Genomic DNA, 115,343 nt, shown 5'->3' with positions numbered 1-115,343 from the left:
CAGATCCGCTTCAATCAATCCCGCCAACATCCCCGCACCTCCCTACTGAGTCGCCGTCTGCCACTGGCTCTGCCGGTGCGTTTCCATCACGACCGATCCCACACCTCCGCCTGCGAAACCTCCCAACCTGGTTCCGCATCCCCCTCACGCTTCAGCCGCTCCCGCAGCAGTTCTTCATACTGCTTCCGAGCCTTCAGCAACGCTTCCAGGTTCGCCTTCCGATCGACACTCGCTCTCGGATCAGTCCCCACCGCATACTTCAACGCCGACAGCTTCCCATCCCGCACCAGATTCAACACATCCAGATCAATCTGGTTCAGAATCGCATGGATCTGCTCCGTACTCAGTTCACTGCCAGCCACACCCGCCAGACTCTCCAGGTCACTCACCCCGCCCCCCTCTCAAGAAGTCGCCCCACGAATCGCCGCCTCTTCCTCCTGCCGCAACCGCTCATAGGCCAGCAACGAAACCTGCTCTTCGTACCGCATCCTCCGGAACTCAGGCCTCCGCATCCCCAGCCGTTCGCACACACGCAACTCCAGATAGACCACTCCGCGAGGCGAATGCAGCGAAGCCTCCGCCTCGCCACTCAGAAAAAATCCGCGCGGGCCTCCCGCACATGCCCCGCACTCAACTGACTCAACTCCGCCACCTGCTCACAGAACCAGATCACGTCCCCCGCCGTCCAGCCGGCTTCTTCCAACTCGACATACAAAGCATCCGCGAACGCACCCCAGTCCCCGCCCTCCGCCGGCTCCTTCACCTCAAACTCAAACCGCGAATCCTCCCGCAGCGATTCCCACACAATCAGCGTCGCCACCCGCTGATGGTACTTCTCCACCGCCGCCAGGTAGCCGGCGTCACTCTCATCGCGCTGCAGAACCGCCACGCCATCCGCATCCCGAATCACCCGCCCCTGCGAATCCCGCGAGACCCGAGTCGGCGGCTGCGGCATCATCACTCCTCGTTCCCGCAACACCCGATGAAAACTCAACCGCAACGGACGAACACAAACCTCCCAGCTCGAACCATCCGGCCGCCCCATCGCCACCACCCGGCTGTAATCCCCACTCACCACCTTCCCGCAGTACTTCATGCCCTCATTCCCATATCTAACATGCCCGCATCAATTCAATCGCGGCAGGGTGCCACTGACGTCTCGCCAGTGCCGCTCATGATCACACCCAAAGCATGGCCTCGGCTATTCACACTCAACGTGCATGCCCACACTCGCGTGGGCATGCCTTCACAGAACTCCAGGCTCAACCGTGTGCCACTGGCGTCCCGCCAGTGCCTCTCATGATCACACCCAAAGCAGGGTGCCATGCCCACGCTCGCGTGGGCATGCAATCACCTCACCGGATCGTCACACCCGCCCGACAATCACTCCCCATCCACCTTCGTCACATACGCCGTATCAACCGCCGAGATCCCTCCGAAGTACCGCGCCTTCACTCGCAGCACCACATCCCGCTCGAACGCCGCTTCACTCTCCGATCGCTGCAGGAACGTCTGCACCGGCCAGATCTCAGTCCACACAAACTGACGCGCAAAGTCACCGACATACCAGTCACTGGCCGCCGCTCCCCCCTGCTCATCAATGAACGGCGAACTCAGCACATCCAGCATTCCGCCAAACGGATTCGCCACCGACATCTCTCCGTCAGCCGTCACCTGACGAACCTCCGTCGCATGCACGATTCCCCTCGCCGTTCCCCGCAACGCCTCCGGCACCAGCACATACTTCGCCGGAGCAATCACCGGCCGCGATGTCCCATCAATCCGATCGTCCCGCACCTGGGTCGCCCGGTAGTGCAGCACCTCCTCAATGTCCGTCCAGTCCACCAGCGGCACCGCGGCGTCAAAATCCGGCGACGTCGTATTCCCCACGCCCACCCAGTTCCGACGCGAACCATCCGTCGCATACAGAGACGCACCACTGCCGCTCGGCCGATAGACATACTTCCCCTGGCCGGCGTCCGCGTCCGTCACGCCACGAACAATCGTCCGCTCCCGTTCCTGCCGCAGATAATGCCCCAGCGCCATCGCCCGCCGGTTGATCTCGCCACTCTGATCAAACGCGATCAACTCCTCGTTGATCGACAGAATCCGCCCCTGCTTCGCCTCCGCCGTCGTCACGTACTTCTCTTCGAACGTCGACTCCTCATACGGATGCCCCTCCGGCACCTCCGTCGGCCCCGCCAGTGCCCGAAAGCCGACCAGCTTCTGATTCCGCAGCGAACTCCTCACCACCGTCACCAGCTTGTCGCCAATGAATCCGTCGTCGTTCTCGTAACCTTCGAGCACCTTCCGGCCAATCAGCTCACCCGACATCACCTGAAACAGCGTCGTCCCCACTCCAGGATTCGACTCCCGCAGCAACGCCGCAGAAACCGGCTGCCCCTGCAGAGACTCCTGGACCGACCGCAATCGCGGCAACACCTGGCACGCATCCGCCAGCTCGTAATAGCTGAAGTCATCAACCGTCAGCTCCCCCTCATTGAGCAGCGAACACGCCTTCCCATAGAACGCCTCCGCCCCCAGCGACTCCACCAGCTCCCGCAAATTCTGCCCACGCATCAACAATCACCTTCTATCAAATCGCAACAATCGCAATCACTATTCCCAGAGAGCAACCACCACCGGCCCCACCCCTAAACCCTAGCACCTACCGCCCAGCGCCCAGCGCCTAACTCCTACCCCACCACCGCCGCCGCATTCGCCGAACCCGCATGAAACGCAGATGCAAAACTCACCCGCAACGATCCCCCCGATCGCGTCTCCATCGCCCGGGCAATCCCATTCGCCGCCGAACCCACACCTTCCAGCTGCTGATTCATCAACGCCGACGACAGCTCGTCCGGCCCCAGCACATCCCCGAATCCGTACGAAGCACTCTGCACATCGAACTCATAGACCGAGAACGGACTCACATCGACCGAAACCGGCTCCGCCTCGCCCGCCTCCGAGGCCTGATGAGCCACCCCCAGGAATACGTCCGCAAACGCCCCCTGCGTCGTCGCCAGATCCGTGTCCCACGCAAAATCCGCCGCCGCCTTCACCTCACCACTGTCGAGGAACACCAGATCCCCCGCCTCAATCACTGAAGCCGAATCCACCGGCACCTTCACCAACTGCACCTGACCCGACCGAAACCGCAACCGATTCCCCATCACCACTCCTCCTAGAACCTGCAGAACGAACGCTTCCGCTCGCTATCTAATCCCAATCTCCGACACTCACCACCTGAAGTGGCACAGACATTCCTCAACAAACTCAATTTCAGCACAGCGACCGTAAGGGTGGCCCTGACAGCTGTGCTGTCAGGGCGGCGAAGCCGTAGGAGAATGCACCTGCCGCGTGCCTCAACTTACAGCTTTCCATTCCTTTTCAGATGACCACCCATCTCGTCATTAGACGTCGCCTGCCACTTCGCCAGAACTCTCATCGACTGGTTCCTGCCTGTACGAACTCGACTCCCCGAATTCATCTCCACTCCGAAGACCTCTCTCCACCAGGGATGGCCCAGAGATTCATCTCTGGGTGGCAACGCCACAAGTGGCTTGTCTTCAGCGTCCACAAAGCCACCACCGACCCGGGGTGCCACTGCTGGCTAGCCCAGCAGTGCGCCATCACCCTCCCCGAACCACCCGCACAAACTCCCGATCCACACTCACTCCACCTCCACTCCCGCGCCCACAACTCACCGGCCCCAGTGAAACGAACCGCTTCCGCTCCGAAATCAGCTGCTCACGAACCCGCGGATCCCGCACCGCTCCCAGGCACCGACGAAACTCCTCCGTCACCACCCCCGCCGGCAATCGCATTCGTTCCAGCATCGGGCCAACGCCCGTCGCCGATCGCCGACCACGCAAGCGTCTCCGAGCACTCCCACTCCGTCGGATCTGCTCCTCTTCGACCTCCCCCTCACCATCCAGCCGCGACCACCACTCCCCACTCGTCAGCTCATCCTCACCGATCTCAAGCACCACTTCCGAAACCTCAAACGATCCATCCTCGGCTTCCCACCACTCACAGATCGCATACATCCCCTCCGCGACATCTTCAGACCGAATCGCAACATAACCGTCCCAAACCGCGACCCGCTCCGATCCCTCTGCGGCCAGAACCTCATCGATTCCCGTCTGCACCGCTTCATACGAACCAGGGGCCATCACCGATTCCTCCCGGTGCTGCTCACGCAATGTCCGCGTCGTCGCCGGAAACGCCACCGCATCCACACTGATCACCTCATCAATTCGCTCAACCACCGTCTTGTCCTTATTCCGCGACGCAATCACCACATGACTCATCCCCACGTTCGCCGTCTCCGAAGCCGCCAGAGCCAGAAACATCCGCCCCGACTCCGTATCCAGCACCCGAATTTCACTCCGAATCTTTCCCTCGGCAAACCGCGCGTTCTGCACCGAGCCCACCAGATCCCGTGTGCTCCGCTCATAAGGACGATTCGCATTCACCGCATGATCCAGGAACACCGGCCGCCCCTCATAGAGCGGCACCGCCTCCCGCAGCGCCCGCTCCGAATACCGATACCCATTCCGCGACTCCGGCCCGGCCAGCACCACATCCGCAACGCACAACTCCTCGGCGTCCACCTGCTCCGACGTCACACACCATTCCGGCAAAGACTCCACCAGCCGTTCCCGCTTCGAACTCTTCCCGCTACGCATCCACTTCATCTGTCCCGCTCCCGTCTGTCTTCTGCCCCGCCAACTGAACCCGCAACGGCTGCTCCCGCGTCAACTCCTCCGCCACCTGTTGAGGATCCAGCTTCTCCCGCCGCTGCACCTCGGCTCGGCTCAGCACGCCCGCTTCCACCAGCCGCACATCCGCCTCCCGCTCCCGAGGCCGATCCCGACTCACCAGCTCCGGATACGCCCACCGCAACTCCACCTGACCCAGCACCTCCGCCGGAATCAGCCCCGCCGCAATCGCCGACTCCATCACCTTCCGCCACAGCCGGCCAAACGCAGCCGTGAAGAACTCCTGCTCACTCCGAAACAGCTTCACCGCCGGCCCCTCAGCCACCAGCGTCGACGCATAATTCCCATTCGAAGCATCCGCCGTCAGCATGAACTCCGGAATCCCAGCCCCAGCCGCCACGCACAGCAGCATCATCCGCCCCAGCGGCACCGCATCGCCAAAGTTCGTATCAGGCTGCAGAAACTGAATGTCGGTCCCCGCCGAAGTCGTCAGAATCGTCCCCGGCAACACCCGCTCATTTCGCAGATCACCATCCAGCTCCGAAGACGCCCCACTCCGCGCCCGATCCGCCATCGCCGCCGCATTCCCCGCTCCGCCCTGAACCTTCCGCCACAACACAATCGACGACTGCAGCTTCCTGGCCAGCAACTCCGTCTGCGACCACTGATCAAACCTCTCCAGAGGCTGCACGATCGAAGCAAAAAAGCTCACACCCCGCTTCTCATTCGTATCCACGCCATACCGCGTATGCACCACCTCATCCGCCGGAATCATCTCCTGCACATCGCGATTGTCGCGATCCAGCTGCACGTAGCACCGGACACGCTCCACATCCCGCTCATCCGTAATCACCCCCTGCGAATGCGGATCATCAGGCCCTGCCCCAATCCGCTCCGGATCAACAAACCGCACCGACGGCGGCCACTCTCCATCATCAAAGAATCGCAGAAAGCACTCCCCGTCCCGCCACACCCGCCGGGCGTACTCCCGATACGAGAAGTGAGACGCATTCTTCGTCAGAAACTCCTCCCACAACTCCGCCAGCACCGTCAGCCATCGGTCTTCGATCTGTTCGTCGGACGTCCGCTTCGCCGCCACCGTCAGCTTGAGCCCGTCCCCAACCACATACGCTTCCAGCAATCGCAGAATGTTCCGGGCGTGAGGATTGTCCCGCACCAGCTCCCGTGCCTGATCCCGCAGCTCCCGCCGCTCCGATTCCCCCAAGCGTCCCGACTTCTCGCCCACCAGCAGCCAGTCCCCCGCATCCTCCGAAACCGGCCGCTGCGTCCCCTCCTCAACCAGATCCATCAACCGCTCCTGCACCCGACGCTCATACCGCGCCCGCAAACGAGCCGTCGCCACCTTGTCCCGCAAATACTCGAACATCCAACCCCCTCACTAACAACCCCGACACCCACCCCAACTTCGTTGCGCAGTTTTTCGTGACAGTCAACTCAAGTAGCCACCTCCGGCAGGGTGGCACAGACATTCCTGTCTGTGCGTCAAACGACGTGCCCCAAGTGAAGACACCATCCCATGAGAGCTGCTTACACCCGGCAATGCCCTTCTCCACCCCCAACAACCTACCAACCAAACCCACCCCCCGGCGGCGACACCTCCATCCAGTCCCCACCACCCAACTCCTCACTGGCCCGCAGCGCCGCCGCCCCCAGTGCAAACACCCGGTCATCGTGATGCACGCCATCCTGCACATGATCAATCCTCCAGCGCCCCTGGCTGTTCTCCTTCACCACCACCGACGCCAGCTCCGTCTCCAGGTCATCACGCCCCCACGAACTCTCCACCGCTCCACACCCCGGAAACCACCGCACTCGCTGCTGCACAATCAACTGCCGGAGACACACCGCCAGCGAATGATTCCCCTTCCCACCCGCGAAAGCGAACCGCTCCAGCTCCACCCGTCCGTCGTACTTCTGAATCGTCGCCAGCAACTGATACTCGTCCAGCACGAAGCAAACATTGCCGAAGCTCTCCGCGATCCGCTCAATCCACTGCTCGACCCAGCTCACCTGCACAGGCTGCCCCGACCGAGGCTGCACCACATCCATGCAGTCGACCACCAGAACCTCTCCCTCCCAGTGAACCACCACGCCCACTGTGAAGTCATGCTTTTCTGCATAATCAATCGCCGCGAAATATCGCCGCCCGCGCTGCCCTTGAACCTGAGCAGTCAACTCCACATCCCGACAACGCTCCGCTTCCTCCAGGCTCACGAACCCACCATCGCTCGACTGCCAGCGGTTATTCCACAACCGGTCGAACACAGCCGCCGGCAACAACTGACGCTGCTCCTCCAGCCACTCCTCTGAAATCCACGGCGCCCGGCATCCATCCAGCGAAGAGAAATACCACCGCCGACTCCGAGCCGCCGTCTCCCGCACATCCCACTGCCAGCCCCGACCTACGCCCGCATTCGTCAGCACCAGCAGCATGCAGTCCGCCTTCTTCGCCGCCGACGAGATCAGCGAGTACCACAACTCCGGCTTCTCCCAGTGCGACAGCTCATCGCAGATCACAAAATCCGGCAACAGCCCCCAACTGCTCTGCACATCCGAAGAGATCACCGACAGCCTGCTCCCCGTCTTCCGCTGAATCACCGCATGCTGACGAAACACCAGGTCCGGACACAGCTCCGCATTCCGCTTCACCAGCCGCTCCATCGCATCCCGCAGCAAACCCGCCTGATCCCGATCGGCTGCCGCCGCCAGCCCCTCCACCCGCCGCGAACTGTTCTGCAGAATCCACGCCAGTTGAACCGCCATGTCCGTCGTCTTCGAGTGCCCACGCGGCCGCTCCAGATAAGCCCGCTGAAAGCCCCCCGCCGCCGGCTCCCCATCCGCCAACTGTCCCGCCAGCCGCAACCACCCGGGATCCAGGGCGGCGAAATCGCGTTCCTGCCAGTCTTCCAGAACGCTCCCCAACCGCCGCCCCGGATCCCCCTCCACAATCAACGCCTCACGAAACAGCCGCGGATGCCGCGCCGCCCCCCGACGTCTCACCGCTTCCTTCAAGCTCAACCGGGATCGCAATCCCTTCCATCCGCGCCCGCGCGAGCAACTCTTCATCCGACAACGCATCCCATCCAGAACCTTCCGAACCCTCCACCCGCAACGCCATCCACTCCGGCGGCGGCCGCTGCTTCAACCACTGCGTCATCGCCGAAACGCTCCCCTTCATCGCCTCCTGATACAACCGCGCCGCCACGTTCTGACTCAACGCGTCATACACCGCATCCACCTTGATGCGGAACTCCTCATCCTCCGCAATCGCCTCCATCACCACGAACAGATCCAGCTGCAACTGCTGACACGCCGCCGCCGGACTCGCCCCCCGCAACAGCAGCTCCAGATAAGCCCGCTGATCATCAACCCCCACCTGCGACACCGCCGCCAACTCCCCCTCGCCCAAACATCCACGCCCCCGCTTCCCCCGCCGAGCCTCCCGAAACATCCCCTCACCTCACTTCATCCGCCCCTAACCCCTAACCCCTAACCCCTAACCCCTATCGCCTATCGCCTAGCGCCCAGTGCCTAGCCCCTAGCCCCTAGCCCCTATTATCAAAGACAAAATACTCCGGCTCCGCATACCGGCTCTTCCGGTGCGTCTCGTCCGAAACCCGCACCCGCTGCCCATCCCGACGTTTCCCGCCGTAAATCCTCGAATGTTCTTCCACCGAACGCCCCGACTGCATCGCCACTTTCCCCACACGAACGAACCCCGCTCGCTCGAAGAACGGATTCACCTTCCCCATCTCCGCCAGCGCTTCAATCCACGGCCAGGCACAGCTCTCGCAACTCCGCCGCACAAACAGACTCGCCAGCCCCGCCCCGCGATACTTCGGATGAATCACCACCCGCGTCAGCGTCACCAGCTGCCGATTCAACGCTCTGCAACTCAACTTCGACCGGCGTCCTGAAAGCCCAAAGAACTTCCGCCGCAAACTCAACGACAGCGCCGGCGTGCAGAACACACAAATCCCGATCGGCTCCTCCCCATGCCACAGCATCGTCACATGCACGACGAATCCAACCGCATGCGTTCGGTAATGCCACCGAGCGAAATACGGCCAGTCGTTCCGGGACGCCTCACTGACCCAGATCTCATCGGCGAAGCTGATGACTTTTTTCCAGCAGCCGCATCCCCCTCTCCGTCACAATCGCCAGCCACCACCACCGGCTCTTCCCCCAGCCGACACCGCACATGCACATCCGGCTCCAGATCCACAACCACATCCTCATGCGTCGTCGCCAGCAGAAAGCCGATCCCCATCCGCGAACAGATCTTCCGCACGTTGAACGCAATCACCTTCGCCAGCGTCCGATCCAGTGTCGCCGTGAACTCATCAGCCAGAATCCACTGTGGTTGATCCGCAATCGCCTTCGCCAGTCGATACCGATACCGCTGCCCGTCACTCAACTCCGCCGGCGTCCGCAGCATTACCTGAGCTTCGCCGAGACCACACGCTCCCAGCACTCGCAGCCCCTCCGCGACATCCAGCCCCAGCCCGTCAATCAACGAAACCTGCTCCAGTTCCAGCGAATCAATATCGAGCACACCCTCCAGCTGACCAGCCGCCGCCCGCATCAGACTCGACTTCCCCGACCCCGAATCCCCGGTGAAGCAAACCACCTGCCCCGCCTCCACCGCCAACTCCAGCTCCTCCGCCAGCACATACCGCCCCTGCTCGAAATCGACCCCAAAACAATCCATCACCTGCGAAGTCCGCACCGTCCGCCGTTTCGGCAAAAAGTCATAAGCCACCGACACCAACATCACCACCTCCCTCAACTCCAGCAAGGTCCACAAAAGGGGTGCCACTGCTGGCTTGCCCAGCAGTGCGGTCCCACACCCCACTCGTCCACTCTAGTAGGGTCAGCTGTGCGGACGCGTAATCAACTCACCCCTCACCAACCGCTTTCCCGCCTCCAACCCACTCCCGAATCCAAACAGAAGCCCCCTCGCCTCCCTGGGAGGAGAGGGTCAGGGTGAGGGGGGGAACAACGCGTGAAATGCTCCACAGATCGAGACACCCCAACGCAAGATCCCTCCTACACCCCCTTCACATGCATCTCAAACTCCACCACATCCAGAAGCTCATCCATCCGCTCCCGAAACACCTCCCAGTCTTCCTGAGTGACATGGCACGTCACCACAATTGCTCCCTCATCCCCCTCACGCTCCACCGGCAGTTCCATCACCGGCTTCAACATCAGCTCGTTCAGATCCTCCTCGCTGAATCCCGTCAGCGTCTCATCAAAGTCCGGCAACTCAACGAGCTCGCCCATCAGCTCCTGCAGCTTCGCCACATCCCACCGACCACCCGCCCGCTCATTATTGAGCACCACATTCAACGCCTTCTCCCGCTCCATCGGCAGATCGACCACAACCACCGGCACCTCGCTCGTCCCTTCCTCCTGAAGAATCGCCAGCCGCTGATGCCCCCCGACCACATGCCCCGTCCGCTCGTTCCAAACCAGCGGCTGCACCAGGTCGAACTCCGTCAACGAACGCTTCAACCGCTCGAACTCCGCCATCCCCGGCTTCAGCTCGACCCGCGGGTTATAAGGAGCCGGCTTCAGCCGCTCGATCGCCACCGTCTCAATGCGCATTCCGGCACCTCCCGCATCCTTCACGACGATCCGGATCCGAGAACCCATCCTCCTGAAGCTCATCGAACTCCTCCGGATCCCCCATCCCCAGCCACTCCGGCGACTGCCGCAAGCTTTCCCGCAGATCCCGCTTCACCTTCGCCAGAATCCGCGACACATGCCCCCGATGATGCCCGAACACCGTCCCGATCATCTCCAGCGGCCATCCGCCATTCTCACGCAGCGCCAGAATCGCCAGCGCCTTCCAACGCTCCGGCCGCTCTCCCGCATACTGCTCATGCACCACGGTCCAGAAATCATCCCGCCCCACCCGAGGCAGAACCATCCGCTCACCACTCTCACGCATCACCGACATCCTCATATCCCTTCCTTCCAGAACCCACTCAATTCAACCTCAACAAATTTGTTGCGCTCGGTAGGGTCCGCTGTGCGGACGCGTATTGCGTCAACCACCACCCTCAAAACTCCTCCTCCCTGGAGACTCCTTCCCCACACCAGGGTGCCACTGCTGGCTTGCCCAGCAGTGCTCGACCGGAATCCATTGCCCTATCACGTTCGTCCTCGACGCACGCCCCTTCCCCACTCGCAACTTCGAACCTAAACTTCCCTCTGGTAACACCCCCTGTCGATTCGATTTCGACAAATCTCAACCGCAATCCTGTTTGAATTCCCGACCCGTATTTCCGCATGAATCCCGACCGCTATCGCAAGCAGATCCTCTTCCAGCCCATCGGCTCCGAAGGCCAGCAGCGTCTCGCCGACGCACGTGTCGCCATCATCGGCTGCGGCGCGCTCGGCTCCTCCATTGCCGAAACACTCACCCGCGCCGGCGTCGGCTATCTCCGCATCATCGACCGCGACTTCGTCGACCTCTCCAACCTGCAGCGGCAACACCTTTTCACTGAAGCCGATGTCACCTCCCATCAGCCCAAAGCCATCGCCGCCAGCCAGCGTCTTCAGGAGATCAACTCCGAAGTCACCATCGAACCGCACGTCACCGACGCCCACTCCGGCAACATTGCCGCCCTGGTCCACTCCTGCGACCTCATCATGGATGGAACCGACAACTTCGAGACCCGCTTCCTCATCAACGACATCGCTCTCGAAACCAGCACCCCCTGGATCTCCGGCGGCGTGATCGCTGCTCGCGGACAGGTCTTCACCATCGTCCCCCAACAGACCGCCTGTCTCCGCTGCCTGCTCGATGGCGAACCGCCTCAAACTGAAACCTGCGACACCTCCGGCGTCATCGGCCCCGCGGTCAACATCATCGCTTCACTCCAGTGCACGCGGGCGCTGCAGTGGATCACATCCGCCGGCTCTCACATCGATCGCCGCATGACCATCGTCGATGCCTGGGAAGGATCGTTTCAGCAGGTCGATCTCACCTCCCTCTGGCAGGACCGCGACTGCCCCGCCTGCACTGGCTCTGAACGCCTCTGGCTCTCCGGCAAACGCGGCAGCCAGTCCACTGCACTGTGTGGCCGCAATGCCGTCCAGATCGCCCCCAGCGAACGCCGCACCATCGACCTCGCCGCCCAGGCCGAACAATGGAAGCCCCTCGGCCAGGTCTCCCTCAACCCCTTCCTCCTCTGGCTCCAGCCACAGGATTCCCCCGACCACGAAATCCACCTCTTCCGCGACGGCCGAGCCATCATCAAAGGCACCGAAGACCTCGCCCTCGCTCGCACCCTCTACAACCGCTACGTCCCGTCCTAGAAACGCGGCCTGCAACCATCCCAAGCCCCTTCGCAGGGTGCCACTGCTGGCTTGCCCAGCAGTGCCAGGGACACACCACCGATCCCCAGCGATGCAACGATCTCCAAAGAATCTCGCAGGAAGTCTCAGCGAGTACGCTCTTAGCCTTCCCCGCCCAGCAAAGATTCATTTAATCGGCCCCCACTTTCCGCTATTCTATAAAAAGATCGTGGCTCGCCTTCATCAGCCGCATCACCGAACCTTCACCCTCCCGATCGGCACCTTCACGCAGAGCGTCCCATGTCCGAACTCAAACCACCTCGTCGGAAAGTCCCGTTCCTGGACTGGCTCCTGCTCATCACCAACATCACCTGGGTCTACGGCCTTTATCGACTCTCCGCCGCCCCGGGGCAAAATGCTGACGAACTCAACACGCAGTACATGATCGTCTGGTTTGGTCTCATCGCGACCATCATCGTCTTCTTCGTCCGCATCTACGTGAATAAAAAATCCAAAGGCTCCCCCTGAGAGCCCGGGTCATCACTGAAAGTCTGGTCCACCTATGCCGCTCAACAAAAAGCAGAAAAAGCAGATCGACGTCCTCCGACAGAAAATCCAGAAGCTCCGCCTTCAACTCTCCGGTGCAAAACAGCAGATGGACGATCCCCAGGAAGTCGAACGACTCCAACAGCAGATCAACACCCACGAAGCCGAAATCGAAAAGATCAAATCCGCCTCGTAGCCAGGACAAAGAGATCCCTCACGCGTTGAACGCCGACGTGAACAGATCAACGCAGAACGCCGACGTGAACGGATCAACGCTGCGGCTCAACGCGACAAAGCAACCAGCACTCCCGTCACCCTCAGCCCGTGGCACAGACATTCCTGTCTGTGGGAAGAGCACCATCGCAGCGGCAACCCACAAATCCCAGGGACCACTGCTGGCTCGCCCGGCTGTGCTCTCTTCGACCGTCGAATAACAACCATGCCTCCAACGACACCGACCATCATCGTCGTCCACCACAAAGAACGACGCAGCAAATGCACCGTCGAGCCTCTTCGCATCCAGCCCGGCTTCGACTTCTGGAACTTCCCCCTCAAGCAGCCACACACGCTCACAAACTACGTCCGACTCTCCATCGACGGCCCCCGCCTCTCCCCGGCCGATCGTTCTTCCGGACTGCTTGTCCTCGACGCCACCTGGCGACTCGCCGCCCGCATGGAAGCCGAATTCGTCGACATCCCCCCACGCTCGCTCCCCGTCTGCCAGACCGCCTATCCCCGAAACTCCAAACTCTTCGAAGATCCCGGCCAGGGCCTCGCCACCATTGAAGCCATTTACATCGCCTATCTCTGCCTCGGCTACCCCACGGCAGGCCTGCTCGACAGCTACCGCTGGAAAGACGACTTCCTGGCCACCAACGCCGAGACAATCGCGGCTCTCAAAGCCGAGAATCCTCCCGAGTAAAACGCTTCCCGGCCGCGTTACGCAGCGTGTTCGGAGTCCACCACAGCTGTGGACCGCATCCGACTCCCGAGATAAACCAGCACGCAAGAGACGATCAGAATCGTCGTCACGGCGGAGTCAATCGTTCCCGCATAAGGCTCAAAAGCCGCCTTACGCGATTCATCCCGTGTGAAATACCAATGCGCAAAGGCTTCGCCAACCAGCGTCAGCACAATCACTCCGACCGCTCCCCAGCGCACCTGGTTCCACCGCCGATTAACCGCCTTCTCGCGCTCCTCCTGATGTTCCTCCATCAGTCAGACTCCACTTCTACCCCGGGAGGTTCTTTCCTCGCGAAATCTTCTTTCGGCTTCACCGTGAAGATCGCGTTATAAGCATGCAGACGAATCTGATGCGTCGATCCCTGCCAGGAAATCTGCTGCACCTGATTCTGCGTCAGAATCGAGCGGTCCAGCATGACCTTTCCCGTTTCCTTGTCAATGATCTGCACATAGAACATCCCCAGATACAGGTTGTGCTTCTGCTCATGCTTCGTCCCCGCCAGAATCAGCACCGGCATCTGATGCAGATCTTCCAGCACGAGATTCAGCTTCTCCGTCTCATGCACCCATGCAACCTCGCCCTGCTTGACATCAATACTCGCAACCAACCCATTCACGCGATGATTCGCGATGTTCAAATACGTTGAATGCGTGTTCGAATGATTCAACACCACATACAGTCGATTCTCCTCCGTAAAGGCCAGAACATCATTCAAATGGGGCCGCTTCAACCGCTCATCGACCGCGGAAACAACACTCTCCCCACTCGCCGCATCGACCAGCTCCACACTCCCATTCCGCCGAACGATCGCCACTCGCCGATCATCCACCATCCCCAGATAATCATCTTCCAGAACCGCAATCTGCCACAGCGACTCTCGGCTCAACAGATTACGACCTTCCAGAATCATCACCCGCTTGACCGGGGCCGCTGATCGGCCCACGTCATCCAGCTCCGCCGCCAAAGCATCCGAAGGATCCCGCTCGCTCACCGTTACCACCACCTCGTCGACAAAAGCGATCCCCTCCGACAGCAGCGTTTCGAGCCCCTCGACGTCCAGCGCTCGTCCATCTCGCGTATCAATCACCTGGGTTTCCGCCAGATCCGGCGGCACCACACACAAACGGTCATTATCGCCATAGATCAACGCCTCCTGCGGAATCCCCCGACGCACCCACCGAATCGAACCATCCACCACATCGACGGCCAGCAACTCGTTCCGTCCCCGGAAGCAGACCGTCGTCTCGGTCATCAACACCAGTGGACCGTACTGACTCCGCCCCTGATTCATTCGGAATCGCGAAGTCGCCGACTTCGCCCGCTGCAACGAACGAATCGTCGCCTTGCTCGGCGAAACAACCCCCGCGTTCCCCGCCTGTCTCACGACCGGCTGCGCCCAGACCAACTCGCGGTCCGGCAGCGAATAACACTGCACCATGCCCTGCGAATAGACCGTCATCAGATGACCATGAACACGAACCGGCAACACGTTCGACGTCGGCATGTAGTCAGCCTGCTGCAACGGAATCGACCACACCAGCTCATCCGTGTCATTCCGCAGAATCTCCAGCCGCGATCGCCGTTGATCGTACACAAAACGATGTCGCCGATAGAAAGGCAACTTCGACTGCTCCAGATTCACCGTCCCCGTCTGCTGCGTCCACTGGGAAGTCCCGAAATGCGACACCTCATAGTCATAGTCTCCCCACGAAGTTTCCGGAACGGCGGCCGGTTGCACTCGCTGTTCAAACTCTCTGACCCACTCACCCACCGTCGAGCCATCCAACATCACCAGCTCACGATCAAAGTCGGACAGCCGACTCGCGAGAAATCCCGCGTCCTCAATCAGACCAAAACTCTCCAGTAAAGCGATCTTCGCCGTCAAAGCACTCGCCCGGACCGACGGATCTTCTCGAGCCGCCAGCGTATCCAGTGCATACTCGGCCAGAGCGTAATCCTGCTCTTCCGCGGCTCGCTCCGCCAGCATCAGATACAACTCCTCCAGTGCCGGATGAAAGCCATAGATCGCGATCACATTCCGCATCGCCTCAATCTCACCGCTCGCCATCGCCCGTTGACCGGCGTCCATCACCGCAGCCGTGATTCGTGACGAGACCTCCCCAGTCGACTTCTCCCACAACTCCCGCAGACGGGCCGACAACCACACATCCTCACGAACTTCCAGCGCAGGCTGCGTCGTATCCTGGACCAGTTTCCGGCCTCCCAGGCGGCTCAACTCCCCGTAGGTTTCCAAGGCTTCCGTGTATCGCCTCGCCACACTCGCCGCCCGCGCACGCAATCGCAGATATCGCTCCTGATCATCCCGCGAGACAACATATTGCTTCAATTCCTCAAGCTCGGCGTCCGAAGGCGTCTCTTTGGCTTCGACGACCTGAAACAGCGTCTGCCGCATCTGTCGTTGGTAAGTCCCTTCCTCCGGCCCGCTCAGCGCAGCCTCATCGATCTGACGCAGCGCCGTCAGCGCATCCACAAATCGCTTCTCCAGCAGCAGAATCTGCGCCTGCCGCGTCAATGCTCGAAAGTCCGACGGATCCGCGGCCAGTCGCTGTTTCACATCCGCTTCGACATCCGCTTTCGGCTCGAACATCGCCACTTCTCCGGCAGACGCCGAAATCAGCCGACCCTGCGACATGATCAGATTGCCCAGCCGGAATTCCTCCTCTTCGATCGCCGCCCGTCCCACAAACTCATTCTTTTCCAGATCGAAATACCAGATCTCCCGCCCCGCCATCGGCAACAGCAGTTGACCTTCCAGCATGATACCCCGGCCACTCGGCAGCCAGCCTTCACTCCGAGCGACGGCATCGAAGTCGCCGTACTCCCGAGACCAGAGTCGATTCCCCGTTGCCGCTTCCACCGCCGTCAGCTCGCGCCGGCCCACTAACAGCATCTGCCCCTCATAAGCCCCGGCGACGTACAGGCCGCCCTCGACGTCATGAATCCGCCACAGTTCCTCCCCGTCCCCCAGACGGAAACCCGCCAGCATGCGCGACTCAGCTGGAGCCATCACAATCGCCTGCCCCACGACCTGCGGCGGCGTCGGAAACCACCGATCATTCAACGATCCCGGGGACACCGGCGCGTAGCCGCCTCCACGGAACTGCCGTTTGTTCTCGTTCGTCTCACTATCTTTGTAGCTCGAAATCCACACCACCTCGGCGGCCGCGCGATCCACACCCACCAGCAGCCCCACACTCGTCGGGCATACCAGCACGCCGTCGGACAGCGCAACTTGAGCAGGCCACCATCGTCGCATTGCATCTTGATTGATCGGCAGATCCGTGTACGCCAGCAGGCACGACCACTTCACATCCCCCGAGCCACTCGCCAGACAGTAAAGTCGGATCGCATTGTCCTGCTCTCCCATCACGAACAGCTCGCCTCCATCAGCCAGCGGAGGCCCCAGAAAGAACGTCCCCGCCAGCGCGGAATCCAGTCGCCCCGACAACCGCTCCCCGCCAACATTCCACTTCTGTTGACCGGTCTTCAGATCGTACGCTGTCAACCGGTTCGAACCCCAGTCCCGGCGATAGGGGTCATTGTCCTCCAGTGAATTGTTCGTGTAGTACGAAGACCCCAGCAGATTGGACAGCACCGCATTCTGTTCAATCACATACACATCCGAACCATCACTCGTCATCGTCCCGTGCACGCCATTGCGGAACAGAAAGTTCGCCAGGGGATGATTCTCCGTCTGTGTCCCCTGATACGGAGTGACCACATTCCCGCGTATCACAAAGTTCTGCTGATGGACTGAGCTCTTGCTTCCTGAAGTCATCAGTCGCGACGGCGGCACCGTCTCCCGAGACTCCCACTGCACATAACCGGTTTCACTGTCAACGACACACAATCCATCGAATGTCCGGAAAATCACCTGAGACCCCACGCTGATCGGCTGCATCGCCGGAATCGCCGGCGTCCGCGACACTTCCAGATCATCCTGCAGCGATCGCACCTGATCCCGTACGTCCGAATGCTCCGTCGTCGTCTTCTGCCACGCACTGATCAGCAGCGGATGCCCTCCCGAGGCATGTCCACTCCGATTCTTCGCCCCCCCCGGATGCAACCAGTCATCCAGCGGCGGATTGAAAAACGTCGTCAGAGACTTCCACGCCTCCCGAACTTCCACCAGCGATTTTCCCGGCAAACGCCGCTCCAGCACCTTCACATCCGCTTCCGGCATCTGTCCGAACGGCTCGGTTTCAGGCGATTTCACGCCGCCCTTCTCGAAGACAGCTGCCGCCTTAAAACGCCAGACTGGATCCTGAGACAATTCGCTGCCACTTTCCGCCAGTCGGCGGTACCACTGAGCGGCGATTGCAAACTCCCCACGATCCACGTGCAGAGACGCAATCCGATTCGCCGCCGCCTGTCCCGCTTTCGTATGAAAGAACCGCTCCGCCACTTCGCGGATCACCGCCATGTCCGAGGCGTCGAACGCGTCATCCAGCATCTTCTTCGCCAGCCCTCCGTACGTTCGCTCGTACGTTTCCCGGGCCCCTGGCGGCATCGAACCGATCCGTTCCTGCACATCCCATCGTAACGACCGATACTGACCATCATCACCCCGCATCACCGAGTCCACCGGCGCATCGAGCAGGTTCTGATAAATCTGAATCGCTTCCGGCCACTGCCCCATCTCGGCTCGAGCGCGCGCATTCTCAAGCACCATCTCATGCTCGCGAATCGACGGAATTCGAGGATCGCTCGGCGCTCGAGGTTCTCCCTCTTCAATCTTCGGCAATTCGACACCGGCCGGCCCGTCATCCTTCCCGCCGCCCAACAGTCGCTTCAGCGCATTTTTCAACGGGTTCTCGACCGGCTTCTGTTCCTTCTTTTCCGCAGCAGGCGGATCGCCGGCATCTTCCTGAGCACCAACTCGCGGAGCATTGACCAGCGAAATCAGGAGACCGAAAAACAGCCAGAAAGGAGTTCGGCGGAATTGCATCATGTCAGAAACTTCCAGTGCTCGGGCGGCCGCATCACGCGACTCGCACAAGGCAGGAGAAAAGACCAGAAAACGCAGGAGGGATCAAACTCAGGAATGAATCATCGTCGCATCGCGTCGATACCGAATCTCCTCAGCGCCGCTTCGCGACAGACTGAGGCCCCGTACACCGACTCCCCATTATACGACCGGCTCCACACACCTGCTACCGCCATTTCCGGCCAGTCTCAGACTCCGCCCCGCCGCCGTCAATCTGCCACAATTCCCGTCCATGGCTGCAAAATCGACTCCACCTGCCTAGAATCGACACGAGATCGGGCTTCCATCAGGACTCGGAAAATCTCTGCCCGATCCGTCCCACCAGTGACCACTCAGCCCGGGGGTACACCACACGATGATCCTTCCCAGTCGCCTGCTGCTACCGGTTCTTTCTCTCCTCATTGCGATCACACCGCTTTTCGCTGAGCCCATCGATCACGACACCGCACTCCGACGCTACTTTGAAGCCAAGACCTCCCAGGTCGAATCCGAAACCGCCGAACGCCTTCACGATCTCGACGAATTCCAGACCCGCCAGTCCGAATACCGGCAGCAACTCGCCGAAATGCTCGGCCTGCACCCCCAGCCCGAAAAGACACCGCTCAAACCGACCGTCACCGGCGAGATCAAGACCGACTCCTTCACCGTCAAAAACCTGCACTATCAGGCTCTCCCCGGGCTTTACGTCACGGCCAATCTCTATCTGCCCAACGAAGTCACCGAACCGCTCCCGGCCATCCTCTACGTCTGCGGACACTCCCGCAACGTGAAAGACGGCGTCAGCTACGGCAACAAAGTCGGCTACCATCATCACGGCGTCTGGTTCGCCAGTAACGGCTATGTCTGCCTCACGATCGACACCATCCAGCTCGGGGAATTTCAGGGCGTCCATCACGGAACCTATCGTGGCGACATGTGGTGGTGGAACTCACGTGGCTACACCCCGGCTGGTGTCGAAGCCTGGACTGGCATTCGCGGCATCGATTACCTCCAGTCCCTCGAACAGGTCGATCCCGAACGCATCGGCGTCACCGGCCGCAGCGGCGGCGGAGCCTACTCCTGGTGGGTCGCCGCCCTCGATGAACGCGTCAAAGCCGCCGTCCCTGTGGCCGGCATCACCAGTATGCGGAACCACGTCGTCGACGACTGCATCGAAGGCCACTGCGACTGCATGTTCCAGATCAACAACCAGCAGTGGGACTTCTCAATGATCCCCGCTCTGGTCGCCCCACGAGCACTGCTCATCACCAACACCGACAAGGATTCCATCTTCCCGCTCGACGGCGTCATGGACGTCTACTGGGATGTCCGCCGCGTCTACGACCACTACGACGCCGGCGACAAACTCGGCGTCGCCATCGCCGAAGGCCCCCACAAAGACACTCAACGACTCCAGGTCAACGCCTTCGAATGGTTCGACCGCTTCCTCAAAAAGACCGATCGCGTCAGCATGCCAGCCCAGAAACTGTTCGAGCCGGAAGAACTTCGCGTCTTCCGCGATCTGCCTGAAGACGAGCGGACCTCCAACATCCACGACACCTTCGTCCCCACCAGTTCTCCGGAAGTCCCCGAAACCGCCAGTGCCTGGAAACAGCAGACCGAGCAACTGAAAAATCAGCTCCGCGAAAAATGCTTCCCCGACTGGCCCGCCGACTCGAACACTCCCGAACTGACATCCGTGGGAGAATCGACGACCGAAGACATCGTCACCGAAACACTGCGTTTCGAATCCGAAGCCAGCGTGCCCCTCACGCTCACACTCAAGAAGTCGCGTTCCTTCGACAAGAACAAACCGGCCAGCCTCAAGTTTCACGTCAACACCGGCGACACGTCTGCATCACCACAGTCTCCGCAGGAAATCGTCGCCATCTTCGCCCCTCGCGGCGTCGGTCCTCACGCCTGGTCCGGAGACGATCGTGAGCAGATCCACATCCGGCGTCGCTTCGCCCTGCTTGGTCAGACCGCCGATGCCTCTCGTGTCTGGGACATCATCGCTGCCGTAAACGCAGTCCGCGGTCGTCCCGAATGCAAAGAAGCCCCCTGCGAACTCATTGCCACCGGATCACCGGCGGTCAACGCCCTCTACGCGGCTCTCTTCGCCTCAACTCCTGTGGACCAACTGACCCTCTCCGAACTCCCTGCGTCCCATCAGGACGGGCCGGACTATCTCGGTGTCCTGAAGATCCTCGACATTCCTTACACTCTGGCCATGGTCGCCAACCGCACGCCTGTCGAACTGCAGCAAACCGACAAAACCGTCCTGTCGACCTACCGCAAGGCCAGCGAGATCCCCGATCTCGACCTGGAATCGGTCACCATCTCCGACCAGAACGTTGCCACAATCCCGTCATCCGATTCACAGGACGAAGACGCCATGAAGACCCTGGGGGGACTGCAGTACTGGAGTGACATTCACTTCTTTCGCGACTATCGCATCCAGCAGAATGTCTTGACCTCTCAGTGCCGCCTGCTCGATCGCCGGAACAATCGCCACGCCTCCGGCTCGTTCGAGGAATGCGTAACCGCCCTGGAAGGCATCCGCACCGAGAAGAACCTCGCCCCCATGTCCGGCGAAGCTGTCGTCCTGCTCCACGGCATCCTTCGCTCCGCTAACTCCTTCACTCCCCTGCGAGTCGCTCTCGAGAAGGACGGCTACTACGCGATCCCCGTCAATTATCCCAGCACTCGCATCACCATCGAAAAAGCAGCCGAAGACCTGCACCGCGTCATCACGTCCCTTGAAGGCATCGAAACCGTCCATCTCGTCGGACACAGCATGGGCGGCCTCGTCATCCGAGCCTGGTTCGCCCTGCCACAGACGCAGTCACAGACGCAGCGAATCGGCCGCGTCATCATGATGGGCACCCCCAATCACGGAGCCGAACTGGCCGACCGCCTCCACCGCTTCCCGCCATTCCAATGGGTCATGGGGCAGGCCGGTCAGCAACTCCGGACCGACTTCGGCACCGTCGATAAACTCCCCATTCCCACCGTGCCATTCGGCATCATCGCCGGCGGTCGGGGCGAGAACACGAACGGCTACAACCCGCTTATGCAGGGCGACGACGATGGCACCGTCACCGTCGCCAGTACGCACCTTGAAGGGGAAAGCGATTTCTGCTCATTCCCCTGCCTCCACATGCTGCTGATGCGAGATCCACGCAGCATCGAAGCCACACGCAACTTCCTCAAGCACGGCTCCTTCACCGACCAGGCACTCACCGAATAACATGGTCTATCTGAACAACATCACGACAAAAACCGGCGACGGCGGCACCACCCGTCTCGGCGACGGCTCCGAAGTTTCCAAGTTCGACATCCGCATCGAAACGCTCGGCACCATCGAAGAACTCAACGCTCACCTCGGCTTCGCTCTCGCTCAGGGAATCGCCGCCCCCTGGCACGATCGACTTCGCAAAGTCCAGAACGATCTCTTCGACCTCGGAGCCGATCTCTGCATCCCCGCCGAATCCGATGTCAGCTCCCCGTTCCGGTTCAACCAGTCCCAGACCAACCGGCTGGACAACTGGATGGTCGAAATTAACCGCAAGCTGCCGCCGCTCACCAGTTTCATCCTCCCCGGCGGCACGCTCGCTGCTGCGTCAGTCCACCTCGCCAGAACCGTGTGTCGCCGTGCCGAACGCATTCTCTGGCAGCTCGCAGCCGAACACGAAGTCCCAAAAGATGCCTGCATCTATCTGAACCGCCTTTCCGATCTGCTCTTTCAGATCTCCCGCATCATCGACGATCCCGGCAACCCCGCCCCGCTCTGGGTTCCCTCGCCCGCTCCCAAGGCGTAAAATCTTCGCGATGCGCTTTGCGCATTAAGTGTTCTCTGGCAGTTTCTCTCCCCGTTCGATTTTCGTTTCAGTTCCATGTCCGATTCCGTCTGGTATCAGGAAGGCCTCCGGTTCCAATGCACCCAATGCGGCAACTGCTGCACCGGAGGACCGGGAGCGGTCTGGGTGACCGAAGAAGAAATCCGCGAGATCGCCGAGCATCTCAAGAAACCGATCGGCGAAATCCGCCTCATGCATACCCGCCCGCTCCGCGGAAAAACGTCACTCAACGAGTTCCCGAACGGGGACTGCACTTTCTTCGATGGCCACACGCGCACCTGCAAAATCTACCCGGCTCGTCCCAAGCAATGTCGCACATGGCCGTTCTGGGATTCCAACCTCGCCGATGAAGAGGCCTGGAACTCGCTGAAACAATCCTGTCCCGGCATCAACCAGGGCAATCTGGTTCCACTGGAGACGATCCAGCAAAGAGCCGCCGAAGTTCATATCTGAAGCCTGAACCCCGAAAGATTCAGTTCGTATGATCACGCTCCGAAACCTCGCGCTCGCTTTCCTGCTCCTGACTGTGCCTGTTCTCGCACAGGAGCATCAGCACGATCATGCCGACCATTTGGCCGCTCCCGACATCAAGCCGCCGAAGATCTTTCTCGACAAGAGCGAACGAATCGTCTGGTATCAGCTCGATCGCCTCGACAACCCCCGACTCCTCCTCGTCGAACGCGGAACCGATGACCCCAAATACAAGCCAGTCTTCACCGCCATCCTCATCCGCGATGCCATGTCGCCTCAGTATCGAGAAGAAGCTCTCGATGCACTCGTGAAACTCAACAGTTCCGATCCAGTCACCGAACTCCTGGCCGCCTTCGATCGTCTCGATACCGAATCCGCGGCCAGCCGTAGAACCGCCACGCAACTCGCCAATCTTCTGCTTCGTCAGAAGCCCGAAACCCTCGCCAGCCAGAGCGGCAAGTTCGAACAACTCGTCTCGGCCGAAAGCCCGCTCCAGCGAGCCATCTCTCACGCCGCCCTCATCAGCATCGGCCAACAGGACAAAGCCTGGCAGCTCGCTTCGGCGTCGCCAGCCAAAGCGGCTGACTGGCTCGCCGGCGTCCGCCTTATCCCACAGGTCGAAATCCGCAATCAGGTTCGCCACCAGATCCTCACACTCACCGACAAGCCGCACTCTGTCGAACTCCGCCGCGATGCGCTGAACACTCTCGCCACACTCAACGGCCAGCCCGCGGAAACGTTTGCCACGGTTGCCGAACTCGTTGCGGAACCTCAGATTCGCGATGCCGGCATCTCCGTTCTGCTCGCCATCCCGGCTGAACACCGCGATCCGCAGATCGCCCGTGAACTGGCCGAACGATTCATCAAAGTCGCGGAGAATACCCCGCCAGCTCGACGAACGACCGATCCTTTTCTCCGCATGATGCAGCTGACCGACCAGCTTCTCGCCAAGCTCCCCGTCGATCTGGCCCGCACGTATCGCCAGCGACTCCGCGAAGTCGCCGTTCGGGTCGTTCTCATCCACACCGTGGAAGAGGAAATGCGATATGACATCCCTTACTTCGCTGTTGAAGCCGGTCGCTCCGTGCAGATTGTCCTGCAGAACGAAGACCTGATGCCGCACAATCTCGTCATCACCACGCCCGGCTCGTTGCAGAAAGTCGCTGAAGAAGGTCTCGCGGTCGGCCCTCAGGGCGTCGACGGCGGCAAAGCCTACGTCCCCAAATCGCCGGACGTCCTCCACGCCACCACCATGGTTCAGCCCCACCAGAAAGACCGGCTGACCATCACCGCCCCCACCGAGTCGGGCGAGTATCCTTACGTCTGCACCTTTCCGCGACACTGGATGCGCATGTACGGCGTCATGATCGTCGTCCCCGACCTCGATGCCTGGCTGCAGAACCCCACCGTTCCCACAGACCCGATCGGCAGCACCCGCTCCTTCGTTCAGTCGTGGAAAGTCGAAGACTTCACGTCCGATCTCCCCGACGGTCTACGAGGCCGCACGCCGGAAATCGGCCACAAACTTTTCACCGAAGCCACCTGTGCCCTCTGTCATCGCCTCAATAATCAGGGAGGAGCCGTCGGCCCCGATCTCACCCAGGTCTACCACCGCTGGAAAGGCAATTCCGAAGCCGTCCTCCGTGAGATCCTCGATCCCTCTCACCGCATCGACGACAAGTACGCCATGAACGTCGTCATCACCGCCGACGGACAGGTCTTCTCCGGCCTCGTCGTCGCCGAAGACAAAACCAGCATCTCCCTGCTCGAAAACCCCGAAGCCAAGGAACCCCGCAAGATCCCCCGCAGCGAGATCGAAGACATCGTCAAATCGACCCAGTCGATGATGCCCAAAGCGCTCCTCGACCGCTTCACCCGCGACGAAATCCTCGAAATCCTCGCCCTCCTCCAGACAACCGCCGCCCAGCATCCCCCACAACCCAGCGAATAATCGCTCCATCTCCCCCGAACCGTCCTGCCCCCAAGCAGTCGAGTCACACGCCGCACGGGGTGCCACTGCTGGCTAACCCAGCAGTGCGCCGGGGGAGAGCGCGCCATTGCTTTCACGCAATCCCCCCATAGCCCCTCCAACCGACACAACCCGCCCCACCCGGAACAGGAAATCCCTCGTCCCTCCGCCGCGCAGTCCGTCCCCAACCTACACTTCAAGCGGGACGTTCCCGGAATGCTTCAGCTATCTGCCGCTGCGATAACAATCGATGGACTTCACGATCGCCTTACAACTGCCTGCTCTCAGCCGCGAGATGATGCTCGTCATCATCCTCGTCCCGCTCGCACTGGCAGTCGGGTTCGCCTTCGGCCTGCTTTATGAACGCTGGTATCAGTCCGCCGCTCTGCAACGCGCCAGCAAACGATTTGAAAAACTGTTCAAGCATGTCTCAGGCTGCCTCGATCACGCCGAGCGTGCCTGTAGTCTTCTGCAGCGAAAAGCGGCTCAACAGAAGCTGACTCCCGGTCAGACGGCTCATCTCGGCGATGCCCGCGAAAGTCTCATGCGACAGATGACCCAACTCATCGACAGCTCGGCCGCTCCCTCGGCGACCAGCTCCCCCCCGGCTCGCCGCAAAACCTTCCGAGCACCGCGATGGTCAAAATACCCGGTCGATTCCCGAACTGATCTGCCCGACTTCACCGCCTGGCAGCAGAATCTCAAAAAGCTGAATCGCAGTCTCGCAGGCACATCAGCCACCTGCGGCGTCATCTTCATTCAGCTCGATCACTTCTCACGTCTGGCCCAGCACAACGGCCAGCCCGCCGTCAACGGATTCCTCCGCCAGACCGCCTCCATCGCCCTCCGCAGATTCCGCTCCGAAGACCTGCTCTGCCAGGCCACCGACGATCTGCTCATCGGCCTGCTACCCGACATCTCACGTGATGCCGTCCGCCACATCGCCGATCGAATCCGCGGGGAACTTCGCAACACGCTTTTCGTTCACCCAGATACCGAGCAGCAGATCTTCGTCACCGCCACGTTCGGCTGCACAACCTTCACCAATACCGACTGCTCCCTCGAGGAACTGCAGGACCTGCTCTGGCAGCGCGGACAATCCTCCCTCCGCACCAGCCCAAGACATGGCCGCTGCCAACTCCGAGAAGTCCACCCCGACGGCTCCATCCAACTCATCGCCAGCTGACAAAGACCATCGCCCCATACAAGTTCCCTCGCCCCCCTGGGGGAGAGGTCAGGGTGAGGGGGAAATGCGTGTAGAGCGCTTCACGGGCCCATCGATTCCGAGCGGAATGCAGCCCCCTACGCCACCGGGTCATACCCGTAAGCATCGAGCACAAATTTCATCCGGTTATTCACAACCTCCGCCAGATGCGGATCGGTCGCGAACACATTCTTCTTGTACTCTTTCTGACCGGCGACATACTGCTCGATCTTCGGCTGCACGACGTTGAAGTCCGGGAAGTCGAGCCCTTCGTAAACCGCCCTCATATGTCCGACCGGATCCTTCTCCAGCTCTTCGTACTTCACTTCATACAGATGCCCCTCGGGAATCTGCTTCTTGTCCTGCTCGTACGTCTTGATGCACTGCTCGTACGCCTCGAAGATCAACTCTTCGTTGCTTTGCAGATTCAGCCGCCCCAGCGCGTTCGACTGGAACATCACTCCACGCAGGTGGATCGTCGAACGAATGACGTCGTAAGGATGCCGATAGATGTAAACGAACTTCGCATCCGGGAACAGCTCTCGCAGAATCTCAATGCGATACGTATGCCCCGGCGACTTCAACACGACCGGCTTGTTGTTCCGAATCGTCAGCTTCTTCACGAGCGTCATCAGCGCCCGCTTCCACTCGTCGCGTTCCTCCTGCGGAGCCTCCTTGAAGTCGAAGTACTTCTCGTACCGCTCCCGATATCCCTGAAACGCCAAGTTCCGGTACGGCGAATACGTCGTCATCAGCAGCAGCGCAATTTCGTCTTCCTGCGGCAGTTTCCAGCCGGTCTGCATGTTGTCCATCGGCCGCTTCTTCGGCACCATGAAACTGGTCAGCCCCGCCATCGCCTTTTCGGTCGTCAGGAAGTGATGCGGAAAGATGCACTGATACAGGTTCGGATACGTGAACCGGTCATCCAGCGTCATCAGGTTGTGCAGAAACGTCGTTCCCGACCGCCAGTGCCCCAGCACGAAAATTGGCGGCTGCACCTCGGTCTGCTCCAGTTTCCGCTTCATTCGCAGCTGTTCGACCTGATACCAGATCGAGTTATGCGCCGTCATGAACAGCGTTGGCAAAATGCGATGCAGTTGACTCCAGTGGAGTTCCGCTCCCACGTTCACCAGTTTGGCGAATTCCCGCATCCGCATTCCATGCCAGATCACCAGCCCGCGCTGTGAATTGCGGACCGGCTTGGCAGCACTTTTCCCGTTCGGCTTCGACATATCCGTTACTGTATTCCTCTAAATCTCGCGTGACTCCCGCCCGGGAGATCACAGGTTGGCACCGCGCTCAGCAGAGCGTTATGCTCACATCGATGTTCTGCTGATCGACTGCCTTCGAAGCAGCGATCCACCCAAGTTACTCCAAACCAACATGTTTTCCCACCAAGGAGAATACCCGTGCGTTCGATCTGTCCAACCCTGATTGCAGCCGCAATCATGCTCTTTTCCGCCACCGTCACCTCCGCCGAAGACAATGGCTGGGTTTCCCTGATGGACGGAAAGACATTTGATGGCTGGAAAATCAATGAAAACGAAGAGAGCTGGGCCATCGAAGACGGAGCTTTCGTCGCCAAAGGAGAACGCAGCCACCTCTTCTATGTCGGCGATGATCGGCCGTTCAAAAACTTCGAATTCAAATGCCAGGTCAAAACGATGCCCAACAGCAACGGCGGCATCTACTTCCACACAAAGTTCCAGGAAGAGGGCTGGCCCAAGGGCGGCTTCGAATGCCAGGTGAACAACACCTACGAAAAAGACCCCAAGAAAACCGGCTCTCTCTACGCCGTCACCAACATCCTCTACGATGCCCCGGCCGTCGACAACGAATGGTTCGATTACCAGATCATCGTCAAAGGCAATCACGTCCAGACCATCATCAACGGCGACGTCTGCGTCGACTACTACGAGCCCGAAGGGGCTCAAGCCGGCAAAGCCTTTGAACGTGTCCTGAGTTCCGGCACCTTCGCTCTGCAGGCTCATGACCCCGGCAGCAAGGTCTACTTCCGAAAAATTATGGTCAAGCGTCTTCCCGAATAATGTCCGGGACACGAAAAAAGCCGCGTGAGCTGATCTCACGCGGCTTTTTCTTTTGCACTCCTGTTTCTCCAGAGACTGTCCAGAGAAACAATCAGGGTGCCCGACGGGGCTCGAACCCGCGACCTTCGGAATCACAATCCGACGCTCTAACCAGCTGAGCTACGGGCACCATACCGTTCCCTCCGGGGCAAAACCCGGGGGGAATCGACATACATTACCGGAGTGATTTCCCGGTTTCAAGTGTCCAATTTCCAACAGACCAGACAGCATTTCGCCGCCGGGTCCACTCTACTTCGACACTCTCCGCCCCGTCGGGTTCAAGAAATGCCTGAATTTCCCCCGTCAGAGTCGGGAACGCGGCTCCCGGGCCTTCAATCTCAACCCAATCCGAACGCTCGATCCAGATTCGCAGACACTTCCTTCAACCGCTCCAGATCGCCACCGGCCACTTCCGCGGCCACCCAGCCGTGATAGTTGATCTCCAGCAGCGATTTCCGCACGTCGGCCCAGTCGATGTCCCCTTCGCCCACCTTCGTAAACTTGCCCGCTTTCCGCGAGAACCCCTTCACATCCAGCTTGATGATCCGCTGGTCCAGCTGACGAATCCAGTCGCCGGTCGCTCCGTACTTCCAGTGGTTGCCGATATCAAACTGCATCCCCACCCACGGCGAATCGAATTCATCGACATACTTCACGAACTTCTCAGCCGATTGATTCGAGCCTCCTTCGTGATCGTACAGAAACTCGTTCCAAACATTCTCAATCGCCAGATGCACGCCCAGCTCCGCCGCCAGCGGAATCGCCTGAGCGATATTGTCGACCGAACGCTTCCAGCACTCGTCCTCGGTCCCGTCCTTCCCATGCCCCACAACCAGCAGCAGCGTGTGGCCTCCGACGGCATGCGTATCCCGCAGCGCCTGCTTCAACGTTTCCAGAGCCTGCTTCCGCACCGCTTCACTCGGATCGGTGTGCCGCACCTGCCAGTGCCCCGCACACACGTTCCCGTCAACCGGAATGCCGGTCGCTTTGATCGCCTCATTGACTTCAGGAATCGAATAGCCGGGGGCCTGCAGTTCGATCCCATCGAACCCCGCCTCCTTCACCGCCTGAAACTTCTCCGTCATCGACCCCGGCACTTTCACCATGCCGATCTTCAGCGTCTTGTACATCCGCCCCTTCAGCGAATCGCTTCCGGAAGATTCCGCGGCAAACCCGGCCAGCGGCCATGTCGCCGCCATCGCCGCGGCTCCCTGAAGCAGATTCCGACGTGAGAGATTGAGGGAAGTATGCATTTGCAGCTCCTGTTCTTCGATAGTTGTCGATCTGAAAATCGAGCGACTCCACGGATTACACTCTAACGAATCGTCACGGACTTCTCCCGCTCCGGCTTCCGCACCTTTAACTTCACCGGCAGCGTCGTCTGATTTCCCTGCCCCTGGGTCATGCCGAAAATCCAGCGATCCTGCTCGGCGACCCAGTCGGACGCCGTGAGAAAGATCTGCCGTTCGGTTTCATTCTCCCGAATCAGAATCCCGCTCAGGCCAATGTTATCCACAATGATCCCGTGCGGCAGATTCAGCACGTCCTGTTTCAGCCCGCCATTGAACCCGTTCCGGTCCATTCGCAGCACGGCGGTAATCGTCTGCCCCGGCGCGATCGTCAGCTCCACCGGAGCCGCATCAAACGCCGGCGAGTCCTGATCCGCCGTCACCACCAGATTCAGTTCCACTTTGGCCGGATCCAGCAATTCAATCTTCTTGAACCCACTCACCGCATGCTCGACCGAACGGCCATTGATCTCCGCCGTCGCCACGACTGTCATCTGCTTCAGCACGTCCTCGCTGACGGCGTCGGCATCAGCCGCCACGCAAACCGTCGTATCCGCCTCCCAGTGCCCCGCTTGAACGACAATCGGGGAAGCAATCTTCACCCCCGCCGGCACCTGATCAAAATCGACCCGCACATCTCCTTCGAACCCGTCGATTCGTTCCAGTCTGATCGTCAGCCGCGTGCCACTCCCGCGCGGAATCTTCAACTCAGCTGCTGACAGACTCGCCTGAAAATCAGGCTGAGCCGCCCGCACCGTCAGTTCGTACTTATACTCCGCCCCGCCAAACCTGCGGACATCCGAGACCCGCACCCGAAACGAGCCGGTCTCAGGAGCCGTGAACAGCACCCGCGAGTCATGCCCCAGCCGATGCGTCCCTTCATCGTCATTCTCGAAATACACGGGGAACACCGGCAGTCCGTTCTCCACGAACTCATCTCCCGGCCGGTAAGGTTCAACCACATAAATCGGCTCATCCAGAGCATGCGCCAACCCCGTGGTGCCGAAGTATGCCCGCCGTTTGCCCCCGAGACTGTAAAACTGAAAGTCCGAATCCGGTCCCTGCGGCAACCGCTCGACCCGCACGATTTCCCCATTCATGTAGATGTAATCATTGAGCCGGACTTCTTCCCAGTTGTGCATCCGGACGCCATTCCGATCCGAATCGATCGGACGGAACGTCACATACGAATCCCGGATCGCTCTCAACTGCAGCGCCTCGATCTTCTCGCCCGCCGCCGTCAGCACTTCGAGCTTCGTATCTGCCGGCGACTTGTTCCGCGAGGCCTTCGTCTCCAGCACGAACGACTCTCCCGCACTGGCGGAAAACGCGTAGTAGTCCTCATCAGCCGCGCCGTCGCGATTCAACACCCCCTGAACCACCACCGGCAGCGTCAACTCCTGCGCCTCCTCTGCTCCATCATTCGGCTCGACTTCTTCGACCGTTCTCGTCTCTCCGTCGAGACTGGCCGGCTTCGGCGTCGGCAACAGCGAGAACGGTTCCGCCAGTTCGGTTTCGCCGACACGAACATCAAGCCGACTCACCGACCACGATCCATCCAGTCGCGTCGTCAACAACCGAGGTGGACTCCCCGCCGCAGCCAGCGACGTTACCCAGTCCGCTTGCCGCGGCAGACTCTTCAGCTGCGTGAACGTCTCGGCTTCCCACGCCTTCGTCGTCCGGTCTTCCGCCGTCGTCACCAGAATCTCCCCGGCTTCCGAGAACGCCAGCGCCAGCACTGCCGCATCGTGAGCGAACCGCGTATACAGCAGCGGATGCCTGTGCTCCGCATTCCCGCCGGTCATCGACCAGATCCGCACCCGCTTGTCCTTCCCGCCCGCCACCAGCACGCGGCCCGACGGATGAAACGACACACATGTTTGCGCCATCGTCGGCTCACTCAGCGTATCGAGTCGCGATTGCTGCTCCACATCCCACAGCTTCACCGTGCTGTCATCCGCTGCTGACGCCAGAATCCGCCCGTCGGGATGAAACGCCAGCGCATTCACACTCCCATGATGCCCCGTCAGCGTGCCGAGTTTCTCCCCCGACTCAGCATTCCACAGCACGATCGTCCGATCATAACTCCCCGTCGCCAGCGTCCCGTTTACCGTCGGACCAGCCAGCGCATAGATCGCATCCTCATGCCCTCGCCGCTGCCAGAGCAGTGCCTGCGAAGCCACGTCGTAACACCGCAGCTCCCCATACAACCCCGGTTGACCCGAAGCACAGAACAGCTTCGACCCGTCTGCCGAGAACTGCACCCGATTGACCGCGCCCGGAAAATCATCCCAGATCGCGACCACGTCCCTGGTGTCCGCCTCGACCACCTCACAACGATTCTGACGCCCAATCGCCACCCGCTTCCCCTGCGGATGCCACGCCGAAGAAAACGACGGCACCCGCTCGGGCGCCGTCAGCTCGATCCTTGGCGTCGACAGCGCCATCGCTTCCGCCGCTCCATGAGCCCCCGCGTTGATCCACTGCGCGATCAAACCAATCTCCTCAGTCGAGGGAGCCGGCTCATCCTCCGGCGGCATCTTCGGCTCGTCCATCCCCTTCATCAACCTGATGATCAGGCTCGCCTCCGCATCGCCCGGCACAATCGCCGCCAGCTCATCACGAAACGGCTGCGACAGCATCTCCGGCTGATCAAGCCGCATGCCGCCATCCGGCTCCGCCCCCGAATGACACCCCAGGCAATACTTCGTCAGCAAAGGCTGCACATGCGTCGCAAACTCGACCGAAGATTCCTCAGCGGCTTTCACCGAAGAAGCACACGTCAGCGCCAGCAACGCACAAATCAGAGAACGCCCCCATCCCTGGGTGGCCCTGACAGCTCGGCTGTCAGGGCGGCGCAGCCGCTGGAGAATGCCGAGAAAGCGGCCCCATGTTTTCAGCATCGCAAACAAGCACATGATCAGCATCCTGCGGTGAAAAGTCAGGATCAATGATTGAACAGAAAATCGTTGCTGCTCAACAGACTCCAGTAGACATCCTCAAAGATGACCCGCCGATCCTCCGGCGAAACGTCCTCCGGAATCAGCGACAGGATCTGCTCCAGCTCCCGTTCTTTCGGAGCCCGGCCCAGCGAAGCCAGATACGCCTCCTCAATAATCTCCCGATCCGACTTGCCCGAATCGATCGCCTTCTGAATCGCGTTCTCTTTCTCGCTCAGTTTCTCATTCAACGTCGAGCCATTCATGATGTGCAGCACCTGCGACATACTCGGCTCACTCGAACGCTCGCACTCACACGTCGTCAGCCGCTCCGGCCGCCCGAACGTATCGAGGAAGTACGACACCACGCTCGTGTCTTCCAGCTGCTGAGCCCTCGTCCCGTCCGCGACCTCTATCTTCTCCAGCCCCGTTCCCGACTGCTGCCGCTGCGAGAACTTCGTCGGCACCCCCGTCACCTGCCCGACGGCATCCAGCAATACCTCGGCTCGCAACCGCTTCGGATAATAATGCGAATAGTACCGCTGATCGTTCTCGTTATCCGAGGTCGTCTCGCTCGAACGCTGATAGGTCTCCGACGTCAAAATCAGCTTCATCAACGGCTTGAGCTGGTAATCGTTCTCGACCAGAAACTCGGCCAGCGAATCGAGCAACTCCGGATTGCTCGGCGGATTGGTCAGCCGCAGATCGTCGACCGCTTCCACAATCCCGACGCCCAGAAAGTTCGCCCAGACACGATTCACAATCGCCTTCGTGAAATACGGATTCTCCGGCGACGTCACCCACTCGGCCAGCACCGTCCGACGATCCTCGAACTCCTCAAACCCGATCGCCTCTTCATCAAGCGGTTGCGGAGCCTGTGGCTGCCCGGTTCGCGGCTGAATCACTTCCCCGTCCAATGCCAGGAACACAATCCGATTCCCATCTCCATCCCGCGGATCTCCGCCCCAGCCCTTGGCCCGCACCCGGGCGAACAGACTCGCCATGCCGTAATAATCATCGTTGGTCCACTTCTCCAGCGGATGATCGTGGCACCGGGCGCAGTTCATCGACATCCCCAGAAACGCCATCGACACGTTCTCTGTCAACAGCAGTGGATCACGATGCAGCCCGTAGAAATTGACGGCTCCATTCTCCAGCGAACTCCCCTTCGCCAGCAGAATCTTTTCGACCAGTTCATCCCACGGAATATCCTGCTCCACCTGCTCGCGGATCCATTTGTAGTACGCCGTCACAGCCGCACCCGGCAGCTGCCGCCCCGAAACCAGCAGCAGATCCGACCAGTGGTAAGCCCAGTAATCAACAAACTCCGGCCGCTCGAGCAACGCGTCGATAACCTGCTCCCGCTTGTCCGGAGACTCATCCGCCAGAAATGCGCGAACTTCATCCGGCGTCGGCAGCGTCCCGATCGTATCCAGATACACCCGCCGCAAAAATGCTTCATCGCTGCAGCGTTTCGAGGGAGCAATCCCCAGTTCCTGCAACTTCGTCAGCACATGCCGATCGACACGATTCGTCGTCTCATCGAACGCGAACTTCTCGGGGTCAAGCAGCTTGTCCTGGGGAACTGTCACGATGGCCATCTCGTTCAACGCGAGATACCACGCCAGAATCGCCCCTTCTCCCTCGCCGGCCACGTTAATCCGCCCCGGCCCCTTCACCTGAGCCACCGACTGATTGTGCGAATCAAACTTCACCCAGTCGGTCACATCTTCATCGTGCCCGTCGCTGAACTTCGCCCGTACAATCAACCGCAGTTGATCTCCCCGCTTCACGCGATAATGCTTTGGAAAGATCTCCAGCTCGGTGATTCGGGCATCGCTTTCCTTCGGTTCCGGCTGACCAGCTGCAATCCACTCGGCCAACACCATGTAGTCTGGATTTCCCTCTTCAATGAGAGCCCCGCCCTTATGCGGCACTTTTCCGGTCGGCTTGGTCAACAGCAGGCTGAGCCCCGGGTCGGTCGGCACAATCCGCCGCCCGCGCGCCTGTCGGGTGATCGCAAAGTGATCGAACTGCGGATCATATCCCCGCAGCGACAGCTTGAACCCGTTCTTCCCCGCAGCCGCCCCGTGACACGCTCCCGAATTGCAGCCATGCTTCGTCAAAACCGACTGCACATGATTCCGAAAGCTCCAGACGAACTCCTCGTCCTGTCCACTCACAATCACCGGCACGCTCGCCGACTTCTCCTTGTGACGAGCGGTCAGCGTCGCGTCGCCATTCTTCAACGGCACCAGCCGATCGTTCTCCCACCGGGCAATCTCCGCCGGCTCCACCGACCACTCGATCTCAGCATTCGGAATCTGGCCGGTCGTCAAACCGTCCTCTTCCATCACCGCCAGCACGCGCTGCCGGTCAGCGGTCGACTCGAGTTGAACGCGGGGAGGAAGCAGCCGGAATTCTGCAGCGGCAGAACTCACAGCCGGGAAAAAGATCATGCACAGCAGAAGCAGACCAAGCGGGAGGAGCCTGAAGCGGGACATGGATCGCTCACCTGGAGTTGAGTGAAGGTCGCTGAACAAGACTCGAGACAAGCCTCGCGCAGGAGCGGACCGTATCAATCCGCTGGAGGGAAGTCATCGCGGGACGCCGCCCGCGCATCAATCATCACTGATCCATTCTGACCACAGGTCCGGCGAATGTCAAAACCGCCGCTATTCCTCGATGACCAGCTGAACAGGACAATGCAGTCCGCACGCCTTTCCGGGCCCCGGCACACAGCTGAGCGTCAGTTCGAGCCGGTTGCTCGACTCCAGCAACTCGGTGATCTCGACCCGCAGATCATTCACCGGCTCCGCATGCTCGACGAGCGTGCGCCCGTTCAACGAAAGACTGACCCTCCCGTGCAACTCCTCGAACGTCAGAAACAAACGAGCCTGATCAATCCCCGTCGGCGCATTGAAAGACCGCTCAAAACGAGCCCGTCCCCGATTCTCTCCAAAGATCTCCGACCAGTCACGCGGTAGCTTCACGCGCAGCGAGTCAGTCGACCCATCCCGGAACGAAAGCCCGTCCAACGGCTCCACCTGCCACGGACCCGCCAGCCGAATTGAATGAGCCATCCCTACCCTCACGATCTATCAACGCATCAAATGCATCATGCCCCACTCGTACCGGTGGCATCCTGCCCAATACAGTCCGGGACTCTTATTGCGGTTATCTAGTAGCACATCCTAAAGATCGATCAGATCTGTTCCTTCGCCCCCTTCAGGGGGAGAAGGTGCCCGAAGGGCGGATGAGGGGGCGATCCACCAGCGACGTTCTAATTCCTTCGCGAACCATCAGCCTACGAAGCATGCCACACGCATTTCCCCTCACCCTAACCCTCTCCCCTAGGGGGGCGAGGGGACTTGATGGGGAGGCGCAGCCGTGGGCGAAGTGGTATTGGCCCTATCTTATTCCAGGAAGCGAAACCTCCCGAACTCAGCGCAACCGTGCAACTTGAACCACCATTCAGGCAGGATCTACACAATCTCCCGCAGAGCACTCACCAGCGTCTGAATCTGCTCCTCGGTCCCGATCGTGATCCGCAGCCCGTCGACCAGTGTATCAAGATTCGGTCCCGCCTCCGGGAATTTCATGTACCGGACGAGAATCTTCCGCTTCTTCAGCTCGTCGTAGATCTCGAAATGCGAACGGTTCGGATGCGTCGTCCAGACAAAATTCGCTTCACTCGGCTGCACCTGAAAGCCCATCTGCTCCAGATCGCGGGTCAACTCCTGTCGAGTCCGGCAGATCATCTCGACCCGCTCCCGCATCGTCGCCTGATCCTTCAACGCCGCCGTCGCCGCCGCGATCGAAATGGCATCGCAGTTGTAGCTGTCTTTCACCTTCCGCATCCCGGCGATTACTTCCGGATGCGCCACCGCGAACCCGAACCGGATCCCCGCCAGGGAATACGACTTGCTCAACGTCCGCGTCACAACAATCTGATTCCCCACGTCGGAATCGAGCAGCTCGCGGGAAATCGACTTGTCACGGAAGTCGCCGTACGCTTCATCGTGGACCAGAATCCCCTCGCTCGGCACCAGCTCCAGAATCTCTTCGGTCGACCAGACCGTTCCCGATGGCGAATTCGGGTTCGGAATCAACACCATCTTCTGCGCCTGTGCCCGCTTGACCGCATCACGCGTCAGCGACCAGTCGTCGTTCAACGCCAGATGTTCGTACCGGGCCCCCTGAATCTCGGCCAGCGTGCCGTAGAGCACATAACTCGGGTACGGAAACGCGATCGACTCGCCCGGCTCTACGAATGTGCGGAACAGAATCGTCAGCACTTCATCGCTGCCGTTCCCCGGAATCACCCATTCCGGATCGACATCGAACAGCTCGGCTGCCGCCTTCCGAAAGGAACTGACCAGCGGGTCCGGGTACTTCTGCAGCGACGATTTCGCCGCTTCCTCCATCGCCTCGACCACCGAAGGAGCGGGCGGAAACGGATTCTCATTCGTGTTCAGCTTTGTCCAGCCGCCTTCCTGAGGCTGCTCCCCGGGCACATACCCGCCCAGCTGCTGAACGGCGGGACGAAACAGAGACTCAATCGATTTCTTCTTCATAACCTGTCCGAAAGACCCATTCAGGCCTGTACCATTTTTCCACAGTCGACCACATTCAGAAAGGATGGCCCAGAGATTCCTTTCCGGGTAGCGCGCCCAAAAGCGGCCTGTCCTCAGCGATCCTCAAGTTAACCAGGTCGATTCCTCGCAGACAGGAATCAGTCGTTCTCAATGTCCGAAAGTCCATGGAGACGAAGACGTTTCGGGTGGCCCTGACAGCTCCGCGATCAGGGCGGCGAAGCCGTAGGAGAATGCCCTGCCCTTGCCGATTTCCTCAACTGGCAGACTTCTGCGTTGTTTTGAGGTGAATGAACCCTCGCTTAATTCGTAGTCAAATCCCGCTTCGCCCACGATTGCGCCGCCCCGAAAGAATCTTTCCGGGCCACCCTGACGGTGCTTACCAACCTGGCGACAAGAAAGAGGAGATGAAGTCTGTGCCACCCTGCCGGCGAGAACACATCGAGCCGGGAGAATCAATCACTCTCCGAACAGATGCCGATCCGACTTCTCTTCGGCCGCTTTATTCTGTTTCCGACGCCCCGCCGATTGTTCCCGCTGATCCAGAGTCGCCGAGGAGTCGAAAGGTTCGGTCTCGACATTCCCCTCTTCATCCATGCTGGTCAGCAGTTCGATCCGCTGCTCGGCATTCTGCAGGACACCGAGACAGTGTCGCAACAGCCGCGTGCCGCGTTCGTACTGCCCCAGCGACTCCTCGAGCCCCAGTTCACCATCTTCGAGCTGGCCGACGATCCCCTGCAGTTCGTCCAGAGCCTCCTCGAAGCTCGTCGGCGTGTCGGTTTCAGTCTTCTTTTTCTTCGCCATGTTTCGTTGTCTTATCAGTCAGAGACGACTGGCGGATCTCGACCACGTCGCACCGCAATTCGCCTTCGGAGAGCAGAACATCAACCGCCTGACCGGCTTCCACCTCGGCTGCGGAGCGAATCGTCCGCCCCGTTTCCGGATCGCGCGTCAGGCTGTAGCCGCGGCTCAAAACCCGCAACGGGCTCAATGCATCCAGATGAGCCGCCAGTTTTCTTACGTTTGTCGTTTCCTGATCGTAACGTCTCTTCACACACCGCACCAGTTGTTGATCGAGCTCGTCCAGTTGACGCCGTGCGTCGCTCAACAACTCCTCCGGCTTCGTAAAGAACCGGTTTCTCGCAATCGTATCCAGCGTGAACCGCGCCTGCCGGGCCCGTCCAATTAGGAGTTGTTTCAACCGCTGCTGAATCTCTTCCAGCCCAGCCGTCAGCTCGGCCTGATTCGGCACCGCACACTCAGCCGCTTCACTCGGAGTGAGGGCCCGTCGATCCGCCACCAGATCGGCGATACTCACATCGATCTCATGCCCGACCGCACTCACGACCGGAATCGGCGAGGCCACAATCGCCCGGGCCACCACTTCTTCGTTGAACGGCCACAGGTCTTCCAGACTGCCGCCACCTCGCCCGGTGATGATCAGCTCCACGTCAGGGATCTCACCCGCCACCTTGATGCCTTCGGCAATCTGCGGAGCAGCCGTCGGCCCCTGCACCGGAACCGGGACAACCACCAGCTCACAGATCGGCCAGCGACGCGACAGCACCTGCAGCATGTCCCGTACAGCCGCTCCCGTCGGGCTGGTCACCAGGGCAATCTTCTTCGGATATCGCGGCAGCGGCCGCTTGCGTCCCGGATCGAACAGTCCCTCGGCGGCCAGCTTCTCCTGCAGTTGTCGGAACGCCAGCTCCAGTGCCCCCACGCCCTGCGGAAAGGCCCGCTCGACGATGACCTGATAGCTCCCCCGCGGCGGATACAGCTCGACCGGCCCGACAACGACGATTTCGAGTCCGTCTTCCAGATCGAATTGCAGCTTCTGCGCCCGGCTCTTCCACATCACCGCCGAGATCTGGGCATTCTCATCCTTCAGCGTGAAATAGACATGCCCCGACCGGGCCCGCATCACGTTGGAAACTTCCCCGACGCAGGTCACCTGATAGAAATTCGACTCGATCAGCTCACGGATTTCCCGCGTCAGCTCCGAGACGGTCAACGGTGAAGATTCAGCTGTGCTCATGCCGGCATGGTAGCTCAAATCGGCCAGATGACCAGCCGTCCGAGGCGCAACAAAAAAGCCGCGTCCCCAAACCAGGCCGCGGCTTCTTTTGTGTCGACAACATCGGGAAATTAGATGTTGTAGTACAGATCGAATTCATACGGGTGAGGACGCAGACGCAGCTGGTCGACTTCTTCGGTCCGCTTGTACTCGATGAACGAATCAAGCATGTCCTTGGAGAAGACATCGCCGGCGGTCAGGAAGTCGTGATCGGCTTCCAGAGCGTCCAGAGCTTCGGTGAGCGATGTCGGGGCGACATTCGTTTCGGCCAGTTCTTCCGGCGTCATGTCGTAGATGTCGCGATCGAGCGGCTCGCCCGGATCGATCTTGTTCTGAATGCCGTCGATCATCGCCATCATCAGAGCGGTGAAGCTCAGATAGCCACAGGCCGAAGGGTCCGGAGTGCGGAATTCGACACGCTTGGCCTTCGGGCTCGACGAGTACATCGGAATGCGGCAGGACGCCGAGCGGTTTCGCTGGCTCATCGCCAGAGTCACTGGAGCTTCGAAGCCCGGCACCAGACGGTGGAAGCTGTTGGCCGTCGGGTTCGACAGAGCCACGAGAGCACGACCGTGCTTGATGATCCCGCCGATACCATGCAGAGCCATTTCGCTCATCCCGGCGTAGCCGTCACCAGCCATCAGCGTGTCGCCATCTTTCCAGAAGGAGATGTGCGTGTGCATCCCCGAACCGTTGTCCTGGAAGACCGGCTTCGGCATGAAGGTTACCGTTTTGCCGTGACGCTTCGCGACGTTCTTGATCACATACTTGTACCACAGGAACTGGTCAGCCATCGTCCGCAGGTCGGTGAACCTCATGTCGATTTCACACTGACCAGCCGTCGCCACTTCGTGGTGATGGGCTTCGACCACGATACCGAGCTTGATCATCTCTTCGACCATCTCGCCCCGAAGATCGACCAGCGAATCGTTCGGAGCCACCGGGAAGTAACCGGTCTTGTAGCCGAGCTTATGCCCCAGGTTCCCGGTCATCTCCGGCTTGCCAGTGTTCCAGGCGGCTTCCGAAGAATCGATTTCGTACATCGCTCCCCGCTGAGACGAAGCGAAACGAATATCGTCGAAAATGAAGAACTCCGGCTCCGGCCCGATGAAGCACGAATCGGCGATGCCGGTCTGCTTCAGATATTCAATCCCGCGACGAGCCACGCCCCGGGGATCTTTGTGATAAGGCTGACGGGTGATCGGATCGAAAATATCAGCGATCACACTCACGGTCTTGATGCTGAAGAACGGATCCATACGAGCCGAGTCCGGATCGGGAATCGCGATCATGTCCGATTCGTTGATCGTCTGCCAGGCACGGATCGAAGACCCGTCGAAACCGAAACCGTCTTCGAAGATCCCTTCGTCAAGCGTGTCCAGCGGATAGGTGCAGTGCTGCCACGTTCCGAACATGTCGCAGAACTTCATGTCGAGCTGAACGGCTTCGTTCTTCTTCGCGTAGGCGAAAAACTCTTTCGGCGTCATCTGGTACTCCTTGCCTCTTCAGAAAATTTTGCAATCACATGACGTGGTTGCCTTCGCGGGAAGACCACCTCCCGAAGCGATACGATCGCTCCGAAGGCTGCCGCACATTCAGCTTCAGCGTCCAACTCAGGGCGCGAGACGCAACACTTCCCACGACCGTAAGTTCTCATCCTGATCCTGAGCGCTCATGACAGGTTCCGCTTCAGATTGTAATGCACGGAAAGTTTTGCAGGTTCAGACTGCCCTGCGAAATGAGGGGAATTGTCACTTGAAATGACAGCACGGCTCCCCGCGCAATCCTACAACCATTCTGGTTCTGTACAGCGGCGAAGGTTGTATCAGTAATAGCCAAATTTGAACGCGGTCGCAATTCCCACCTCACGTCCACGTCGTTTTTTTGACGCCCGACATCCGCCTTCCGTTGAGGAAAGTAAAGCCCTTTTCCTCCCGCTCATCCCCCGCCTTGATGCAATCGGAGAACTCGACCAGAACACGCTACTCCACTGGAGTGGTCGCATCTACAATCGGAGACTCCGCAACCACGATCGGTTCCCCGGGCTCTTCCCACATTTCCGGCGATGGACGATCCGGCGACACAATCTCTCGCGTCGCCACGATCATCGGCAGGAGGTTCGCCAGCACACCCACAATCGCCGCGAATGACAGCAAAGAGATGATCGCCGGGTTTCGTCCCTGATCGACCTCATTCAACGTCGAAATCGGGTCGGTGATCTGCAGGATGTGATAGCCGGCTCCCGATCGATCGTAATATCCCACCGCGGCCAGAATCATATACGGCACGATGGCCCCGAACGCGAAGATCACAACCAGCAGCGTCCGGGCATGCATCGGCTTCAGTTCCGTCGAGACCTTCAGCAGGTTCCGCGACATGAAGGCCCCGAGCCCCAGATAAGCCACGATATAAAGCATCACAACGAGAATCGCCTGGAACTCGTTGACTCCCAGACCACTCACCATCGGCATCGTCACCAGAGCGAACGCGAGTACGATCCCCAGATTAATCAGCAGCAGCAGGTAGCCCCGAGTGCCCCCCGGCATGAACGGCACCAGCAGCATCCGCAGGGCAACGCGTTGTGGCAACTCTCTGCGGATCCGTCGCGAGAGATAATCCCGCTCCATCGAGATGAAGAACCCGAATGCCGCCCAGTGGATCAGCGACAGAATGCAGACCGTCGTGAAGACTTCGTCATCGATCCCGCCGCCGAAGAAAAACGCCGTCGCGATCATCAACCCCCACGCCAACAGGCTCTGGCCTGTTCCGATCAGCCGCACTCCCGTCGACTTGTTCCCGGCTTCATACATCAACTGCGAAATCGTGATCTGCAGAAACAGCAGGAAGTAAGAGGCCCCCATCACGAAGAAGCAAATCATCCCCGCCACAAAGTCGGGATCGCTGAGCACATTCTGCTGCATCGAAGCAAACGACAGCATGAGAATCGAAATGAACGCCGTCGCCAGACCGCCCATGATGAACAGGGAACTCAGCGTCTGCACCTGACGATTGGAAGCGACCGTGCTCAGCATCAACGTAAACGTGCACAGCAGGATCGAAGTTGCCAGGAGTATTACCAGCAGCACGACCATCGAGACCAGGTCGAACCCCTGCAGCAGCGATGTGAACGCGATGAACGGAGCAATCGCGCAGTAATACACCAGAATCTGCACGATCGAATTGGACAGTTTACCCAGCACGATCTGTCGCGGTGTCAACGAGGTAATACTCAACAGCTCATACGTCTGCGCATTCTGTTCGGTCAGCAGGCTTAGATAAGCCGTGAACGGCACGATCACCAGCACGGCTGCGCTCAGAACGACATAAAACGCCTGAAAGAACTCGCGGCCCGGCGTGCCGTATTCCAGGTTCTGCCCCGACATTGTCGTGCCGAAAATGCAGATCAACCACGAAGCGATCAACAGCAACATGAACGTCGCCACGAAAGCACGGCTCTTCAGAGCCTGCCGCGTCTCCTTCACGAGAATCGGATTCATCCGATCGCTGAAACTTTCAAGTCGCGAATCCGGGATCTGCAGCACACTCATGAATTCCACTCCGGAAATTGAACGCAGGAAGTCGGACCAGCACGGCACAGTTGGCGAATGCCTTCCAGAATACCGCCGCTGGGGACTTTCGGACATTATGCAGTAAAGACGAGCCGTTCGCATCAGCGAGACTGACAAAATCTCTCATCCCGTCTGCATCCGCCCCCCCCCCACGCCAAACGGCGATATTCCTTTTCAGATGAGACCGCTTTTCTGTTAGAACAAATTCAGCATGGCGGGGGGATTGCCGCCCATGCGCCTGCAGGCGAAGCATGAAAATGCTCTAACGGCTCCGCCGCACGTCCGGTTCACCGCGATTTCAGAAGTGTCACTCGCCACAGATCAAACCTGGTTGGTATGTTGTGTGCACGCCTTCCGTGACACCGCTTCTCACTCTCGGATCATGCGAAAAGGGCCGCATTCATGCAGAGATTTCATCTGTTTCTGACGCTTGTACTCGCGATAGCCATCGGCGTGCTCGCCTGGCAACTGGCCGTGCTCAATGGTCGACTGGCCACCGATAGCACCGACGTGTCCGGTCTTCAATCGGTCCGTGAGGAATTGCGGGAAATCCGCGAGGACTTCTCCAGCCGCATCCGCCCCGAACCTCCGGCCCGGCAAAGATCAGAAACGCGATCCTCAGCCGATGCGCTCCTCTCGGACGTCACCTTGACCCTGCGAACCCCTGATGGCCGCCCTTTGCCGGGCTTTGAAGTCGAGCTCGAATCGGATGAATCCGAAGCCCGCACGATTCGCATCACGGAAGTCACCGACGAGCAGGGCTCGATCAATCGCAAAATTCCTTACGGTAAATACGACGTCAGGCTGAGCGAACCTGGCGGGTGGTACGGCTACCGCGAGTTCCTGGTCGCCTTCGACCAGCCGCAGACCTTCGAAGTCATTGGCCCCGATCCCAACGAACGAGCGACCGTGAACTTTACCTCCAATCTCGATCCCTCGGGACTGCAGGGACTGCACTTCGGAGAATTACGCCAGAGCCTGGGCGGAAATGGGTGGTCTGAGCCCGATGCTCCCGCTCCCGGAGAAGAGTCCGAACGGTTCTCCACGTTCCCGACACCGGGAAACGGCATCACTGAAGTCGCCGCCTATATTGAACTCATTCTCGACCAGACACTCGACCAGCCCGATGGCACCCAGCTTCCCTGGCGATGGAATCGCGCGAAACTCGATCAGATGCCCATCCTGCTGATCACCGCTCAAAACCAGATCCGTACCTGCGTCGGAATCGATTCGAAAACGACGACCAATTCGGTCGGCGAGTTCTTCACCAATCTCGGCGATCGCGAGTGGCTCGGCTACCTGCTCCTCGACATCCGGGAGACCAGGCCCGAATACCAGCTCAAGCTCGGGACCGGACAATTGAGAGTCAGCATTAAACGCATCCTTGGCCGCCTGGACGATCAACTTGCCAACGACCTCGTCGGACTTCCCCCCGCCACCTCCAAACAACTCTGGTTGACCGGTCAGATGGACGCCACATCGCCATGGCTCGACCGCTTCCTCACCTTCGAAAACTGGGAACGCGGCGAAAGCATCCGCCACCACGCCATCCGAAGTCTCGACTTGAAGCCCGACGATGATGTCACCATTAATCTTGCGTCCCCGCAAACGGCCCCAGAGTAAGAAACAGCCACAGCGTAAACATCTCCTTGATACACTCTGTGTAGATTCAAAGAAGTCAGAATCTCCAGATGGAATCGAGCGCGATGTACGAAGTCCTCCATTACCCCCTGATCGACCCTTCAACGCTCGAACCCGGCTGGTTCGCGGCCCTCTACATTGGCTTCAATCTGTTTGAAGCCGTAGCGTGGATCGTCATCGGCTTCGTCGTCTTCTTTCGCTTCCAGCAGGACCTGACGGGCTGGCTTCAACTCGTTTCATTTCTGCTCTTCGCGGCCAGTGATGTCATGGAGTGTTTCGGCGAAAGCCCCCTGCTGCTCCTGTTCAAAGGCGCGCTGATCCTCTCACTGATCCAGGGCAGTCGCTCACTCCGAAAACGGCCCTCTTCACCGTCCGCGACTGCGGATGTCTGACTGCATGGCATCTTCCGCTCCCCCACGCTAACCTGAACAGAACCCCACACCCGATCCTCACCTTGGGCCAGGGCGTTCCTCACGCCTCCACGGGAGTTCCCTTAATGTTGGAATGGCTGCACAGAAAATTCCGCTCACAATCGCCCCCGCAGGCGCTGCGCCCCGAAGCCCCGCAACCTGTCGTCGACAAGTTCCTGCTCCGTCTTCACGTTGTGCCGGATCAAGGCGAAGACTTCGACATTAAAGCCTGCGAGCGACTGCTGGATGTGATCCGCTCAAAGGGGGCGAGAACCATCAACGACGTCTTTCGGATGAACATTGCCGTAACCATCGAAGACTTCTTCGACGGCAACCGCTGCAAGCATTCGATCGCCGCCAATGTCGAGCCCCCGTCTCCATTCGATTCCGCTGAGGCCTGGGCCATTCATCTCAAAACGATCCGAGCTCGTCGGGATGTCCACGATGTCCTCATCCCGATCTCGATGATCGAACCGTATGAAGACAACCGTCTTGGCAGCTGGCCCTATGCAGATTCGATCTGGGTTTATTCGTCGCTCCCCCTGGACAAAGTGGCGACGCTGCTCAAACCCCTGCGGCCTGATGAACTCCGGGATGCTTCTCAGAAGGATCCCGATGGAACCATCGTCCCTCCAGTCCCTGCTCCGCCGGGCATCACCCCCTATTGGGTCTGGTGGGACTGATCGACATCATCGATGCTTAGTTCTTGACCGAAAGTCTGCACCATGGGCCTGTTCGACTTCCTGAAACGCGAAGAACCCCAGCCGCCGGAACGGAAAGGGCCACGCCCCGACTACGTCTTCGCCCATTACGCACTTCGCAGCTTCGCTCTCTCCGAACCGCTCCAGGTCCTCGGCATGCTGGCGTCTCCTCAGGCCGCGCGGTTTCTTGACCTCATCATTGGCACCGTCACCAAACAGTGCGGCAGCCCTCCGTCATTCACCTCCGCCGACATCACGGTCCACCCCCTCCGCATCGGCGACCACGCGACCTCGATCGTCGAACTCCCCGGCGTCCAGGAACCAGCCGAAGCCTACTTCGTCGCCGTCGTTCTGCCAATTTCCGCGATTCCCAGCGAAGAGTCCGACGAAGTCGCCGATGGCGAAGCGCGCTACTTCACTCTCGAAAAGACACTGAGCCTCGGCGAGTCCGCCAAAGACGCACCGCCGACCGTATTCTGTGAATGGAACCAGGATGCCCACACCAACTACGGCGAAGGCCCTGCCCCGACACTGAAAGGCTTCGCTGATACTCTGGCGAACCATCTGACCTCGACCGCACCGTAATCAACCTGGGTTGACTTGCCTGATAACTCGTGAGGAATAACGCAATGAGTGAGCACTGGGAGTTCTATGCCACGCAGATGAACGATGCTCCCGCGACCATTCTGGTCGACATCGGTATCAGCAAAATCCTCGATTCGCTTCCGGAAATCATTTGCCGGATTGAGTTCTCGTTCTCGAACCCCACGCCGGGCGGACTTCCCTCCTCGCCGGAAGAGAACGAACTGGCCAACGCAATCGAAGATGAGCTCTCGAATCTGGCCGAGGCCGAAGGGCATCACTATCTAGGCCGGCTGACATGCGAAGGCAAACGTTACTTCTTCTTCTACACCGCCAACCCGCCGAGCCTTGTCATAGGCATGAAAGCAATCAACGACCGCCGCAATCTTGAGCTGAAAGCGGCTGCCATCAAAGATCCCGATCACGAACAGTATTGGAACACACTCTATCCCACCGGACAGGACTGGCAGGTCATTAAGGACACCAAGGTCCTGCAGGCCCTCGCTCAGGACAACGACGACCCCAGCATCGAACGCGAAGTCGACCACTTCGCGTACTTCAAAGACATTGAGTCGGCCACCGAGTTTCAGGAATGGGCACAGACCGTCGGCTGTCAGCCCCGCCACGAAATCGAACTCGATGACGACTCCTACTCCGTCAAGCTCTACCACATCGGCCGCATGGACCTGAGATCCATCACGAACGTCACCGTTCCGCTGGCCCTGAAAGCCGAACAACTCGGCGGCAACTACGACGGCTGGGGAACCCCACTCATGCGCCGAGATCCCTCGTAATCAGCAACACCCGCAAATGCACGGCAGTCCGGACCGGTTGAGGTCGGCGACAACGCTTTCAGGCGTGGCGAGAGATCAGTTCGAAGCGATCGAGCAGATACACGAGACGGGGATCGACCGGTTCGCCGGTTTCGGTCTTGCCGTCGAGAATTTCGGTCGCCTTCAGCCAGCGTGTGTTCGATTGCTCTTCCAGAGCCGCGTTGGCTGTCTTGCCGTAAGGATCGGTAACGAAAAACTCGATAATGTACGGCTGGGCCACGCTGTCGCCGGGAAGCTCGAGTTCCTGTTCGATATGCAGCCGGGCCATGCTGGAAATGATGTAGTCCTTGCCACGACGAAGATCGAGCTGCCAGGCGATCTCACGATCGAGACACTCGCGGAACGACTCCTGTTCGAGCCGATTGGCGGCGATCATTTCATGCTGACCCCGCCGCTCGTTCCAGAGCGTCAGCCAGCGTTTCTCGTCTTCTTCCGGATGTCGAACCAGGGCAACAGATCCGAAAAACGACTCGGTGATGGTCGATAACATGTCACACTCACTTCTCTGCTCGAGCAAATTCAAAATCCGACTGCAGGCGTTTGCAGGAGCAAATTCAGCATGGCCGGGGGATTGCCGCCCATGCGACTGCAGGCGAAGCATGAAAATGCTCTAACGTTCGTTCATTGGCCCCTTCAGTGTAACACAGTTGCTGTTGCCGCTAGAGCAGTTTTCCTGAGGGCCCAGCCGTTCCGTTCGAGTCAGAGGCCGCGTTTCATGCGCAAAACACCAAAGGTACTGCTCATTAGAGACAGCAAAAAAGAACGCAGCGGAAGAAACCGGTTCTCCCACTGCGTTCGGTATGATTACGCGTTGCTTCCGACTCAGGCGGCTTCAATTTTGCGAGAACAGCGGGCCCAGCCGATCCAGTCCTGAACTTCCTGCAGATCCGGAGCTTTGCCCGAACGAAGAATTCGCTGTCCGCGCGGAGATTCCGAGAACGGCTGCACCGACTGGAACAAGGCTTCGGCGTTCTGATGGGCCAGCACGTCCGGGTCGACGATCCCGCACGCGACCAGAATCTGAGCGTCGTGTCCCCGCAATTGAGGAATGCAGCAGACGAGCTTGGCCTGTTGCTGCCATTCTTCCAGCACGGTCGGCGTAATGTGCTTCAGGTTCAATCGGCTGGCGATCTTTTTGAGATCCGCTTTGAGGAAATCCCGCACGGTCTTGATTCCCACCCGATTCAGCCGCTTCGCCGTCTTGGGGCCAATCGACGGTGCATCGACAATTGCGCTTTCGCGAGACAGATAGAATCGAAGTTCAACCGGAGCGGCGACCGCCGCCGTTGTGCTCGAAACGACTGGCCGATCCATTACCGCAGCCGTGTTTCTCTGTTCCCGTGGAAAGCGAACAGATTCCGGCCGCGATCCGCGAGCCCGGGCTGATCGATGCACAACAGGAGTGGACCCGGCCGTGCGAAAACGCACCGGGCGACTCGAACTTCCCGTCCCAGCACCCGGGTACTTCCGCCGATGCATCACTGCTCGCTTCCAGACGCGAACATTCGTGATGCCGTAACGGTGATTCTTGTAAGCCCGAGCCGACTTGCGGTTCGAGGTCCGCAGTTTATTGAGACGGTCCAGCAGCACCGTGTCTTCAATGGCGGCCAACGATTCGGCATCGCGAATTTCGCACAGAGCAAGCAGGCGAGCTTCCGAAGCCTTCAGTCCGGGCACGCAACAGAGCAACCGGGCGGTCGATTGCCAGCGACGCAGTCGCGTCGGCGTGATGCCGGCTTTCTTGCAGAACTGATCCACACCCGATCGCACATGCAGCAGATCATCAATAGTTCGCACGTTCAATCCAGCCAGTCGTACGGCTCGCTTGCGGCCAACCTGAGGCAGCACGGCGACGGCACTGGTCGGTTCGAGCTCGAACTCCGTGATCGAAATGGCGCGGATCGGATCGTTGGTGACAACCGGTTTCGAACGCTCCGGCTCGCTCGGCGTGGAAACCACCTTCCGAAACTCGCTGATCGGACGACTCAACACGGTCGCGGGGCTTTCAGGCACAAACGGAGCGGCTCCCGGCTTCACGATCTGCTGCAGATGAGCCCCTTCGCTCACACACGCATTCGCAACATGCTGATGACAGGTGAGGTAGACAATCTGCTGTCCGTCTTCGGCGTACTGCCGCAGAATACGAATCGCCGACTGCTGCTGTTCGTAATCGTGATCGGCCAGAACATCGTCGAGCGTGAGCGCGAAGCCGAAACCCTGCTGACGGTATTCCCGGGCGATAACGAGCCGCAGCATCGTCGAAATGAACTGCTGATTGCCGCAGCTCAGATTGTCCCACGGATGCCAGATCGCGTCGGAAGAGAGGGCTTCCAGCTTGCGGCTGTCGGAATTGATCCGCACACAGCGCCATTTGGAATGGCTGTGCCGGCAAAGGTGAATCGACGTCTGGGTCAGCACGGGAGAAAGCATGCCGCGGGACTCGAGCAGTCGCAGTCGGGCCACAACCTCATCGACGGTTCGCAGTGCCTGAACTTCCTGACGGAGTTTATCAAGTTGCAGTTGATGATCCTGAATCTTCTGCATCAGAGCCGTCCGCCGTTGTTCGAACTCGCTCTGAAGATCAGCGGTTCGCAGACCCTTAAGAATCTCGAAGAGTCTGTTGTAGTCCTGTTCGGCGATCAGTTTCAGTTTGAGCAGTTCTTTCTGACGCAGCTTCAATGCTTCGAACCGCTCTGCATCAATCAAACCCGTCGCCGCATCTTCGATCCAGGCAGCGATCTCGGTCTGGGCGGCTTCATCCAGAAAGCGATTGGCGAAGACCATCAGTCGCTGCCGGGCTTCTTCGTGCTTCGAGCAACCGCAAAGGCGGATCTTCGTTGTCGGGCAGCCATCGGTTTCCGATTGCGTTTTCCACAAGCCGGCCAGGGCGGATCGCCGCTCTTCGAGTTGATCGATCCAGAGCGTCAGCCCTTCGCGGCTGTTTTCGTTAGACGTCTTCAGCGAATTCACATCACACTGGCAATGGGACGCACAATGCGACTGCGACCATTCCGAAAGCTGAGCGGTGTGCTGCTGCACGGTGTTTCGCAATGTCTGCCAGTGGGCATCGCATGGCTGGAGATGATGTTGTCCGCATTGCGCACAAGGCGTTGCTCGCTCCAGAAGCTGGCTCACATCGCGTTGCAGCGAATCGAGCAGCTGAGTCTCAGCTTCGACCAGATGATTGGGCAGACCGGGCAGATGCGCCGCCCGAATCCGTGTCGCTTCTTCCTCCAGATCCTTAAGAACGTCCTGGGCTCGCTTCAGACGCTGATAGTTCTCTTCATGCTCACTCATGGCCTCGACAAGCTGACCGAGACGAGCCGAAGTCCGGTGGCAGTTCTCTTCCCGCAGTTGCCGTTCGGCCAGTTCGGCGGCCTTCAGTTCGCCCTGAATCCGCAGCAGTTCTTCGCTGCACGATTCAATCGCCGACTTCGCCTGTCGCAGTTCCTGCTCGGCTCTCTCGATTTCAGTCACTCGTCGGCCGTACCGGGTTTCATGCTCACTTTCGAGCGCATTGCGTTCCCGATGCAATCGTTCGATTCGGGCTTCTTCCTCGCGGATTTCGTGGGAACGATCCTGCGGGCACAGCTGATTTTTGAGTGTCCATTTGCCCGACTTGGTTTCCATCGATTTCGATTCGAGCTCGATCCCATCTCGGCGAGCCGCTTCGAGCATCCGCTGCAGATCGGCCTGATCCCGCATGCAGGAGAAGAACAGAGCCCGCGCCAGGGGATCGCGGAACCGTTTGACCGACTGAGCGACATTACGTTCGCCCTCGTGAGTGGCCGACTGAACCGTCAGACCATCCTCGACGGTCTGACCCGGCTTCCAGCGGATGTGAGCGCGGCCATCCGGAGTGGTCAGTTCGACCTGCCCCTGAGCCGTGTCGAACGTGGGACGACGTTCATTGTCCTGAAACAGCGAATCCCGGAGAAAGTTCCAGGTCGTGCTTTTTCCGGCTCCGTTGGTGCCGTAGACGATGTTGAACCCGGGGCGGAAATCGCTCAGTTCGACATGAAAATCGGAACCGGGGCGAGAAATGGAAATCCGTTCCAAACGCATGATCATCTTCCCTGATTGAGCAGATTGTCGTGGGAAGCAGACAATATAGGCCCCTGTCTGCTTCCAGCCGGCGGCCGTCGTCAGCAGCAACGTCTCCACGTCGCGATCGCTGGCAGCCGCAAAGCGCACCCCCCCGGTGCGCAGACGGGGAGTTTATGCGATTCCGGGAAATTCCAGCAACCCGGATTCATCGAATCGCTCCAAGTTGCCACCACGTCAGAGGTTGCAGTTCTCGCGGAATCTTCTAGCATGGCGGGAAGCCAGCCGCTCTCTGCCCCGGCTCCTCGCGCGATGGTTCGTCGTCAGACATCGCCCGCCGGTCCTACTCTGACCTTCGACGCTGATTTTATGCCGCAACGAAAACGCCCGTTCCGCTCCCGCGACAAGTCTCGCAGCCGTTCCCGCTCGCGGAAACCGAACCCGAATCAGAATCGGATCAACAAGCCGGAAACCGTTCGGCACGCCGTTTTTCTGCTGGTGGAAGCGCATCGAATTCAGAAGAAGCTCGTCCGGGATCTGCTCACGACGATGCGGATTCCCGATGAACTCAAGCCGCAGGCCGGAGCCTGGGCCGAACGGCTCATTGTCCGCCGCCGCACGATCGATCACATTCTCAAGAAGTGTATCGCCCGCCCGGCCGATCAGGTGCAGGAGCAACTCTGGACCCTGCTCCAGATGGGAGCCAGCGAACTCCTCTTCGGGCCGACCGATGTGCAGCACGCCGCGATCGATGAAACGGTCGAACTCTGCCGTCTGCTCGATCACGACAACTGGACCCAGTTCGCCAACGGCGTGCTTCGCGGCGTCCAGCGTCTGATGAGCGAAGAAGTGTCCGACAAGCCGAGCGCCCGCGCTTACCCCCTGACCGCCAAAGAATACCGGGTCCTCCAGGAAGATATCTTCCCGGATCCCGCCGAGAACCTGACCCAGTACGCCGGGATCGCCTTCAGCCTGTCCGATCCGATTCTCCGTGAATGGAGTCGTCGCTACGAACCGGATGTCCTGCTCACTCTGTGCGGAGCCACTTTGCGGCCCGCGCCGATGTCCGTTCGCGTGAACCGGCTGGCGGTCGAACCGGAGGAATGGCTGAAGAAGTGCCAGACTCAGGGCATCGAGGTGACACCGACAGAATTCGCCGGCTCCTATCTGATTGAGACTCGAACACGGCTGAGCGATCTGCCCGGATTTGCCGAAGGAGAGTTCGTTGTCCAGGACAGCACGGCGACCATGGCCGCACGCATGTTGAACCCCTACCCCGGCGGTCGCGTGCTTGATTTGTGCGCCGGCCCCGGCACGAAGACCACTCAGCTGGCCGAACTGATGCTCGATCGGGGCGAACTCGTCGCCTGTGAAGTGGCTCCGCATCGTATCGAACAGATCGAAGACAACATCAGACGACTCAACCTGACCTGTATCCAGACTCATCAGATCGAACGCAACTCGCCGGAGATCCCCGGAGAGCCGTTCGAAGCCATCCTCGTCGATGCCCCCTGCAGCAACACCGGTGTTCTCGGCAAACGTCCCGAAGCTCGCTGGCGATATTCAATTCCAGAACTGCATCTGCTCAATGAGCTCCAGATGCAACTGCTCGATTCGGCCGCCAGCTACACCACCGAAGACGGACGTATCGTCTATTCGACATGCAGCATCGAGCCGAAAGAGAACGAAGGTCTCGTCACTCGCTGGCTCGAACAGCATCCGGAGTTTCGGTGCACCGATATGGCCCATCGTCTCCCTGACGGTCAGCGCGATGGCGGCTTCTGTGCACGACTGGAACGGATTGAGGTCGAAACGGACGAGGAAACTCCACCCGAGTCGACCGATGGCGAGTGAGTCTCAAGACTGACACAATTCAGGGCTCCCGGCGGAGACTTGGGCTGAGAGAGTGCTCCGATGCACAATGGGGAGATTGAACACTGTACCATTCCCGACGGTGAATCCGTTGCGACGGGGCGATTCTCCGTGACAATTCGATGTTCTCGCCCCGGACCCTCACAAAAAAGAGGCCCATCTGCCTGTTTCCGGTGTTAGAATGGGAGACCTTCATTTTCTTCCCGTTCCATCCTGCGCGGCATGCCTGACTATATCTACAAAGCTCGAGACTCGGCCGGGAAATCCGTCGCCGGGACACTGGTGGCCACTGATCAACAGGAGGCGCTGATCCAGCTCGGACAGCAGAATCTGTTTCCAGTGTCCGTCCAGGCGGCTCCGACGACCGGCATTCCCAAGCTGAATCGGGACCCCAGGGTCAGCGCGACAATGCTGGTCGCGTTTTACTCTCAGCTGGCCGATCTGCTCACCTCCGGCGTCCCGCTGTTGCGGTCGTTGAAGCTGATCCAGGATCAGGCGGCGAATCCTACCCTGAAGGAAGTGGTGGGGGACATTCGCGACCAGGTGGCCGACGGGAAACGGCTGGCTCAGGCCATGGCCCGCCATCCCAAAACGTTTTCGACGCTCGTGATCAGCCTCGTGGAAGCCGGAGAGGAAGGAAGCTTCCTGGAAGACGCCCTCCGCCGACTGGCTCTGTTCGTTCAGCACCAGAACGAACTCAAAGGCAAAGTGATCGGGGCGATGATCTATCCCGCCTTTGTCGGCACGTTCGGCGTTGTAATCGCCATCATCATGCTCGTCTTCTTCGTGCCGAAGTTTCAGCCGATCTTCGACCGGATGGAAGCCGAGCGAGGCCTGCCGTGGGCGACGAACACGCTGATGGGCATTAGCGATACGCTGCAGGTCTACTGGATTCCACTCCTCGTGGGCATCGCCGTGGCCGTTGTACTCGGCATGCGGGCGTTACAGTCGGAACGAGGACGACAGATTTTCGACGGCATGGTCGTGAAGGACTTCAAAGTCGGTCCGCTGAATATTGGCGTTGCCGCCATCGCCCGTAATCTGGCCGTCGCCCGCTTCTGCCGCGTGCTCGGAACCCTGCTGCAAAACGGGGTGCCGATGCTGAGATCCATCGCCATCGCCCGGAAAGCGACCGGAAACGTGGTGATCGAAGAGGCCATCGAGCAGGCCTCGGAATTCGTTTCGAGCGGGAAATCGCTGGCCGGCCCGCTGCGACAGTCGACCTTTTTTACAGCCGATGTGGTCGAGATGATCGCCGTGGCCGAGGAATCGAACCAGCTGGAGCGGGTGCTCGTCGAAGTGTCCGATCAGCTCGAACGCAAGGTGCAGACGCGGCTCGACATGCTGGTTCGTCTGCTCGAACCTCTTATGCTGCTTGCACTTGCCGCTTTCGTTTTGTTTATCGTTGCCGCCCTGCTTTTACCGATACTTCAGAGCTCGAACATGGTTTAATACCGTAGGGAAACTAGAATCCCCCCGTTTGACGCTCACGTTACTTCGCTGCATTGTCGTAAGACCGAGGTCCCTCCCATGACACGCTCATTGTCCCCCCGCCATTCCGCCCGCACCCGTCGCGAGGCCTTCACGCTGCTCGAACTGCTGATCGTTCTGGCCATTTTGGGCGTTATTGCCGCGATGGTTGTGCCGAACCTGCTGGGAACGCAGAAAAAGGCCAATATTCAGGTCACCGAATCGAGTATTCACGGACTCGAACAGGCCCTCAAACTGTACGCCGTCGGCAACGGAGGCGAATATCCGACCGGCGGACAGGAAGCACTCGAAGTGCTGACCGCGACCACTGACTCCGAAGGCAATCAAGTCGAACCTCAGCTTCCCGAAATCCCGAAAGATGCCTGGGGACAGCCGCTCCTTTACGAGCACCCCAGCTCGAAGACCGGAAACGGTCAGCCGGCCATCTGGTCGAGCGGGCCGAACCGCTCCGATGAACAGGGCAGTGGCGACGATGTCACCAACTGGTCGGAAGCCTGAACCGTCCCATGCAGTCCCGGCGTTCTTCAAACCGGCTCGGGTTCACGCTGGTGGAGCTGCTCCTGACAATCGTCCTGTTGTCGGTGCTGATCGCGGTTTCTGTTCCCTCGCTCAATTCGCTCACCGCTGAGCAGCAACTGCTCAGCGTGAGTGGCGACGTGGAACAGTTTCTGAACAACCAGCGCCGCGATGCCGTTCGCGACGGACAACGCCGCTGGGTCCGATTTTCGTCGGGAGATCACGTACTCATCGCCGGCCTCGCCGATGCTCCCGCGACCAGCAGCCTGACGCTGCCCGAGTCGCTGTCATTCATGCAGGCCGACTGGGCGGAAGATCTGCCTTCGGAACTGCTCGGCGAGCTCGGTCTCAATTCGCAGGAGCATCGCTGGTCCGCCGAAGTCCTGTTCAATACGGACGGCACATCGACGGGCGCCAACTTCTATTTTGAAGACGATCGCGATACGGCCTTTCAGATTACCGTTCATTCACTCAACGGACATGTCGCCGTAACTCGCGCTAAGGCCTCCGATCTGGAGGACCGTCTGTGAAGAACCGCACCTTCAACCGGGCTGGTCTCTCGCTGCTGGAAGTGGTGATTTCACTGTCCCTGCTCGGGGCGGCTTCCGCGGCTCTGGTCCAGTTACTGGAGTCCGCTCGAGTGGCTTCGGTACAGACCGTTCGAGAAACGGAAGCCATCATCTTCTGCGAGTCCATCATCGGTGAGATTGTCTCCAGCGGCATCGCCCCGGTTGAGATCAGCGAGGAGACAATCGGCGAAGATCCGGCCTGGGTCTATTCCGTCGAGGTTCAGGAAACTGACTGGCCTACGCTCGTGCAGAGCACGGTCCGGGTGTTTCACCGGAACTTCAACGACCACATTGATGCCGATGTCTCGCTGACCCGCTGGATTTACATCCCGGCCACGGAGGAAGGACTTTGAAACCGTCTTCGACTTCCCGCCGATCCCGCCGTCGTGGTTTCACTCTGCTGGAACTGCTGCTTGCCGCCGCGATCTCAACGGTGGTCCTGGCCGGCGTCGGCGGCTTGATCTTGATCATCTATCGGATTGAGCAAACCTCATCTCGCGATATCCACCTGGTGCAGACGGGGCACAATCTGCTGCGACAGTTCGACTGGGATCTGCAGGCCATCGCCGGCCGACTTGTCGAAGAAGAGGGCACGGAGTCGATGGAAAGCTCCGGCATGGTTCTGGCTCTCGACTCCTCCGACACCACGCTCGATTTCGGAATCGAAGCCCAGTCGACAGCCCTGCCGTTCTATCTGGTCGGTGATACGCAGGTCGTCGAGTTTCTGGCCGAGCCGGTCTCCCAGACCGGACGTCAGCTGACATTGATCGACGATCCGCTGGCTGTTTCCGACATCGAACGGACTCAGCAACGGCTGCTTGTCTGGGGCTTCAACACGCCAGGCATGATGGAAGTGGAACTGACAGGCTACGGGCCCGATGATCCGATGGCTCGATTCGAAGCGCTCTCCGATGCCGAACTGGTCAATATCGAATGGCTCGGCGGACTTCCGGTACCGGAACTTGTCTCGATGGAATTCCTGTACTTCGATGGCATCGACTGGTACGAAGAATGGGACAGCACCGCACTGGAGACGCTGCCCAAAGCCATCCAGGTGACAGCCGTGCTTCAGATCACCGGCCAGAGTTCGTCCGATCCAAACCCCGGCCTGATGAAGACCGTGTCCCGCGTAATCGCTATTCCAACTCAGCGCTTTGTCGTCGCCTCGACAGACTCTCTCCTGGAAGAATAGCAAACGCCTGGAGCATCCCGCTCCCCGGTAAAGCGGCACCACGCCGTAAAAGATACCGCTGCCGGCGCAATCCCGCTTCAGCGGACCTGCAGTAGAGAGACCGCCTTAACGGCCTATTCACATAAACGTTTGCAGAACGTTCATTTCCGCTCGAAGAATGAACAACGCGGCAACTCCTTTATCGCCCGCCCACCGGTCACGCGCAGGCCAGCCTGAATCTGGCGTCGCAATCCGACCGCGCTCCGATGCAATCCGCAGATTACCCGTGCCGTCCCCGCAAAGACGGTGAAAGTTCGGCAATGCCTCAAAGCGACACGAATCGTGGCACATGGATCATTGTGGCCGCCTACAACGAAGGATCGCGGCTTTCCTCGACGCTGTCGAAGCTGACGCGGCAATCGTTCAATGTGGTCGTGGTCGATGACGGTTCGTCCGACGATACGGCCGCCATCGCCGCCCGCTTTCCGGTCTGGGTGCTGCGACATCCCATCAACTGTGGACAGGGCGCCGCGTTGAAGACCGGCATCGATTTCGCTCTCGCACGCGGAGCCGAATACCTGGTGACATTTGATGGCGATGGCCAGCACGAAGTGGACGAGATCCCCCGGCTGCTGACTCCACTCGTTTCCGGCAAAGCCGACGCCGCACTCGGATCGCGATTCCTCGGCGTCGCCCGGAACATGCCGTTCACACGCTGGTTGACTCTCAAGGCGGGAATCCTCTTCACCCGAGTTGTCTCCGGAGTTCGCGTGACCGATGTGCACAACGGGTTCCGCGCGATGACTCGTCGGGCCGCCTCAGTTATCTCGATCCGGCAGCCGCGAATGGCACACGCCTCGGAAATCCTGGACGAGATCTGCCTGCACGGACTGCGGTTTGTCGAAGTCCCCGTGACAATTACCTACGCGACGGACACGCTGGAGAAAGGGCAAAGTTCTCTGGGAGCCCTGCGAATCACAGGGCATCTGCTCGTCGGAAGGATCTGGCGATGAACTACTTCCAGTGGTGCACGATCCCGATTCTCCTGCTGCTTTGCAGCCGCGAGCTGAAGCGGTATCTGTCTGATCATCGACGGTATCGGCTGCTGCGGATCAGCGCCTGGGCATTGGCCGTCGTGCTGATTATGAAGCCGGACCTGTCCTCCATTGTCGCGGCTCATCTCGGCATCGGTCGTGGTGCGGACCTCGTCTTCTACGCGTTCATGCTCTCTGCGACCGCGGTGATGTTCCATCTCTACGGGCGGCAGTTCGGAATGCGGAAACAGATCGTCGATCTTGCCCGCCGCGAAGCGCTGCGCACTCCCCTCGCTGGCGAAGGACTGCAGACAGCTCGCCCCGGCGTCGAGTCTTCCCGGGAGGAGCCGTGATGCCTGAGCCGTCCGATGTCACCCTCGTGATCCCCGGCCGAAACTGCGAAAGCACTCTCCGCCGCTGTCTCGATTCGGTGATCCCCCTGCTCCAACAGGGCGAACTCCGCGAGATCATCTTCGTGAACGACGGCTCCACGGACGATACTGCGGAGATTGCAGCCGAGTATCCGATTACGGTTCTGAAAGGAGAAGGACGCGGCCCGGGCCATGCCCGCAACCTCGGCTGGCGAGCCGCTTCCTCCGAGCTGATCTGGTTCATCGATTCCGACTGCGTCGCCGAGCCGGATGCTCTGCAGAAACTGCGGCCTCATCTCCAGAACGCGGACGTCGCCGGTGTGGGAGGCAGCTATGCGAATCTCTTCCCCGACTCGCTGCTGGCGACCCTCATTCACGAGGAGATCGTGACCCGCCATCGCCGAATGTCGGAGGACGTGAATTTTCTGGCAACATTCAACGTCCTTTACAGGCGGCAGATTCTGCAAGAAACAGGCGGGTTCGACGAGACCCTGAAACTGGCTCAGGACGCCGAGCTGGCCTACCGGATTTGTCGCGCAGGCTATCGGCTGAAGTTCGAAATACGTTCCCGGGTTGGACACCATCACCCGCGGAGACTTCGGGGCTACTTACGAACCCAACGGCGGCAAGGCTACTACCGGGTGATGCTCTATCGCAAACACCTGGGACGCATCCGGGGAGACTCCTACGCCGGGATCGGCGACTACCTCCAGCCTCCGCTCGCGCTCATCGCCGTTCCCGCCCTGTCACTGGTTGCCTTCCCTGCAACCCGTTGGATTGCGTTCCTGCCCGCACTGATCTTGTTCCTGATCTCCACTCCAGTGGCGTGGGACATGTCGCGGGAAGCGGGACTGCGGATGACAACGTACGTGCCGTTCGCGGCTGTTCGATCGTTCTTCCGAGGGATCGGACTGTTGCAGGGACTTGCCGCAGCGCTGCGCCACCGGGGGAACAGGCCGCCTCAGTTTCTGAAACCAGAGCAGAAACTGCTGGCCGTGGGCGAGGAGACGCGAACATGAACGTGATCGTACTCGCGACTCATTACCACAATCAGGAGGAGGTGCTGAACTTCCTGACGATGCTGAGTCAACTCCGGCGCCCCGCACGATGCCAGCTGACGGTGTTGATTTCCGACAACAGTCGCAACTGGTCTCCGTCGTCCGGTCATTTGCCACTCTCCGTGCATGTCCTCCGACCAGACAGTAATCTCGGTTACCTCAATGGCTGTCAGTGGGCCTGGGCGAACCGGCCGATGAAGCGCGTCGAGAATTCCGTGCTCCTCATCACCAACACGGACCTCACTTTCGACGACTCGTTTCTTGAGAGACTTTTCGAACTTCGCTTTTCTGAGAATGTCGGCGTGATTGCTCCGGCAGTGACTTTGCCTGATGGGGAAGCACAAAATCCGTTCCTGCGGCACAGGCCGACTGCGTGGCGTCTCGCGGCTTATCAGTGGTTGTTTTCGGGTTCATGGGGGCTGCGAGTTCTCAACAGCGCAGCTCGAATTCGAAGTTCGCTTGTCCGTGCCCGATCGAAAAGAAAGAGCAAGACCAGCAGCGACGTACCGCAAAGAATCTACGCGGCACATGGGAGCGTTTTTCTGCTGCGGGAAGTGTTTCTCGAGCAGGGCGGCAAGATCGGCTATGGCGGGTTTCTGTACGCCGAAGAACTGCACATCGCCGAACAGGCGCGGCGGCTTCAGCTGGATGTGTTGTTCGTGCCCGAGTTGCAGGCGATTCATCAGGGGCATGCCGTTACCCAACAAAGCAGCCTGGCCAGGCGGGCGAAGTTCAAATCCGACAGCCTGAAATTCATCCGCCGCTCTTACTACTCCGGAAATGCACCGGCAGATGGAAGCACGCTGGTCGCCACCGAACCTTGATCCGACGGGCGAGTTCCTGTCTGGATCGATTCAACGATTTCCTTTCAACGCGTAGAGAACTCATGTCTTCGATTGTCTTTCGCACCAAGAAAATGCTCCGAAATTCCCTGCTCCATGTGACGGCTCGATCCTGCATCGAATACGAGGGCGTTCGGTTGCCGCCCCATCGATTGCGGTTCTGCGGGCAGGAATTCCGCGACGATCAGTTCTATCTGAAGTCCGGTCTGAGCGAAGTGGATCGTCTTGTTGATCACTGTGGACTTCAGGAAAGCTCATCCGTACTCGATGTCGGATGCGGGCCGGGCCGGCTGGCTATCGCGCTGCAACAGCGGTTTCCCAATCTTCGCTCCTATCTGGGTGTGGACGTCCACTCGGCATCGATCCAGTGGTGTCAACGATTCCTGACGACATCGCCTCAGTTCCGCTTCCTGCAATTGGGTATGCGAAACGACCGCTACAATCCGGAAGGAAGCAAACATCATCCGAGCACGATTCCCCGGTCGGTTTTTCCGGCAGGAGCCGCGGATGTGATCAACCTGTTTTCGGTATTCAGTCATCTTCCGCTCGAACACGTCGAGTTCTACCTCAACGAATTCGCGGACCTGCTGGCGCCCGGCGGCAGAATTTTTCTCACGGCCTTTCTAAACCCGGAAGCCAGCCGGAACTTTGCCGAGAATCCACCCGCAAGGGGGAAAACCTGGTCGGGCCCATTGCACTGCGTTGAACTGGGCCAGCAATGGTTCGAAGACCGAGCTCGACAGGCTGGCCTCAATGTGACGTTCGGTCCGTTACATAAGGAAGTCGACGGACAGACCGCAGTGTATCTGAGTCATTCCTCAGAGAGTTCGGCGAAGGTTGTGCAGGATTCCAGCTCATGAATTGCTCTGTTCCGCTCGATCCGCAACTCAACTCACATCCTACGGGCGAGCGGATGTTTCGTCCTGACGCTCAAACATCGACGATCGACCGGATGCTCTTCGCGCGTCAGCAGGCCGCCTATCATCTGGTTGAACCGCTGATTCCCGACAGGGGAGCGGTTCTGGACATCGCGTGCGGCACCGGCTATGGCACGGAAACACTGGCCAGCTTTGGGGCACAGGTCGCGGGAGTGGACATCGATCCTCGAACGATAGACCTTTGTCGCGAAACGATCAAACGGCCCGAATGTCAGTTTCTGGTTGGAAGCGGCACCGAGATTCCGTGTTCGGACGAAAGCTTCGACACCGTAGTTTCCTTTCAGACGATCGAACACATTAAGGATCACGAAGGCTTTGTCAGGGAGCTTCGTCGCGTCCTCCTCCCCGGAGGAACTTGTGTCATCACGACACCCAATCGCCTACTGCGGCTTCAACCGGGTCAGCGTCCATGGAACCGCTTTCACGTCCGCGAATACGATGCGGTTCAGTTGGAAGAGCTCCTGCGGAGAGTGTTCTCCAGCGTTGATATCCAAGGGGTCTCGGCCCCACCAGCGATCATGAAACTGGAACACGCTCGGCTAAGCTCCGCCCGGCGTATTGCGAAATACGACCCATGGGGATTCCGACACCGCTTGGCCCCGTCGCTCAAGAAAACGCTGGCAGGCATGCTCAAGAGCATCCCGCAGCCGCCCGGGAATCGCGACTCGGCTGGCAGTGGACAGCCGTTTCCGTGGAACGATTTCTATTTAACGGACGACGTCGCGGACTCTCTCGATCTCTTTGCCGTGTGTCGTTGAACCGATGATCCATCTGGGCTACCGCTTGAAAAGAGAGCTCAGATGTCCCCACATCATCAGAACTGTTGCAGCCATTCCGAAGACAGCCGCAAGAGCAACTCCTGTTGACCCGAGTGGGTGCGCGCAACCGATTGACGTCACTATGAAGGCGGCCGACCCCGTGCTATAGGCGATTAGGACGCGACGTTCCTGATGGGTCGCTTCCAACGCGACCCACAAGACTCGAGCCAGAACGCTGATGGCAGCCGCCAGAAGCATCAGCTGGATCGACGCCATGCCCCGAAGATACTCGTCCGGGAGCCAGAACGAGACAATCACCGTGACAATCAGTACGATCGCCATCCAGAGCAGGAAGGCGTAGAGTCCCACCTGAGTGAGCAGTTTCCGCGAACGCGTTTCTCTGATCGCGGCTGCATCCCGCCAAATGGGTTGTAGAAATCGGACGGCGACTCCTCCCAGCAGGAGAATTGCGGCTGCCAGTTGAGCCGCGAAGCCCATGACCGCCGAATCGGCCGCGCCCAACAGGTGGCGTGTCAAGACAACAGCTCCACTGAACGGGACGTTCATGATCAGAGCGGTCAGCAGAAGTGGAGCCGCGGAGCCTTTCCACTGGTTCAGCTGACGTCGACTGAAAGTCGGCCGGACCGGTCCAGAGATCACCCTCAGCGAGATCGCCTGCAGCAGGGACGCGACCGTCCACTTGATCGCGAATCCGGCTCCCAGCGAAGCCACATCCATCGGAATCCAGCCGGTCAGCAAAGCAATGGCGAACAGAGTTTCCGCGAGGGCGACACCCCCCAACGCGAGAGATTGTCGACCAAGAGCATCCAGTAGAGGAACCACCGACAGGATGGAGAAACACGTTCCGCAGGAAAGCCAGAGGGACATCCAGATCTCGTCCGCGGATCGGGCGAAGAGTGCACCACCAACGAGATGCCCGCCGATTGCTAACGCGATACCAGCTGGAGTGGTCAGTCCCCAGAGTGTTCCCCAGATACGGCCTAGCCGCCCGGGGGCACGAGCCAGATCCCGTGTGGCCAGAGTCCGCAGGCCCAGGGTCCCCAGGATGACAATGTAGTTCTGTATGGCGAGACCAGAACTCAGCTGCCCGAAGCCATCGGGAGACAGGTTTCCGGAAATCAGCAACAGGCTCCACAAAGCGCTGCCTTGCCCCAGCCCCAGCAGTCCAAGTGCAACGCCGTAGCGTCCTAACATCCGAAGTGACCCGAACGACTTCGCTGGGGGTTGGCCAGACGGCCCGAGGTCGTCCATCCTGCCTGCTCGGCGGTCCAAATGCTGCATACCGTCTCATCAATCCATGGGGGAATCGGGGCTTGCTCCCCTTTCTAACCGGTCGGGACGACTGAGACAGCAGAGTGGTCGAAGAATTCGCACAATCTTCATCGACCACCTTGCAGGATTCCCGGAGGAGTCCTTTACTGACGGAGGAATGACTCTTCCCTCCAAACGCAGCGTGTCATGTCGACCATCCCCACATCGAGAACGTTCTCCCCACAGATGCTCTGGCTGCTCCTGGCTGGAGTAATCGGGGTGGTGTATGGGAACAGTTTCGCGGGGGTGTTCGTGTTTGATGACACGAACTCGATCCTCGACAATCCGTCGATTCGTTCGTTCGATGCGTTCTTCGCGACGCTCTCCTGGGACTCGCTGGTTCGGCCCGGGCGCTGGCTGGCGTATCTGACGTTGACGGCCAACTATGCGATCTCGGAGCTGGAACCGTGGTCGTATCATCTGGTGAATCTGCTGATTCATCTCGTCAATGCGTTGCTGCTGTTCGAGCTGGTGAGAATGTCGACGCGACGTCTCCAGTTTCCGGAAGAACAGGCGAAGCTGCTCGCCTTCTGCGTGGCCCTGTTGTGGGCCGTGCACCCGCTGCAGACGCAGGCGGTGACGTACGTCATTCAGCGGATTGAGGCGTTGGCGTCGCTGTTCTACCTCGGCGTCTTTTTCGGCTTCGCGAAATCTCAGGAGACATCCCGCAAAGCATGGCTGGTGATGTCGTTCGTCAGCTTCTGGTGCGGTCTGTGGACAAAGCAGATCATCGTCACCGCTCCCCTGCTTCTGCTCTGTTATGACCGGATTTTCTGGGCAGTGAGCTGGAAGGAACTCTGGCGAAAACGCGGCCTGTTTCACGCCGCCATGCTGTTGAGTGCGGCCTGGCTTGTTCTGCTTACGTTCGTTCGGCTGGGGAATGACTATGCGGGAAATACAGCCGGCCCGGGAACGGGGATCGGTTCGAGTTCGGGGGTGACTCCCCTGCAGTATGCGCTCACGCAGCCCGGAGTGGTGCTGTTCTATCTGCGGCTCTGGTTTCTTCCGATCGGACAGAACCTCGACCATTTCTGGCAACCAGCCACTTTACCAGAAGAAATCGTCCCGCCGCTGATCATCATTCTCGGGCTGCTCGCCGCGACGGGCTGGGCGTTATGGAAAGCTCCGGTCGTTGGTTTCGCCGGGCTGTGGTTCTTTCTGATTCTGGCACCGACGTCGACCATCGTTCCGATTCGCGATCTCGCCGTCGAACATCGGGTTTATCTGCCGTCAGCGGCGTTGAGCGTCCTCTGCGTGGCTGGCCTGGCCTGGGTGATGCGCCGATGGAAGGGGGCTGAAGATTACAGCCGAGCCCTGCTGCTCACCTGCGGCGGACTCGCGATGGTGCTGGGCGTGATGACGCATTTGAGAAACGACGTCTACTCCAGTGAGTATGCGCTCTGGCAGGATGTGGTTAATAAGTCGCCAAACAACGGGCGGGCTTTGACGAATCTGGTCGAACACTATCAGCTTCGGGGACAAGTAGAGCAGGCAGAACAAATGGCGCGGCGAGCAGTGAATTCACTGCCGAACAGTCCCGAGACACAGAACCTGCTCGGCTCGGTGTTGATCGATCTCGGCAAGACTCAGGAAGCCGAGCAGCATGTCAGGCAGAGCCTGAAACTGAACCCGTTGCCGGAGGCATATCTCAATCTGGCGTTGCTCGTTGAGAGCCAGCAGCCACAGGAAGCGATTGGGTGCTTGCAGAAAGCGCTGGAACTGCGGCCCGATTTTGCCCGCGCCCATAATCAACTCGGAATGCTCCTGCTGAAGACGGGCGGGGAGATCGCCGCGGCCGAGCAGCATTTTCGGCTCGCGATTGAACACAATCCCGGCAACGACTTCGCCTGCAATAATCTCGCCATCGTTCTGGCCGAGCGGGGACAGACTTCGCAGGCGATTGCACTGCTGGAACAGATTCTCCGCCGGAATCCGAGCTTCGATCTCGCCAGACGCAGTCTGATTTACGTTCAGAGCAAACTTCAGAGCCAGTAACTTCGATTCACTCCGCGGTCGTCGCCTCTGGCTCCGGGGCAGCGGAAGTCATCTCGGGTGGAGCAGCGTCGGGTATCGTGTCGCCGTCAACGTCATCGGTGCTCCGGGCACTGGAACCGGCCTTTCCCCACGTGACTTCGAACTTGAGTGACTTGGGAAAGATCCGAGGCTGGTTGGCCAGCTCCCGCTCCACGATGGTGAACGAGCTCGCCTCTCCCGGCACTGCGAAATAAAGGCGGTCCTCCTTGTCCTGCCAGACGCAGGGATATTTGATGCCGCCCGTTTCCGCAGTCAGGCGATAGCCGAGTCCCGAGACACAGGCCGGCAAGACGAAACGATCGCGAAACTCGCGGAGCATGGTCGGATTTCGCAGCACGCTTTCGGTCTCATTCACCGCTCGGAGAAAATCAACAACGCCTTTGTTCATGATCTCTTTACGGGGGCGATCGAAACTGGCGAACCGCTCCCGATGGTACTCTCGCAGCGGCTTGTTCTGCAGCACATCCACGCGGACAAGTTGAGTCGTGGCCCCGGGTTCGACACTGATTTCGATGCCGGGCTCGCGAGCCACAATCGAAGTTCTCAAGATCCGACTGTCGATATTGATGCGATTCCCGCCATGTTCCTGCCGGTACTGCTGGAAGGCTTCCAGGTCGCCGATCTGACTTTGCTTGATCACGAACAGCGGGATCGTTCCATTGGAAACAAGTGTGCCTTTCAGCTCGCCCTGCATCTTGGGGTTGAGGTAGTCGTAGAGGAAGTAGAGCGCGATGATCGAGAGAAAGACGAAAATGCTTCCGGTCAGAAACGAGGACGACGATTGCCGACGTTGAGCAACCACACGTCTCAACGGATCTTCATCCGGACGATGCTGATCTGGTTCGGCCAGCATGTGAAACAGTTCTCCGACCGCTTCTTCGCTCGACTTGTTCGGACGCTCTCCGGCGGCCAATTGCTCCAGATTTCCCCCCGCGTTCGTTGCCGTGGCAGAAGCTGCCGGCGGCGAAGAAACGGGAGGAGTGGTCCCCAAACCGGCTGTGGGCGTCTGAGCCTGGGGCGGGATCGGAACCAGAACCGGCTTTCCGCAACGGGGACAGGGACCGGTCTGCCCCATGGCAATGTCGGGAACCCGCAGCGTAGCCTGGCAGTGAGGACAATCGAGCTGGATCATGAGCGATGTTCTGTGATGCGACGAGGAGGGAGTTGGAGGCAAGGCGCCAAATCGAGCGGCTCGACTTCACCGTCTTCGTCTATCATACTTGAAGAACAATAAGAGGGGTCAAGAGTTGTCTGTATCTGCGGCCGTGAATGTCGCACCATTCGAGGCCGGAACGCATCAATGAAGCCTGATGACAAGATCTGCTACTGCTTCCATGTGACGAAGCGGAAGATCATGAACTTTATCCGCATTCACGAACCGCGAGTGCCCAGCCAGGTCAGCGAATGTGGTGGAGCGGGCACCGGGTGCGGCTGGTGCATTCCGTACCTGAAACGCTGCTTTGAAGAGTCTCGCACGAAGAACGCCGTCGATCAGGAACTGACCGCCGAACAGTACGCCCGCATGCGAGCCGAGTACATTCGCTCCGGAAAAGGAAAGCCGGCCGCCGGAGCCGAGCCGCTGCCCGAGGAGGATTAGAGTCGTTTCATGCCACTCCTGCAGTCGCATTTTGAAATTGCTCGAGTCTCCTCCTCAGACATACACCCGCCAGACGATCGCTTACCTGGAAGGCGTCGCCGTTTCTGCGGGCAGGTTCTTGCGGAACTTATCCGTGTAGAGCCCGATCTGGCTGAGCTCGATTTCGAGATACGGAGGCGTTCCGCGAGAGAGTCGAGGATCGAGCTGCAGTTGCGGACGACCGGATTGTTCGACGACCCGACAAGTCACGGGATCACTTTCTGATCCGGTCAGCGTCGTGAACCCCTTCAGGTCCCCCGGAGTGGCGATGCCGTCCGCGCCCGTGCTGTTCACGGCAACATTGTCGCTGATCTCGAACTTGTCGATCAGCTTTTTCACGTTGCCATCGAAGCTGGTGACCTGCTTCTTACAGTCGACAAACAGGTTGCCAAGAATCGGGTTGTGAAGGGGCTCGCGGGGCGAGTCTTCCATAATGCGGGCCAGGTGCGGGTACCGCGTACTCCACGGCGGACTCTGGTAATCAAGAGCCTTCGCTTTCTCTTCGAGCATCCAGCTGGGGTAATCGGGGTTGTTCCACTGCTTCCAGGTCATGCCGCGGGAATCGATGTGCAGACCGATCGGACAGTCGATCACGATGTTGCCGAGAACCGGATTGTTCCGCCCGCCGCCAATCATAATCGCCCGGCCGGCTCTTACGAAAATGTTTCCCTGCAGGGTGTCGCCGGAATCGCAGTCATCGAGATAGATGCCCATCGTGTTGACGTGGTCGGGATTTCCGCTGCCGAGGTCGTGGATGTAGTTGCCCTTGAGGACATTGCCCTGACTCGTCCAGTTACGCCCCGTGTAGAACGCTCCTGCATCCCCAGTCTCCAGGACGACGCTGTGCACCTCGTTTCGTTCCAAGAGGTGCTCGTTACCGCCGTAGAGCACGGCGTTGTGCGGAGCATCGTGAATGAGATTGTTCTTGACGACCTGTCCGCAGCCCTGGACATTGATGCCGGGAGCATACGTCCGCTGAAAGTTGCCGTAATGGTGAATGTGATTATTGACGATCAGATTCTTCGCCGGCGTCAACGACTTGCGATCGCCGCCATTCACCGAGATGCCGCCGCGACCGATGTTGTAGACATCGCAGGAGCGAACCGTATTGTTGCTTCCGTCGACTCGAATCCCCGTGCTGGCGAGATTGGCCACCACGCAGCCGGCCAGCTCGACGTGCTCCGTCTTCTCGAGTGAAACGCCGTCACTGTGTCCGTATTCAAACGTCAGTCCTTCGAGGCGGAGATGCTTCGCCCCTTTGATTTGCAGGAGCGGCTGGCTGAGTGTCGCGAGGACAATGGAGGAGTTCTTGAGCGAGCCTTCCGGATACAGATAGAGCCGCTTCTGATTGCGATCGAGGTACCATTCGCCGGGAGCATCGAGTTCATCGAGCGTGTTCAAGGCAAAGAACCGCCGCTCGGCTGCTCCCCACGTCCCGCCGTTGATCCCGTAGTTGTGCGGAGCGGCCAGGGAAATCACCTTAGAGCCCCGATCGTAGCCGGCGATGCGAATGACTTCGTCGCTCCAGTCGTGTGTCCAGTAGCCGAGCAGCCAGACTCCTTCGTCGAGATTCCAGCGGGCGGGGCGGGAGTCCTCAAAGACGAAGGCGCCTGGGTGCAGTTTCTGTTTCGTGGGATCGCTCGACTTGGGGTTCGGCAGACCCGTGTCGACCGCTTTGGAGAACGTCGCCCAGCTTCCGGATTCCGCATCCGTGTTCGGCCAGCGGGCCAGAGTCATCGGTTCGTGGTCAACATACAGCCACGGACCGGCCGGCGAGCCGCGGTAAGACGTCTTGAACTCCGGGAACGACTTGCTGACGACTTCACTGAGATCGCAGACCAGGACGTGATTGCGAGCCGTTTTGTCGAGCCGGTCCCGGACCGAGGAATCGTCAACCGGTGCGAAGCGTTCTGGCTTGAGGGTTATGCCGCCCTGTAGTCGGACTGATCCGGGTTCGGTGGCTCGATAGATGACGGGAGCCTCCGCGGTTCCGCCGTCTTCTGGTCCGAGTTCGAATGTCGATTCGAGCTGAAAATCGCCGGGGGCGATGTGAATGACCACGCTCTCGCCGGCGGGAATCTGCCCCGCTTTGCGATCCGCCCGAATGCGATCCCGAACTTCGGCAAGAGACCGATACGGCTGGGCAGAAGAGCCGTCGCCTGCGGACTTCGCCTGCGGTGAGACATGGTAGGACACCTCGGCTGAGGCGGGGATGGCGATCTGCAGGATCAGGGCAAGACTCAGGGCGACTGTCCGGGCGGGAGCAAACATGCAGGACCTCTTCGAGGATGATTGATTGGCGCGATCGTCGGCAATCTGCCGGAACGCTCTCCGTTTTCTGTGCGGGAACTGCCTATAATAATTCCCCGGCGGTGCAGCCGATAGGTAAGACAGACAGAGTGTGAGTTTCGTTTTACGTCTTGAGCGCTCAGGCGATATGAATACAGAACAACCGGTCCGGGTTGAGATTGAGATGATTGAAGAAGCGGAGCCGTTGAGCGGCTGGGATCGCCGTCTGGCCGGCGGTCTGCTTCTCAGCGTCTTTCTGCACGCGATGCTCCTCTGCACTCTGGCGCTGCTGGTCTTTCAGCTTCCCATTCCGGAAGAACGGCTGTCGGCGACCATCGATACGCAGCCGACAATCATTGAGGAGCTCGAACTGACTCCCGAGCTGACCGACCTCTCAAAAGAGACGAGTCTGCCTGAACTGGATGTGATCGCCAGGCAACTTTCGATGCAGTCCACTCCCGCGCCGTCTCCGGGATATTCGCCCAGGTTGTCGAGAGCAGACCCCTCGGCTGTCGAGCTGCTCCAGATACCGGAGATCGATCTTTCCAGTCACCTTGGCGGTCGCAATGCGGCTTCGCGCGAAAAGCTCCTCGAAATGTTCGGCGGGACGGCGCAAAGTGAACGCGCGGTGGAACGCGGGCTGGAATGGCTCGCGGCTCGACAGCGGGAAAACGGCGCCTGGAGTTTCGACCATCGGCGGCCAACCGACAAGCATCCCGATCATCAGGCGGGAAGCCTCCGTTCCTGTCCGATCGGGGCCACCTCGATGGCGTTGATGGCCTTCCTCGGAGCGGGCCACATGCATACGCAGCCCGGTCCGTATCAGGAGACCATCTATAACGGGCTGGAGTATTTGAAGTCCGCCGGCACGGAGGTCCGGGAGGGAATCGATTTTCGCGGACGGTTTGGCCCCGATGATGATCGCATTCCGGGCGGAAACGCGGCGATGTACGCTCACGGACTGGCGACGATCACCCTCTGCGAAGCCTACGGCATGACGCGGGACCGGCTGCTGCGTGAGCATGCTCAGGGGGCGGTCGAATACATGATCCGCATTCGGAACCGAGACCGAGGCGGCTGGCGGTATGACCCCGAAGAACCGGGTGACCTGTCGGTTTCGGGGTGGATGATCATGGGACTGAAGAGTGCCGAGACGGCCGGGCTGCGGTTTTCCGATGTCGGTTTCACGTCATCCAGCGAGTTCCTCGATGCCTGCCAGAGAGACGACGGCAGCCAGTATGCCTATCTGCCGGGACAGGGAGCGAAGCTGTCAACAACATCGATTGGCCTGCTCTGCCGCATGTATCTCGGCTGGGAGAAGAGCCACGACCCGCTGCAGCGCGGCATCGGCGTGTTGAGTACCGCCGGACCGAGCCGCGAGAATATGTACTACAACTACTACGCCACACAGGTCCTTCACCACGCCGGTGGCCCCGAGTGGAAACGTTGGAATGAAACTTTGCGCGACTTTCTGGTCGAAACCCAGCTTCGCAATGGCCCGGAAGCCGGCAGCTGGGACGTGACTGACCCCCACGGCAAGCGAGGCGGGCGACTGTACCAGACCTGTCTGTCGATCATGACTCTCGAAGTCTACTACCGACATCTGCCGCTGTACCAGACGCGAGCCGTCGCGAAAAAGTAACGCCCCTGAGCTCCCCATCCCACGAGATGAGAAACACTCCGGGAGCCACTACACGTGCCAGTCGAAGCCGAGATCGAGAGACGGAGCTGAGTGGGTGATTTCTCCCACGCTGATCCGATCGACTCCCGATTGAGCGACCTCGGCAATCGTCTCCCGCGTAATGCCGCCTGAAGCTTCGAGCTGAACGTCGGACGCCTGCGCGTCTCGAAGCTGAACGGCCTTCAACAGTTTTTCCGGCGGCATGTTGTCGAGCAGAATCACATCCGGATCCCACTTCAGCACCGTTTCGATCTGCTCCAGCTGATCGACTTCAACGATGATCTGAATCCCCGGGTAGCGGGCCCGTACATCGGCCACGATCTGGTCCGGATGGCTGTGCGTCATGGAAGCGAGATGATTGTCTTTCAACATCACGGCGTCGTAGAGTCCCATGCGATGGTTCTCGCCGCCGCCACAGCGGACCGCGTACTTCTCGAGCAGGCGGTAACCCGGCAGCGTTTTGCGAGTATCGAGAATCCGCGCCTGCGTTCCGGCGATCAGATCGGCATACCGACTGGTCAGAGTCGCGACGCCGCTCAGATGTGTCAGGAAGTTGAGAATGGTCCGCTCGGCCATCAGGATCTTCTGCACGGATCCCGACAGCGTGCCGACGACCTGCCCCGGCTGAATCCGGTCTCCATCTTCCGTGTGGGCAGTCCACTCAATTCGGGAATCGACCTGCTGCAAGACCAGAGGAACAATCGGCAGGCCCGCCAGAGCTCCGGGTTGTCGGACACCGATATCGACCTGCCCCTCACGAGCCGAATCAATGAACAGCGTCGACGTCACATCCCCCCGTTCTCCGAAATCTTCGGCCAGAGCCATCGCGACAAGCTGCTCGGCTGCCCGTCGGGCGGCCGATGTGAATTCGGGGCGGTTCGATGGAAGCGGAAAACTCATAGGGATTCAATCAGGTTGGACGGATGCAGAAACGAACTTTCAGACGAGCCTCCTCAGACGGGCTGCGCTGTTCCTCCCATTCTAGCGATGTTAGACTGACGGGCCTATGAGTGCCCCATCCCGCCCCGCCTGTTCTGACCTGCCGCCTGCCGTGGATCACGCCGGCCTGGTTCCCCACGAGAACCTGCTGAGCTGTATTCACTGCGGACTGTGCACCTCGTCCTGCCCCACCTATCTGGAAACGGGCAACGAGAACGACAGCCCCCGGGGTCGCATTCATCTCATGCGAGGCATCGAAGAAAAGCGAATCCCGCTGACGGAAACCGCCGAACGGCACCTCGACCTCTGTCTCGACTGCCGCAGCTGCGAAACGGCCTGCCCCTCGGGCGTGCAGTACGGCCAGCTGATCGAAACCTTCCGGCTGTCCGTGAAAGAACAGCGACAGGGCGATTCGGGCCAGAGCCGGGAAAGCTGGTTCGAGAAGTATTTCCTTCGCCAGCTTTTTACCGACCGGCGGCGTCTGGAAAGGCTCCTCTGGCCGGCGCGACTCATGCAGTGGACGCGTCTCGATCGGTTGATTGACGCCACGGGTTTGCCCCGCCTGTTGCCGACCCCGCTGCAGCGGATGCATCGGATGCTGCCTCAGCTGGGCTCCTACCAGAATCCTTTGCCGGATCGGCTCGACACGACACAACGACCTGCACGGCATCGCGTGGGACTGTTCCTGGGATGCGTGGCTGATGCCATGTATCGCGACCTGCACTGGGCGACGGCCCGGGTTCTGCAGAACGCCGGCTGTGACGTCTTCGTGCCTCCTACACAAGTCTGCTGCGGAGCGATCGAGTTTCACTCCGGTTACGCCGATGACGCGGTGGCCCGAGCGAGGCAGAATATCGCTGCTTTCCCTGCTGCTCTGGTCGATGAGATCGTGATTAACGTCGCGGGCTGCGGAGCGATGCTCAAAGAGTACCACCATCTGACAAACCGAAGTCCCGAACTGGCCGAAGAGCTGACACAGTTCTCTCAGCGGGTTCGCGATATCAACGAGTTCCTCGCCACGCTCGACATTGAGCCGCCGCAGGGAGCACTGCCGCTTCGTGTGGTCTACCAGGACGCCTGCCATTTGCGGCACGCTCAACAGATTGAAAAGCAGCCCCGAAAACTGTTGCTGATGATTCCGGAACTGAAACTGCTGGAAATCAAAGAACCGAACATCTGCTGCGGAGCGGCCGGGAGCTACAACCTGACCGAACCAGAGATGTCAGACCGGCTCGTCGAACGGAAGATCAACCACATTCTCGAACAACAACCGGACGTGATCGCCTCCGCCAATGCTGGCTGCTCGCTGCAACTGAAGGCGGCTCTCAAAGCACGCGGCCTTCAAATCCCCGTGCTGCATCCGATCGAACTGCTCGATGCGAGTCAACAGGGACTGAGCATCAGCGAGTACCTGAAGTCGCGATAAACAGACACCGACAGGGATGATCCCGAAAGATTCTTTCGGGGCGGCGCAGCCTTGGGAGAACGGGATTGGACGTCCATAGTTCATAACACCCGGAATCGGGATGGCCCAGACGTGCACGTCTGGGTGACGAAGTCACAGGAAGAAGCTGTGTTACGCTGGAAAAGCATTGGCTAACGACTTCATGGGAAACTCGCCGAATAGAGGAACTCCGTTGGTCACCGACCTCTTGTGGCTCCGCCACTCAGACGCACGCGTCTGAGCCATCCGGCAAGCCTCGTGCTAATACGTTGCAGGCGTCGTGGAGGGGTGATCCCGAAAGATTCTTTCGGGGCGGCGCAGCCGTGGGAGGACGGGATTGGACCCGGATTCTTGTAAAGGACTTTCTCGGAGGGGATGACGAAGCAGGGATGAATCTTCACCCTCGCCAAACGGCATTCTCCGACGGCTTCGCCGCCCAGATAGCGGAGCTATCAGGGCCACCCGAGGTCTTCGTCTGGCCGATCTCAAAAGGATGGTACAGAGATTCATCTCTGTATTGCGCAGCAACAGGAGGTTTGTCTTGGACGGTGACTATTCCCGAGAGCGACCGCAACAGAAAGAAGCTGTGTTTCGTTGGAAAAGCATTGGCGAACGGCTTCATAGGAGTCTGACCGAATAGAGGAACTCCGTCGGTCACCGACTTCTTGTGGCTCCGCCACTCAGACGCTCGCGTCTGAGCCATCCGGCAAGCCGCGAGCAAATACGTTGCAGGCGTCGCCCAGATAGCAGAGCTGAGGCCACCCTGTCGGGTTCTTCCCAACAAAAAAGCCGCGCCCAGGGCGCGGCTTCTTGTGAGTTGGTCAGCTCAGGTTCTTAACCCTGCATCGCTCCGGCGGCGACCAGCGATTCCAGGAAGCCCTTCAGCTGATGGCTGCGGACCGGGTGCTGGAGCTTGCGGACAGCTTTCGCTTCAATCTGACGCACGCGTTCGCGGGTCACTTTGAAGATGCGGCCGACTTCTTCCAGCGTGTAGGTGTAGCCATCACCCAGGCCGTAACGCAGTTTAATGATCTCGCGTTCGCGGTAGGTCAGGGTCCGCAGGACGTGATCGATCTTGTCCTTCAGCATTTCCTGAGTCGCGGTGCTGACCGGGCTGTCGGTCGACTGGTCTTCGATGAAGTCCCCAAAGTAGCTGTCTTCGCCTTCGCCAATCGGGCGATCCAGGCTCACCGGCTGACGCGAAATCTTCATCACGCGGCGGGCTTCTTCGATCGTCACATTGGCGGCTTCGGCCATTTCTTCGACGGTCGGTTCGCGGCCCAGTTCCTGAACCAGGTCCTTCGAAACCTTCCGCAGGCGGGACATCGTTTCGATCATGTGGACCGGAATTCGAATCGTGCGGGCCTGATCGGCGATGGCGCGGGTAATTGCCTGACGAATCCACCAGGTGGCGTACGTCGAGAACTTGTAACCGCGACGATACTCGTATTTGTCGACGGCTCGCATCAGGCCGGTGTTACCTTCCTGAATGAGGTCGAGGAAGTTCATGCCGCGATTGCGATACTTCTTGGCAATCGAAACGACGAGCCGCAGGTTTCCGCCGGAGAGTTCCCGCATGGCCGTTTCGTAGGCACAGAACCGCTTGTTGATCTCATCAATCCGAGCCGCCAGCGTTTCCGGCGTCTCGAAAGTCATGATCATCAGGTCGTGCAGTTCGCGTTCGACCGCGGCGGCTTCTTCCGCGGCATTCGTGCGGCGATTGAGAACCTTCAGGCGAGCCTTGAGTTCGTGCATGCGACTGCAGATCTGCTGCAGACGTTTGAACAGGGGCTGCAGGCGCTGCGTACGCAGGCTCAGCTCTTCAACGAGCGTCGTCATCTTGCGACGGCGGGTGTTGAGAGAATTACGAGCCGCTTTGCGTTCCTCGGCGGAGAGGTTCTGATCGATCGACCGTTCGAAGTCGTGCCGATTCTTCTGCATGAGGAAATCGAGCGTCTTCAGATTGTGCGGCATCCGGCCGAGAACCTGGTCTTTCTCCAGCGACTCGGTCAGCGACACTTTGATTGTGCGATCGAAGGGGAGCTCACCCCGGTGGACCTTGGCCAGCGTATCGATGGCGGCTCGCATGGCGCAGTCATTCTCCAGCAGGTGCCGGCGGAACTGCTTGCGGGTCACTTCGATCTTCTTGGCGAGGGTAATTTCCTCGTCTCGCGTCAGCAGGGGAATTTCGCCCATCTGGGTCAGATAGATGCGAACGGGATCATCGATCCGCTTCGAACCTTCTTCTTCGACGACGAGGTCACCGGCCCGCTGCTTGCCGGGCTTGGCGGTTTTCTTCTTCTTTTCCTGCTCGACCTTCCGCTTCGGGACGTGCTTCTCGGGAATGATGTCCATCCCGAGCTCTTCCAGAGAGAGCAGGAGCTGATCGAGCTTGTCCGGATTGACCCCTTCGTCCGGCAGATAATCGTTCACCTGGCTGAAGGTGAGGTAACCCTGCTTGTGGCCGGACTCAATCAATTGTTGCAGTTTGTCATCAAGCTGATGCACAGAATTCTCCTCGGACAGACTCTCGGGCTGACGGCGCGCCTGCGACAATCATTTCGTCGCCGACGCTGGAATCAACCTGTTTATTGAGACGATGCGGTATTGCGCGTCACACGTTGCTGGTGAAATTGAGCCGCATCCTGCAGCAATTGTCTCATCCGATCATCAACAGCCGTCGGTTCCTGCCGGTGCAACGCGACGGTACTGGTTGAGGCCCGATGGTGGGATTCCTTGTGTTCCCACTCGAGTTGAGAAATCACCTGACTCAGATAGAGTGGAGCACGCTTCCCCTCGGAATTCAGTGCCGTCTCTTCCAGCTTCTCGGTGACCTTCTTCTCTTCCGCTTGAGCTGCGATGGCGAGGATCAGTCGCTTCAGCTCAGGATCTTCAGTTGAGGCCAGTAATGCGTCAGTCCCGGAATACTGATTCCGCTGACTGAGTCGCGCACACTCGGCCACAATTTCGCTCACTAATGGATGCCGGAGTTTCCCGGGAACCTCGCGGTCCAGGATCTCGGTGATGCATTCCGGCATCATGAAGACAATTTCCAACAGGTCCCGTTCCAGCAGCGTGTATCGATCGAGCCGGGGCTTGAGCAGGCCGTCTGCCTGGTCGCGACGATGGACGCGGGAAACAATTTCCTCCTGTGGTAAAAAGTCAACAGATGGCTCCGCTTCGTGGGAGCGTGAAGAGGGTTTCGCAACTTGCGGACCCTTTGCCCGCAATTTCGCGAGCTCGCTACGCAGTTTCTGCTCCTGAGAACCACGCAAACCGACCCGGAGGGCCAGACGGTTCAGGAGCATATCCTCGCGTTTTGTGCCAGAAAGGCCGGGCGCCACGGCAAGCAGTTCGAGCATTTCGCTCATCAGCTGCTCGCGGGAAAAGACGGAATCGTCGCTGTACTTCGCGGCCAGATTCCTCAACTTGAAGTCCCACGCGTCCTCGGCATTTTGTAAAAGAGTTTGAAATTCCTGCAAACCGTGCTTCTCGAGATACTCCGGCGGATCCATCCCTTCCGGCAGAGCCAGCAGGCGCAGATCGATCTCATGAGACAGCAGACGGGGCAGAGCCCGCTGGGCGGCATTCTGGCCGGCGGTGTCGCCGTCGAAAATGAGAATCACTTTCTGGCAGAACCGTCGGATCAGCTGCACGTGTTCGTGTGTCAGAGCCGTTCCCAGTGTGGCCACGACGTTGGAAATCCCAACCTGGTGGAGCGCGATGCAGTCGGTGTATCCTTCGACAACCAGAACCGCTTTGCGCTCACGCATGGCCTCCTTGGCATGATCGAGTCCATAGAGCTGTCGACTCTTGCTGAAATACGCGCTTTCCGGACTGTTCTGATATTTGCCGTACTGTTCATCCTGACTTCCCGGCAGAACCCGACCACCGAACGCAATCGTCTGCCCGCGATCATTCCGAATCGGAAACATAATCCGACCGCGAAACATGTCGAGATGCCCATCTCCCTGTTTTCGAGGCAAGATCAGTTTTGCTTCTTCTAGCTGTGGAATCGTGAACGAACCGCGCGCCTGCTTAATCAGCCAGTCCCATCCACCCGGGTGGAATCCGAGTTGAAAGTCGGACCAGATCTCCTCGCAGTAACCCCGGTCGAGCAGATAGTCCCGCGCCGGCTCGGCAGCCGGGTCAGCGAGCAGACACTGATGATATTTCTGAGCCGCCCAGTCGATCAGCTTGAGGATCGTGGCTCGATCGTTTCCCGGGCGGCGACGCGCCTTTTCCGGAGTTGCGGGCATTTCCAGTCCGGCGCGGTCGGCTAGACGTTCCAGCGTCGCTCGAAAATCGAGACCTTCAAGCTTCATCAGATAACTGAAAACATCGCCGCCTTCGCTGCAGGACCAGCAGCGGTAGGTTTGTCGTTCGCGGTCAATTGTGAGCGAAGGATCGTGATCGTCATGGAACGGACAGAGGGCCACAAACTGACGACCTTTTTGCGTGACCGTCCGGGATTCCCCGACGAGCGCAACGATGTCAGTCTGGGCGCGAACCTGCTCCTTGAATTCGCTCCACGTATCGATCTGCACGAACCATCCCCTCAGGCCATTTGCTGTTCACGAACGGGACCACCAGCAAGCCCCCCTGGATCGGCGCATCGCAGGATGCGGGGGCTTCAAATCACTGGCGGACACCGATGTGAGCATTTCCCCGGCCGGGATTTTGGCAAGTCGACAGATGTTCAATGGCAGCGGGCCGGGTCGCAAATTGGCGTCACAGGTCAACTCTACCACGGATTGCAATGGCGGCAAACCGGAGTGCTGGAATTCGGACCGAAGACTACCTCCTGTAAAGGCTTAATCCGTAGAACGTTAGGAGTCGCTGACAGAGCCCCGAAATTCCCGGACCGCTGGCTGTTTCCCAGCTCCCCGCCGCTTCCGAATCGATTCAATTCCTGCAACCGCGACCATCGGCCTGTAGACCATGGACACCTGGTATTCAGGACATTTGTTGAAAAAAGCGTTCATCCTGGCGAAAGGCCCGGGAGGTTCGACGCCTGTTTGGCTTGCTCCACTTATTCCCGTGGCTACCCTTGCCTATGATCAAAATTACACCGACAGGGGTGGCACAGACATTCCTGTCTGTGCGTGCCCCAGGCAAGTCTCCTTGTTCTTTAAGGCCTCCCTCAATGAACAACGAACCCCGACTGGAGCGATCTCGCCGAAACCTTCCCCACTGGGTGCTGAATGGAAGCTGCTACTTCATCACATTTCGCATCCGCTCCGGCGTTCTGACTCCGGAAGAGAGGTTGATCGTTCTGAAAAGGTTTCAGGAGGGTGATGGCCATTTTTACCGGCTCGCGGGGGTTGTGATCATGCCGGATCATGTTCATGCGATACTCAGGCCGCTGGATGGCTACTCACTGAGCCGTATCCTCAAAGGTGTTAAAGGCACTTCGGCGCGATTGATCAACCAGCATCGCGGCATCCAGGGCACGCTTTGGCAGGATGAATCCTGGGACCGCATCGTTCGGGACGAAGCCGAGTTTCGGGAGAAGATGCTCTATCTCGCTCACAACCCCGTCAAGGCCGGGCTGGTCGGATGCATAGACGACTATCCTTACTGTTATTTTTCGCCAGAGATAAATTGAAGGAACGTCGAAGGACGCACAGACAGGAATGTCTGTGCCACCGCGTCCGTCGGTCATTGCTCCTTTTCAGACTCCACACGCGGTCTCATTTCGTGGTTGTTGATCGCTCCAACGGCCATGGAGCTGTCTCCCATCCGAAAGGGGTGGCGTTGCAATTTCTTCTGCAGGTTGGGATCTTGAGAGGCGTCCCTCTCTTCTCGAATAAAGCCCCTCTATGTCGACTTCACCCCGCATTGTTCGCCTGAATCCTCTTGATAACGTCGTTGTCGCGGTCGACGCGCTGGAGACGGGCTCCGAAGTTCAGGACCGGCAGCCATTCACCGTTCTCGACGCGATCCAGCCCGGACATAAAGTGGCGACTCGCTCGATTGGGGTCGGTGAGGCGATCATCAAATATGGCCAGACCATCGGCTTCGCGACCGAAACGATGGAACCGGGCCGCTGGGTGCATGTGCATAACGTCGACCGCGGTTCGCTTGAGCTCGACTACCGTTACGCAGCCGATGCCCCAAAGACCGACTACTTCCGGGAACCTCGCTATTTTCAGGGGATTCGACGGGCCAATGGACAGGCGGCGACGCGGAACTATATCGCGATCATCAGCACGGTGAACTGTTCGGCGACCAGTTCCCGCATGGTGGCCCAGGGCGTGAGTCGCGATCTGCTGGAGCGATTCCCGAATGTCGATGGCGTGGTCGCACTGACACACAAAGGAGGCTGTGCGTTCGAGTACCAGGGTCCCGATCACGAACAACTGAACCGCGTGCTCGCCGGCTATGCCCGACATCCCAATATCTGCGGCTATCTGGTTCTTGGCCTCGGCTGCGAAACGGCACAGGGGGATTATCTGCTCGACTCGCAGGATCTGGTCCAGCTCGGCGGCGGCCCGGCGGTTCGGGCAGGTTCTCAGCCTCTCCTTAATATTCAGCAGTCCGGCGGGGTCAGGAAGACCGTTGAGAAGGCTCTCTCCGCTTTGCCCGCACTACTGCAGGAAGCCGACCGCGTTCGCCGGGAGCCAATCCCGGTTTCCGAGCTGATGGTCGCCACCGAATGCGGCGGCAGCGATGGCTACAGCGGCATCACCGCGAATCCGGCGATCGGGTACGCCAGCGATCTGATCGTCCGATATGGCGGGACCGCGATTCTGTCGGAAGTCCCTGAGATCTACGGCGGCGAACATCTCCTTACCAGTAGAGCGATTTCACGGGAGGTCGGTGAGAAGCTGATTGAGCGGATCCACTGGTGGGAACAGTATGCGGACATGTTCGGTCACCGCATCGACAACAACCCGTCGGTCGGCAACAAGAAGGGCGGCCTGACGACGATCTACGAGAAAAGCCTGGGGGCCATCGCCAAAGGGGGGACGACCGCCCTGCGAGCGGTCTACGAATACGCCGAGAAGGTCACCGAAAAAGGCTTTGTCGTCATGGACACCCCCGGCTACGACCCGGCGAGCGTAACGGGAATGATCGCCGGCGGAGCACAGGTCTGCCTGTTTTCGACCGGTCGCGGGAGCTGCTTCGGGAGCAAGCCGGCCCCCACGATCAAGATCTGCTCCAACTCTCCGACGTACGCCGCTCTCGAAGACGACATGGATATCGACGCCGGAAGCATTCTTCACGGCACCAGTGTGCGGGACAAAGGGGAAGAGATCTTCGAGGAGATCATCGCGGTGGCCTCAGGAAAGCAGACAAAATCGGAACTGGCCGGGATGGGCGACGAGGAATTCTGCCCCTGGTCCCCTGGTCCGATTTTCTAGGCCCGTATTGATCGGCAATGTCCGCTTTGACCCGCTCGATCTCCCGGCCTGATCGGCTGTTACGTCATGTCTCTCTTCGACGAGAGATCCCCGGGAGGGCTGCATCCGGCGGGGCCTCGCTCACGCTGCGACCTGAGGCGACAAAGGTGCAACCTGTTTATAGATAGCAGGTTACAGCTCGTGCACCCCGCAAGTAGCCGCAGTGAGTGGCGTCGTCCGGCGGATTCTGGGTCTGTTTTTCAGCCTTGGGGAACAATCGCTACAGCCGGAAATCGCTGAAAATCCGGCATCGCCGTCACAATCGCTACAGCTTCACAATCAGGGGCGCCGATACTACCGGCAGGTCCTTTCTTCTGCGCGGAGACCGTGAGGCGTTGTGTCGACGTCAAACGGCCACTCTTAATTCAGGTCAAGATCGATGATGCCTCAAGAGATCAAATCGCTTCTGATGAATCTGCAGGGAAATCGCGATCTGCTCGGCTCGACCCCAACTGTTTGTCAAGGACGACCTCATATGCGGGGACTTAGGCGTTTATGTGTGGGAATGGCGGCTCTGGCGCTTTCGTGGTCGGCATCGACGACCGCTCAGGCGCAGAGTAACGCCGACCCATTCGCTCCTCAATACAATCGTGAGGGAGCGAAGTCTCCGTCGGCGATGTCTGGTGCCCATCCATTTAGCGAGCGTGCGCCGGCAGGACCGGGGTGGGCTCCTCCGATGGCCTCTCAGGGAATTCAGCAGGTCCAGTTTTCTGGACCGCCTCCCGGACAGCCACCGGGACCTTACGGTCCGCCTCCCGGACCGATGCCTCCCTATGGTCCTCCTCCGGGAGCAGCTCCGGGCGGTCAGTTGCAGCCGTATCCCGGCATCGACATGTACCGCTACGGTTTCCAGCAGACCATCAACGAAGACGGCATCTGGTACAAGAAGATGCTGAACGCCGAAAAAACGTACTACGGCGACGTTGAACTGATTTTCCCGGTGTACGCTGAGCCTGGAGATACTCTCTTCGGCTACGGCGGAATTGAAACCGGGATCGTGGCAACCGACCGCATTCCTCCCTCCTACTTCACCACACCCCGAAACCAGGGTGATGTGACAACCGGTGGTGGTGGCGGCGGCGGTGGCGGGAACAACAACAGCGTTAGCCCGGGGCGGGAAATCTACGACCGCTACTTCCCCCACTACAGCTTCAGCAATATGTTCCACGACATGACCGGTTCGGGCATCCGCCTGGAATTGGGTGTCGAGAACGAAGACGGTTCAGGTTGGGCGATTAATGGATGGTACGGCGGTGAGTCGAACGACACCTTCCAGCGTGGAGCGGTTCCTCGCCGGTCCTATACGCCGCTCCCGGATCCGTTCACGTTCCTCGGTAACGATCCGCTTTATGTTCTTGAGCTGAACGCTCTGGTTGGTTCGCTGCCGATCGACAACGGAAGTGGAGTCGCCGACCGGATCGCGTTCGATACGATGTTCGAGATGAAGTTCACGACACAGGCCTGGGGCAGCGGTCTGAAGTTCTATCGGCCCGCCATCGCCCGCAGTGACTGGTATCAGGTTCGCCCGATCGTCGGGCTGCGGTATATCGATCTCCAGGAAGGATTCAACTTTCGGGGTCTCGATTCGGGAGCCGAGTACGAGTTCCTGAATTTCAACGACATCGACCGGGCTCAGGAGTTTGAAACCCTGCTCAACCTCGACTTCGGCTTCATCTCTGCCGGTAACAACAACGTCGGCGAGCCTGGTTTCGAAGGGCGTCCGGATCCCTCGACATTTAACGAAGGGGTCATCGACCAGAACCTCAGCATCGTCAATCCGATCCCTGCATTCCCCACCAACCCTTACGAGGTTCAGGTGGCGGCATCGACTCAATCTCGAGCAGCCGGTCCTGAAATCGGGCTGCATGCGGAAATGGGTGGCGACGAAACCAAGATTTCCTTCCTGGCCACAGCCGGTCTGTCGGCTACCCGGGAAACGACCTGGCTCGATGGCTTTGGTGTTTACAATCACTTCGTCAACCTGGTCGATCCGGATGACAACATCACGACTCCCGACGGGGGTGAGTTGACGACCGGACTGGGCGGACTGACCGATGAGGAAACCCGCTTCAGCGATCGGGCCACCTCGACCCATGTCTCGCCGACACTCGACCTGTCCGTGAAGTTTGAATCGCGACTCTTCCAGTATGTTCCCGGCCTCAATCGGTTGGAGTTCTTCGAAGAGGCTCAATTCACCACGAGCTACGGCTTCCTCTGGGTCGGCAACGTGACTCGCCCTCAGAGCTCAGTCGTCTACGAAACCTTCCCGATCAATCCGAGCCTCGATCCAGACCGCAGCGGCTGGACGATGCAGCAGTGGACCTTCGGGGTACACTGGGAACACTAGAGCGAATTCAGGATTCGATTGCAGGCGTTTGCAGGAGCAAACCCAGCATGGCAGGGGATTGGCCCCCATTCGACTGCAGGAGAAGCCTGAAAATGCTCTAATCCCGGATACAATCGTCCTTACGAAACGCTTCACAGAAAGACGGTCGGAAGAATCTCTCTTCCGACCGTCTTCTGCTATTGGGACGAGATGTGAACGAGCAGTTTCCTTCAAGACCGGTCCGGCCATGTCCGAAGCCGCAATTCCGAAGAGACATGACTCATCGACGGGCCTGTCGCTAGAGCAGTTTACTTTTTGGTGTAATCGTTCGGTCCGCGATAGATGCAGCGTTTCAGGCGATTCGACGCTCATTCGCGGACATACGGTAGAGCGATCCGCTCTAAGCGATCCGCTCCGGCAGAATGCTTCGCCCTGGGAGACAACTCACGGTGATCCCGGCCGCTTGCTGATCCCCGACGGTCTGGCTCTTCCTGTCGTGACACACAGAAAAAGGGCCGGAAGATACATTCTTCCGACCCCTTGTGCTCTCGTTGAGATTTTCGACAACGACGTTACTTGCGATCCGACATCGCCACATACGGGCGTTCCTGGTAACCAACGTAGTTGGCTTTCGGGCGAATGATCTTGTTGTCGCTCAGCTGTTCAATCACGTGGGCACACCAGCCCAGCACGCGGGAGGCGGCGAACACACAGGTAAACATGTAACCCGGGATGCCCATGTAGTACTGCAGCGAAGCTGAGTAGAAGTCGACGTTGCAGTTCTTGTTAATCTTGGCGGTGACCAGTTCTTCCATCTTGATGGACATGTCGTACCACTTCGGCTCGCCCGTTTCGATCGACAGCCGGCGGGAAAGTTCTTTCAGATGCTTGGCGCGAGGATCCTGCGTCTGATAGACGGCGTGGCCGAAGCCCATGAACTTGCCCTTATTGGCGCTGACTTTCTCGACCCAGGGAGCGACATTCTCGACGGTGTCGACTTCCTTCAGGGTTTCCAGAACGGCCGTATTCGCTCCGCCGTGCAGAGGGCCTTTCAGGGCGCCGATGGCTCCGGTGATCGACGAGTACATGTCGGTCAGCGTTGCGGCGATGACGCGAGCGGCGAACGTACTGGCGTTCAGGCCGTGCTCGGCATGCAGGATCAAAACGAGATCCATGGCTTTCTCTGCGTCCGCACTCGGCTTCTCGCCATTCATCATGTAAAGACAGTTGGCGGCGTGAGACAGCGTTTGATCGGGAGCGATTGGATCGTCGCCATCCTTGATCCGCTTGATTGCCGCCAGGAGCGTGCCGATCTGAGCGGTCAGCTTCAGCGAGTCGTCCATCATCGCTTCCTGTCCCGTCTTGTCTTCGGCGGGATTCAGGTTGCCGAGCAGCGAAACTCCGGTCCGCAGCATCGACATCGGATGGGCATCGGCCGGGAGTGACTTCAGCAGGGCGAGCACTTCCTCAGGAACCGTACGCACCTGCTTGAGGCGATCGGAGAAGTCCTTGAGCTGCGAATCGGTCGGCAACTCGCCATTCAGCAGCAGATAGCCGGTTTCCTCGAAGGTGCTGCGTTCAGCCAGTTCGTCGATGTGGTAGCCACGATAAATGAGCTGCCCAGACTGACCGTCCACGTGGGAAACGCTGGAATCGGCAGCGACGATGTTTTTCAAACCTTTGGCAGTCGTAGTCGTCATGGGTGGAAAACTCGTGAATCTAGCAAGGTAAGGTCAGTGTGTTCGGTACTTCGACGCAGGGCGAATCCAGGACCATTTCAGCAGAGGTTAAGAACGCGGAGGCAGCGTTCCGGATTGGGAGTGGTCCGATTTCCAGAGTTTCTGGATTATAACGGCTGCGAAATGAATATCCAAATGTGCTGATTCCCCGAATCTGCCCGTTCATCCACGCGGATGGCAGGCCTGGTGAATCGATTTCAATCGACTGTGCTCAACGTGGGTATAAATCTGTGTGGTACGGATGTTGGCGTGTCCCAGCATTTCCTGGAGAGCACGGATCTCCGCCCCCCCGGCCAGCATGTGCGTCGCAAAGCTGTGCCGTAATGTGTGGGGACTGACCTGATCGCTGCAACCGGTCCGGGCCGCATACTTCTTGACCAGCCGCCAGATCGTCAAACGCGTCAACCCCCGCCCCGTCCGACTGACGAACAGCGCGTCCGATGGACGATTGCCAACCAGCCGCGGTCGCTCGTGCTCCAGATACGCTTCCAGAGCCGCGATCGCCACGGGGTTCAGAGAGACCATCCGTTCCTTGTTCCCTTTTCCGAGGCAGCGGCAGACTCGGCTCTCCAGCGAAACGTTGCCCATGGTGAGCGTTGCGACTTCCGAAGCCCGGCATCCGGTCGCATACATCACGCAAAGCAACGCCCGATCCCGAAGCGGGTATCCGTCGCACCGGAGCGGGGCAGCCAGCAGGGCATCGACCTTTTCCGGACTGAGGACTTTGGGCAGATACTGCCAGAGCTTCGGGGAATTGAGCAGGTCGGCGACACTGTCGACGATCCGGCCCTCCAGCACAAAGAACCGGAACAGGGTCTTGAGCGCGACGAGTTTGCGGGCGATCGACGAGGCGGAGAGCCCGCGGTCGTGCAGCGACTTCAGGTATTCGGTCAACAGCGAGAGATCGATCTGCTTCAGTTCGGAAATCCGCCTGGACGACAGCCAGTCGTAAAACTGCCGTGTGTCCCGAGCGTATGCCGCAACGCTGTTCTCGGCCATCGTGCATTCGGAGCGCAGGAAATGCGTGAAATCGTCCAGCTGAAACACGAGACGCTGCGGAGTCGGTTGTGCGACCGGCTGCGTTCGATTCGGGCGAAAACGGGGCGGCATGAACGCTCCAGGGGAACGACGAAAACAGTGACCAATCAGCAGCGGCATGGAACGGCTGCTCTGAGAGTTTCGTCGTGACAGGACGTCCGGCTACAGCGGCGGCGCGGTTGGAGCGCTTATTCCGATTCGCCTGAAGATGAGGCGTCGTCGATGGCGATCTGATGGCTGGCCCAGCGTTTCAGCGATTGCAGTTTTGTGACCAGCTTCCCGGCTCCCCGTGCGATCTTGGCAGTGCAGAGCAAACCATTGCCGACCGTGATGCGATGAGGCCAGAGGCCGGACAGATACGAGTCGGAGTGAGCGCAGCTGTCGATGCGAATGATCCCCGGACGATGCTGCCTCAGGTACTCCACCAGAGCAACCTCGTGAAGTGTTCCCGGACTGCAGTTCTCGAATCGGCTATTCCAGGCGATCTTGAATGCGAAGAGTTCGGGCCCGGAGACAAAATTGAGAGCCGTGGCCGCGACTTCAGTCCCCGCTTTCAACTCGCTGATGGCGAGGAACTCTGAATTGGCCGCTTCCCAGACAAGCTGGCGGGCGAACCCGGCGTCTTCCCGCCGACAGGCGAGAGCCGTTCCCATTTCCCCTTTCCAGCTGTTCTGTTCGAGCTGCAGAAAACGTCGCAGTGCAGGCGCTTTGTCCGTCGAAGACTCCAGAATCTGGAAGCTGACAGGCCCGTGAGCCTCGAGTCTCCGCTGGTTCTTGCGGATCGACTTTCGGCGGGACGAGGACCAGTTCTGTTCGAGACCTTTCACTCCCAGTTCAGGAAGGATGACGGCCGGACAGGAGGTCTCCGGAATCAAGCGGAACGAGCCGCCTCGGCTGGCGGTTACTTCCCGCAGTTCCCTGGCCCAGGGAGAATCGACCCGAAGATTCGTGAATTCAATCCCCATCAATCCATTGGGGGTCTTGTGCACGAATTCGACGAGCGACTGAAAGAACTGAGTCTGACTTTCGTTGCTCAGCAGAAGACCACTGCGGTAGACATGAGGGTCCTGCCACGAAATCAGATGCGGCAGCGGCAGAGTCTTCGTGCCGGACGTGTGCTGGAAGATTCCCAGTCCGAGCAGGCGCCGCCGGGCGGTATCCCGGCAGGCCAGAATCTGCACCTCGGTTTCATCCAGTCGGTGGGGAGCAAGCGACCGCACGAACTCCGGCGACAGGAAGGCGTTCCCGCAGCAGCTTTCCTGTTCCAGTTGTTTCCACTGTCGGAGGAATTCCGCATCGCACGCCAACGGCGAGAGCTGGAGGAATTCCAGAGACGGAGCGGTGACGAGCGTCGTGGCCATTTCGCGCCTGGTTGCTGAAGACTCTATGAACACTGGCGATGCGAATGCATCACTCAAGTCCTAGCTCGTTTCAAGCGTCCCGGCAAAAGCAGAACTTCACGAGTGAGAGAAAGCTGTTCGGTCCGATCCAAAGAAAACAGGGAAAGCGATTTTAACGCTTCCCCTGTCTGTGCGGGATTCAACGATCAGTAAGATCGATTCAGGACCCGGCCACCACTTTGCAGAAAGCCTTGAAGGTCACCGGCTCGTCCCGGCCGTCGATCGTGACATTGAACTGTTCGACAATCGTTCCGATCCCGTTCGGCGTTGAGATGGTCAGCGGCACCACGTGCACGGCCTTCTCTTCTTCCGGCAGGCGAACCTCGAACGCGTTCAGATCGGATTCACATTCGATCTTCGAAATCTTGAAAGGGCGTTTCCCGCGGATAACGACGTTCATCGTCTTCTGCTCACCCGGAGTCAGCATCCCCAGCGAAACGATATCCGGATTGACGACGATGTCGGAAATGATTTCCCCTTCCACGAGCAGCGGAACGCGAGGATTCGACGCGTCATCAGTAATCAGGTTGATCTGCCCACGGAACGGACCAACCGGAGCGGAGGGCTCCAGAATGACTTTCACCTTGTAGGCCACGCTCTGTGCCGAACGAGATACTTCCTGCAGCTGGGCGGTGAGATACGGCGGCAGATTCTCAATACTCTGGATCTGCCAGTCGCCGCGACCCGCATACGAAAGGTCAATAACGCGTTCGACCGTCTCGCCTTTGTCCACGCTTCCGAAGTTGACCGAACCCGGTTCGGTGACGACGTCGGTGCGAATGTAAGCCGAGATGGGAATCCTCACTTCGGCCCGCTGAGGCGAGTCGATGGTGACGATAATCGCCGAGTCCTTCTGACGGGTGAATTTGCGGGTGTCCATCACCACTTCGATGTAAGCGGTTTCGAGCGACTTCAGCGTATCCTGCGACGGCTTGGCGGCCGTGCAGCCACAGGACGTCTTCACATCGGCGATGTGGACGGTTTCTTCATAGATGTTGGTCAGCTTCAGGCGATGCCGAACATCGCTGCCGCGGGCGACGACACCGAAATCGTGGGACTGCTCTTCGAACATCTTGAGCGCCCACTCAGTGCTCTGACCGTAAGCAGTCAGCTGGGTACACAACGACAGGGCGGCCACAGCCGCGGTCATTAACAAGGGTTGCTTCATCATCAGTTTCCTCACTCGTTGAATCTCCGTTCCGCAAGATCCGGTTCTCGGGCGTCATGCGGGAGCCTGACGGCTCACTATAGTTCGGTCCATCTGCGACAGATGAAAGGCGAGAGGAGAAGCATCGGGGTTCAACATTCCAGGAATCAAACACGGCTCGCACAAGCGAGTCTGCGGGTTTCTTCCGTCCTGGTCGATCCCTTCCCACCCCCTAAGGATATTTGGGTTCCGAAAATGCGTCAAACTGAATTTCGGGCCCCGGAGGGAGATGGTGCCAATCCTCTATTTAAAATTACCCCCGAAAGTTGAGCCCGCCAAATTTTTGGGACGCAGAATTACCGAATTGCACGTTCTTGCGACAGCAAATTCCCTGCCACTTGCCCAGATTCCGATTTTCCGGGGAACCTGCGACCGAGAATCAGCGAAACTTTTGCCAAAGACTGAAGTTTTTTCGCAACCAGGTCCGTTTTCCGGGGTTTCAGTTCGAGTACCTGTCCTCCGCGACCGATACATTCGATACCTCTCCGCCCGATTCCCCATTGGGCACCCTAAGATTATTCAAGTCTTCCCACCTTGCCTGTTCTGGCAAACCGGAGTTTCCCATGCGGCACCTTTTGGTTCTGGCGCTCGCGATGCCTCTGGCATTTACGCCTTCGTTCGTGCTCTTTGCCGCCGACAAAGCCAAAGAAACCGAGAACGTCCAACCCGAAGTTCACCTCCGATTTGTCGCCCGCACCTGGGATGACGTTCTTGCGGAAGTTGCTGCGGAAACTGGGCAGACACTCGTGATGCCGAAAGTTCCGCGAGGCCGCCTGACGCGCTACGATCGCGAAACGCACGCTCCGGACGAAGCCATTCGCATCCTGAATCACGAGCTGGAGAACACTGGCTTTCGAATCATGAGCCGGCAGAACTATCTGATCGTCCTCGAAGACGACCGATTCCGTCCGCACTATCCCGCGACCGTATTGGAAGAATCGGAAACCAAATCCGAGCGGACCATTCCCGAAAAGACCCTCGATGCGGTCCGCCGTCGTGTTGAAACCGCTCAATCCGAGATTCAACAGGCGGCCTACGCCGAAGAACCCCCTGCTCCGGCCAGACAGGAAGCTCTGGCCATTGAGCCGAAGTTCCTCAACGCCACGGCGCTGGCTAAAAAGGTCTACGAAATCTATGGCGAACACGCCGAACTGATCGATAAGGGTCCGCTCAACCTCCCGGCGTTTCGCGTGAACGTGCCTGTCGCCGATGGCGCGCCGCCGCTCAGCTTCGTCGTGGGAATCGATCAGCAGAACAACCAGCTCATTCTCGTCGCCGACGAACAGCATCGTGCCCAACTGACGAAAGTGTTCGAAGTTCTCGATCAGGCCGCGGAGAACCGCATCAATGGCCAGACCAAAGACGATGCCGGGATCGTTTTCGCTCCGCCGGAGATCCATGGCGCCACCACGAAACAGCTGCCGCAGGTGCTGGCTCAGATGCAGTCCGACAATGCCGAAGCCGGATCGCCAGCAGCCCCACCACAGTCGGCCCAGCCCCTGCCTCCCGAACAGCAGAGGCAGCCGGTCGGCCCGCAGGACGATCTGACATCCGTGCTTGATCGCATTCGCGGCGATGTGAGTATTGAAGCGATCACCGACCTCGGTCTGCTGATCATTCGCGGCAACCAGAACGATATCGATGGCGTCATGCAGATCGTTGAGGCGATTGAAACCATGAGTGCCGGCACGACGCCGGAGCTTCATCTGCGTTACCTCGAACATGTCAACAGCGAGAGTCTGGCGGCTCTGCTCAACAGTGTTTACGAGTCGGTGCAAACCATCGATCAACGGGCCAGCCGGCAGAATCGACGGGTCAATGTCACGGCGCTCGTTCAGCCAAACGCGGTACTCGTCGTCGCGCCGACATCCGATCTCGAAGCCGTGAAGCAGCTCATTGATGAACTCGATCAGCCCGTCGATGTCTCCCAGCAGGTTTATGTCTTTCATCTGAAGAACGCCACCGCAGCCGATGCGGCGACCACGATCGAAACGTTCTACGCCGAACGGGGCGGACTTGGCACAACGCTGCGAATTACCGCCGACACTCGAACCAACACGCTCATCATCCAGGCCAGCCCTCGGGACATCGTTGAGATCCGAAAGGTGATTCACGATCTGGACAAGGATGTCTCGCATGCCATTTCACGGCTGCAGCTCTTCCCGTTGAAGAATGCCGTGGCCGAAGAGTTGGCCGCGTTTATCAACACTGCCATTTCGGAGGCACTCAATCCCACTCTGGGAACACAACAGAACTTCCAGCAGGGAGCCCAGTCGCAGCCCAAGAGTTTCGTTCTCGAATTCCTGGCTGGTTCGGGCACACAGACCGAACTCATTCGCTCGGGAATCCTGTCCGATATCCGGATCTCGCCCGATCCGCGAAGCAACAGCCTGATTGTGATCGCTCCCGAGCGATCGTTGCCGCTGGTCGACGCCCTGATCAATGCTCTCGACCAGCCTTCCGAGGCGGTTGCGGAAGTCAAAGTCTTCACACTCACGCATGCCGACGCCGCAGCTTCGCTGGAACTGCTTCAGGAACTCTTCAACGAAGCGACGGCGGAAAGCCCGATCGGCAGCAACCTGGCCGGCACGGCTGATACCGGGAGTTCGCTGTTGCCGCTACGGTTCTCTGTTGATGTTCGCAGCAACAGCATTCTGGCGATTGGCGGCAGCGATGCCCTCACAATTGTCGAAGCGATTCTGCTGCGACTCGATAACGCCGCTCCCAAGAAGCGTATCAATCAAGTCATTGAACTGCGGAACGTTCCGGTCACCGAAGCAGCCGAAGCGATCAATCTGTTTCTGGAATCACAGCGGGAACTGGCCTCGATCGACCCGGCTCTGATCAGTTCGGTCGAACTGCAGGAGCGGGAGGTCATCGTCGTTCCGGAACCCCTCAGCAACAACCTGCTCATCAGCGCCACGCCCGAGTACTTCGGCGAGATCATCAACCTGATCGAACAGCTCGACTGCGAACCGGCTCAGGTGATTATTCAGGCGATGCTCGTAGAAGTGGAACTCGACAACCTGGACGAATTTGGAGTCGAACTCGGTTTTCAGGATTCGATTCTGTTCGACCGCAGCATCATCGAAAATATTCTGACGGTGGATGAGACCACGACGTCTCCGAACGGGGTGCAGACCACGACGCAGCGAATCGTTTCTCAGGAAGGTAGCCCCGGATTCCTGTTCAACAATCCGAGTCTCTACCCGAATCTGGGGAACAATGTCGGACCGGCTTCGGGACCCTCGAATGTCGGCGGTCAGGGTCTGAGCAACTTCGGCGTCGGTCGCGTCAACGGTGACCTTGGATTTGGAGGGCTGGTCCTTTCGGCCAGTTCGGAATCAGTCAGCGTGCTGATCCGCGCCCTCTCCCAGCAGCGAAACGTGAACATTCTGAGCCGCCCGCAGATTCGGACGGTCGATCAGCAGCTGGCTCAGATTCAGGTCGGCCAGGAAGTGCCGATCGTCAACGGCGTGACCATTACCACAACCGGACTGGCGAACCCGAACGTCGAATACGACGAAGCCGGGATCATTCTCTCGGTCACTCCCCGTGTGAAGCCGGACGGTCAGATCGTCATGGAAGTGATCGCCGAACGAAGTGCCTATCAGTCGGGCGGCGTGCCGATCTTTACCGACGCCGCCACCGGGAACACGATCACATCGCCGATCAAGAACATCTCCGTCGCCCGGGCCACAGTCGGCGTCGGTGACGGACAGACGATCGTGCTTGGCGGAATGATCACCAAGACCGAGGATATTATTATTCGGAAAGTGCCCTGGCTGGGCGACCTGCCAATCATCGGCCGGGCCTTCCGGTTCGACTCCGAATCGAATATCCGCACGGAACTGCTGATCTTCCTGACGCCGCGGATTATCCACAACGATCAAACCAACGAGATGATCAAGGAAGTCGAAGCGGGTCGAATTCACTTCTTCCGCGAAGAGTTCGAAGATCTCCATGGACCGATCTTTGGCGTCCCGGTGACGAGCAATCCGATGATCGATCCTGCTCATCCTCCGATGACGCACACCCTGCCTCCCGGTGAGCAACCGGAGCTGACTCCGATGCCGCGGCCGATGGAGCAAGACGACCACCGGAAACCCCCGGGATCAGAGTACGACTTCAACGACGAAAGTCAGATTCCGACCACCCGGGTTGACCCTGAGAAACTGCAGCCGACGAACGGTCAGGCTCAGCAAGTGAAACGGAAGTCGGGCATTCCCTGGAAGAAGTAACAAAGAAGACACACTGCCGACGAGTCCGATCCTTCTGTACTCAACGTCTCGATACGAGGCAAACTCGCAGAATCTGGTGAGACGAGATATGTTCTGGAAACTCCTGCCGATGTGCTGCGTGCTCCTGTTTACCGGGTGCACGTCGCTGAATTTCGCGTCGATGTCGTTGCCGTTTATGTCCTACGACAAGACGCACGATTCGGTGATCGAAATCCTGTCGCTGTGGCAACCTGGTGAAGGTCGCGATTCCAACGGAATGCCGTGCCGAGGCTTCGCGGGACAGATCCTCTTCTTCACGCAGGGTCGCCCGGCTCCCGTGAAGATCACCGGGGATGTGAAGGTCTACGTCTTCGACGACCAGGGGACCGTCGATGAGCAGCAGAAGCCGCTTCACATTTATGAATTCGAAGAAGGCGCGTGGAAGGCGTACGAAACCAAGTCGAACATCGGCTGGGCCTACCAGGTGTTCATTCCGTATCCTCGAGCCGGTACTCATCAGGCGGTCTGCTCGCTGCGAGTCAAACATATCTCAAAGCGGGGACAGGTCACGCTTTCCGACCCGGCCGATATCATGCTAGCCGGACGGGTCAACGGAGCCTCGCCGAAATCGTCGGTGACTCATGCCGAGATTGTTCCGCAGGTCGACCCTCAGGCGCCCCAGCCAGGCACCATGCAGGTCACCACGATCCGTCCGCCGCGAAAGATGCAGCCGGTCGTCAACACCGGGAACACCAGCGTGCCGGCTCAGAATCCGGCTGCGCAGCCCCAGTCTGCTTCGGTCATCGCGGATGCCTACTACAGCGAAGAAGTACACCGGGGAGCCGCCCCGGCTTCCGACATTGAACTGGCGAGCTGGAATTCACCGAGCCCCCACCGTCAGATTCCCGCTCCCGTGGCCGATCCCCCGAAGATCACCCATCCGGTTCATCCGCTCAAGGAATCCGCCATCCTTAAGGAGAACGTCAGTGTGGCGGAGACCGCAGCCGTACCGCTGTTCCATGGACAGCATCCACTCGCAGGAGACGGAGCCAGTCAGGACGTCCGAAGTCAGCGGTTGAAAGTTCAGAAGATTGTGATTGAATAGACAGTCCGGCTATGGCACCGTGTTGAGTGTTTGTCGGATACCATTTTCACGTCGGAATTGATGCGATGATAAAACCCCGCCCGCTCCTGTTTCTGTCGTGCATTGTTGCGGCTCTCTGTCTTGCTACGGGCGAAGCGTCTGCGCAGACCTTTCAAGGCGGCGGCGGACAAAGTGCGGGGGCGACGTCCCGTCAGGCGACTGGCGGTCAGACAGCGGGGCCTCAGACCGGAGCGACTGCCGGGAACCGCGGCGGACAAACCGGTCAGGGAGCCGCCGCTGAAGGGCTGATGCTTGAAGCTGGTACCTCGGCCAGTATCGATCGCGCGTTTCCGGAAGGCTTCGTGGGACGCACGGACAACCCCGATCGTTTCATCGGCAACAATCAGGCCGGTCCGGCCGTGTTGAATCAACAGCCTCCGACGTACGATCAGCGAAACGGAAGTCAGGTCCAGGGAGGCCAGCCGAGTCGAACGAGCACCGTTCGTCCGCGTATCCGCCTCGGATTCGATGTCAGCCCAACCGGTACCCTGTCGGCTCGTAATTCGCTGACTCCCGTCCAGCCGCTGACGAGCCGACTCTCGCGCGAATCCGGCTTCTCAGGTGTGCGAATCGAGCGGAACCCTTCCGGCGTGCTCACGCTGACCGGAGTCGTTAGCTCCGAACGCGAACGCAAACTTGCCGAAGCGTTCGTCCGGCTCGAACCCGGTGTCCGCAGCATCAACAACGAAATCCTCGTCGTGCCCCGCTAGACCGCAAGCCGGGATCTTCGATCCGATGTTGCATTAATCGGCGTCCCGCGTGGGATTGGCTTTCAATCGACCGAGCAGGTGGTCCAGCGGGTCAGCTTCTCGGGATTGAGCACCATCAGCACCTTCTCGATGCGATCGCTTCCTTCTACGGAAGCCACGTGCAGCGAATCGCCTTCGAAAACGAACTCATAGCCCGGCTGGCCGTTGACCAGCGTGCGACGGAAATCGCAATACCGCAGCCGCTTCTTGAAGACGCCCGCCATGAATCGGGCAGCACGGTGTCGACCAGAGACGACCACGCGAGCCGCAGAGACTTTCCCGCCTCCATCGGAGTGGACTTCGGCGTCATCACTCAGCAGTTGCTCGATCAGTCCGACATCTCCGGATCGGCACGCCTTCAGAAAGCGCTCGGCCAGTTCGGAAGCCTCTTCCCGGGACGGGTGATATCTCCGTTGCTCCAACTGCAGACGTTCCCGCGCTCTGCTGACCAGCTTCCGAACGCTGGCCTCGTTCCGCTCCAGCATGGCAGCAATCGCGGCGTAGTCGTAATCGAACACCGTTCGCAATAGAAACGCCGCGCGCTCGTCCGGAGAGAGCCGCTCCAATAATAGTAGAAACGCCAGCGACAGCGATTCGGACAACTCGGGGCGGTCCGGCTGCGGCAACGTCTCGATCGGTTCCGGCACCCAGGGACCGATGTACTTTTCCCGGCGCCGTGCGGACCGCAGCCGATCGATGCAGAGTCGTGTCGTGACCCGCACGAGAAATCCTTCCGGAGACCGCACCCCGTCTGTGGACTGCAGTTTCAGATAGGCATCCTGCACGACATCCTCGGCTTCAACCACACTCCCCAGCATCCGATAGGCAATGGACATCAGCCGCGATTGCATCGCCATCAGACTCGCTGCTTGATCAATCATCTCTTTCCCTCACTTTTTTTCGAAGCTCCGTCACAAACGCCCCCACCGGGTCGTCCTTGTTGACAGAGAGTCGAGTGCCATCGACTTACCAGTGAGTTGGTTACGGGAGAGATCAGATGCTGCGAACGGTCATCACCTTCACGATTGGAACCCTGCTCGGGATGGGCGGCATGCACGCCGCCCGGGAAACCGGCTCCATTGTAACGCCTCTGTCTTCGAGGGACATTGTGGAAACGCTCGATGGAGAAAAAGCCTCGGCGAGCGTGGTCGAAGTGCGGCTCGAACCCGGAGGAGCCGGCATGCCGCACCGACATCCCGGCCCGGTGTTCGGTTATGTCCTCGAAGGGGAATACGAACTTGGAATCGATGACCAGCCGGCGAAGATTCTGAAAACCGGCGAAACATTCTACGAACCGACCGGCTGCCTGCATCGCGTCTCGCGAAACCCGTCCGAGGAACACGTCACCCGAGTCATCGCTCTGGTTCTGCACCCCCGCGACATGAAAAATCTCGTGCTCCCCGCCCACCCATAGCGCGGAGTACTCAACTGCTCATACCCATTCATTGCTGGTTCCGCGTCGATGCAGCGGGCCCTGTAAAGGAGGAAGCGAAATGAGAGTTTTTGTGGCTGGAGCGAGCGGGGCGATTGGCCGTCCGCTTGTGGCCGAACTGGTTCGACAGGGACACACTGTCACCGGGATGACGCGCTCTGACCGGGGAGCGGACGTGCTTCGTGTGCTGGGAGCCAGGGTCGTCCGGGTCGATGCATTTGACTCCGATGCGCTTCAGGAAGCCGTGCGGCGGTCCGAAGCCGAGGTCGTCATCGATCAGCTGACTTCTCTTCCGAGTCAACACGAGGATCTGCCCTCGGCCGTCGAGCAGGATCGTCGTCTGCGAACCGAAGGCGGGATGAATCTGTTCCGGGCCGCTCAGCGGTGCGGCGTGCGGCGGGTTATTCAACAGTCGAGTGGCTTCTTTCTCGAACCTGGCGAAGGACTGGCCGACGAAAGCTGCAGGCTGGCGGTGAACGGAAGTCCGAACGTGGCCGACAGCTCTCGCGTCTTTGAAGAGATGGAACGACGCACGAACAGCGATCAAACCATTGAGGCGGTTGTGCTCCGGTACGGTTTCTTCTACGGCCCGGGCACCTGGTATTCTCCGCAAGGAACCGCGGCTCGGTCCGTGCGAGCGGGACAGATTCCGATCATCGGTAACGGACAGGGAGTCTGGTCCTGGATTCACATCGAAGACGCCGCCCGGGCAACGGTCGACGCGATGACGATTCCGCCCGGAACGTATCATATTACCGACGACCACCCGCAACCGGTCCACCAGTGGCTGCCTGCGTTCGCCCAGGCAATCGGAGCTCCCGAGCCGCCCCGGATCAGCGAGAAAAACGCGCGGGAGGTCGCCGGAGAAGACACCGTCTACTATCACACGATGCTGAGGGGAGCCTCGAACGCGAAAGCGAAAGCCACCTTCGGCTTTTCACCCCGTCCCATGGATTGGAGCAACGCATGAATCATGGTCCAGAAACGCCCGCACTGCGCGCGGCCGAGTGGTTCCTGCGTCTTGCTCTCGCGGCCAGCTATCTGTCTGCAGTCGCCGATCGATTCGGCATGTGGGGAGACCCCGGATCTCCGGGAGTCGCATGGGGAGCCTGGCCACCGTTCATGGAATATGTCTCGCTACTGAATGGCTTTGCCCCGGCCGCGATGCATCCTTTTCTCGGAATCACGGCGACCGTTGCCGAGATTGTTATCGCGATCGGTCTGGTGATCGGCTGGAAGCTGAGATTCTTTGCACTCTCCTCTGGTATTCTACTGCTCGTCTTCGCAATCACGATGACACTCGCCGCAGGAGTGAAGTCGCCGCTGGATTATTCCGTCTTCACGGCCTCGGCTGCATCGTTCTATCTGGCCGCCGTCATTAGCCGTGCGAAGATCATTGTTCGCCCGGAATCGTCCGAAGACGCGAACGTCTGATTCAATGTGAGCGAGGAAAACGATATGCTGCCCGGCAGTGATTGCACTCCGCATGCTCCCATTTGAGAATCCCCACCATGGCCATAGAGCAGTTTGATGTCGAAGTAAAAACACTCGAACCACTGCTCGTCGCCGGCCTGCGGATGCAGGGGCACTATCAGGATAGCGGCAAGGGATTCCGGCAACTCGGGGTACAGCTCGGTCGGTACACCAAGGGCCCGCCGCTCACGTTGATCTACGACAGCGAACCGAATGACGGGGACGCCGATTTCGAACCCTGCATGCCGCTGCGGAAGAAAGTACACAGCGAAGAGTTCGACGTTCGCGAACTGGATGGGGGCGAGTTTCTTTGTCTCAAGCATCGCGGGCCGTATCAGGAACTCGGCCGCAGCTACGAGAAGCTGATCCGGCATGCCGAGGAACAGGGACACAGACTCGTGCGGCCCGTGCGGGAAGTCTACCTCAAAGGCCCGGGCATGTTCTTCCAGGGGAATCCGCGGAAGTACCTCACGGAGATCCAGATCCGCATCAAACGGGACGACGCCGGCGGGGAGGCGTGACGCCTACAGTGTGGCCAGCACGGCGTTACTGATACTGCCGCCGTAGTAGTTCTTGTAGCGGACCTTCCGCTCGAGATCCCGAATGATCACCTCGCCGAAGTCCACTCCGGTGTGCTGCCGGATGCTCGTCAGTCCTCCCGGACTGTAGACGTTGAGTTCCATCAGCTTGTTTTCCACGATATCGAGCCCGACCAGAAACATGCCGTCTCGAATCAGTTTGGGACGGACCATCTCCACCAGTTTCAGCGTCTGATCGGTCACTTCAACGGGCACGCTCTTCCCGCCGGCGTGCATGTTGCTTCGTGCGTCGCCTGAATCATTCACGCGACGGAACGCGGCGTACTTTCCTTCGAATTCGAGCGGTTTGCCATTCATCACAAACATCCGCACATCGCCGTCGACCGCCGCCGGGAGATATTCCTGAACGATGCAATACCCATCGCGGGTCACCGCCTCGATCATCTGATTCACATTGGCCTTCTCGTCTTCATCGACCAGGAACACGCTCTGCCCGCCGCACCCCTGCAATGGCTTGATCACAACTTTGTCGTGCTGAGCCTCAATGAATTCGCGGATCTCCCGGTTGTCGCGACTAATGAGCGTTTTCGGACGGACGATCTCCGGGAAGTGCTGAAAGTAGGTCTTGTTGAGCGCATGCAGCAGCCCACTTGGATCGTTCACGACAAGCACTCCCCGAGCCGCCGCCAGTTGGCAGAACATGTTGCCGCTGGTTTGTGCCCACGGCCGCTGAGCGAGTTCATCCGACGGAACGTTGCGGACGAACAGAACGTCGAGGTCATCGACGCAGATCGGCTCGGTCTCCCGTTCTTCGTCCTGCATCGACTCCACATAGTCTTCGTGAGAGTCGATACGGCTTCCGTCCGCCTTCCGGGCGTGGGCGTGGATGGATCCATCCGGCGCGTAGCTGAAGTCGCCCACTCCCCAGACATAGCTCTCATGGCCGAGATTCACCGCGGCCGCCGTGAGATGAGTCGTGGTATAGAGCGGGTGCTCCGTCATGACATCGTTGACGAGGAATCCAATTTTCATTGCTGACGTTCCATGAGTTCGAGGAGGGAGCGGTGTCGCGTTTCTTCAAGTAGCTCTTTCAGCCCATCCATCGCCCAGAAACGCGGCAATAACGCCGGGGCTTTGACGATCCCCCGTCGTCTGAGTTCCTGAACGTACGGCACATGCTCCAAGCCGATTTTTCCGACATAGAGCGGTTCGATCTCATGGCCTTCGGCCAAGTAATTCAACAGATCCCGCAGTCCACGCAGGTAGATGACGTCTTTCGTATTGCCGCCGCCGCGATAGATTCGCAGCGTCGTCGAGAAGGCTTCCCGTGCCGGGAACTTGTGAGAGTCATGCAATCGTGTGAAAGCTTCGATAAACGAGGATTGCTCAAGCAGTTCGTGAGCGGCAATGACCCGGCTCGCGAGCGTTCTCAGGCGATCAATACTCAGTCCGCCCGTCAAGTATTCCGCGAGGACAGCCAGCCCTTCCTGCAGTTCTTCGTAACCGGCCAGTCCTGCGTAGAGTTGCCGCAGCGGCTGGCAGCGCCCGTTGAAATAAGTGAGCAGGTGCGTGCCCACTTCGTGATGCAACAGCGGATCAACACGGCGTTCTGCGAGTTGCAGCGTCTTCCCCAGCAATAAACGATGGTGCGAAACCATCAGTCCGGATGTCAGTTGCTCACAGATCTCAACCGTCGCATTGAACTCAGGAAGCTGGCGGTGATAGTGATCAAGCTCTTCCCGAGCCGCCTGCATGACGGCTTCAACACCCACGCGAGGTCCGACACTTTCTTCGGTGGGCTGCGGATACCGCCGCAGGATTTCCTCGGCCAGCTCGAGGAGTTCCTCATCGACCTGACCGTATAACTGAACCGTGCTGTGCAGAAACTCCGGTTTCTCCAGATGTGCCAGCGCCGACAGTTCCAGGTCGAGCTCGGCCTGTTTCTCGTAGAACAGATGGGCCAGTGAGGGATCTTCCACCTGTTCAATTTCGATCGCAAACAGCTGCCGCTTCATCAGGCTGATGTGGAACGGAAGCTGCGGGTAGAACAGCTGCGGTTCCCGGCGAAATCGACTCTCCGAAAAGTCCTCCCACGCCTGCTCGGCGTTCTCCGGCGTCGACTGGATGAGGAAGTCGAACGACTGGGACAGTTCGCACAATTCCTGATCAACCAGCCCGGCAATCTTGCTGAGCGTGTTTGGCCCCAGTGCCTGATAGTGCGAGTGACGAAACTGCGATGCCGAATCGGCTCCCGTGAACTCGGCCACAGTCTTTCGAATGACTCTGGAAAGCTGCCGCCTCAGTTTCTGCAGAACCATCGGGTAGAGATCACCCGTTTGCGGGTTCCGATAGATCGGCTTCACGCACAGTCCGATTGTCATGCACGCTTCCGGAAGGACCTGTTCGTCCTCGTGCATGATGGAAGGGACCGATGTCGGACGGACATGAGAGCCAACCTTGATCTCCACTTCGGCGGCATGACCGTCGATCCGGACGTGTCGTAATTGCTCGGCCAGAGTGTCCGTCGTCGATCGATAACTGTCCGCTTCCGCGGTGATCACTCGGAACGCGGGCACGAGAGGGTCGGGATTCGGGAATCGATCCTCGTCATCCTCCGACCAGATCTCGATGAAGAGGAACATCCCGAAGTGCTCCCGCAACACGCGGGCGATATCGCGGCACAGTTCGGCGACTTCGGCATTGGTTTGTTCATTTGCCGGGGCATGCAGGTACGCAGCTTCGCTCGTAACCAGATCCCGCGTTCCGTTATCTCCTGCGGGTCGTGGTCGGGCAACACACAGAAACGGCAACTGGCGGTCGATCCGCACTCGTCCCTCCCCGGGAAGATCACGGCGAATCGGCAGGTTCTTGGCCAGTCGGGAGCGGACGATCTCCCGCAATTCCCGTAATCCATCCTGAACCATCTCTACGGAGTCCTGATCGAACGTGTTGTCAGAACCGGAGTTGCGACTGGAGGATGAATGAGAACGAGGTGAAACAGTCTGTTCTTCGTACTGACTCATAGGGGAAATCATCGAGCAATTGCCATGCCCATCGACCGCCGATGTCAGGTGGCGTGCAGAAGCCTGCGAATCGTCTCCGCCCCAAGTATCGTCTGCCGCCCTTCCCCGCTAATCAGAAACGCGACGCCGAGATGAAGAGCCCAGCCGCGCGCCCGCTTCTGCAAATCCGCATCGGCTCCATAGCGAGCGAAGAACTCTCGGCGAACGTCGTCGGAGTCGATCAGCATCCAGGCGGCCGCCAGATCGGTGGCGACATCACCAGCCGTAACATCGCCCCAGTCGATCACGCCGACGAAACGTCTCTCACGGACGACGAGATTCCGGGGGTGAAGATCGCCATGCAGCCAGCGGCGTTCCCGCGACGGCGGAACGCTGACGAGGTCGTTCCAGAGAGTCCGCATATGAGCCACATCCAGACGATGTTCGGCTTCAGCCATCCGCAAGCGTTCCTCGAACGATTCCGTCCGCGTCGCCAGAGCGACGCCGCGGAAGGGATTGGCCGGCGCTTCCGGAGGAGCTGACTGATGCAGGGCGATCAACACGTCGGCCAGGCGACTCGCGTTTGCTCGATCAAAGGCGAGGGCCTCCGCGGTGTCACCGGGAATCCATTTCACAACACTCCACGGCCAGACGAACTCCGCCGACGGACGGCCGGCAAACACCGGGACTGGGATCTCAATCGGCAGCCGCGAGGCAATGTCCGGAAGCCAGCGCTGTTCATTTCCAATGAGCGATACCGCGAGTTGCCGGCGGGGCAGCCGCACGGCGTATCGCTCGCCCAGCCGAAACGTGAAGTTGTCCCAGCCTTCGTCGTGAAAGCGAAGCGTCTCATGGGCGAAGTCAGGAGACTGAGCCAGGAGCAGTCGACGGACGAGATCGACATCGACGGTTACTTCCGCTGAAGGATGTGTCACCGGGGTTGACCTTCTACCGGGAGAGCATCGGTTCAAGCCAGAGTCCCCAGTCGCTGCCGGGACCATCATCGGTAGCCGAAGTACTCAACTCCAGCGCCTGAACGTTCACCACATCGACGTCGAACTTGTGAATCTGATCCGCTTTCACGACGGGCGATTCCCAGAGCAGGCGGCCATCGCCAAGAATCTGAAACTTCACCGAACCGGCATGTCCGGACGCCAGCCCGACTTTCCCGCTCAGTCGCTGCCAGTTCCTATCCAGCGAATAGACATGGCGTGCGGGCGCATGAGCATACAGGCCGCGAGCGAAGATCTGACCGTGTGATTCGAGCAGCATCGATCGCTCCGGCACGCGATTCCGAGTCGGCCGAAGCCAGCCGACTTTCTCGGAGTCCGGCTGAAGGTCCGACAGCGGCACCGATTCTTCGGGACCTTGATAGGCGGCTGGTGTCGGTTGAGAGCTCATGTCTTCCATCAGAGCCGCGGCGATCTCTTTCGCTCGAGGATTCTGGAGTTGAGCAGCGAGCTCTTCCGCTTTCGTGCGGTCATTCCGCTGCAACGCCTCAATAAGCGATTGCAGCTGCTGCTTGATCTCGATCGTTCCCAAATCGGGAGTGCCGTCCGCTGAGACCGAATACGGGAACTGCATCTGCGATAAGGAGCCCCGATTGGAAAGAGCGCCATTGGCATGCAGCGGCACCAACCTGAGCAGTGCCCGCTTGCCGGGTGCCAGCGCGCTGCATTCCAGCTCGAACCGTCCATTCGCATCGGGAACAGCTGCGGAGACGGCGGCGTTGTAGTTGCTGTTCCCTTCCGGATCGAAATAAGCCAGCACGCCGTAGATCGGTGGCGAACCGGAGATCGTTCCTTCAACCTTGATCGCCTTCCCCGCGGCTTCGATGGTGATGTCATCCAGCGAGACCGTCACCTGCTGCTGCTCAGTTTCCATCCGTTCGCAGAACTGAGGATGCGACGCCAGCTGCAGGGCGTGAGCAAACGTCAGGAACGTTCCTTTCCCCTCGGCTCGCAGTTCATCGCCGTAGGTTCGATTTCCTGCGCCCATCAGTGCGGTGCCGAGCGGCTTCTCGTGCGGCTGTTCGCGGCAGTGCGGCAATCCGAACGCATGCCCCAGTTCGTGGGCCATGCCGCCAATGAAAATCGAGTTGTGCTTTCCGAGCGAGATGCGACCGTACTCACCGTCCCGGATCAGCGGCTCCTTCTTCGCCAGATTGAGCGTGTCGAGCTCCGGCGAATCGAGCTGCCAGGCGGTCCCGCCTCGATACGTTCCGCCCGCGTAGTACGGAGACTGATGGACGAACTCCAGTTTCTCGGCATCCCAGGTCGCCAGGTTACAGAAAATGGCGATCGTTTCCTGTTCGGCATCAATCCCGGCCTGTTTCAATACCGGCAGACACTCGTCGCGAATCTCCCGGCCCGACTGCTTCTCATAGCGAGCCATCGGATACTTCCCGTGGACCTCATGCAGCACGACCTGGCTTTGCTCGTCCTGCTGAAGATTGAACGACTTCCAGCCGAACCCGTTTCGCTCCATTTCCCGACCATAGAAGTCCTGAATATGCAGCAGCATCCGGCTCATCCGCTCGCGATAGCCAGCCGGGAATTCCCGATCACTCGGCGTCCAGCAGACGATATGCAGAGATCGATTCACCGGCTCGGCATGGTCCTGCTGCCAGCGTTCCAGAATCGATCGAGCCGCAGCAGCCTGTCCGGCATTGTCCGCCAGGGCAGACTGGGAACAGAGCAGAAGAATCAACACCAGTTGAGCGACAGGCTTCACGAGAACCTCAGCATTCGAAGTACGGGGCGAAACGACCTTTGCGGCGATTGTACTCGATCCCTCGCCCCAGATCAGGCGGAATCGTTTCCGGTCAGATGTTTCCGCGGCCAGAACAATCTAGAATCGCCGCACACGACCACGTTCTCTGAGGGCGCAGAAAGTCAAAACATGGCCGAGATCCGTCCCATGACTTCCGGCGAAGTTCAACAACTCGTTCAATGGGCCGATGCCGAGGGCTGGAACCCGGGCCGCAACGATGCGGACTGTTTCTGGCAGCTCGACCCCGACGGTTTTCTCGCACTCGTGGAAGACAACGAACTGATCGGCGGCGGAGCCATCATCCGCTACAGCGACACGTTCGGCTTCATGGGACTGTTCATCGTTCGCGAAACGCATCGCGGTCAGGGACACGGCTCCAAACTCTGGTTCGCCCGCCGCGATCAGCTGCTCTCGCGTCTTGGTCCGAAGGCGTGCATCGGACTCGACGGAGTCGATGCCATGGTCCCCTTCTATGCCAAAGGGGGGTTTGAACCGTTCACCCGACATCGCCGGTATGAGCTGTCGGACTCGTCCGCGGATTTCCAGCAATCTTCACAGATCGTCGAACTGACGACCGTCGACTTCGACAAGATCACCGCCTTCGATCGCGATTGCTTCCCCGCTCCCCGCGATCATTTTCTCAACGCCTGGATCACCCAGCCGGAAGCCATCGCTCTCGGCTTCCTCGACCACAGCACACTCCGCGGTTTCGGCGTGATGCGACCGTGCGTCCACGGCTGGAAGATCGGCCCGCTGTATGCCGACTCCCACGAAATCGCCAACGAACTGTTCGCCGCATTCCAGCTCCACCGCCACGGCGGACCGATCTATCTCGATGTGCCCGAGAACAATCCAATCGCCATCGACCTCTGCGGCACGTACGACATGAAAGAAGTCTTCGGCTGCGTGCGGATGTATTACGGCAACCCTCCGGAACTAGATTCACTGAAGATCTTCGGAATCACCACATTGGAAGTCGGGTAACTCTCGCGACCACGGACCCGCTCATAGCCTGCCGACCCTCATAGAATGTCTCGATGCGGGCCAATCATAAGGCAGTCCGGCATGTCGGACGCAATGCTAAAACCGGTAGTCTAAAAAGTAAGCTCTCTGAATCGTGCCACATTGCTGACAAACCACGATTTGTAGAGTGAGCAAGTGATGAAGCCCATCGTCCAACGCCCCGACGGCCACCGCGTCATGAATACAGAATTCGTAGATCACGACCACCCGGACGTGCGTTTTCGAATCATGCCCGTAATGTGTCATCTGGCGAGCGGACAGCAGTTCGTCACGAAACCGATTTGACGGCTGTCCGATAAGCGTGCCCTCAAGCGCCAGTTCGTACAAAGTACGTACCTCGGGAGACAGTTTCGACGCATCCACGATTCTGATGTAATTGGGATCCAGCCCGTCAGGCAACCCGCTCAATGAAGGATGCCCGGTTGCGCACCAGAGTGGAGTTGGTCGCGGCAACTCTGTCCAGACAATGAAAATGCCAACTAGGAACGCGCTGAGCACAACGGCAATCACCCACGCTGTGCTGCGAAGGAAATGCCTTCGCCGCTCCAGGGGCTGAGAGGATTCCGAGTTCGTCATGGCGAAGTGCTCACTCTCACTCACGATCAATCATCCCACGAATCACTTTCTTCGATCAGCGGGGCTCGCGCCCGCCCACATGCGTATCCCTCGTACCAATCACGTCACATCCATCGATATCACTGCCCATTCACTCGTTGACGTACGCCCAGTCGTTCACAGGCTCGAGAAACTGGTGGTATTTGTATTCGTCGTAGTTCTGCGTCGGGAAGTAAAGCATCTCGTCCCAGTCGCCGAAGCCACGGGGCGTACCTACCCGCAGTACCCACGGATTCCCACAGTACTCTTTCTCGGTCGCTCGTCCGGCATAGTAGTCGTAACGCGGATACGCGCTCATGCCCGTCGTCGGGACTTCCGCGATGAACTCGGGCACCAGTTCGTCCAACGAAACAGGCGGCGCCCGATGCTCAGCTTCATAGCTCTTGATCGCCTCGATCAGAGGCTCGCTGCGTCGGGTGAATTTCTCCAGCCCCGCTTGCCGAACCGAACGAGCGAATCGAGCACTCGTAAGCCCTCCCGTGAAAAAACTGATCGCGAAGAGCAATAAGAGGAGTGAACGCAGTCGGACTTCTTTGAAGAACACTCCTGCCAGGAAGAAAGGGATTGCCGTGAGACTGGCGAGCAAACTCAACGTAAACACCAGCACTCCGAAGCCATAGAATTCACCGCCATTCGGCGACGTCGCCATCCATTCCAAAAGAGCGGGAGTGACGATCGCGCCGAGAACGAGAACGAGTCCCAGAATTCCGAGCACAGCGAATCCAGGTTTCTGTCGCCCATCAGTTTCCAACGGAACCGACTTCTGCCTCGATTCCCGAACGAACGCGATCCCGCCCGCGAAAGGGACAAGCAGAAAGACGGCAAACGCCAGGAGCACCAAGATCATAACATCCATCGGCGACGTCCCCTTTGCCTGCCGCGTGACACTCGTAAAGCCCGGTCCCGGTCCACGCTCGTCGTGGGCATGCTTCGTTCCTATTCCTTCCCCTCTGCACTCCACACTGCCCCATTCCGGAACTGAATCCTTTTGCCCCGGGCGAGGACGCCAATGCGCCGCTCGCGGTCTGCCGAATATACCCCGTTCGGAATTTCCGGGCTATCAATGAATTCCCATCGTTTTCCATGAACCTTGATTTGTGAGGCTCGTTCTCTATCGAGAACTTTCTTGCGGAGAGCCTGCCATGGACAGTGTCGATGCCATTAATGCCTGCGACAGCGGGACGACGAGTTCGGTTCCAGTTCTGCTGATCCGACTGAGCCTGCTCTACGCCATCGTTGCCTTCTGCTGCTGGAACGAGTTGCGATTCCAGAGCGGCGGCGTCGAAATCCCCGGCGAAATCGTCAGTACGAGCCTCGTCCATCAGTCGAAAGGGGATCGACTTCGCGTCCAGTACACCTATCAGAACCCGGAAACCGGTCAGCCGATGACTCACACCACGACTCTCGGCGCAAGATGCCCCGCTCAAGCCGGATCCACCACGGTGGACTTCCTCGGCGGCTCGATTCCTCAGAGTCGTCTCGTGCTCGAACGGCGGCCCTGGATCATCTCGTTCTTCGTTTGGTTCAACGTCGCCATCGCCTCGGTCGTTGTCGGAACGATCGGATACGTCATCTGGGATTATCACCGCATCCCGGATGGGCATCTCTCCCCCAAAGAACGAGCCCTGGCTCGATTCCACCGCAGACGCCGCACCGAACAGGCCTTGAAGGTGTGAACGCCGTCGAGGGTGGAACGCTATTTACGTTGACCAACGAAGAAGAAAGCCTGTCCGTACACTCTAGTAGCCCCCTTCACGTTTCCGACTCACGCCCGCCCTTCCCTGCTCCAACCGGGTCGCCCCGATCGGCGCGGGCTTCCGGGCCATACCACAGGCCGAGCCCTTCCCGGGTGCGGAATGATTCCGGGCCGCGAAAGACGAGTCGCAGGAGCAGCGGCAGGAGTTCGCCGAACGACATCGTTCGAATCTTCCGGTTCGACGTCAGCACTTTTTCGCGGGGAATGACAACGCGGCCGTGGCGTTTGAGAGCCTTGATGAAGGCGACGTCCTCGGCTGCGTAGTATCGTTCCGGGAAGCCGCCGACGGCTGCGAATGCCTCCCGGCTGCAGAACATGCACGCTCCGCCGCAGACCGGCAGCAGACGTCCGATGGTGTTGCCGAGCCAGAGCATGACATGAGCCCAGCGGGGAATCGAGCCGGCGTAGCCAAAGTGACAACCGCCGCCGACCGCCCCCTGTTCAATCGCCTTCAGCCCGGCTCGGATCGCAGCCGCGTTGACCTGCGTGTCGGCATCAATAAAGAACAGCACCTCCCCCCGAGCCTCCCGGCCGCCCGCATTGCGTGTCGCGGCAATGTGTCGATGCTCCACATCGAGCACCCGCACATCGAACCGCTGGGCAATTTCCGCGGTCGCATCAGTGGAGGCATCGTTGACGACAATCACCTCGAACGGCTGGCCCACCGCCTCGGCAGCCGCGATCAACGTCTCCAGCGTCCCCGCCAGACACGCCTCCTCATTATGAGCCGGGATCACGAACGAAATCATCACACGCATCTTCCGTTCATGACGAAAGCAGGGACCGGAGAAAGAAGGTTTCCTTCAGCATAGCCGGAAAACAGACCGTGAGTAGCCCCGACGGAACATCGTGTGTTACCGGATTCGCCCATGCTTCACTCAGACGACGAGGAACGAACTGCACGAGCCCGTGTCACCCGGTGGACTTCACTTCCACTCGCACCGGTCCCAGCAGGCTTCGATTTTCTCGCCCCAGTTGCCGTACCAGGCGTAGCCGTTCCGGCGTTCGGGTTCGATCTCGGTGACGTCATACCGGATCACTCCATCCCGGCCGCTGAAGATCGGGCGGTTCGTGTCGAGTTCATAGAAACGGGCCCAGACCGGCTTCGCGTTTTTGTCCCTGATCACCTTGAGATCGCCATCGACCTTCTCGAGACGAACGCCGGTTATCTGCGAATCACGGAACCATTCCACAGCCGCCCGCACGGCTCGCCGCACCTCGTCAGAAGGCTCCTCCAAGCTCATCAGAAAGCAGGCGATGCCGAGGCTTTCGAACCCGCTCAACGAAGGATGCTCATACACCCGGGCTCCGGCTGGGGCCAGTGAGTCTCTATCGTGTTGAGCACACCAGACGGTCAGCCGCCCGTTGATCCGCACCTGACAGTTCACAATGCACTCCACGCCCCGGTCCACTGCAGCGCCCGCCTGCTTTCGCAGATCCGCCGGCACGAACCCATAGAGCTCGTCCTCGTGCACTTCCCGCAGAAACGACATCAGCCCGATCATCGTGTCATCGTTGAAGGTGATGTGCTGGGCATACCCCCGCGGCTCGGGACTCTGCGGCCACCCGCCGTTCTCATACTGCGTCTCGAGAATGCATCGCAACCCCTTCAGAAACGCCTCCCGGGCCGCCGGATTGTCGGTCGCGGCAATCGCCCGCGCGAGCAGCCGGAGTTCATTCACGGTCGCCCGATTATCGAACGTCCCCTGCAGCTTCTCCGAGTCTCCCCGAAACGCCTCCGCCGAATTATCCCGATTCTTCGGCCACGCCCCGTTCGCATCCTGCCACGAAATCACATTCGCCACCCGCTCGCGACCGACGTCGGACCGAAACCATTCAGCTGGTTTCTTAAGATTGTCCTTCGGAGCGGCTTGAGCGAGGAGAGGAAAGACAAAAAGCACGGGAATCAGCCAGCGAGACATGGAACTCTCCGATCGAGACGGGAAAATGCTCTGTGGACGTCAGGATTTCTTCTGACGCTGGAGTTCATTCAGCTTATCGCTTTCCGATCAATGTGTCTCGTCGCGTCGAGACGGAGCGTTTTTTTAAAATCATCCGATCATTGCTCGAACAGGGATGGGCCAGACGTGCACGTCTGGCTTGCGCAGCAACAGGAAGCGGGTGTGAGACGTCGTTCGTTCTTTGGTCTCCGAGGTCGGAAATCCTCGTCGAACCACACGTCTAAACCATTTCACCCCGGTCACCGGCCTCTTGTGACTTCGTCACCCAGACGCACGCGTCTGGGCCAACCGTTGGGGTCCGTCAACCGCAGTGGATCTCTTCGTCAGGGATGGCCGGGAGGTTTATCTCCCGGTTGCGGAGCAACAAGCAGTCTGCCATCGACCGGCGAGATCAGTACACGCGAAGAATCTTCACAGGGGCGAGATTCGCATGTTCCCTTCGTCAAAGACCAGCTGCTTGTGACTGTGTCCCCCGGAAGTGAACTTCCGGGCCATCCTTTCGGAGGGACCGGTCTTTCACAATCATCCGATCATTGCTCGAACAGGGATGGGCCAGACGTGCACGTCTGGCTTGCGCAGCAACAGGAAGCGGGTGTGAGACGTCTTTCGTTCTTTGGCCTCCGAGGTCGGAAATCCTCGTCGAACCACATGTCTAAACCATTTCACCCTGGTTACCGGCCTCTTGTGACTTCGTCACCCAGTCGCACGCGTCTGAGCCAACCAGTGGTGCGGATCCCCAACGGACGGCTTCAGGAGTCGCAGAGCTCAGTTTCCGGCAGATCATCAGATGTCAGTAGCGACTCCCCAAACAGAATCAAGACAGGCGCGGGCCGTTCCAACCCCCACTTGATTCGCTTGATCCGTTCATACTCTTCTTTGTCGAAAAGTCCGTACATCATTACTCCAGTCATTCACTCGAAGAGCTGCACGCACTCTCACGAGTCTCCCAGTCTCTGCCAGACTCGGAAATCAAAATCATACGGGCATCCGAGCACGATATGATTTCCATCGGGAGAGAACGTCGCAGCGGCCCAGTCGCCGGAGAAGTTCTCGAATCGTGACAACCACCGGCGATGGCCTCCTTCCCATACAGAGATCTCCTGTTGGCTCGTATCGAGCCTCAGCTCATCGCCTTGCGGGCTTAGACTGATTGGATTGCCGGGATAAAGGCCGACCATACTCCAGAACTCTCCATCGTATTCGGCCAGGCCGGTTTCGGGGTCGAAACAGTCGTACTCGAAGTAATCGAAGTCCGTGGAAACCGTCACAGGATCGGTCAAATCAATGACGTGCATGCCTTCATAAGAGACCACGAGCACGCGATCCTCTATTGGAACGGAGAAGACGAGCAGCCGTTCACAGAATTGCGGAATTTTGAGTTGTTGCCAGTACTTTCCGGTCACCTATGTGTCTCTCCTGTGAGGTCTGACACTGCACAAAGTGATTGGTTACGCACGGTCTTCAATTGAGCCGCTAGATCCAGGTGGCCGCCACCTACGGGATGGCCCAGACGTGCACGTCTGGGTGGCGGAGCAACAGGAAGCGGGTATCGGAACGTGTTTCGTTCTTTGGTCTGCGAGACCGGGATCAGAGTCATCGGCTTGGACCATTTCACCCAGTCACCGACCTCTTGTGACTTCGTCACCCAGACGCACGCGTCTGGGCCAACCTTTACTTTACCGGCACGGTTATCCGCAGTGGAGGTCTTCGTAGAATCTCGTTTGAGGTTCGATGTTGCTGGCGGGTTCGTTGAGAGTTTCTGCGACTGTTTGCACGACCAGTTGCCAGATCTGATTGCGGTCGGTTGGGATCGGAGTCAATCGGTTCGACGGGTGATAAGGGGGACGGACTCGGCGGACGATGTCGGCTACGGTGGTGCAGCCGGACGGGAAGGTGGTCGTCAGCGGGCGGGTGCCGAGGTAGAGCAGGCAGGTGACGATCACCATCAGCGAGACGGCCAGAGCAAAGCCGTTCGAGCCGCCAGCCGCGATCAGCAGGACTGTTGCGGTCAGAAAGACGACCAGCGAGACGGTCAGCAGGCCGGTGCGAAGGGAATCGGGCAACACGAGCGGGGGCAGCGGGAGTTGCAGGCGCTGCTGCAGTTCCCGCCAGAGGAGGATTCGCTGGTTTTCGGGAAGCAGATCTTCGAGACGCGAACTCGGGCGAACGTTTTTGCGTTCGACAGGAGCGAGCGAAACGATGGCATTGCGGATATTCAGGAACGGCGGAATCGTCGGGCAGCCGCCGGTCGCTTGAGCCGCCTCTCGCTGCTGGTCGAGCTTCTCCAGCACGACTTCGTAAAGATCGCCGACGGTGCGAATCGGAGCGCAGGCTTCATCGTCGATTTCGATCTGGAACAGATCTTCGATTTCCATGATGACTTCGACGTAATCGAGTCCCATGGGTTCCTCTCTGCCTCCGGGTGAATAATCACGCTTCCGCGACCGGCGTCCTGTCGGGAATATTCTTCAGAAGAGAGAGCAAGTTAGCGAGCGACAGCGGCTTGATGCAATGGCCGGTGAATCCCGATCCCGTAGTTCGTTCTTCAGACGGAGCATACCCGGAGAGGGCGAAGATGGGCATTTCGGGACCGTAACGGGTGCGAAGTTCCCGAGCCACGGCGTAGCCATCGAGATCGGGCAGGCCAATGTCGAGCAGGGCCAGGTCGGGGGTGATGTCCTCGGCCAGTTTCAGCGCGGTCCGTCCGTTGCAGGCGATGGTCACCCGCTGTCCGAGACGTTCCAGGAGCAGTTGCATGGTACGAGCCGCGGCTGCGTTGTCCTCAACGAGCAGAATGTGAGCCGCGTTCGCGTCGTCGTCGGCCGACTTACTGAGAGGACGGGCTTCTTCCACATGCAGGAGCGGCAGGCGAATCTCGATCGATGTCCCTTCATTGGCCCCGGCACTGCGAGCCGAGATGGAGCCGCCGTGCAACTCGATAAGCGACTTGGCCATCGTCAGACCGATGCCGAGCCCGCCTTCCGATCGAGCCAGAGTTCGTTCCCCCTGTGCGAACAGTTCGAACGCTGCGGGAAGAAACTCAGGCGGCATGCCGACACCGTTGTCCGTGATGGTCAACCGGGCCTCATCCCCTTCCGGCTGAAGACTGATCTCGATCTGTCCATCCGGCAGGGTGTACTTGATGGCGTTGTGGACAACATTGGAGATGACCTGCTCGAGACGGGTCGCATCCCCGCTGACGAAGACCGGCGACGACGGCATCGCGACAGCGAGCCGATGATTCCGGCTGGCGATCTCGGACTTCAGCGTGTGAAGCACATTCTGGACGGCGGTCACGATGTTGATCTGCTTATGGGAGAGGGTGATTTTTCCCCGGGTGACGCGGGCGACATCGAGCAGGTCGTCGACCAGGCGACTCACGGTCTGCAACTGATGAGTGATCATCCGATGAGTTTCCGCCGTCTCCTCTTCACCCATGGAGCCGAGCCCCAGCAGAAAGATTCCGTTACTGATGGCGGCCAGAGGATTGCGGAGCTCATGGCCGAGCATCGCCAGGAATTCGTCTTTCCGGCGGTTGGTGTCCTGCAACAGACGATTGATCTCCTCCAGCGACTGTTCAGCCGAACGGGCCTGCTGCAGCTGACGGATCATCCATTCGACCCGGAAGTCATCGCTGGCCTGGTCGCGAATCAGTTCGGGCGGCTCGTAATAAAGATTCGGACAAACCTGCTGTCCCAGAACGGCGACGGGATGTGTCCGGAGGACATCACGAATGATGGACGGACTGAACCGCTGGCGGTTGTACAGACAGATGGCAATGACAGGCTGATTCGGAAAGAAGGCGTTGACGCGGGCTTCGTATTCGATGAGCCGATCACAGCCGAGTTCCGAGCCGAGCGCCCAGGACATTTCGCCGATGATCCGCAGTCCGCTGAAACCGTCGTCGAGTGCCTGTCGGGTGACGGTTTCGAGTCGCTGCATCATGGCATCGGGATCGAATGTGCCGCCGTGCAGATGGCCGTCGTACTTGGTCAGCACCGCGAGCCGGCCGTCCGCCTTCTCCCGTTCGACATCAACGCCTCCCCGGACCAGCGCGGCGTCGACTTCCTGACAGGTGCTTTCGTCGGCGAGGTAGAGACAGAGTTCGTTACCGGCCAGGCCGGACTGAATGAACGGGACGGCAGCCGCCATCTGGTCTTCCGCGTTTTCATAGATCATGCAGACATGATCACTCGGGCGAAGATCGCGGATTTGCTCAGCAAGTTGGTGCGCCACAGCATCACTCTCCTCTGACTTGGGATGCATCCCTCAACCACCAGCATCCGTGCGACTTACGTTCAGAGGATGGAGCATATCGGACCGCATCGGAGGTATCGGCTGGAGAATTTACGCAGCCTTTCGAGAACGATCAAGAGGGGATCACTGCAGTTGAGTGAGAATGCCTGTTTCCGGGGGAGAAAGCAGGGAAAGCCCTAGGGGAAAACACCGAGCAGCGGGCGATTCCAGCGGTCTGCCGAGCATCTTCGAGGTAATCAACCGGGATGACCCAGACGTGCTGCCGGCTTATCGCAATCTGATGACGAGTTACAGGGCGAAGTCATAGCGGAGTGAGACCATGCCCACGCGAACGTGGGCATGGTTCCCCAGCGGGACCCACTCAGCGTTTACGGCTCACGTAGTAATTATTCATGATGTCGTGATCGAGGGTGTGGACTTCGACGTCGCTGAAACCGGCTTCGGCGAACATCTTGAGGGCCAGTTCCTCGCCCCAGCAGGTTCCCAGCCCGCAGCCGCAATGGGCGAGCGATACCGTCATGCAGTGCATTGTCGAGATCGAGATGGTGTAGAGGAACGGAGCGACCGGATGGTCGAGGTTCTTCTCGACATAGCTCGACGAACGGATGTCCTGGGCAAGGAAGACGCCGTCGTCCTTAAGGGCCCTGGCGATTCCGGCGAGCATTCCATGCGGATCGATCTGATCGTGGATCGCATCGAAGGCAAGCACGAGGTCGAACCGCTGTTCGTCGGTCAGGCGAGCCGCGTCTTGAACCTCAAACCGAATGTTCGTCAATCCGGCACACTCCGCTTCATTGTTCGCCCAGGCGATGGCTTCGGCGGAGAAGTCGTACCCCACGAATCGAGAGTTGGGAAACTTCTTCGCCAGATGCGTGAGCGCCATCCCGCGACCACAGCCCACATCGACAACATCGATGCCTCGCGTCAGCGATTCGGTCAATCCCTCGATGAGCGGGAGAATGTAATCATCGAGGGCGGCGACCACGGTCTGGAACGATTCTTCGGCCATGACTTCATGGAAGCGATCAAATCGTTCATAGGGAACGCCGCCACCGTGGTGGAAGCATTCGAGGACATCGTCTTCAATCTTTCCGAACATGGACATGAACTGCATCACTCCTGCCAGGTTATTGGGCGTCGCCTTGCGGGTCAGCCAGGCCGCATGTTCCTGCGGCAAAAAATAGGTCGCCGCGTGGGGGTCGTAGTCGACCACACGGCCCGTGACCATGGCTCCGAGCCATTCACGGACATAGCGTTCATCGAGATCGGCTTCATCGGCGATCTCGTGCGTGGTGGCTGGACGATTCAAACGTCTCAACGTGTCCAGCAAGCCGCTGCGGTGCCCAATGCTGAGCATGAAACTGAGGGCGGCTTCGTTGAGCATTCCGACCATTCGCTGGCCGAACTCTTCAGAACGGTTGGTGTCGAACTCAGTGCTTTCACTGAGCGACGAAATGGAGGAAGTCACGGTCGACATGAGATAATCCTTTCGGCTATGTCAGGCGTCAGAGTTAAAATGGCCTGCGAACGAAGGGCGGCCGTCCACTTCTATTCCGGCGACGGAGGAAGCTTACGACCGCCCGAAAGAGCGGACAATTTACTTGTGGTCCAGTTCGCTTGACTTGTAGTCCAGTTCGATCCGGTCTGATCGAGTTCGGGAGATCCGCGCATGCCTTCACTGACAACACGGGAAAAGCTGATCCAGGCCGGTCACGAGATCTTCTATCGGGAAGGCTTTCTCGCGGTGGGACTCGATCGCCTGTTGAACGAAGTCGGCTGCTCCAAGCAGACGTTCTACAATCACTTCGAAAGCAAAGATGATCTGATCGTCGCGGTGATTGACGAACATCATCGCTGGTGGAGCACCGAACTGCGCGATCGTCTTTTGAAAGCGGCAGGTCCCGATCCACGGGGACAGATCCTCGCGATGTTCGACGTAGTCGACGAAATCATCCACGATCCCGACTATCACGGCTGCATCTACATCAACGCAGCCGTTGAGTTTCCCCAGCCACATCATCCCGCCCATCGTTCGGCAAGGAATGCGAAGGCCGACTCGGTCGCGCTGCTGGAAGATCTGGCGGAACGGGCCGGCGCAGCCAGTCCACTGGCGTTGGCTCAGGAAATCGACATGCTTATTGAAGGGGCCTTGATCACCCATCAGGTCGCCCCCGACGTCGACGCCTGCGCGATCGCTCGCAGAGTCGCCGAGATGCTGCTCGAGAAACATCTGATGGCCCCGTTGTAACGCGCCTCAAACGGGGCCCGACCGTTGAGTGGAAGGGGATGGCCCAGACGTGCACGTCTGGGTTGCGGGGGATGCGGGATTTATTGCTCAAAGAGTTTTGGTACAGATGGGGTAGTAGCCAATGCATCTTTCATGTTCACGCACATCATGTCCCTTCGCCCCCTTTAGGGGGAGAAGGTGCCCGAAGGGCGGATGAGGGGGCGATCAACCAGCGATGCACGATACAAATGAGAATCATCG

The 115,343-nt window shown here is 59.3% G+C and carries 94 protein-coding genes and 1 tRNA gene (1 of these 95 running past the window's edge); 44 read left to right on the top strand and 51 right to left on the bottom strand.

Annotated features, from left to right (window positions below; all coding sequences use genetic code 11):
- The 13 genes from L1A08_RS03725 to L1A08_RS03665 all read right to left on the bottom strand — a co-directional run.
- Nucleotides 1–30 carry the 5' portion of a hypothetical protein gene (locus L1A08_RS03725; protein WP_238754364.1) on the bottom strand. 327 nt of this gene lie to the left of the window's left edge, so the window shows 30 of its 357 coding nt (coding positions 1–30); the start codon lies at nt 28–30; its stop codon lies beyond the left edge, outside the window.
- 56 nt (nt 31–86) lie between these two features.
- Nucleotides 87–389, bottom strand: a complete 303-nt coding sequence (locus L1A08_RS03720; protein WP_238754362.1) for a hypothetical protein — start codon at nt 387–389, stop codon at nt 87–89.
- Between the two features lie 200 nt (nt 390–589).
- On the bottom strand, nt 590–1,096 hold the full coding sequence (locus tag L1A08_RS03715) for a hypothetical protein (protein ID WP_238754360.1): 507 nt from the start codon (nt 1,094–1,096) through the stop codon (nt 590–592).
- A 287-nt stretch (nt 1,097–1,383) separates the two neighbouring features.
- Nucleotides 1,384–2,580, bottom strand: a complete 1,197-nt coding sequence (locus tag L1A08_RS03710; protein WP_238754358.1) for a phage major capsid protein — start codon at nt 2,578–2,580, stop codon at nt 1,384–1,386.
- 116 nt (nt 2,581–2,696) lie between these two features.
- Nucleotides 2,697–3,131, bottom strand: a complete 435-nt coding sequence (locus L1A08_RS03705) for a hypothetical protein (RefSeq protein ID WP_238754356.1) — start codon at nt 3,129–3,131, stop codon at nt 2,697–2,699.
- Between the two features lie 501 nt (nt 3,132–3,632).
- A complete protein-coding gene (locus L1A08_RS03700) occupies nt 3,633–4,700 on the bottom strand; it encodes a hypothetical protein (RefSeq protein ID WP_238754354.1) in 1,068 nt (355 codons plus the stop codon).
- Nucleotides 4,684–6,111: a phage portal protein gene (locus L1A08_RS03695; protein ID WP_238754352.1), complete on the bottom strand. Its 1,428-nt coding sequence runs from the start codon at nt 6,109–6,111 to the stop codon at nt 4,684–4,686. Before L1A08_RS03695 ends, L1A08_RS03700 begins: the two co-directional genes overlap by 17 nt.
- Nucleotides 6,112–6,308: 197 nt before the next feature.
- A complete protein-coding gene (locus L1A08_RS03690; protein WP_238754350.1) occupies nt 6,309–7,745 on the bottom strand; it encodes a terminase large subunit domain-containing protein in 1,437 nt (478 codons plus the stop codon).
- Complete coding sequence (locus L1A08_RS03685; RefSeq protein ID WP_238754348.1) at nt 7,702–8,139, bottom strand: hypothetical protein; 438 nt, start codon at nt 8,137–8,139, stop codon at nt 7,702–7,704. Before L1A08_RS03685 ends, L1A08_RS03690 begins: the two co-directional genes overlap by 44 nt.
- A gap of 151 nt (nt 8,140–8,290) precedes the next feature.
- On the bottom strand, nt 8,291–8,629 hold the full coding sequence (locus tag L1A08_RS03680; RefSeq protein WP_238754346.1) for a hypothetical protein: 339 nt from the start codon (nt 8,627–8,629) through the stop codon (nt 8,291–8,293).
- 125 nt (nt 8,630–8,754) lie between these two features.
- Nucleotides 8,755–9,519 carry an ATP-binding cassette domain-containing protein gene (locus L1A08_RS03675; protein WP_238754344.1) on the bottom strand — a complete coding sequence of 255 codons (765 nt, stop codon included), beginning with the start codon at nt 9,517–9,519 and terminating at the stop codon, nt 8,755–8,757.
- A gap of 275 nt (nt 9,520–9,794) precedes the next feature.
- Nucleotides 9,795–10,355 (bottom strand): ParB N-terminal domain-containing protein, encoded by a 561-nt coding sequence (locus L1A08_RS03670; RefSeq protein ID WP_238754342.1) that lies wholly within the window; start codon nt 10,353–10,355, stop codon nt 9,795–9,797.
- A complete protein-coding gene (locus L1A08_RS03665; protein WP_238754340.1) occupies nt 10,345–10,710 on the bottom strand; it encodes a hypothetical protein in 366 nt (121 codons plus the stop codon). The genes L1A08_RS03670 and L1A08_RS03665 overlap by 11 nt, the downstream gene beginning before the upstream one ends.
- A 332-nt stretch (nt 10,711–11,042) precedes the next feature.
- On the opposite strand from L1A08_RS03665, the gene L1A08_RS03660 reads away from it, so the two are divergent.
- The 4 genes from L1A08_RS03660 (at nt 11,043) to L1A08_RS03645 (ending at nt 13,521) form a co-directional block, all read left to right on the top strand.
- Nucleotides 11,043–12,074 carry a ThiF family adenylyltransferase gene (locus L1A08_RS03660; RefSeq protein WP_238754338.1) on the top strand — a complete coding sequence of 344 codons (1,032 nt, stop codon included), beginning with the start codon at nt 11,043–11,045 and terminating at the stop codon, nt 12,072–12,074.
- 279 nt (nt 12,075–12,353) lie between these two features.
- On the top strand, nt 12,354–12,581 hold the full coding sequence (locus L1A08_RS03655) for a hypothetical protein (RefSeq protein ID WP_238754336.1): 228 nt from the start codon (nt 12,354–12,356) through the stop codon (nt 12,579–12,581).
- A gap of 34 nt (nt 12,582–12,615) precedes the next feature.
- Nucleotides 12,616–12,795 (top strand): hypothetical protein, encoded by a 180-nt coding sequence (locus L1A08_RS03650; protein ID WP_238754334.1) that lies wholly within the window; start codon nt 12,616–12,618, stop codon nt 12,793–12,795.
- Nucleotides 12,796–13,038: 243 nt separating this feature from the next.
- Nucleotides 13,039–13,521, top strand: coding sequence for a hypothetical protein (locus L1A08_RS03645; RefSeq protein ID WP_238754332.1), 483 nt, complete (start codon nt 13,039–13,041; stop codon nt 13,519–13,521).
- A gap of 17 nt (nt 13,522–13,538) precedes the next feature.
- On the opposite strand, the gene L1A08_RS03640 is transcribed toward L1A08_RS03645, so the two are convergent.
- Both L1A08_RS03640 and L1A08_RS03635 read right to left on the bottom strand, forming a co-directional pair.
- Nucleotides 13,539–13,814, bottom strand: coding sequence for a hypothetical protein (locus tag L1A08_RS03640; RefSeq protein WP_238754330.1), 276 nt, complete (start codon nt 13,812–13,814; stop codon nt 13,539–13,541).
- Complete coding sequence (locus tag L1A08_RS03635) at nt 13,814–18,535, bottom strand: outer membrane protein assembly factor BamB family protein (RefSeq protein WP_238754328.1); 4,722 nt, start codon at nt 18,533–18,535, stop codon at nt 13,814–13,816. Before L1A08_RS03635 ends, L1A08_RS03640 begins: the two co-directional genes overlap by 1 nt.
- A 391-nt stretch (nt 18,536–18,926) precedes the next feature.
- Between L1A08_RS03635 and L1A08_RS03630 the strand changes: the two genes are divergently transcribed.
- The 5 genes from L1A08_RS03630 to L1A08_RS03610 all read left to right on the top strand — a co-directional run bounded on the left by L1A08_RS03630 (nt 18,927) and on the right by L1A08_RS03610 (nt 26,036).
- Nucleotides 18,927–21,800 (top strand): alpha/beta fold hydrolase, encoded by a 2,874-nt coding sequence (locus L1A08_RS03630; protein WP_238754326.1) that lies wholly within the window; start codon nt 18,927–18,929, stop codon nt 21,798–21,800.
- Nucleotide 21,801: 1 nt separating this feature from the next.
- Nucleotides 21,802–22,371: a cob(I)yrinic acid a,c-diamide adenosyltransferase gene (locus L1A08_RS03625; RefSeq protein ID WP_238754324.1), complete on the top strand. Its 570-nt coding sequence runs from the start codon at nt 21,802–21,804 to the stop codon at nt 22,369–22,371.
- A 75-nt stretch (nt 22,372–22,446) separates the two neighbouring features.
- Nucleotides 22,447–22,863: a YkgJ family cysteine cluster protein gene (locus L1A08_RS03620; RefSeq protein WP_238754322.1), complete on the top strand. Its 417-nt coding sequence runs from the start codon at nt 22,447–22,449 to the stop codon at nt 22,861–22,863.
- Nucleotides 22,864–22,891: 28 nt separating this feature from the next.
- Complete coding sequence (locus L1A08_RS03615; protein ID WP_238754321.1) at nt 22,892–24,832, top strand: plastocyanin/azurin family copper-binding protein; 1,941 nt, start codon at nt 22,892–22,894, stop codon at nt 24,830–24,832.
- Nucleotides 24,833–25,100: 268 nt separating this feature from the next.
- Nucleotides 25,101–26,036, top strand: a complete 936-nt coding sequence (locus tag L1A08_RS03610; protein ID WP_238754320.1) for a GGDEF domain-containing protein — start codon at nt 25,101–25,103, stop codon at nt 26,034–26,036.
- 116 nt (nt 26,037–26,152) lie between these two features.
- Here L1A08_RS03610 and L1A08_RS03605 read toward each other — a convergent pair whose 3' ends face one another.
- Complete coding sequence (locus L1A08_RS03605) at nt 26,153–27,286, bottom strand: sulfotransferase family protein (RefSeq protein WP_238754312.1); 1,134 nt, start codon at nt 27,284–27,286, stop codon at nt 26,153–26,155.
- 177 nt (nt 27,287–27,463) lie between these two features.
- On the opposite strand from L1A08_RS03605, the gene L1A08_RS03600 reads away from it, so the two are divergent.
- The gene (locus L1A08_RS03600; protein ID WP_238754310.1) at nt 27,464–28,102 is read left to right on the top strand and encodes a 3-keto-disaccharide hydrolase; all 639 of its coding nucleotides are present in this window, start codon (nt 27,464–27,466) and stop codon (nt 28,100–28,102) included.
- 95 nt (nt 28,103–28,197) lie between these two features.
- Here the strand turns inward: L1A08_RS03600 and L1A08_RS03595 are convergent.
- The 10 genes from L1A08_RS03595 to L1A08_RS03550 form a co-directional block, all read right to left on the bottom strand.
- A tRNA-His gene (locus L1A08_RS03595) sits at nt 28,198–28,271 on the bottom strand.
- A 208-nt stretch (nt 28,272–28,479) separates the two neighbouring features.
- Complete coding sequence (locus tag L1A08_RS03590; protein ID WP_238754308.1) at nt 28,480–29,394, bottom strand: sugar phosphate isomerase/epimerase family protein; 915 nt, start codon at nt 29,392–29,394, stop codon at nt 28,480–28,482.
- 62 nt (nt 29,395–29,456) lie between these two features.
- Complete coding sequence (locus L1A08_RS03585) at nt 29,457–32,348, bottom strand: WD40 domain-containing protein (protein ID WP_238754306.1); 2,892 nt, start codon at nt 32,346–32,348, stop codon at nt 29,457–29,459.
- Nucleotides 32,349–32,377: 29 nt separating this feature from the next.
- The gene (locus L1A08_RS03580; RefSeq protein WP_238754304.1) at nt 32,378–34,873 is read right to left on the bottom strand and encodes a DUF1549 and DUF1553 domain-containing protein; all 2,496 of its coding nucleotides are present in this window, start codon (nt 34,871–34,873) and stop codon (nt 32,378–32,380) included.
- Nucleotides 34,874–35,044: 171 nt separating this feature from the next.
- On the bottom strand, nt 35,045–35,452 hold the full coding sequence (locus L1A08_RS03575; RefSeq protein WP_238754302.1) for a hypothetical protein: 408 nt from the start codon (nt 35,450–35,452) through the stop codon (nt 35,045–35,047).
- 402 nt (nt 35,453–35,854) lie between these two features.
- Complete coding sequence (gene hisC, locus L1A08_RS03570) at nt 35,855–36,946, bottom strand: histidinol-phosphate transaminase (RefSeq protein ID WP_238754300.1); 1,092 nt, start codon at nt 36,944–36,946, stop codon at nt 35,855–35,857.
- 477 nt (nt 36,947–37,423) lie between these two features.
- Nucleotides 37,424–37,768: an exodeoxyribonuclease VII small subunit gene (locus L1A08_RS22945; RefSeq protein ID WP_390896844.1), complete on the bottom strand. Its 345-nt coding sequence runs from the start codon at nt 37,766–37,768 to the stop codon at nt 37,424–37,426.
- Nucleotides 37,746–39,002: an exodeoxyribonuclease VII large subunit gene (gene xseA, locus L1A08_RS03560; protein WP_238754298.1), complete on the bottom strand. Its 1,257-nt coding sequence runs from the start codon at nt 39,000–39,002 to the stop codon at nt 37,746–37,748. The genes L1A08_RS22945 and xseA overlap by 23 nt, the downstream gene beginning before the upstream one ends.
- A gap of 110 nt (nt 39,003–39,112) precedes the next feature.
- Nucleotides 39,113–40,528 carry a type I glutamate--ammonia ligase gene (glnA, locus tag L1A08_RS03555; RefSeq protein ID WP_238754296.1) on the bottom strand — a complete coding sequence of 472 codons (1,416 nt, stop codon included), beginning with the start codon at nt 40,526–40,528 and terminating at the stop codon, nt 39,113–39,115.
- A gap of 495 nt (nt 40,529–41,023) precedes the next feature.
- The gene (locus L1A08_RS03550; RefSeq protein WP_238754294.1) at nt 41,024–42,589 is read right to left on the bottom strand and encodes an ABC transporter permease; all 1,566 of its coding nucleotides are present in this window, start codon (nt 42,587–42,589) and stop codon (nt 41,024–41,026) included.
- A gap of 423 nt (nt 42,590–43,012) precedes the next feature.
- On the opposite strand from L1A08_RS03550, the gene L1A08_RS03545 reads away from it, so the two are divergent.
- From L1A08_RS03545 to L1A08_RS03525, 5 genes are all read left to right on the top strand, one after another.
- Complete coding sequence (locus tag L1A08_RS03545; RefSeq protein ID WP_238754292.1) at nt 43,013–44,233, top strand: carboxypeptidase-like regulatory domain-containing protein; 1,221 nt, start codon at nt 43,013–43,015, stop codon at nt 44,231–44,233.
- Between the two features lie 83 nt (nt 44,234–44,316).
- Nucleotides 44,317–44,643, top strand: a complete 327-nt coding sequence (locus L1A08_RS03540; RefSeq protein ID WP_238754290.1) for a hypothetical protein — start codon at nt 44,317–44,319, stop codon at nt 44,641–44,643.
- A 104-nt stretch (nt 44,644–44,747) separates the two neighbouring features.
- Nucleotides 44,748–45,344, top strand: a complete 597-nt coding sequence (locus L1A08_RS03535) for a hypothetical protein (RefSeq protein WP_238754288.1) — start codon at nt 44,748–44,750, stop codon at nt 45,342–45,344.
- Between the two features lie 42 nt (nt 45,345–45,386).
- Nucleotides 45,387–45,947: a hypothetical protein gene (locus tag L1A08_RS03530; protein ID WP_238754286.1), complete on the top strand. Its 561-nt coding sequence runs from the start codon at nt 45,387–45,389 to the stop codon at nt 45,945–45,947.
- A 44-nt stretch (nt 45,948–45,991) separates the two neighbouring features.
- Nucleotides 45,992–46,738, top strand: a complete 747-nt coding sequence (locus L1A08_RS03525) for a DUF695 domain-containing protein (RefSeq protein ID WP_238754284.1) — start codon at nt 45,992–45,994, stop codon at nt 46,736–46,738.
- Between the two features lie 58 nt (nt 46,739–46,796).
- Here the strand turns inward: L1A08_RS03525 and L1A08_RS03520 are convergent, their stop codons facing one another.
- Nucleotides 46,797–47,267, bottom strand: coding sequence for a hypothetical protein (locus tag L1A08_RS03520; RefSeq protein ID WP_238754282.1), 471 nt, complete (start codon nt 47,265–47,267; stop codon nt 46,797–46,799).
- Nucleotides 47,268–47,599: 332 nt separating this feature from the next.
- Nucleotides 47,600–50,842, bottom strand: coding sequence for a DUF4332 domain-containing protein (locus tag L1A08_RS03515; RefSeq protein WP_238754280.1), 3,243 nt, complete (start codon nt 50,840–50,842; stop codon nt 47,600–47,602).
- 249 nt (nt 50,843–51,091) lie between these two features.
- On the opposite strand from L1A08_RS03515, the gene L1A08_RS03510 reads away from it, so the two are divergent.
- The 12 genes from L1A08_RS03510 (at nt 51,092) to L1A08_RS03455 (ending at nt 61,441) form a co-directional block, all read left to right on the top strand.
- On the top strand, nt 51,092–52,675 hold the full coding sequence (locus tag L1A08_RS03510) for an RsmB/NOP family class I SAM-dependent RNA methyltransferase (protein WP_238754278.1): 1,584 nt from the start codon (nt 51,092–51,094) through the stop codon (nt 52,673–52,675).
- A gap of 240 nt (nt 52,676–52,915) precedes the next feature.
- Entirely contained in the window at nt 52,916–54,145 is a 1,230-nt protein-coding gene (locus L1A08_RS03505) for a type II secretion system F family protein (RefSeq protein WP_238754277.1), read from the top strand.
- Between the two features lie 78 nt (nt 54,146–54,223).
- Nucleotides 54,224–54,682 (top strand): type II secretion system major pseudopilin GspG, encoded by a 459-nt coding sequence (gene gspG, locus L1A08_RS03500; protein WP_238754275.1) that lies wholly within the window; start codon nt 54,224–54,226, stop codon nt 54,680–54,682.
- 8 nt (nt 54,683–54,690) lie between these two features.
- Nucleotides 54,691–55,230 (top strand): pilus assembly FimT family protein, encoded by a 540-nt coding sequence (locus L1A08_RS03495; protein ID WP_238754273.1) that lies wholly within the window; start codon nt 54,691–54,693, stop codon nt 55,228–55,230.
- Nucleotides 55,227–55,622, top strand: a complete 396-nt coding sequence (locus L1A08_RS03490) for a type IV pilus modification PilV family protein (RefSeq protein WP_238754271.1) — start codon at nt 55,227–55,229, stop codon at nt 55,620–55,622. The genes L1A08_RS03495 and L1A08_RS03490 overlap by 4 nt, the downstream gene beginning before the upstream one ends.
- The gene (locus tag L1A08_RS03485; protein ID WP_238754269.1) at nt 55,619–56,461 is read left to right on the top strand and encodes a prepilin-type N-terminal cleavage/methylation domain-containing protein; all 843 of its coding nucleotides are present in this window, start codon (nt 55,619–55,621) and stop codon (nt 56,459–56,461) included. The genes L1A08_RS03490 and L1A08_RS03485 overlap by 4 nt, the downstream gene beginning before the upstream one ends.
- A gap of 299 nt (nt 56,462–56,760) precedes the next feature.
- The gene (locus L1A08_RS03480) at nt 56,761–57,453 is read left to right on the top strand and encodes a glycosyltransferase family 2 protein (RefSeq protein WP_238754267.1); all 693 of its coding nucleotides are present in this window, start codon (nt 56,761–56,763) and stop codon (nt 57,451–57,453) included.
- Nucleotides 57,450–57,827 (top strand): DUF2304 domain-containing protein, encoded by a 378-nt coding sequence (locus L1A08_RS03475; RefSeq protein WP_238754264.1) that lies wholly within the window; start codon nt 57,450–57,452, stop codon nt 57,825–57,827. Before L1A08_RS03480 ends, L1A08_RS03475 begins: the two co-directional genes overlap by 4 nt.
- On the top strand, nt 57,827–58,864 hold the full coding sequence (locus L1A08_RS03470) for a glycosyltransferase (RefSeq protein ID WP_238754262.1): 1,038 nt from the start codon (nt 57,827–57,829) through the stop codon (nt 58,862–58,864). The genes L1A08_RS03475 and L1A08_RS03470 overlap by 1 nt, the downstream gene beginning before the upstream one ends.
- Nucleotides 58,861–59,727, top strand: a complete 867-nt coding sequence (locus tag L1A08_RS03465) for a hypothetical protein (RefSeq protein ID WP_238754259.1) — start codon at nt 58,861–58,863, stop codon at nt 59,725–59,727. The genes L1A08_RS03470 and L1A08_RS03465 overlap by 4 nt, the downstream gene beginning before the upstream one ends.
- A 62-nt stretch (nt 59,728–59,789) precedes the next feature.
- Nucleotides 59,790–60,605 carry a class I SAM-dependent methyltransferase gene (locus L1A08_RS03460; protein ID WP_238754257.1) on the top strand — a complete coding sequence of 272 codons (816 nt, stop codon included), beginning with the start codon at nt 59,790–59,792 and terminating at the stop codon, nt 60,603–60,605.
- Complete coding sequence (locus tag L1A08_RS03455) at nt 60,602–61,441, top strand: class I SAM-dependent methyltransferase (protein WP_238754255.1); 840 nt, start codon at nt 60,602–60,604, stop codon at nt 61,439–61,441. The genes L1A08_RS03460 and L1A08_RS03455 overlap by 4 nt, the downstream gene beginning before the upstream one ends.
- A gap of 18 nt (nt 61,442–61,459) precedes the next feature.
- On the opposite strand, the gene L1A08_RS03450 is transcribed toward L1A08_RS03455, so the two are convergent.
- Nucleotides 61,460–62,656 carry a lipopolysaccharide biosynthesis protein gene (locus L1A08_RS03450; protein WP_238754253.1) on the bottom strand — a complete coding sequence of 399 codons (1,197 nt, stop codon included), beginning with the start codon at nt 62,654–62,656 and terminating at the stop codon, nt 61,460–61,462.
- A gap of 264 nt (nt 62,657–62,920) precedes the next feature.
- Between L1A08_RS03450 and L1A08_RS03445 the strand changes: the two genes are divergently transcribed.
- Nucleotides 62,921–64,768, top strand: coding sequence for a tetratricopeptide repeat protein (locus L1A08_RS03445; protein WP_238754251.1), 1,848 nt, complete (start codon nt 62,921–62,923; stop codon nt 64,766–64,768).
- A gap of 7 nt (nt 64,769–64,775) precedes the next feature.
- Here the strand turns inward: L1A08_RS03445 and L1A08_RS03440 are convergent, their stop codons facing one another.
- Nucleotides 64,776–65,939 (bottom strand): hypothetical protein, encoded by a 1,164-nt coding sequence (locus L1A08_RS03440; RefSeq protein ID WP_238754249.1) that lies wholly within the window; start codon nt 65,937–65,939, stop codon nt 64,776–64,778.
- Between the two features lie 168 nt (nt 65,940–66,107).
- On the opposite strand from L1A08_RS03440, the gene L1A08_RS03435 reads away from it, so the two are divergent.
- Nucleotides 66,108–66,404, top strand: coding sequence for a (2Fe-2S)-binding protein (locus tag L1A08_RS03435; protein WP_238754247.1), 297 nt, complete (start codon nt 66,108–66,110; stop codon nt 66,402–66,404).
- 81 nt (nt 66,405–66,485) lie between these two features.
- Here the strand turns inward: L1A08_RS03435 and L1A08_RS03430 are convergent, their stop codons facing one another.
- Entirely contained in the window at nt 66,486–68,714 is a 2,229-nt protein-coding gene (locus L1A08_RS03430) for a right-handed parallel beta-helix repeat-containing protein (RefSeq protein WP_238754245.1), read from the bottom strand.
- A 166-nt stretch (nt 68,715–68,880) separates the two neighbouring features.
- On the opposite strand from L1A08_RS03430, the gene L1A08_RS03425 reads away from it, so the two are divergent.
- A complete protein-coding gene (locus tag L1A08_RS03425) occupies nt 68,881–70,374 on the top strand; it encodes a prenyltransferase/squalene oxidase repeat-containing protein (RefSeq protein ID WP_238754243.1) in 1,494 nt (497 codons plus the stop codon).
- 48 nt (nt 70,375–70,422) lie between these two features.
- Here the strand turns inward: L1A08_RS03425 and nadC are convergent, their stop codons facing one another.
- Complete coding sequence (nadC, locus tag L1A08_RS03420) at nt 70,423–71,313, bottom strand: carboxylating nicotinate-nucleotide diphosphorylase (RefSeq protein ID WP_238754242.1); 891 nt, start codon at nt 71,311–71,313, stop codon at nt 70,423–70,425.
- Between the two features lie 106 nt (nt 71,314–71,419).
- Between nadC and L1A08_RS03415 the strand changes: the two genes are divergently transcribed.
- The gene (locus L1A08_RS03415) at nt 71,420–72,778 is read left to right on the top strand and encodes a (Fe-S)-binding protein (RefSeq protein ID WP_238754239.1); all 1,359 of its coding nucleotides are present in this window, start codon (nt 71,420–71,422) and stop codon (nt 72,776–72,778) included.
- Nucleotides 72,779–73,630: 852 nt separating this feature from the next.
- On the opposite strand, the gene rpoD is transcribed toward L1A08_RS03415, so the two are convergent.
- Nucleotides 73,631–75,304 carry an RNA polymerase sigma factor RpoD gene (gene rpoD, locus L1A08_RS03410; protein ID WP_238754236.1) on the bottom strand — a complete coding sequence of 558 codons (1,674 nt, stop codon included), beginning with the start codon at nt 75,302–75,304 and terminating at the stop codon, nt 73,631–73,633.
- Between the two features lie 80 nt (nt 75,305–75,384).
- Nucleotides 75,385–77,343, bottom strand: a complete 1,959-nt coding sequence (dnaG, locus tag L1A08_RS03405; RefSeq protein WP_238754234.1) for a DNA primase — start codon at nt 77,341–77,343, stop codon at nt 75,385–75,387.
- Nucleotides 77,344–77,852: 509 nt separating this feature from the next.
- Between dnaG and L1A08_RS23120 the strand changes: the two genes are divergently transcribed.
- The 3 genes from L1A08_RS23120 (at nt 77,853) to L1A08_RS03390 (ending at nt 82,549) form a co-directional block, all read left to right on the top strand.
- Entirely contained in the window at nt 77,853–78,404 is a 552-nt protein-coding gene (locus L1A08_RS23120) for an REP-associated tyrosine transposase (RefSeq protein WP_315860542.1), read from the top strand.
- A 214-nt stretch (nt 78,405–78,618) separates the two neighbouring features.
- On the top strand, nt 78,619–80,163 hold the full coding sequence (locus tag L1A08_RS03395) for a UxaA family hydrolase (protein ID WP_238754230.1): 1,545 nt from the start codon (nt 78,619–78,621) through the stop codon (nt 80,161–80,163).
- Between the two features lie 715 nt (nt 80,164–80,878).
- A complete protein-coding gene (locus L1A08_RS03390; protein ID WP_238754227.1) occupies nt 80,879–82,549 on the top strand; it encodes a hypothetical protein in 1,671 nt (556 codons plus the stop codon).
- 551 nt (nt 82,550–83,100) lie between these two features.
- Here the strand turns inward: L1A08_RS03390 and L1A08_RS03385 are convergent.
- From L1A08_RS03385 to L1A08_RS03370, 4 genes are all read right to left on the bottom strand, one after another.
- Nucleotides 83,101–84,228 carry a citrate synthase gene (locus L1A08_RS03385; RefSeq protein ID WP_238754225.1) on the bottom strand — a complete coding sequence of 376 codons (1,128 nt, stop codon included), beginning with the start codon at nt 84,226–84,228 and terminating at the stop codon, nt 83,101–83,103.
- Between the two features lie 201 nt (nt 84,229–84,429).
- Nucleotides 84,430–85,377, bottom strand: a complete 948-nt coding sequence (xerD, locus tag L1A08_RS03380; RefSeq protein WP_315860541.1) for a site-specific tyrosine recombinase XerD — start codon at nt 85,375–85,377, stop codon at nt 84,430–84,432.
- 116 nt (nt 85,378–85,493) lie between these two features.
- A complete protein-coding gene (locus L1A08_RS03375) occupies nt 85,494–86,666 on the bottom strand; it encodes a GNAT family N-acetyltransferase (protein WP_238754223.1) in 1,173 nt (390 codons plus the stop codon).
- Nucleotides 86,667–86,865: 199 nt separating this feature from the next.
- On the bottom strand, nt 86,866–87,873 hold the full coding sequence (locus tag L1A08_RS03370) for a DUF1573 domain-containing protein (protein ID WP_238754221.1): 1,008 nt from the start codon (nt 87,871–87,873) through the stop codon (nt 86,866–86,868).
- Between the two features lie 602 nt (nt 87,874–88,475).
- Between L1A08_RS03370 and L1A08_RS03365 the strand changes: the two genes are divergently transcribed.
- The 3 genes from L1A08_RS03365 (at nt 88,476) to L1A08_RS03355 (ending at nt 93,986) form a co-directional block, all read left to right on the top strand.
- A complete protein-coding gene (locus tag L1A08_RS03365; protein WP_238754218.1) occupies nt 88,476–92,153 on the top strand; it encodes a secretin N-terminal domain-containing protein in 3,678 nt (1,225 codons plus the stop codon).
- Nucleotides 92,154–92,241: 88 nt separating this feature from the next.
- Nucleotides 92,242–93,237 carry a hypothetical protein gene (locus L1A08_RS03360; protein WP_238754216.1) on the top strand — a complete coding sequence of 332 codons (996 nt, stop codon included), beginning with the start codon at nt 92,242–92,244 and terminating at the stop codon, nt 93,235–93,237.
- Nucleotides 93,238–93,302: 65 nt separating this feature from the next.
- A complete protein-coding gene (locus tag L1A08_RS03355; protein ID WP_238754214.1) occupies nt 93,303–93,986 on the top strand; it encodes a BON domain-containing protein in 684 nt (227 codons plus the stop codon).
- Nucleotides 93,987–94,048: 62 nt separating this feature from the next.
- Here the strand turns inward: L1A08_RS03355 and sigJ are convergent, their stop codons facing one another.
- On the bottom strand, nt 94,049–94,906 hold the full coding sequence (gene sigJ, locus L1A08_RS03350; protein WP_238754212.1) for an RNA polymerase sigma factor SigJ: 858 nt from the start codon (nt 94,904–94,906) through the stop codon (nt 94,049–94,051).
- 116 nt (nt 94,907–95,022) lie between these two features.
- Between sigJ and L1A08_RS03345 the strand changes: the two genes are divergently transcribed.
- The 4 genes from L1A08_RS03345 (at nt 95,023) to L1A08_RS03330 (ending at nt 97,451) form a co-directional block, all read left to right on the top strand.
- Nucleotides 95,023–95,439 (top strand): cupin domain-containing protein, encoded by a 417-nt coding sequence (locus tag L1A08_RS03345; RefSeq protein WP_238754210.1) that lies wholly within the window; start codon nt 95,023–95,025, stop codon nt 95,437–95,439.
- 79 nt (nt 95,440–95,518) lie between these two features.
- Nucleotides 95,519–96,427, top strand: coding sequence for an NAD-dependent epimerase/dehydratase family protein (locus L1A08_RS03340; RefSeq protein WP_238754208.1), 909 nt, complete (start codon nt 95,519–95,521; stop codon nt 96,425–96,427).
- A complete protein-coding gene (locus tag L1A08_RS03335; RefSeq protein WP_238754206.1) occupies nt 96,424–96,891 on the top strand; it encodes a DoxX family protein in 468 nt (155 codons plus the stop codon). Before L1A08_RS03340 ends, L1A08_RS03335 begins: the two co-directional genes overlap by 4 nt.
- 77 nt (nt 96,892–96,968) lie before the next feature.
- Nucleotides 96,969–97,451 (top strand): GyrI-like domain-containing protein, encoded by a 483-nt coding sequence (locus tag L1A08_RS03330; RefSeq protein WP_238754204.1) that lies wholly within the window; start codon nt 96,969–96,971, stop codon nt 97,449–97,451.
- A gap of 3 nt (nt 97,452–97,454) precedes the next feature.
- Here the strand turns inward: L1A08_RS03330 and L1A08_RS03325 are convergent, their stop codons facing one another.
- Genes L1A08_RS03325 through L1A08_RS03310 form a run of 4 tightly spaced genes read right to left on the bottom strand, consistent with a single transcriptional unit; the run spans nt 97,455 to nt 103,204 of the window.
- The gene (locus L1A08_RS03325; RefSeq protein ID WP_238754202.1) at nt 97,455–98,501 is read right to left on the bottom strand and encodes a glutathione synthetase; all 1,047 of its coding nucleotides are present in this window, start codon (nt 98,499–98,501) and stop codon (nt 97,455–97,457) included.
- Entirely contained in the window at nt 98,498–100,492 is a 1,995-nt protein-coding gene (locus L1A08_RS03320) for a flavohemoglobin expression-modulating QEGLA motif protein (protein ID WP_238754200.1), read from the bottom strand. Before L1A08_RS03320 ends, L1A08_RS03325 begins: the two co-directional genes overlap by 4 nt.
- 44 nt (nt 100,493–100,536) lie before the next feature.
- Complete coding sequence (locus L1A08_RS03315; RefSeq protein ID WP_238754198.1) at nt 100,537–101,406, bottom strand: aminoglycoside phosphotransferase family protein; 870 nt, start codon at nt 101,404–101,406, stop codon at nt 100,537–100,539.
- Nucleotides 101,407–101,419: 13 nt separating this feature from the next.
- Nucleotides 101,420–103,204, bottom strand: a complete 1,785-nt coding sequence (locus tag L1A08_RS03310) for an NPCBM/NEW2 domain-containing protein (RefSeq protein ID WP_238754196.1) — start codon at nt 103,202–103,204, stop codon at nt 101,420–101,422.
- Nucleotides 103,205–103,372: 168 nt separating this feature from the next.
- Here L1A08_RS03310 and L1A08_RS03305 point away from each other — a divergent pair, with 168 nt between their 5' ends.
- Nucleotides 103,373–104,227, top strand: a complete 855-nt coding sequence (locus L1A08_RS03305; RefSeq protein WP_238754195.1) for a GNAT family N-acetyltransferase — start codon at nt 103,373–103,375, stop codon at nt 104,225–104,227.
- A gap of 96 nt (nt 104,228–104,323) precedes the next feature.
- Here L1A08_RS03305 and L1A08_RS03300 read toward each other — a convergent pair whose 3' ends face one another.
- Entirely contained in the window at nt 104,324–104,842 is a 519-nt protein-coding gene (locus L1A08_RS03300; RefSeq protein ID WP_238754193.1) for a hypothetical protein, read from the bottom strand.
- Nucleotides 104,843–104,972: 130 nt separating this feature from the next.
- Nucleotides 104,973–105,737 carry a hypothetical protein gene (locus L1A08_RS03295; protein ID WP_238754191.1) on the bottom strand — a complete coding sequence of 255 codons (765 nt, stop codon included), beginning with the start codon at nt 105,735–105,737 and terminating at the stop codon, nt 104,973–104,975.
- A gap of 286 nt (nt 105,738–106,023) precedes the next feature.
- On the opposite strand from L1A08_RS03295, the gene L1A08_RS03290 reads away from it, so the two are divergent.
- Nucleotides 106,024–106,557 (top strand): hypothetical protein, encoded by a 534-nt coding sequence (locus L1A08_RS03290; RefSeq protein ID WP_238754189.1) that lies wholly within the window; start codon nt 106,024–106,026, stop codon nt 106,555–106,557.
- A gap of 76 nt (nt 106,558–106,633) precedes the next feature.
- On the opposite strand, the gene L1A08_RS03285 is transcribed toward L1A08_RS03290, so the two are convergent.
- From L1A08_RS03285 to L1A08_RS03260, 6 genes are all read right to left on the bottom strand, one after another.
- Nucleotides 106,634–107,395 carry a glycosyltransferase gene (locus L1A08_RS03285; protein ID WP_238754187.1) on the bottom strand — a complete coding sequence of 254 codons (762 nt, stop codon included), beginning with the start codon at nt 107,393–107,395 and terminating at the stop codon, nt 106,634–106,636.
- A gap of 168 nt (nt 107,396–107,563) precedes the next feature.
- The gene (gene pelA / locus L1A08_RS03280) at nt 107,564–108,559 is read right to left on the bottom strand and encodes a pectate lyase (RefSeq protein ID WP_238754185.1); all 996 of its coding nucleotides are present in this window, start codon (nt 108,557–108,559) and stop codon (nt 107,564–107,566) included.
- A 974-nt stretch (nt 108,560–109,533) separates the two neighbouring features.
- Nucleotides 109,534–110,001 carry a hypothetical protein gene (locus L1A08_RS03275; protein ID WP_238754183.1) on the bottom strand — a complete coding sequence of 156 codons (468 nt, stop codon included), beginning with the start codon at nt 109,999–110,001 and terminating at the stop codon, nt 109,534–109,536.
- Between the two features lie 285 nt (nt 110,002–110,286).
- On the bottom strand, nt 110,287–111,000 hold the full coding sequence (locus tag L1A08_RS03270) for a hypothetical protein (RefSeq protein WP_238754181.1): 714 nt from the start codon (nt 110,998–111,000) through the stop codon (nt 110,287–110,289).
- Between the two features lie 28 nt (nt 111,001–111,028).
- A complete protein-coding gene (locus L1A08_RS03265) occupies nt 111,029–112,834 on the bottom strand; it encodes an MEDS domain-containing protein (RefSeq protein WP_238754179.1) in 1,806 nt (601 codons plus the stop codon).
- A 382-nt stretch (nt 112,835–113,216) separates the two neighbouring features.
- Nucleotides 113,217–114,332, bottom strand: coding sequence for a class I SAM-dependent methyltransferase (locus L1A08_RS03260; protein ID WP_238754177.1), 1,116 nt, complete (start codon nt 114,330–114,332; stop codon nt 113,217–113,219).
- Between the two features lie 192 nt (nt 114,333–114,524).
- On the opposite strand from L1A08_RS03260, the gene L1A08_RS03255 reads away from it, so the two are divergent.
- Nucleotides 114,525–115,103: a TetR/AcrR family transcriptional regulator gene (locus tag L1A08_RS03255; protein WP_238754175.1), complete on the top strand. Its 579-nt coding sequence runs from the start codon at nt 114,525–114,527 to the stop codon at nt 115,101–115,103.
- The last annotated feature ends 240 nt before the right edge of the window (nt 115,104–115,343 follow it).

Origin of the sequence: Rubinisphaera margarita (assembly GCF_022267515.1) — a bacterium.
Lineage (GTDB): Bacteria > Planctomycetota > Planctomycetia > Planctomycetales > Planctomycetaceae > Rubinisphaera > Rubinisphaera margarita.
This window is presented reverse-complemented; position numbering and strand designations above follow the sequence as displayed.

Excerpts from the sequence above, each read along its gene's own strand:
- L1A08_RS03715 (WP_238754360.1), bottom strand. The coding sequence starts at position 1,096 with ATGAAGTACTGCGGGAAGGTGGTGAGTGGGGATTACAGCCGGGTGGTG.
- L1A08_RS03710 (WP_238754358.1), bottom strand. The coding sequence starts at position 2,580 with ATGCGTGGGCAGAATTTGCGGGAGCTGGTGGAGTCGCTGGGGGCGGAG.
- L1A08_RS03700 (WP_238754354.1), bottom strand. The coding sequence starts at position 4,700 with ATGAAGTGGATGCGTAGCGGGAAGAGTTCGAAGCGGGAACGGCTGGTG.
- L1A08_RS03695 (WP_238754352.1), bottom strand. The coding sequence starts at position 6,111 with ATGTTCGAGTATTTGCGGGACAAGGTGGCGACGGCTCGTTTGCGGGCG.
- L1A08_RS03675 (WP_238754344.1), bottom strand. The coding sequence starts at position 9,519 with ATGTTGGTGTCGGTGGCTTATGACTTTTTGCCGAAACGGCGGACGGTG.
- L1A08_RS03670 (WP_238754342.1), bottom strand. The coding sequence starts at position 10,355 with ATGCGCATTGAGACGGTGGCGATCGAGCGGCTGAAGCCGGCTCCTTAT.
- L1A08_RS03665 (WP_238754340.1), bottom strand. The coding sequence starts at position 10,710 with ATGTCGGTGATGCGTGAGAGTGGTGAGCGGATGGTTCTGCCTCGGGTG.
- L1A08_RS03660 (WP_238754338.1), top strand. The coding sequence starts at position 11,043 with ATGAATCCCGACCGCTATCGCAAGCAGATCCTCTTCCAGCCCATCGGC.
- L1A08_RS03655 (WP_238754336.1), top strand. The coding sequence starts at position 12,354 with ATGTCCGAACTCAAACCACCTCGTCGGAAAGTCCCGTTCCTGGACTGG.
- L1A08_RS03650 (WP_238754334.1), top strand. The coding sequence starts at position 12,616 with ATGCCGCTCAACAAAAAGCAGAAAAAGCAGATCGACGTCCTCCGACAG.
- L1A08_RS03645 (WP_238754332.1), top strand. The coding sequence starts at position 13,039 with ATGCCTCCAACGACACCGACCATCATCGTCGTCCACCACAAAGAACGA.
- L1A08_RS03640 (WP_238754330.1), bottom strand. The coding sequence starts at position 13,814 with ATGGAGGAACATCAGGAGGAGCGCGAGAAGGCGGTTAATCGGCGGTGG.
- L1A08_RS03635 (WP_238754328.1), bottom strand. The coding sequence starts at position 18,535 with ATGATGCAATTCCGCCGAACTCCTTTCTGGCTGTTTTTCGGTCTCCTG.
- L1A08_RS03630 (WP_238754326.1), top strand. The coding sequence starts at position 18,927 with ATGATCCTTCCCAGTCGCCTGCTGCTACCGGTTCTTTCTCTCCTCATT.
- L1A08_RS03625 (WP_238754324.1), top strand. The coding sequence starts at position 21,802 with ATGGTCTATCTGAACAACATCACGACAAAAACCGGCGACGGCGGCACC.
- L1A08_RS03620 (WP_238754322.1), top strand. The coding sequence starts at position 22,447 with ATGTCCGATTCCGTCTGGTATCAGGAAGGCCTCCGGTTCCAATGCACC.
- L1A08_RS03615 (WP_238754321.1), top strand. The coding sequence starts at position 22,892 with ATGATCACGCTCCGAAACCTCGCGCTCGCTTTCCTGCTCCTGACTGTG.
- L1A08_RS03610 (WP_238754320.1), top strand. The coding sequence starts at position 25,101 with ATGGACTTCACGATCGCCTTACAACTGCCTGCTCTCAGCCGCGAGATG.
- L1A08_RS03605 (WP_238754312.1), bottom strand. The coding sequence starts at position 27,286 with ATGTCGAAGCCGAACGGGAAAAGTGCTGCCAAGCCGGTCCGCAATTCA.
- L1A08_RS03590 (WP_238754308.1), bottom strand. The coding sequence starts at position 29,394 with ATGCATACTTCCCTCAATCTCTCACGTCGGAATCTGCTTCAGGGAGCC.
- L1A08_RS03585 (WP_238754306.1), bottom strand. The coding sequence starts at position 32,348 with ATGTGCTTGTTTGCGATGCTGAAAACATGGGGCCGCTTTCTCGGCATT.
- L1A08_RS03580 (WP_238754304.1), bottom strand. The coding sequence starts at position 34,873 with ATGTCCCGCTTCAGGCTCCTCCCGCTTGGTCTGCTTCTGCTGTGCATG.
- L1A08_RS03575 (WP_238754302.1), bottom strand. The coding sequence starts at position 35,452 with ATGGCTCATTCAATTCGGCTGGCGGGTCCGTGGCAGGTGGAGCCGTTG.
- hisC (WP_238754300.1), bottom strand. The coding sequence starts at position 36,946 with ATGAAGAAGAAATCGATTGAGTCTCTGTTTCGTCCCGCCGTTCAGCAG.
- L1A08_RS22945 (WP_390896844.1), bottom strand. The coding sequence starts at position 37,768 with ATGGCGAAGAAAAAGAAGACTGAAACCGACACGCCGACGAGCTTCGAG.
- xseA (WP_238754298.1), bottom strand. The coding sequence starts at position 39,002 with ATGAGCACAGCTGAATCTTCACCGTTGACCGTCTCGGAGCTGACGCGG.
- glnA (WP_238754296.1), bottom strand. The coding sequence starts at position 40,528 with ATGACGCCGAAAGAGTTTTTCGCCTACGCGAAGAAGAACGAAGCCGTT.
- L1A08_RS03550 (WP_238754294.1), bottom strand. The coding sequence starts at position 42,589 with ATGAGTGTGCTGCAGATCCCGGATTCGCGACTTGAAAGTTTCAGCGAT.
- L1A08_RS03545 (WP_238754292.1), top strand. The coding sequence starts at position 43,013 with ATGCAGAGATTTCATCTGTTTCTGACGCTTGTACTCGCGATAGCCATC.
- L1A08_RS03540 (WP_238754290.1), top strand. The coding sequence starts at position 44,317 with ATGTACGAAGTCCTCCATTACCCCCTGATCGACCCTTCAACGCTCGAA.
- L1A08_RS03535 (WP_238754288.1), top strand. The coding sequence starts at position 44,748 with ATGTTGGAATGGCTGCACAGAAAATTCCGCTCACAATCGCCCCCGCAG.
- L1A08_RS03530 (WP_238754286.1), top strand. The coding sequence starts at position 45,387 with ATGGGCCTGTTCGACTTCCTGAAACGCGAAGAACCCCAGCCGCCGGAA.
- L1A08_RS03525 (WP_238754284.1), top strand. The coding sequence starts at position 45,992 with ATGAGTGAGCACTGGGAGTTCTATGCCACGCAGATGAACGATGCTCCC.
- L1A08_RS03520 (WP_238754282.1), bottom strand. The coding sequence starts at position 47,267 with ATGTTATCGACCATCACCGAGTCGTTTTTCGGATCTGTTGCCCTGGTT.
- L1A08_RS03515 (WP_238754280.1), bottom strand. The coding sequence starts at position 50,842 with ATGCGTTTGGAACGGATTTCCATTTCTCGCCCCGGTTCCGATTTTCAT.
- L1A08_RS03510 (WP_238754278.1), top strand. The coding sequence starts at position 51,092 with ATGGCGGGAAGCCAGCCGCTCTCTGCCCCGGCTCCTCGCGCGATGGTT.
- L1A08_RS03505 (WP_238754277.1), top strand. The coding sequence starts at position 52,916 with ATGCCTGACTATATCTACAAAGCTCGAGACTCGGCCGGGAAATCCGTC.
- gspG (WP_238754275.1), top strand. The coding sequence starts at position 54,224 with ATGACACGCTCATTGTCCCCCCGCCATTCCGCCCGCACCCGTCGCGAG.
- L1A08_RS03495 (WP_238754273.1), top strand. The coding sequence starts at position 54,691 with ATGCAGTCCCGGCGTTCTTCAAACCGGCTCGGGTTCACGCTGGTGGAG.
- L1A08_RS03480 (WP_238754267.1), top strand. The coding sequence starts at position 56,761 with ATGCCTCAAAGCGACACGAATCGTGGCACATGGATCATTGTGGCCGCC.
- L1A08_RS03475 (WP_238754264.1), top strand. The coding sequence starts at position 57,450 with ATGAACTACTTCCAGTGGTGCACGATCCCGATTCTCCTGCTGCTTTGC.
- L1A08_RS03470 (WP_238754262.1), top strand. The coding sequence starts at position 57,827 with ATGCCTGAGCCGTCCGATGTCACCCTCGTGATCCCCGGCCGAAACTGC.
- L1A08_RS03465 (WP_238754259.1), top strand. The coding sequence starts at position 58,861 with ATGAACGTGATCGTACTCGCGACTCATTACCACAATCAGGAGGAGGTG.
- L1A08_RS03460 (WP_238754257.1), top strand. The coding sequence starts at position 59,790 with ATGTCTTCGATTGTCTTTCGCACCAAGAAAATGCTCCGAAATTCCCTG.
- L1A08_RS03455 (WP_238754255.1), top strand. The coding sequence starts at position 60,602 with ATGAATTGCTCTGTTCCGCTCGATCCGCAACTCAACTCACATCCTACG.
- L1A08_RS03450 (WP_238754253.1), bottom strand. The coding sequence starts at position 62,656 with ATGTTAGGACGCTACGGCGTTGCACTTGGACTGCTGGGGCTGGGGCAA.
- L1A08_RS03445 (WP_238754251.1), top strand. The coding sequence starts at position 62,921 with ATGTCGACCATCCCCACATCGAGAACGTTCTCCCCACAGATGCTCTGG.
- L1A08_RS03440 (WP_238754249.1), bottom strand. The coding sequence starts at position 65,939 with ATGATCCAGCTCGATTGTCCTCACTGCCAGGCTACGCTGCGGGTTCCC.
- L1A08_RS03435 (WP_238754247.1), top strand. The coding sequence starts at position 66,108 with ATGAAGCCTGATGACAAGATCTGCTACTGCTTCCATGTGACGAAGCGG.
- L1A08_RS03430 (WP_238754245.1), bottom strand. The coding sequence starts at position 68,714 with ATGTTTGCTCCCGCCCGGACAGTCGCCCTGAGTCTTGCCCTGATCCTG.
- L1A08_RS03425 (WP_238754243.1), top strand. The coding sequence starts at position 68,881 with ATGAATACAGAACAACCGGTCCGGGTTGAGATTGAGATGATTGAAGAA.
- nadC (WP_238754242.1), bottom strand. The coding sequence starts at position 71,313 with ATGAGTTTTCCGCTTCCATCGAACCGCCCCGAATTCACATCGGCCGCC.
- L1A08_RS03415 (WP_238754239.1), top strand. The coding sequence starts at position 71,420 with ATGAGTGCCCCATCCCGCCCCGCCTGTTCTGACCTGCCGCCTGCCGTG.
- L1A08_RS23120 (WP_315860542.1), top strand. The coding sequence starts at position 77,853 with ATGATCAAAATTACACCGACAGGGGTGGCACAGACATTCCTGTCTGTG.
- L1A08_RS03395 (WP_238754230.1), top strand. The coding sequence starts at position 78,619 with ATGTCGACTTCACCCCGCATTGTTCGCCTGAATCCTCTTGATAACGTC.
- L1A08_RS03390 (WP_238754227.1), top strand. The coding sequence starts at position 80,879 with ATGGCCTCTCAGGGAATTCAGCAGGTCCAGTTTTCTGGACCGCCTCCC.
- L1A08_RS03385 (WP_238754225.1), bottom strand. The coding sequence starts at position 84,228 with ATGACGACTACGACTGCCAAAGGTTTGAAAAACATCGTCGCTGCCGAT.
- xerD (WP_315860541.1), bottom strand. The coding sequence starts at position 85,377 with ATGCCGCCCCGTTTTCGCCCGAATCGAACGCAGCCGGTCGCACAACCG.
- L1A08_RS03375 (WP_238754223.1), bottom strand. The coding sequence starts at position 86,666 with ATGGCCACGACGCTCGTCACCGCTCCGTCTCTGGAATTCCTCCAGCTC.
- L1A08_RS03370 (WP_238754221.1), bottom strand. The coding sequence starts at position 87,873 with ATGAAGCAACCCTTGTTAATGACCGCGGCTGTGGCCGCCCTGTCGTTG.
- L1A08_RS03365 (WP_238754218.1), top strand. The coding sequence starts at position 88,476 with ATGCGGCACCTTTTGGTTCTGGCGCTCGCGATGCCTCTGGCATTTACG.
- L1A08_RS03360 (WP_238754216.1), top strand. The coding sequence starts at position 92,242 with ATGTTCTGGAAACTCCTGCCGATGTGCTGCGTGCTCCTGTTTACCGGG.
- L1A08_RS03355 (WP_238754214.1), top strand. The coding sequence starts at position 93,303 with ATGATAAAACCCCGCCCGCTCCTGTTTCTGTCGTGCATTGTTGCGGCT.
- sigJ (WP_238754212.1), bottom strand. The coding sequence starts at position 94,906 with ATGATTGATCAAGCAGCGAGTCTGATGGCGATGCAATCGCGGCTGATG.
- L1A08_RS03345 (WP_238754210.1), top strand. The coding sequence starts at position 95,023 with ATGCTGCGAACGGTCATCACCTTCACGATTGGAACCCTGCTCGGGATG.
- L1A08_RS03340 (WP_238754208.1), top strand. The coding sequence starts at position 95,519 with ATGAGAGTTTTTGTGGCTGGAGCGAGCGGGGCGATTGGCCGTCCGCTT.
- L1A08_RS03335 (WP_238754206.1), top strand. The coding sequence starts at position 96,424 with ATGAATCATGGTCCAGAAACGCCCGCACTGCGCGCGGCCGAGTGGTTC.
- L1A08_RS03330 (WP_238754204.1), top strand. The coding sequence starts at position 96,969 with ATGGCCATAGAGCAGTTTGATGTCGAAGTAAAAACACTCGAACCACTG.
- L1A08_RS03325 (WP_238754202.1), bottom strand. The coding sequence starts at position 98,501 with ATGAAAATTGGATTCCTCGTCAACGATGTCATGACGGAGCACCCGCTC.
- L1A08_RS03320 (WP_238754200.1), bottom strand. The coding sequence starts at position 100,492 with ATGAGTCAGTACGAAGAACAGACTGTTTCACCTCGTTCTCATTCATCC.
- L1A08_RS03305 (WP_238754195.1), top strand. The coding sequence starts at position 103,373 with ATGGCCGAGATCCGTCCCATGACTTCCGGCGAAGTTCAACAACTCGTT.
- L1A08_RS03300 (WP_238754193.1), bottom strand. The coding sequence starts at position 104,842 with ATGACGAACTCGGAATCCTCTCAGCCCCTGGAGCGGCGAAGGCATTTC.
- L1A08_RS03295 (WP_238754191.1), bottom strand. The coding sequence starts at position 105,737 with ATGGATGTTATGATCTTGGTGCTCCTGGCGTTTGCCGTCTTTCTGCTT.
- L1A08_RS03290 (WP_238754189.1), top strand. The coding sequence starts at position 106,024 with ATGGACAGTGTCGATGCCATTAATGCCTGCGACAGCGGGACGACGAGT.
- L1A08_RS03285 (WP_238754187.1), bottom strand. The coding sequence starts at position 107,395 with ATGCGTGTGATGATTTCGTTCGTGATCCCGGCTCATAATGAGGAGGCG.
- pelA (WP_238754185.1), bottom strand. The coding sequence starts at position 108,559 with ATGTCTCGCTGGCTGATTCCCGTGCTTTTTGTCTTTCCTCTCCTCGCT.
- L1A08_RS03270 (WP_238754181.1), bottom strand. The coding sequence starts at position 111,000 with ATGGGACTCGATTACGTCGAAGTCATCATGGAAATCGAAGATCTGTTC.
- L1A08_RS03260 (WP_238754177.1), bottom strand. The coding sequence starts at position 114,332 with ATGTCGACCGTGACTTCCTCCATTTCGTCGCTCAGTGAAAGCACTGAG.
- L1A08_RS03255 (WP_238754175.1), top strand. The coding sequence starts at position 114,525 with ATGCCTTCACTGACAACACGGGAAAAGCTGATCCAGGCCGGTCACGAG.